This is a genomic window from Mesorhizobium sp. 2RAF21, from assembly GCF_052115345.1.
GTDB classification, from domain to species: domain Bacteria; phylum Pseudomonadota; class Alphaproteobacteria; order Rhizobiales; family Rhizobiaceae; genus Mesorhizobium; species Mesorhizobium terrae.
The window spans coordinates 110,959-219,600 of record NZ_JBFRGM010000005.1 but is presented as its reverse complement, the minus strand read 5'-3'; the positions used below and the strand labels follow the sequence as shown (position 1 = coordinate 219,600).

Here is a 108,642-nt window from a genome sequence, read left to right as displayed (position 1 = left end):
GCAGCGGCACGCTGAAGCTCGCCGCCGGCAGCACGACCGACTGGGAGGTGGGACAAGGCGTGCTCGTCTCGCAGGCCGGCCAGTTGCGCGGCGATGTCGAGATCGGTGGCGAAGGCATGCTGCAATTCCAGCAAGCCGCGTCGGCCGCCTATCAGGGCGTGCTTTCCGGCAGCGGCGCATTCGACGTCGCCGGGCAGAACAATGCGCGCGTCATCCTGAGCGCCGACAGCTCGGCCTTCAACGGCACGACAAGCGTGTCGTCGGGCGAACTCACGGTGGACGGCAAGCTCGGCGGGCAGACCACGGTGCGCAGCGGCGGCAGGTTGTCGGGCACCGGCACGCTGGCCACGGCCAATGTCGAGGCGGGCGCCATGCACGGCCCCGGCAATTCCGTCAGCACCCAGACGGTGACCGGCAACTACACCAACCGTGGTACGCTGCAGGTGGACATCACCCCTACGACTGCCGACAAACTGATCGTCGGCGGCAATGTCGACATCGGCGGTGCCACGCTGGATCTTCTGATGAGCTCGGCGCCGCTGTCGGAATGGAATAGCGTCACCGGTCCCTACACGCTGATCCAGAACAACGGCCAGAACGCCATCGCCGGCCAGTTCGCCAGCGTGCTCAACCCGCTGGCCTTCCTCAGCCATTCGCTGAACTATGTGGGCGGCGACGGCAACGACCTGACGCTGCAACTGACCCGCAACGCGGTGAAATTCGCCGATGCCGGCAAGACCCGCAACCAGATCGCGGTCGCCACCGCGCTCGACCGGATGGCTGGCGACAGCCGGCTGGTCGGCCATGTCGCGCTGCTCAGCCAGACCGACGCGCGCGCCGCCTTCGACCGCCTTTCCGGCGAGATCCATGCCTCGGCCAAGACCGCGCTGATCGACGATTCGATCCATGTCCGCACCGCCGTCAACGACCGCATCCGCGCCGCTTTCGAAGGCGTTGGAGCAGCGGCGATGCCGGTGATGTCCTATGGGCCGGAAGGCGGCCAATTCGACGCGGCCAGCACCGACCGCTTCGCGGTGTGGGGCAATGCCTTCGGCAGCTGGGCCAATGTCGACGGCGACGGCAATGCCGCCAAGCTCGAACATTCGATCGGCGGTGTTTTGTTCGGCGGCGACGCGCTCGTCAGCGAGGCGGTGCGGCTTGGCGTCCTGGCCGGCTACACCCAGTCGAACTTCTCGATCGAGGAACGCGCTTCGTCGGGTTCGAGCGACAATGCCCATCTTGGCATCTATGCCGGCGCGAAATGGGGCCGCGTGGCCTTGCGCGGTGGCCTCGCCTATGCCTGGCACGACATCGAGACGGCGCGCCGCGTCGCCTTCGGCGGCCTGTCGGAGCAGCTGAAGGGTGACTACGACGCCGGCACCTTCCAGGCCTTCGGCGAAGCCGGCTACCGTATCGATACGGCGGTCGCCTCCTTCGAGCCTTTCGCAGCGCTTGCCCATGTCAGCCTGCGCACGGACAGCTTCGCTGAGACCGGCGGCATTTCGGCGGTGACGGCGAAGAGCCAGACGACGAGCGTCAGCTACACCACGCTCGGGTTGCGCGCCTCGACCGATTTCGTGCTGGCCGGCATGGGTGCCACGGCACGCGGCACGCTGGGATGGCGTCATGCCTTCGGCGACGTCACGCCGGCCTCGGTGCAGGCTTTTGCCGGCTCGCAGCCCTTCGCCATCTACGGCGCGCCGCTCGGCCGCGATTCCGCGATCATCGAGGCCGCGCTCGACCTCGACCTGACGGCGAAGGCCACGCTGGGCTTTGCCTATCACGGTCAATTGGCGAGCAATGCCCAGGACCACGGCATCAAGGCCAATCTCGGCGTGAGGTTCTGATCATGGCCTTGCTCAGATTGATGACCATGATCAGCGCCGGCGCACTGTCGACGACGGTGCTGGCGCAGGCGCCGCAACTGCCCGGCGGCGCCACCTCGCTCAACGAGACCTATCAGGACTGGACCGTCGGTTGCCGGGTGGTGAACGACACCAGAAGCTGCACCATCACCCAGCAGCAGCAGCGCCAGGACGGTCAGCGCGTGCTGGCCATCGAATTGCGCAAGCAAGCCGACCAGGCGGTGCCCGGCCTGCTCGTCCTGCCCTTCGGATTGTCGCTGCAAGGTGGAGTGACGCTGCAGATCGACGAACAACCGGCGCTGGCCCTGCAAAACTTCACGACCTGCCTGCCGGCTGGCTGCCTGGTGTCGTTGAACTTCGACGAGGCCGCCGTCTCGATGCTGCGCGGCGGCACCGCGCTCAAGGTGACCGCGGCGACACACGACACCAAGCAGGATGTCGCGCTTTCCATCTCCCTGAAGGGCCTGGCCACGGCGCTGGACCGGCTCGATGCCCTGGAGGCAAGCTAGAAAACAGAGGCTACAGGCCCATTCACCCGTATGCCTGTTCTCGGGCCCTTCCCCACGAAGGGCCCTCTTTTTTGGCGCAGGCAAGCTGCAGGAGCGGTCTCATTCCTGCGGCGGCAGGAAGGCCGGATTGTAGACGACTTCCCACAGATGATCGTCGGGGTCCTGGAAATAGCCGGCATAGCCGCCCCAGAACGTTTTCTGCGCCGGCTTCACGATCCGCGCGCCGGCGGCGATCGCCCGTTGCATGACGGCATCCACTTCCCCCTGGCTGGCTACGTTGTGACCGAGCGTAAACTCGGTCGGGCTGCGGCCGGTCCTGGTTATGCCGGCGTCATGCGCGATGTCGGCGCGCGCGAAGATGGCGAATTTCACGCCCTGCTGCAGATCGAAGAAAGCGACCGCGCCATGTTCGAATTCGGTGCCGATGATGCCTTCGGTCGGCAGGCCAAGGCCATCGCGATAGAATTTCAGCGACGTCTCCAGATCGTCGACGCCGACGGTGATCACGCTGATCCTGGGTTTCATGGTCTTGGCCTTTCCTGTCCTCGCTTGCCTACGGCTATCGGCGCCGGGCAACATCGACATCTGTTTGCCTGACCGTAGTTCGGATTGCTTGAACATTTCGGCCAATGTTGCAGCCCGCGTGCCGGAGCGGCTTGAACGGACCGACAGCCGACCCTACCCTGTTTGCAAGACGCGTTTTTGCCCAGGGAGAACAGATCATGCAGGCGGTGCCCGCCCAGGCGACCGGCCATTACCACGAGCGTCCGGTCGCGCCGTTCCTGCGCGACTGGTTCTCCGCCGTCTGGGTTCACCAGATGTCGGAGGCAGGAGCGCCGCCGATAGTGGTGACGCCGGACGGCACGATCGACCTGCAGTGGATCGACGGGCGGTTCCGCATTGCCGGACCCGACAAGGAGCCGCAGACCGAAGCGATAGCTGCGGGCGTCGCTGTCATCGGCTTCCGCTTCCAGCCGGCCGCGGCTGCCGCCTGGCTTGGCGTGGACGCTGCCGAACTGCTCGGGCAGCGGCTGGCGATCGAGACCGTGCTTGGTCGAAAGGGAAAGCTGCTCGGCGCATCGATCCGCCAGCAGCCGAACCTCGCCGAACTGATCGCCTCCTTGGAAAGCGCCATTGCGGGACATGCCCGGAGCGAGGCCGCCGACCGCACCATGCAGGCCGCCCACCGGCTGATCGATGCCGGGCCGCCCGAGGGCGCGCCGCTCATCCCCTGGCTGGCACGCGCCCTGGCATTGAGCGAGCGCACGCTGAGGCGTCGTTTCGACGAGAGTTTCGGCTACGGTCCGAAGACGCTCGACCGCATCCTGCGCTATCAGCGCTTCCGACGCCTGTCGCAAAATTCACGTGCCTCGACGGCGGCCCTGGCGGCCGAAGCCGGTTATGCCGACCAGGCGCATCTGGTGCGCGAAACAAGGCGCCTCACCGGCAGCACTCCCGCCCGCCTTGAGCAAATATTCGCCGGCAGCTCGTGACTGGCGTCCAGATCAAGCCGAGCCTGTCGAGCCGGGCAGCGCTCTAACCCATCACCCAGGACTGGCCGGCAACGATGGCGGCATAACGCGCCGCCTTGCCTATCCCCACCAGCGCAACGAAACGCCAGATGCCGACGCGCGCGGCACCCGCGACCACGGTCAACGCATCGCCGATGATCGGCAACCAGGCAAAGGGTAGCGTCCATAAGCCATAACGCCGAAAGACGCGGCCGGCCTGCTCATAGTTTTCCGCCGAGACCGGAAACCAGCGGCTGCCCCGCAATGCCTCGATGCCGCGACCTATCGCCCAGTTCACCACCGAGCCCGCCGTGTTGCCGACCGTCGCCACGATCAGCAAACCGGCGGGATCGCCGCGACCGGCGGCAAGCAGCCCGACCAGAACCAGTTCCGACGACGCTGGCAGGAGCGTCGCGGCCAGGAAGGCGCTGGCGAACAGCGCGCCATAGGCGACGAGATCTTCCATGCGCTACCGGACTACCGGCATCGGCCGGCCATCGTCGACGGCCTAGGCTCGCACATCGACCACGCCCATCATGCCAAGTTGCTCATGCTCCAGGATGTGGCAATGATACATGCGCAGGCCCGGGCGCTCCTGCTTCAGCAACAGCCTCACCGTCTCGCCGCGGGCGACATTGACCGTGTCCTTCCAGGCCCGATGAGGAGCCGGCGTTACCTTGCCGTCGCGCTCATTCTCGATCACCTGGAACTGGGTTCCGTGCACGTGGAAGGGATGATCCATGTCGGCCTTGTTGACGATTTCCCACAGTTCGGTCTCGCCAGCCTTGGCGACGACGTCGACGCGGTTCATATCGAAAGCGGCGTCATTGATGAAGAACCCCATTTCCATGCCGCCGGCGCCCATGCCCATCTTCTCGGTGAAGACGAAGCGACGACGCACCGCCGACGTCCCCCGCGCCGCGATGCTGCGCAGCTTCTGCGGCAGCGGTGGCGCAGGTTCGGCCGGTGTCTCCGAAACATTGACCGTCAGCAGCGTCAGCCCCGCATCGTCCGGCCGGCCCGGCCCCATCCAACCACGGTCATAGTCGAGCGTGGCCAGTTGCACCACGCCCGGCTTGTCGAAGGCGACGACCAGTTCGACACGCTCGGCAGGCGCCAACAGAACCTCGTCGACGGTGACCGGCGCTTCCAGAAGTCCGCCGTCGGAGCCAATCACCGTCATCGCGGCATTGCCGAAGGACAATCTCAGGAAGCGCGCATTGGTGGCATTGAACAGGCGGAAGCGCCGCTTGGTGCCGAGCCCGACGGCGAGCGTGGGGCTCTTCTGGCCGTTGACCAGGACGTGGTCGCCGACGCGTCCGTTCATCAGGTCGACCATCGAGCTCTCGGGCATCGCGCCATCTTCGCCAAGGCGCAGATCGGTGAAGAAAAGCACGGTGTCGCTATAGGCGGCCGGCACGGGATCGGTTTTCGGCTTGACCAGGAAGACGCCGGCGAGGCCGCGATACACCTGCTCGGCCGTCTTGCCGTGCGGATGCGGGTGATACCAATAGGGGCCGGCGCTGTCGGCCGGCAGGTCGAATGCATAGACGCGCTTGGCGCCCGCTGCGACCGGGTCCATCGGATTGCCGTCCTGGTCGGCCGGCACCGGCATGCCATGCCAGTGGATGGTGCTTTCCTCGCCCGGAATGGCGTTGTCGAAGTCGATCTCGACGCGGTCGCCCTCGAAAGCCTCGATCAGCGGACCGGGGCTCGTACCGTTGTAGGCGAGGATGGGCGTGTCCAGACCTTCAACGAAGTTGGCTTTCGCCAGTCCCGCCGTCAGGCTGGCGCGAAAACGGCCAGCTTCCGTCGCCTGGTTGGCGAGCCTCGGCAGGTCGCGCAGCGGCTCGCCTTCCTTCAGCGCCAGCTCCGCCGCCGGCGTGGCGGGTTCGGCCGCCATGTTGTGCCCCTCATGACCGCCCATGCCCGGCATGGCGTTCATGTCATGCCCCTCCATCTGCGCGAGCGCGTGGCCACCGGTGGCCAGCACGGCAAGGCTGGCGGTCAGGAAAGTGCGCCGATGCATGATTTTCTCCTTGTTGGGTCTTGTAGACAGTCTGGTCGCGGGATTGCCGGAGCGCTTCAATAGGCGTCGCTTCGGCGTCGCATTGTGCTGCGCTTCGGCTTCGGTGGAGCCGCCTCATGGCCGCTCGAAAGCTCCTCGATAATCGGGCAGCTGGCTTGCGTATCGCCGTGGCAGGTTTTGGCCAGATGGCGCAGCGCATTCGACATGGCGCGGAGTTCGCGCATCTTGCGCTCCAGTTCGGAGACATGTGCCAAGGCGATACGCTTGACGTCGCCGCTGGCACGCGAGCGGTCGCTCCACAACGCCAGCAGACTGGTCATCTGCTCGACCGAAAAGCCGAGATCGCGCGCCCGGCGGACGAAACGGAGCATATGGATGTCATCGGGCGAATAGACCCGGTAGCCGGCCCCGGTACGCTCGGGGCTGGCGATCAGGCCGACCTCTTCATAGTAGCGGATCATCTTCGCCGACACGCCGGACGCGGCGGCTGCGTCTCCAATGTTCATCGGCTGGCCCTCCCGTCTGAGGACAGAGCAAAACCGCTGCCGGCAGGCGTGAATGGGGCGGGGAGGATCATGTTCGTGCAACTTCCTTGGGTCGTTGCAGGAGCAGATAAGGTTTCCAGTAACTGGAAGGTCAAGCGACTATCTTCCTAGCCTCATCGGAAAATGGGCAAAGCGACATCGTCGGCAAATTTCTTCGCGCTGCGCTTGACCTTCCAACGATGGCAAGCCCCACAACCTCACCGTCCCTGCTGTCGACCATGAAAGGAATGTTGTGATGATCAACCTGAAAGTATCGGATATGACCTGCGGCCACTGCGCGAGCACGGTGGAGAAGGCGGTGAAAAGCGTCGATCCGCAAGCCAGGGTCACGATCGATCTGGCGGCGTCGATCGTCTCGGTGGAAGGCGCCAGCGATGAGAGCGCGATTTCGGCTGCGATCTCGAAGGCTGGCTACGGCAACGAGAAGGTCGCTACCAGCTGCTGCGGCAGTTGCCATTGATACAAACCGGCCCCGCGGCAAGCCTGCGGGGCCGAGTTTAAATCCAGACTTGGCCACCGCGACTAGAGGCCATCACAATTTAAGATGGTCAATTCAACAACCTAGAGATGCAACCAATTCGTGGTGGCGTCACCCGGAATCACCCTAACTCTGTCCGCTCAACCAAGAGGACAGAGCCATGTCGAGCTGCACGGATCGTAACGGGGATAGCTGGGAAATCTACATGGGCAATGACGGCTGGCGCTGGCGCCGCACGTCATCGAACGGCCGCATCGTCGGCGCGTCTTCGCAAGGATATACAAACCGGGCTGACTGCGTCGCCAACGCGCAGCGCAACGGGATGACGTGCACGCCGGTCTGACCTCAACCGCCCAACCAGCGCGGCCGACAGGTCTTGGCGATTACGTGCGGCGCCAGCACCAACGGCGTGGCCGCCGATCGTTGGCGCGCTCGCTCGAACAGCAGGCGCACATCTTCCGGCCGCCAGCCGTCCCGTTCCATCACGAGTTGCACGATCTGGTCGCCCAACAGCTCGTCCAGTGTCTCACTGCGCTCGCTCATGTCTCGCCTCATCGAAGGCCGCCCGCCATGCATAGATAGGGCGCCAAACATGGCACCCCAATGATGTTTCGCCGGCTATTTCGAGGAATTTGCAGGAAAAATACGGCGGCGTAAGCGATCCATTTCACACTTGCGCGAGCGACCGCTTGAACGCCGAAAGCCGGCTCTATGCAGGAGGCGGCGCGCCTTCGAATTGCGGCAGGCCGTCGTTAATCGTCAGCCATGCCTGCTTCGAGGCGGTGTAGATATGCATCTCGGGTTTGAACGCCGCCGGATCGTCGAGCGACCCCGATGTCACGCCCATGACGCCGGCGGCATCGCGCCGCGAAAACATGGTCGTGCCGCAATGCGGACAGAAACCACGCCTGATCTCCGACGAGGAATTGACCATGGCCAGCGGCCCTTCGACCGCGACGGCGTCGATGCGAAACAGCAGGCGCGCATTGAAGGCGGCGCCGATCGCCTTCTGGCAAAGGCGGCAATGGCAGACCCGCTGATTGATCGGCTCGCCCTCGGCGGAATAACGAACGGCACCGCAAAGGCATCCGCCCTGGTATTTCATGGTCATGTCAGGCTCGCTGAAAAAGAGAAGCGGCACGGTAGCGCCCTGCCCCGTGCCGTCAAATGAAAAGCCGTGATGCGGTCTATTCGCGCCGTCGATCAAAGCGTCCTGGCGAGTGCCTCGAGCTGGTCGGCGCAGATGCCCCAACCACCCTCGAAACCCATCTCCACATGCTGGTCGCGGTCGGCCGCGTTCCAGTGCCGGACGCGAGCGATGTAACGGGTCTTGCCCGCGCCTTCATCCTCGAAGGTCAGCACCACGGCCATGAACGGCTTCGCCGACGGCTGCCAATCGCCGGTGAAGGCATCGGTGAAAACCAGCTTGCGGCCGGGAACGACCTCCAGATACTGGCCCGGATTGGGAAACTCTGCGCCGTCCGGACCGGCCATGACGACCAGCGAGGCGCCACCGGGACGGACATCCATCTCCGCGCGCGGTGTCGTCCACGGTTTCGGCGCGAACCATTGGGTGACCAGCTTCGGGTCGGTCCAGCAGCGATAGACAGCGTCGCGCGGCGCATCGATGATGCGGGCGAGGACCAGTTCGTTTTCCGAAGACGGAGCGATGTCGAGTTTGGTGGTCACGGTGTTTCCCTTCCTGATGGGTGCGAATGTTGACGTTCGCACCTAGGACGAAGCGCGCGAGGTCGATCCGACACCGCCGGCCAGGATATTTTTCCTCAATTTGAAAACGGGATTCTTTTCAAAGGCTTCAGGGCGCCAGTGAAAGCGCCAGGGTCAGGACCTAGTGCTTCTTGGCCTGAACCAGATAGGCGTCGATGGTTGCCTCGCCCAGCCATTTCGCCGCTTCCAGCCGGTGCAATCCCTCGACCAGGACATGGCGCTTGCCATCATGGCGTACCTGGATCGGCGTCTTCATGCCATTCTCCAGAATATCCTCGGCAAGGTGGCGGACGGTCTCGGGATGCAGCGTCTTGCGCCGCGCGGTCGGCACATAGATGTCGTCGACCTTGACCTTTTGTATCCGCAGCATGACCGCTCCCTTGGCGTTCCCTCGTGCTTTCTGGATAGTCGGTTTGCGCACCAAGGCCAAGGGTAGCCGGCTGGCCTGATGCTTTCCATTTGACGCCCGGCAAGACGATGATCGAAATGGCCGCAGAAATTTCCCGCCGGACCCCATGAACCAGTCATCCTCGCTATTTCCGGATTTCGGCCTGACAGCGCAGCAACGCCATGCCGCCGTGCGCAGCCACTATTACGAGAAACCCGGAATGGATGGCGCGCGCGGCGAAATCTGGGCCTATTCGGACCGCTTTTCCTATCGACCGGGCGAGACCGTGCGGCTGCAGGTCAGCGCGACGGCACAGCATTTCTCGATCGAGATCGTTCGCGACGGTGGCATCGAAACCAGAGTGTTCGAGCGCGATAACATCGCCTGCCGCTGGCAAGAGACACCGGAACAATGTTCGGTGGAAGGCTGCGGCTGGGAAACGACGTTCGAATTCACGACCGGCACCGATTGGCCTTCCGGCGCCTACCGGCTGACGCTGACCGCCGAAGGCAAGGACGGCCAGCCGATCCGTTACCATCACCTCATCATCGTCGCGCCGCTGCCCGGCAATCGAAGCGGCCGCATCCTGCAGGTTGCGGCGACCGGAACCTGGCTGGCCTACAACACCTGGGGCGGCTCCAACCACTACGAAGGCATCACCGGCCCGAACCGCAACCAGTATTCGCCTGTCGTGTCGACCGAACGCCCCTGGTGCCGCGGCTTCGTCGTGCTACCGCCGCAAGCTCCGCGCGTGCCACACGGTGTCTCGATGCCGCCAAAGACGGTGCCGCGCTATCCACATATGGAATGGGCCTACGCCACCGGCCATTCGAAGAAATACACCTCGGCCGGCTGGGCCAGCTACGACAGCCATTTCTTCCGTTTCACCGAACGCGCCGGCCATTCGATCGACCTCGCCAGCCAGCACGACCTGCATTTCTCGCCCGAAATCCTCGAAGGCTATGACTGCGCCGTCTTCGTCGGCCACGACGAGTACTGGACCTGGGAGATGCGCGACGCGGTCGACGCCTATGTCGAGCGCGGCGGTCATGCAGCGCGGTTTGCCGGCAACTTCATGTGGCAGACGCGGCTGGAAGACGAGGGCCGGCGGCAGGTCTGCTACAAATACCGCGCCCGCGCCGAGGACCCGGCCTATACGAGCGGCGACGTCCGCCGCGCCACCAATTCCTGGGAAGCGCCCGAGATCGGCCGGCCCGGGGCCGAGACCTTCGGGCTGAACGCCACGCGTGGCCTTTATGCCGGCTGGGGCGGCTGCGCGCCGCGCGGCGCGCGCGGCTTTCCGATTTATCGGCCCGAACATTGGGCCTTCGCTGGCACCGGGCTCTATTATGGCGACCTGCTCGGCGCCGACAGCCATGTCTTCGGCTACGAGGTGGATGGGCTGGAGCATGAAATCCGGGGAGGCCTGCCCTACCCCGTGGCTGACAGCGGCGCGCCGGACGGCCTGCAAATCCTCGCCGTCGGCATGGCGTCGCAGGTCGAGGAAAGCGCGGATATCGCGGCGCAAGATCAGTTCCTTGGCGACGAGGACGGCCGCTTCAGCGCCGAAACCCTGTTTGGCGAGGCGAGCGACGCCAATCTCGACAAGATCAAGCGCGCGAACGGCATGATCGTCTCCTTCCCGCGCGGCAAGGGCGAGGTCTTCCACGCCGGCAGCTGCGAGTGGGTCGCCGGCCTGCTGCGGCAAGACCCCATGGTCGAGCGGGTTACCGCCAATGTCCTCGATCGCTTCCTCGGAAAACAGACTTCATGACCGATACCGCCGTGACAAAACCCAATCTCTTCCATTTCACCCGGCTGCCGCGCCCGACGGTGGACCGCGCCGACGGCATTTATCTGTGGGACAAGACCGGGCGCCGCTACATCGATGGCTCCAGCGGCGCGGTGAACGTCAATATCGGCCACGGCAACCGCGCAGCGATCGAGGCGATGCGGCGGCAGATGGACCGTGTCTCCTTCGCCTACACCATCCATTTCGAAAGCGAGCCGGCGCTGGCGCTGGCTCGCGAACTGGCGGCGCGGCTGCCGGAGGGACTGGATCGCATCTATTACGTCTCCGGCGGCTCCGAGGCGGTGGAAGCCTGCCTGAAACTCGCCAGGCAATGGGCGGTGGCAACGGGTCAGCCCGAGCGCTGGAAGATCATCGGCCGCATGCCGTCCTATCACGGCATCACAGTCGGCTCGCTCGGCGTCACCGGCGACGAGGTGCTGACGCCGGCCTTCACGCCGATAGGCAAGGCCATGCCGCTGGTGCCAGCCCCCTTCGTGCACCGCGACCGCGACAACCTTTCGCTGGAGGAACGCGGGCTGCGCTACGCCGACATGCTGGAGCAGAAGATCGTCGAAGAAGGCGCCGACAGCGTGCTCGCTTTCATCATGGAGCCGATCGGCGGAGCGGCCAGCGCAGCGCTTGTGCCTCCGGACAGCTATTTCGCGCGCATTCGCGAGATCTGCGACCGCCACGGCATCCTCTTGATCCACGACGAGGTGATGACCGGCATCGGCCGCACCGGAAAATTCCTGGGCGGCGATCACTGGAATTGCCGGCCAGACATCGTCGCCCTCTCCAAGGGCCTGTCTTCCGGCTACGCGCCGCTCGGCGCGGTCGCCGCGACCGAAAAAGTGGTCGGCCCGGTGCTCGAAATGGGCGGCTTCCTGCACGGCCATACCTATGGCGGCAACCCGGTCGCCACCGCTGCGGGGCTTGCCGTGCTTGGCGAGATCGACCGGCTTGGCCTCATCGACAATGCAACGGCCATGGGCGCTGTCTTGAAAGGCGAGTTGGAAGCACTGACCCAACGCTTTCCCTTCGTCGCCGACGTGCGCGGCAAGGGCCTGCTTCTCGGCGCCGAACTCTATGCCGATCCGGTCGCCAAAACGCCGCTGCCGCGCGAATGGAATGCCAATGTGCGTCTCATCGATCTCGCCTTCGAGCGCGGCCTGATCATCTATTCGCGCCGGGTGCGCGGCGGACCGGAGAGCGACAATTTCATGGTCTGCCCGCCGCTGATCGTGACCGCGGAGCAAATCGGCGAAATCGTCGCCGTGCTCGCCGATACGCTGCAAGCACTGGCCGGCGAACTCGGCCTGCCCGTCAACTCCTGAGGATCGTCATGGCATCCGGTAAAGTCATCATCACCTGCGCCATCACCGGTTCGGTGCACACACCGTCGATGTCGCCGCATCTGCCGGTGACGCCCGACCAGATCGCCGCCGAGGCCATAGCGGCGGCCGAGGCCGGCGCCTCGATCCTGCACCTCCATGCCCGCGACCCGCAGGACGGCCGCCCGACCGCCGATCCGGCCGTGTTCACGCAGTTCCTGCCGCGCATCAAGCAGGCGACGGACGCGGTGGTGAACATCACCACCGGCGGCTCCTCGCTGATGAGCCTGGACGAGCGCCTCGCGGCACCGCTGAAGGCCGAGCCGGAAATGTGCTCGCTCAACATGGGCTCGATGAATTTCGGCCTGTTCCCGATGCTGGACAAGCCGCGCGACTGGCAGCACGAATGGGAGCCGAAGCTTCTGGAAGCAACGCGCCACACCATTTTCAAGAACACCTTCGCCGACATGGAGACCATTCTCGACAAACTCGGCAAGGGTTGCGGCACGCGGTTCGAGTTCGAGTGCTACGATGTCGGCCACCTCTATTCGCTGGCGCATTTCCGCGATCGCGGGCTGGTGCAGGGTCCGCTCTTCATCCAGTTCGTGCTGGGTATCCTCGGTGGCATCGGCGCCGATCCGGAAAACCTTCTTCACATGAAGCGGATCGCCGACAAACTGTTCGGCGGCGACTACAAATTCTCCGTACTGGCCGCCGGGCGCCAGCAGATGCCCCTGATTTCGATGGCGGCCGCGATGGGCGGCAATGTCCGCGTCGGGCTGGAGGACAGTCTTTACGACGGGCGCGCGCTGGCCAAATCCAATGCCGATCAGGTCAAACGCGTCCGGGCCATCCTGGAGGGCCTGTCGCTGGAAGTGGCCACCCCCGCCGAAGCGCGCCAGATGCTGTCGCTCAAGGGCGGTGACCGGGTGGCGTTCTAGCGATGACCACCAAAGACGCAAAGCATGTCCGGGTGCATATCCGTCCCGGCCGGGTCGAGGATGCTGAGAACATCCATGCGGCGCTGCTCGGCATCGCCGAGACGGTCGGCGAGCTGCCCAAGATGCGATCGACACCGGAAGATATCCGCCGCGACGGTTTCGGCTCCAAGCCGCATTTCCAGGTGCTGATCGCAGAAATTGATTCAGAATTCGCCGGCATCTGCCTGTATTTCCCCATTTATTCCACGTGGAGAGGCCGGCCAGGCGCCTTTGTTCAGGACCTTTTTGTCGGCAAGGATTTTCGCGGCATGAAGGTCGGCGAAAAGCTGCTGCGGCAGCTGGCGCGGCTCGTTAAGCAGGAGGGTGGCGTCTATCTGGAACTGGCGGTCGACACCGGCAATATCGGCGCGCAACGGTTCTACGAGCGCATCGGCATCGCCCATCAGGACGACGATCAGGTACACAGGATCATCGGCGATGCGTTCTTCGCCTTCGCCGAAGCCGGGGATTTGGGGGACGAGCGATGAAAGCCTTTTATGCCGCAGAGCAGAAACGCCACGCCCCCAAGGCCTTCCTGTCCAGCGGCGCACCACAACCAAATCCGGAACAGCCGGAGCGTGTCGAAAGGCTGAAGTCGGGCGCGATTGCCGCCGGCTGTTCGATCGAGCGGCCGCGCAACCATGGCCTTGGACCGGTGGCGGCGGTGCACACGCCGGAATATCTCGATTTCCTCGAACATATTTTCGAACGCTGGCAGCGCATCGAGGGCGCTTCCGCCGAAGTCATCCCCAACATCCATCCCATCGCGCGTGGCGGCTCCTATCCGGCCTCGGCGGTCGGACAGGCCGGCTACCACATGGCCGACACAGCCTGCCCGATCTCGGCCGAGACCTGGGACAGCGCCTTGTGGAGCGCGTGGAGCGCCGTCGAGGCGGCCGAGGCCGTCCTGTCGGGCGAGCTCGCCGCCTATGCGCTTTGCCGTCCGCCCGGCCATCACGCCTTCGCCGACGTCGCCGGCGGTTTCTGCTTTATCAACAATTCGGCCGTGGCCGCCCAGGTGCTGCGCCGGGATGCGGCGCGCGTGGCGATCCTCGATGTCGATCTGCACCACGGCAACGGCACGCAAGGCATCTTCTATGCCCGTCCGGACGTGCTGACCGTTTCGATCCATGCCGACCCGGTGCGCTTCTACCCCTTCTTCTGGGGCCACGCCGACGAACGCGGCGAAGGTCCGGGGCTAGGCTATAATTTCAACCTGCCACTGCCGCGCAAATCGGGCGACGAGGCGTTTCTGGATACGCTTAACACGGCGTTCCGGCGCATCCGCGGTTTCGCGCCGGACGCGCTCGTCGTCGCGCTCGGCCTCGACGCATTCGAGGGCGATCCATTCGGCGGACTGTCGGTGTCGACACCCGGCTTCGCGCGCATCGGCGAAGCGATCGGCAAGCTCGGCCTGCCGACCGTGATCGTGCAGGAGGGAGGCTATCTCTGCGACGCGCTCGGTGCCAATCTGACAGCCTTCCTCACCGGCTTCGGCGACAGCCACCGCCCGGCAAGATAACCGCCCATGGCGAAGGTTAGCGCTGCTGCCGCAACATGGCGATGATGCGGGCAGCGCTTTCCAGCGTCTCGTCGATCTCGGCGGCGGTGTTGTAATGCGCGATGCCGATGCGCACGACACCCTCCTCCGCCGGGATGCCGAGCTGGTGGACAATCTCCCACGCGTAGTTGTGGCCCGACCACAGGAAAATGCCTTCGGCGTTCATTTGCCTGGCGATGCTTTCCGGCGCGATGCCTTCCACCGTGAAGGAAACGGTCGGCACGCGCTCATTCACCCGCGCAGGCTCGGTGATGCCGTGGATGGTCAGACCCTTTATGGCGGAAAGCCCGTCGATCAGCCGCGGCGCCAGCACGTTCTCATAGGCAATGGCCGCCTTGAAGGCGGCGGCGATCTTCTGGCGCCGCGTGCCGTGTTCGCCGGTCGCCTCACCCAGCTTTTCGAAATATCCGACGGCGGCGGTCAGGCCGGCCATCAGCTCGATCTGCGGCGTTCCGAGTTCGAACCGCTCCGGCAGGCCGTTTGAAGAGCAGCGGCACTTATAAGGCTGCAGTGCGTCGATCACCGAACGCTTGCCCCACAAGATGCCCATATGCGGGCCGAAGAACTTGTAGGCCGAGCAGGCCAGGAAATCGCAACCGATTTCGGCGACGTCGACAAGCCCATGCGGCGCGAACTGCACGGCATCGACATAGACCAGCGCGCCGGCCTGCTTGGCGATGCGCGTCAGTTCCTTCACCCGGTTGATCGAGCCGGTGAGGTTGGAGGCATAGTTCAGCGCCACCAGCCGCGTGCGATCGTTCAGAAGCGCTGCAAGGGCCGCTCCCTCGACCTGCCAGCTCTGCTGGTCGAAGGGCAGCCAGCGCACGACAAGGCCGCGGTCTTCCGCCAGTTGCAGCCAGGGCGAGACGTTGCCCTCGTGGTCCATGCGGGTGAGGATGATCTCATCGCCGGGCTTGAAATCGCGGCCGAGCGTGCGCGACATATGGTAGGTCAGCGTCGTCATATTGGCGCCGATGATGATTTCCTCGGGCGAAGCAGCACCTACGAAATCGGCCATGGCGGCATGGGCATCATCCACCACCTTCTGGGCGGCCAGCGTCGTCTCGAAGAAGCCGCCGAGATTGGCGTTGGTTTCGACAAGGCAACGCGACACCGCATCCGCCACGGATTTCGGCACCTGGGTTCCGGCCGGGTTGTCGAGATAGATGCGACGGCGGCCCTTGTCGGTCAGGGAAAGTGCCGGAAACGCGTCGCGCACGGCCTCGATCGGAAAATCCATGCTGTCCTCTCTGTTTGTGACCGTGCCTAGATGCAGCACGCGTGGCCACCGGGCTAGGGACAGGGATTGCCGACCCGCTGATGCACGGCATCGACCGCCTACTGCATGTCCTCGGTCCACACGACGGCTGCGGCGGCAAGCGCGATCTCGAGCTGAGGCAGGCTGGTGGCGCCGATGATGCTCGACGCCACGAAGGGCCGGCTCGCCACATAGGCACCGGCAAACAGCGCCGGCTCCATGCCGAAAGAACGCGCCAGCTCGCTGTATTCGAGCAGCACCTCGGCGGCGTTCGGCGTTTCATAGCGCTGGCCGCGGTTGAACAGCTGCGAGCGCGAACCCGCCGGCCGCGCGCCATGGTCGTATTTGCCGGTGAGATAGCCTTGCCCCAGCGGCGAATAGGCAAGCAGCGACACGTCCTCGCGGGCACAGGCTTCGGCGAGATTGACCTCGAAGGTGCGGTTGACGAGATTGTAGGCGTTCTGCAGGGAAACGGCGCGAGGCCCTATCCCCTTTTCGCTCTCGGTGATGAAACGCATCAGCCCCCAGGAACTCTCGTTGGACAGGCCGAAATGGCGGATCTTGCCGGCCTTCACCAGTTCGTCAAAGACGGCAAGCGTCTCGACGATCGGGGTCTCGTCGCCACTGGTGGAATCGGCACGTGGCGGCGTGCCGCCAACGCGGGTCGGATTGGCACCCCAGGGCACATCGCGTTCCGGCCAGTGAATCTGGTAGAGATCGACATAGTCGGTGCCGAGCTTGGCGAGCGATTTGTCGATGGCGTCGAAAATGTCGGCGCGTACGAGTTTTGAAGGACGTCCGCCGCGAAACCAGTCGCTGGCGGTGCGGCCGACAACCTTGGTGGCCAACAGCACACGGTCGCGATTGCCACGCGCCTTCATCCAATTGCCGATGATCGTCTCGGTGCGCCCCTGCGTCTCCGCCTTTGGCGGGATCGGGTAAAGCTCCGCCGTATCGATGAAGTTGACGCCGCGCGCGAAGGCCAGATCCATCTGCGCGTGCCCTTCCGTCTCCGTATTCTGCTGTCCCCAGGTCATCGAGCCGAGGCATATCTGCGAAACAAGAAGATCGGTCCGGCCGAGACGGCGCTTTTGCATGATCGGCTCCAGGAAGCGTATCGGGAAAGGTCTTGGTTGCGCAGGCGCGCGGGAGGAAACCCAGCATAAGCGGTGCAAACGTCGAGGCCAAGCCCCGCATGCCGCCACCCTTGCGCAAGAACGGACTAGCGGCGGCGTGTCGCCGCCAGCGCCTTCTGCCGGGCGTCGTCGATCAGCATGTTCGCCACCTGCATGCGGATCATGGCCCGTTGCCTCAGATGCGGCGCCACCCGGTCGGGATGATTGGCGAAGGCGAATTCGCGGCGCAGGCGGGCAAGGTCGGCGGCCTTGGCGACACGGCCGAGGCCGAGTTCGGTGGCGATCGCCTCGGGGTCGATCGGCGGCAGCACTTCCTGCGGCTCGGGATGCTCGTTGGCCAGTGCGATCCGCGCCTGGTCGAGCAAGGCCGCGAACTCGGCCGCCAGATCGGCTCCGCTCTCGCGATATTCGGCGGCGGCGGCCTCGCCGGCCACTTTGATGCGACCGGAGTGCAGCTCGTCGACAACGGACAGATAGTCGAATGGAATGGTCGGCTTCGCGGCGACGTCCTCCGCCTCGCCGGAGGCGACGAACAAATCGTCGAGCAACGAAGCGAAATCTCGCTTGGCCCCGGTTGCGATGTCAGCCTCCCAGCAATGCGTGCCCAACCGGGCTTTGCACGGACGATACATCCGGCCAGTTAAGAATGCATGCCTTCGGCAAGGGTTTTTTTGGCGTTGCTTAACGCTGGCGATCCTAGCCCATCATCGCGCCGATTATCCTCCTCGCTGCGACATATTGTGCAATGCAACATAAAACAGCGTTCCGTGGCCATGCTGCACTGCAACAACGGTCATGAATCACCTATATGAGGAGACGGGAGGACCAACCGGAGCCGAGAACCATGGGGTTCTTCACCGAGATGTTCGCCCGCCCGCGGCCGCAGGAACAGGTGCGCTACAGCGCATCGCTGGCGCTTATCTATGCGATGAGCCGTACCGATCGCGCCGAGACCGGTATCAGGCCGATCGACTTTCCGCGCATCGCACGCCGCCCGGCACTTCGCTGACCACCGTCAGCCAATATGCGGCAGCCGGTATTCCGGCTGTCGGCCTCAGGATCGCTGCCCGCCACTGATGAAAGTCACCTTGCCCAGCGGCACGCCGTTGTGACGCAGGATGTCGTAGGCGGTGGTGACGTGGAAATAGAAGTTGGGCATGGCGAAATGCAGCAGATATTGCAGGCCCGGCATGGCGATCTGCCTTCCACCCAGCTTCATTTCGATATTCTTCTCCTCCGACCCGTCGAGGTCCTGCGCCGAGAAAGTCGCCAGGTAATCGGTCGTGCGGCCGATGCGGGCGTGCAGGTCGTCGAAGCTCTGCTCGTCGTCCTCGAAACGCGGCGCCTCGCGCCCGGCCAGCCTGGAACTCGCGCCCTTGGCGTGATCCGTCGCGATCTGCACTTGGCGGGTCAGCGGATACATGTCCGGCGCAAGGCGCGCGAGCAAGAACACGTCCGGGTCGATCTTGCGGTCGACAGCGTTCTGCTCGGCGGCATTGAGCACGCCGGCAAGTGCCTTCAGCCTGGCTGAAAACACCGCAATCGAGGCATCGTACATGGATATCGCCATAGGCCGCTCCGTTCTTGACCGCTAAAAGAGCTAGCGCTTTCGCGCACGATTCTTCAAGTGTCGCGCAGGCGTCACGCGCCTGCCTCAATCGATGTGGATGCTGCCCCTGTCGACTGGAGATTCCCGATGAAAAGCCCCCTTTTCGCCGCGACGGCAGTCCTTGGCCTCGCAACGCTCAGTCAGGCCGCGATGGCCGCCGAGCCGCCCTATCTCGACGATCGTTCAGACGCCGCCAATGTGGTGCGCTCGCTCTACAATGCAATCAACCGCCATGAATATGCGCGCGCCTGGGACTATTTCGGCGAGACCAAGCCCGCCAAGGATTTCGACGCCTTCGCCAAGGGGTATGAAAGCACCGAGGCTGTCGAGGTGACGACCGGTATGCCTGCAAGCGAGGGGGCGGCCGGCAGCATTTTCTACACCTTGCCCGTCGCCATCCGCGCCGTCGACAAATCCGGCAACGGCAAGGTGTTTGCCGGCTGCTACACGCTGCGCCAGGTCAACGCGCAGATTCAATCGCCGCCCTTCAGCCCGATCCGCATCGAGAAGGGCGCGCTGAAACTGTCCGACAAAGAGCTCCAGAACGCACTGCCCGACAGCTGCGGCGAAGGACCGGCGCTGCCGAAACAGGACGCGGTGCTGGAAAAGGCGAAAAAGGCCTTCCTCGCCTCCTATGGCGATCAATGCGATCCCGAAGCCCCTGGCGGTGGTGCGAAAACCGGCGAACCAAGCGACCACACCATCACCTACAAGCCCAGCGACAGCGAACCGGACAAGACCGTGCGGTTGTTCCGCTTCTTCTGTTCGATGGCCGCCTACAACGAAAGCTCGGTCTATTATGTCTCTGAAGACGGGCAGAGCGTGAGCCAGCTGCAATTCGCCGTGCCCGAACTCGATATCCGCTACGAGAACGGCGACACCGAAGGCAAGGTCGAGCATATCGGCATCACCGGCCTCCGCACGACGGATCAGTTGATCAACGCCGACTATGACGAGAACGCCCACACGATCGTGTCGCACGACAAGTGGCGCGGCGTCGGCGATGCTTCCTCGACCGGCACCTATCTGTTCCGCAACGGCGTCTTCGGCCTCGTGCAATATGACGTCGACGCGTCTTATGACGGCGAGATCAACCCGCAGACCGTGCTGGACTACAACACCGCGCCCTGAGCAAAAACCATCGATCGTTCAGAGCCGCCTCGGTCGAGCCGTCCGGCTCCTTATTTGCGCGACAGCATCCAGTTCAGCGTTTCGCGCCAGTCGGTCATGCGGATCGGCGTGCCATGCGTGCCGGTCTCGAAGCGCACAAAACGCGTCGGGTAAGCCTTTGACTTGGCAAGAATAGACCGGAAGAAGGCTTCCTGGTTCTCGATGGGGAAAACGGGGTCCTTGCTGCCCTGGCCGAAAAACACCGGCACGCGCCGCTTGAAGGCAGGGCTTGCAAAGAAGCTGTCGTCCCACAACGAACCCAGCAAAAGCAGGCCGTCGATGCGGTTGCCGGTATCGGCGCGGCCGGCGAGTTTCCAGCATAGTGCGCCGCCCATCGAACCGCAGGCGACGAAGATCTTCGCACCGGGCGACCGCTCGGCATAATGGCCGATCAATGCCGCCACCTGCGCGGCGCCCTTGTCGCCGAAATCGCTGAAGTCGGGCGACAGGTAAAGACCGCCATTGTCGGCCATCAGGTTCTTGATGCGGTTGAAATTGCCGCCGAAGGTGAAGTCGTCCACCCCTTGCTTGCGGCTGCCGCCCTGCCCGTGCAGGTAAAGCACGATGATGGCGGCGCCCTCGGTCTTGCCGACGGCGACATGGCGGATGATGCCGACGTCGGTCGTCAGCGCCAGATCCTGCTGCACGCCGCGCACGCCGGTCGAGGTATATTGCGGTTTCACGCGCCGTTCCGGCACCGTGTCGCGCGCGTTGATGTCGCGCATCTCGCGATAGTCGACCACGCGATAGATATCGCCCTTTTCGGCCGACAGGATGCCCGGATAGGCGAACAGCTCGTCCTTGAGCGGCTTCAGCGTCTGCGCATCGGCCAATGCCGCGGCGGGCGCCAGCGACAAAAGGAGGATCAGCGAAAGACGGAAGCGGCGCGCGAGGCGCGGCGCGGCGGAAGAAACAGCAAAGATCATGGGAGAGCGTTGCGGCTTTCGGCGGCTGCTTGTCAATCCTGCAACACGCCGCCGGCGCCTTCCAGTGCCTCGCGCGTGTCGACATCGACCGAGGCGCCGGCGCCGATCTCGACGTCGATCACCTCCACCCCCTCCGTCTCGACGAGATGGCGGGCACCGGTATCGCCTTCGAGATGGGCAACGGCGGCAAACAGCGAACGCGGCAAAAGCACCGGGTTGCCGCGCCGGCCGTCATGCGAGGCGCGCACCACCGCCTTGCCGCCGGAACCCGCGAAGGCCTCGATCAGCCGATCGAGATCGGCGGAGGCGACGCCCGGCATATCCCCCAGCACGATCAACGCGCCGGCGGCACTGGCCGGCAGCGCCGCAATGCCCGCCTTCAGCGAGGTCGACAGGCCGTCGGCGAAGTCGGGGTTGTCGGTAAAGGCAAGGTCGAGCCCGGCGAGCGCAGCGCGCACTCGGTCGCGCTGATGGCCGGAGACCACGACCGTGCCGACGGCCTTCGAGGCAAGTACGCGTTCGGCGGTGCGGCGCACCAGCGGCTTGCCGTCGAACAGCGCCATCAGCTTGTTGGGTCCACCCATGCGGCTCGAGCGACCGGCGGCCAGGAGAACGGCATGAACCCTTTCGCCCGCATGCGCCGGTGGACGTTCGCGCGGCTCCGGCCGGCTCGGAATTTCCATCAGCAGTCCACCGACGCCCATGCCGGCGATGTCGCGTCCTGTCACTTCGAGCCCGGCAATCAGCCGGTCGAGTACCCAGTCGAACCCGTTTTCCTTGGGACTGCGGGCACACCCCGGCGCGCCGACGATTCGCTTGCCGTTCAGCCGGCCAAGTACCAGCAGATTGCCTGGATCGACCGGCATGCCGGCGCGTTCGACGCGGCCGCCGGCCCGTTCGATCGCCGCCGGCACGACGTCGGCGAAATCGGACATCGCCGAAGCGCCGAAGATGACCACCATGTCGTTGTCCCTGGCCAATGCACCGGCGGCCTCGGCCACCGCTTCCGCTTGATGCGGCACGCGACGCTCGGTGGTCACCCGGCTGCCGGAACGCGCCAGCCGCGCCTCGGTGACACGCATGGTCTTGTCGAGCACGCTGGGTTTCACCCCCGGCAGCACCGTCTGCACGACGCCGAGCCGGATCGCCCGATAGGCGTTGACCGCGAAAACCTCGCCGCCGGCGCAGATGGCCAGTACCGCGTCGACAAGAGCGCGGTCGACCGCGAAGGGAATGATCTTCACTGTCGCCACCATCTGGCCGCTCTCGACCGGGGCATGGTGGGCCAATGTCGCGATGGTGATAGCGGGATCGACGGCATTGATTGCGTCGATCATCGCCGCATCGACGGTGAACACGCCGGCCGCCAACGCATGCAGATTGACGCGACCCGTGGTCGCCGCCTTCGCCTCGATGTCGCGATGGCGCATCGCCCGCGCGATCGCCCCGGCGGCGGCATCCTCGCCAAGGTCGCGGGCCCCGAGCACCGCCGCCACAACTTCGGTGACACCCGCCGCCTGCAGCGCGGCGATATCGGCCGCTTCGAGCCGGTGCGCCTTGCGAAAACGCCGCTCGCCGGCATTCGTCGCGTGGGCCAGGATCGCGCCTTCAGCCTGATCGATCGGAACCGGACCGAATTTCACGCCGCTTCGCCCCGGCGCGCCAGCCCGCGCGAGCGGAAAGCGCCGATCACCTCGGCCAGAACGGCAACAGCGATCTCGGCGGGGTTCGCCGCGCCGATGTCGACGCCGATCGGCGAGTGGATGCGCGCGACATCGTCGGCGCTCGCACCCAGCGCCAGCAGCCGCTCGACCCGCTTGGCGTGCGTCTTGCGACTGCCCAGCGCACCGACATAGAAGCAGCGCGCATCGAGCGCCGCCTTCAGCGCGAAATCGTCGATCTTCGGATCATGGGTGACGGCGGCGAGCGCGGTGTAGCCGTCGAGCGGCTGGCGCGCCAAGACATCCTGTGGCCATTCGGCGTGCAGCGGCATGTCGGGAAAGCGGTCGGCCGTGGCAAAGGCGGTGCGCGGGTCGATAATCTCGACCGGGTAACCGGCAATCCTGGCCATCGGCGCCAGTGCCTGGCTGATATGCACGGCGCCGATCACCACCAGGCGCGGTTGCGGCAGATGCGCGTTGAGGAAAAAGGGACGCCCTTCGGCCTCGACCGCCTTGGAACGGCCGGTCCGGAAGGCAGTCTCGATGGCGGCGCCCAGTTCGCCCGCCACCTTATCGCCCTCGCGCACGACGCGGTCGCGGCCGTCGCCGAGATCGGTGACCAGCACGGCTGCACGACGTGCGCGGCGTTCGGCGTTCAGTGTCTTGAGGGCATAGGGGTCCATCGTGATGTGCCGATTTCAAAAAGCTTCATGGCGAGGCGAAAATCGCGCGTTGCAGATCGTTTTCACGTCGTTCTACCCCAGTCGTTCCACATAAACCTTGATGCGGCCGCCGCAGGACAGCCCCACGTTCCAGGCGGTTTCGTCGGCGACGCCGAATTCCAGCATCTTCGCCTTGCCCGAGCCGATGACGTCGAGCGCCTCGGCCACCACGGCGCCTTCCACGCAGCCGCCGGAAACCGACCCGTGGAAATTGCCCCCGGCGTCGATCACCAGATGGCTGCCGGCCTGACGCGGCGCCGACCCCCAGGTTTCCACCACGGTGGCGATGGCGACATCCTTGCCGTTCTTCATCCAGTCTTCCGCGATGATCAAAGGATCGCGGGCTTCGTCGAGATAGGCGCTGTTTTCCATGGGCCCTCCTCCAGACATATGGCTACGCTGCCCTGGCCGCGCCAATGTCGAGCCAGCGGCGCGGATCGACGTCGCGAGCGGAGCCCCGCGCCAACGAGGCGCAGAGATCGGCCAGCGCTTCGAGATTGTGCACCGGGCGAAACTCATCGACATGCGGCAGCATCGCCTTGACGCCGCGCGCCCGCGCCTCGAAACCGTCGAAGCGCAGCAGCGGATTGAGCCAGATCAGCCGCCGGCAGGATTTGTGCAGCCGCTCCATCTCCTGCGCGAGACCCTCGATATGGTCGCGCTCCAGCCCGTCGGTGATCAGCAGCACCACGGCGCCCTGCCCCAGCACGCGGCGCGACCACAGCCGGTTGAACTCACCTAACGTCTCGCCGATGCGGGTGCCGCCTGACCAGTCCTTGACGACGGCAGAGGCATCGGCCAGCGCCGCGTCCGGGTCGCGATGGCGCATCTGGCGGGTCAGGTTGGTCAATCGGGTGCCGAAGACGAATGCATGGACACGCCGCCGTTTCTCGGTCAGCGCGTGCAGGAAGTGCAGGAAAATCCGCGTGTACTGGCTCATCGAGCCGGAAATGTCGGCCAGCACCACCAGCGGCGGATGGATTTCGCGCGGCGAACGGAATTTCGGCAGGATCAGCTCTCCGCCCGTGCGCGCCGCCATGCGCATCATGGCGCGCGGATCGATGCGGCGGCCGGAACCATCGGCCTTGAAGCGCCGCGTCGCGACCGTATCGAACGGCAATCGCAATTCCGAAATCGCCTTGCGCGCGTCGGTGAGCTCGTCGGCGTTCATCTGCGCGAAATCCTTGCCGCGCAACACTTCGCTGCCGGACACGGTGAAACGCGCGTCGATCTCTATTTCGGGTATTTCCCGCGGCGGCCGGCCATCCTGCCGGCCTTCGAACATCGCCTGGCTGACCCGGTTTTCCGCCGCGCGCGGCTTGCGGCGCTCGGCATTGTCGACCGCCACCGGCGAGAACATGGCGAGCAGCTTCTCGACCAGCTCGCGCGACTTCCAGTAGAGGCGAAACGCCTCGTCGAAAGTGGCGTGGTCCTCATGGCGGGTGACGAGCACGGCGTGCAGCGTCCAGTAGAAATCGTCGCGGCCGCCGATGCCGGCGGTCAGCACCGCCTCGATGGCGTCCTTGACCGAGGCCGGGCCGACCCGCATGCCGGCCTTGCGCAGGGCACGCGCGAAAAAGACGATGTTGTCGGCGATCCGGCCCTCCGGCTGGCTGCCTTTCATCTCATGCTACTCCGCCGCCGAGGCCAGTTCCGCCTGGACCTCCTTGAGGATGCGCCGGCCCTCGCCCTGCTCGATCCGGGCGATGTCGTCCTGGTATTTCAACAACACGCCGATCGTATCAGACACGGTTTCGGGGTCGAGCGCGACCTTGTCCAATTCCGCCAATGCGCCGGCCCAGTCGATGGTTTCCGCCACGCCCGGCGCCTTGAACAATTCGATCTGCCGCAGCTTCTGGATGAAAGCGACGACTTCGGCCGACAGCCGCCTGTTGGCGTCGGGCACCTTACGCCGCACGATCTCCAATTCGCGCGCCGCGTTCGGATAATCGACCCAGTGATAAAGGCAGCGGCGCTTCAGCGCGTCATGGATTTCGCGGGTGCGATTGGTGGTGATGATGACGATCGGCGGTTCCTCCGCCTTGATCGTGCCAAGCTCGGGCACCGTCACCTGGAAGTCAGAGAGGATTTCCAGAAGAAAGGCTTCGAACGCCTCGTCGGTGCGGTCGAGTTCGTCGATCAGGAAGACGGGCGCCGCACCTTCCTTGCCGGTCAGCGCGTCGAGCACCGGGCGGCGGATCAGATATTTTTCGGAAAAGACGTTGCGCTCCATGGTCGAGCGCTCGACCTTGCCGGCCGCCTCTTCCATGCGGATCTCGATCATCTGCGCGGCATAGTTCCACTCATAGACCGCCGAGGAAACGTCCAGCCCCTCATAACATTGCAGGCGGATCAGCCGCCGACCAAGCGCGGATGCCAGAACCTTGGCGATCTCGGTCTTGCCGACGCCGGCCTCGCCTTCAAGGAACAGCGGCCGTTTCATGCGCAACGACAGGAACAGCACCGTCGCCAGCGAGCGGTCGGCCACGTAATCCGCGCCGGTCAGGAGATCGAGCGTTTCGTCGATCGTTCCCGGCGCGGGGCGCGGTTTCAGCTCGGTCATTCTGTCTCCGTGCGTACCCGCATCCCAGAATCAGGACCCTAGTCCTGCAGAATGCGGTAGCCGCGATCATGGTAGATCAGCGGCTTCAAATTATCGCCGATGCGCAGGCCTGTCACCTTGCCAAAAAGCACACGATGGCTGGCGAGATCCTTGATGTCGGTCAGCTCGCAGTCGAAAACGGCGAGCGCTCCGACCAGCGTCGGCGCGCCGGTGGCGATGGTGTCCCATTCGGCCAGTCCGAAGCGTTCGTCGGGCGCGAGATGAGTAAGGCCGGAAAAGCCGTCGGCCAGCCCCCGGTGCGTGGCGGCCAGCGTGTTCAACGCGAAATTGCCATTGCTGACAAAGGGTTCGTTGCGGGGATTGGAGCGATTGAGGCACACCAGTATCATCGGCGGCGTATCCGAAACCGAACAGGTCGCGGTCACCGTCGCGCCACGTCTGCCCGACGGACCGTCGGTGGTGACAATGTGGACATGACCGGCGAAACGGCTCATCGCGTCGCGATAGGCCTGCGGCTCGACATCATTCTTCTTCAGCACGGGCGATTTTCCAGACACCAAACCCCTCCCGCTATATATGGCGGTATCTTGTGCATCACAAGCGAAGTGGTTGATGCGGCTCATCGAAACTGCCTTGCTGTACCAAGATTCGACAGGCTTGTTGCACCAAGACGGTGCAGCCTTTAGGTCTGGGCCGAAGCCTGCAGGGAGACACGTTTCATTCGCATGCGACTGGCGTCCGCAATCCTTAGCCTGCTTGGCGGGTTTTTCCTCCTCGATCCGGCAGCCGCCACGACGCTGACCATTGGCGTCGCGGCACCGCTGTCGGGTCCGTCGGCTGTCCTTGGCCGGCAGATCGAATATGGCGCAAGGCTCGGCGCCGGCGCGAACGGCGCCGCGATCAGCGTTGTCGACGACACCTGCACGGCGGCGGGCGGTGCCGCGGCAGCCGCGCAATTCGCTGCCGAAAAGGTCGATATCGTCGTCGGCTTCCTGTGCACCGAGGCAATCGAGGCAGCGATGCCCATCCTCAAACAGGCGGGCATCGCGGTGATCACCCCCGGCGTGCGCACCGACAGCCTGACCGACCGGCGCGCCAAGACTGGCTGGCCGGTGTTCCGGCTCGGGCCGCGCGGCGACGCCGAACGCGACGCAGCCGGCAGGGTCCTGTCCCGGCTGTGGCGCGACCAGCCTTTCGCCGTCGTCGACGACGGCACTATCTACGGCCGCGAACTTGCCGAAGCGATGCGGGCCACCGTCGAGCAGGCGGCGCTCAAGCCGGTCTTCACCGACACGTTCCGCCCAGAAATGGACAACCAGGTCGGGCTAGTCGGCCGCTTGCGCAAGGCCGGCGCCACCAGCGTCTTCGTCGGCGGCGACGGCCGCGATCTGGCCGTCATGGCGCGCGATGCCGCCAAGCTCGGCGCCGACATGGCATTTGCCGGCGGCGAAGCCCTGCGCGCGGCGAGCGACGTGCCTTACACGCAAGGCACGCTGATGATCGCCATGCCCGAATGGGCGGATGTCGCGGACAAGAAAACGCTCGATCTGTTCAGCGCCGCCAAAGTGCTGCCCGAAGGCTATGCGCTGCCGGCCTTTGTCGCGGTCGAGATCGCCGGCCAGGCCAAGAAGGAGGCCGCCGGCAAGCCGCTGATCGAAACCCTTGCCGACCGCGACTTCACGACCGCCACCGGCATTATCCGCTTCGATGCCAAGGGTGACCTTGCCAAGAACCCCTATCGCGCCTTCCGCTTCGACGGAACGCGCTTCGTGCCTCTCGAGGGACAATGATGTTTCGCACCGGCCCGCGCAATCTGATCACCGATGTCGCCGGCCTGCGGGTCGGTAATGCCGGCGACGCCAGGCTGAAATCGGGCGTCACCGCCATCCTGTGCGACACACCGGCGGTTGCCGGCGTCCAGGTGCTGGGCGGCGCGCCGGGCACGCGTGAAACCGACCTTCTGGAGCCGCACAATGCGGTGGAAACCGTGCATGCGCTGGTGCTGTCGGGCGGCTCCGCCTTCGGGCTCGACGCCGCGTCGGGCGTGCAGGCAGCCTTGCGGGAAAACGGCATCGGCTTCGAGGTCGCGGGGTTCCGCGTGCCGATCGTGCCTGCGGCCATCCTGTTCGATCTTGCCAATGGCGGCGACAAGGGTTGGGGCCGCTACCCGCCATACAGAGAACTGGGACATGAGGCGGCGCTCACGGCGTCCGACGACTTCGAGATCGGCACCGCTGGCGCCGGTATCGGCGCGCTGACCTCCGGGCTCAAGGGTGGGCTCGGCTCGGCTTCCACCGTGCTCGACAACGGCATCACCATCGGCGCGCTGGTCGCGGCCAACCCGACCGGCTCGGTCACCGTCGGCCGCAGCCGTCATTTCTGGGCAGCGCCCTTCGAGATCGGCAACGAGTTCGGTGGACTGGGCTATCCTTCGCCACTGCCCGAGAATGCCAGGCAGATACGCCTGAAATTCCGCGACAATCCGGTCGGTGCCAACACCACCATCGCGATCATCGCCACCGACGCCGTGCTGACCAAGGCGGCCGCCAAACGCCTGGCGATCGCCGCGCATGACGGCTTCGCCCGCGCCATCTGGCCGACGCACACGCCGGTCGACGGAGATCTGGTCTTCGGGCTGGGCACGGGAAAGAGCGGCATAACCCCGTCGGCGGTCGAAGCCATCGACCTTTATGCGGCGGCCGGCGCGACGATGGCGCGCGCGATCGCGCGAGCAGCCTTCGCCGCCACGCCGGCGAAAGGCGACCTGTTTCCCGTATGGTCGGCCCTGCCGGGCTGACACGAGGCGCCAGCCCGTCCGTTCCATGACAATGGCGTTGGAAGCCCGATCAGGTTGGATCGGATCTTTCTTCCTCGAACATGACGGCGACATCCGAATTCGCCGACAGCCACACCTTGCCGTCCTGGATTTCGGCAAAAAGGCTCAAGGGGATGTAGTGATGATGCCCCCGGTGGGAGCCCTGGCCGCTGTCTGTCTTGATAAGCTTGATGCGCTTTCCTTCAACCTTGTCGACGGTACCGACATGGGTACCGTCCGCACCGACGACTTCCATATGCTCGCGAATTTTGCTCGTGTCGCTCATGGCAGTTCTCCTTGTGAAGAACGCCGAGACTAGCAAAGAGCGGGCCGGCCGCATCCATCAAAATGCATTTCGCGCCATGCGACGCGCTAAAACGATTGTGATAGGAACCGGTATGTTCCAGCCGACACCGGAGAAAAGATGAACCGTCTGATGCGTTTGGCACTCACAGTTGTCCTTGTCCTGGCCGGCGCCGTCGTCGCACGGGCAGGCGATGTCGCGCGGCTGCAGATTCTCGGTTTCGCCAAGGGCGGCGGCATCTTCGCCTTCGAGGAATACGGCTGCAGGACGGTTCCGGTTTCCCTTATGCAAACCGCTATTACATCGACACGGCGACCGACACATTCGTCAGCGGCACACCCATTCGCGTACGGCTCGACGACGAGAAGGCCACGCTGCAGGCAGTGCGCGACAAGGCGCGCGAACAGGGCGAAGCCATCGTCAAACAGGCGGAACTCGAGGCCAATGCCGGCTTCACCGTTGGCGGCAATCCCGTCACCGAGTTGTCGGCCGACCCGCACCGTATGGTCGTCAATCCGCGGCCGGTGTTTCCAGCGATCGACGAGCCGCTGGAAGTGCGCTTGGACGAATTCACCCTGAGTGGCGACGACATCTGTTCCAGCCAGGGCGAAACCAAGGGTTTCCGACTGCTGCGCATCGAAGCCCGCGAAGGCGGCCAGACCAAGCTTTTGCATGAGGACAAATCGATCCCAAAGAGCCGTGGCTGTCCCAACGGCTATGGCATCGGCGCGGTGCAGACTTATGGCGGCGACAGCCTGTCGGCCTATGCGGTGCTGATCTGGGTTCGTGGCTACGGCTTTGAAGGGCCGGATTATCGCTGGATGGCGGTGACCGGGCGGCTGTGACAGACCCGGCCGCCCAGGCAACGACTTTACGCCCCGACGGGCGCGGCACGATTGCGATGCGGTTGCGCCTGGCCCTGCCCGCGCCGCGCATCGCACTCTTCGGGGCGTTGGCATGGGCGACGGCGATGGCCGTCAGTGCCGGGACCAATCTTTTCCTGCAAGGCTGGGAATCGTCCGCTGCCGTGGTTGCGATCATGTCGCTGTTTGCCATCGGCGGCGCTCTTGCCTTTCCGACTGGCCTGTTCGTCGCGCGCTTTGTCTCGCTTGGCCGCCCCGGCAGCGTGGTTTTCGCGGCCGGCTTCGTGTCGCTGTTTGCGGCGACTGTGCTGGTCACCGGTGGGCTCTATGCGATGCAGTATCGCTCCTACTACGCCGAATGGCATGGCCCGCCGCTCAGCCTGCGCTGGCTGTTCCAGTTCGCCTTCACCAGCGCCGGCGCGCTTTATCAGTTCGCCGTGCTCGGCATCCGCCTCTATTTCCCGGTCGGGTTTGTCGCTCTCTTTGCTGCTGCACTGTGGTTTGTCCGGCAACGACATTGAGCATCCGGGAGCATCTGGCGCGTTGAGCATTTTGCCGTGCTCTGTTAGGACGCGGCGTAAGTTTTCCCCAGACATCAGGACGGACCGATGATCCCACGTTATTCCCGGCCGGAAATGGTCGCCATCTGGTCGCCCGAGACGCGCTTCCGCATCTGGTTCGAAATCGAGGCACATGCCTGCGATGCGCTGGCCGAACTCGGCGTCATCCCGAAGGAAGCGGCGAAGACCATCTGGGAAAAGGGCAATGCCGCGACGTTCGATGTCGACAAGATCGACGAGATCGAGCGCGTCACCAAGCACGACGTCATCGCCTTCCTCACCCATCTGGCCGAATTCGTCGGGCCGGACTCGCGCTTCATCCACCAGGGCATGACCTCGTCGGACGTGCTCGACACCTGCCTTGCCGTGCAGCTTACCCGCGCCAGCGACATCCTGCTCGCCGACATCGACGCGTTGCTGGCGGCGCTGAAGCGCCGCGCCTTGGAGCACAAGGACACCGTCACCATCGGCCGCAGCCACGGCATCCATGCCGAGCCGACCACTTTCGGCGTCAAGCTGGCGCAGGCCTATGCCGAATTCAGCCGTTGCCGCGAGCGCCTCGTCCATGCGCGCGAAGACATCGCCACCTGCGCCATTTCCGGCGCGATCGGCACCTTCGCCAACATCGAGCCCTATGTCGAAGAACACGTTGCCAAAAAGCTCGGCCTGAAGCCGGAGCCGGTGTCGACGCAGGTCATCCCGCGCGACCGCCATGCCATGTTCTTCGCCACGCTCGGCGTCATCGCTTCCTCGGTGGAGCGGCTGGCGACCGAGATCCGTCATCTGCAGCGGACAGAGGTTCTGGAAGCGGAAGAGTATTTTTCGCCCGGCCAGAAGGGCTCGTCGGCGATGCCGCACAAGCGCAATCCGGTGCTGACCGAAAACCTCACCGGTCTTGCCCGCCTGGTGCGCGGCATGGTGCTGCCGGCGATGGAGAACGTGGCACTGTGGCACGAGCGCGATATCTCTCACTCCTCGGTCGAGCGCATGATCGGTCCGGACGCCACGGTGACGCTGGATTTCGCGCTGGCCAGGCTCACCGGCGTCATCGACAAGCTGCTGGTCTACCCGGAAAACATGGACCGGAACCTCAACAAGTTCCGCGGCCTGGTGCATTCGCAGCGCGTGTTGCTCGCGCTCACCCAGGCGGGTGTTTCCCGCGAGGACGCCTACCGGCTGGTGCAGCGCAATGCTATGAAGGTCTGGGAACAGGGCGCTGATTTCCTTGAGGAACTGCTTGCCGACAAGGAAGTGACGGCGGCGCTGTCCGAAGCGGAAATCCGCGAAAAATTCGATCTCGGCTACCACACCAAGCATGTCGACACCATCTTCAAGCGCGTGTTTGGATAAGCATATCCATGCGGCTGGCGGTCATCTCCGACATCCACGGCAACCTGCCGGCGCTGGAGGCGGTGCATGCCGAGATCAAGACGGCCTCGCCGGACCTGATCGTCAATCTGGGCGACTGCTTGTCCGGTCCGCTATGGCCGGAAGAGACGGCGCAATATCTGATCGCCGAGAATTGGCCGACGGTGCGCGGCAACCATGATCGCGCGCTGGCCGAGATGCCGCCAGGCGAGATGGATACGATTGACGCCTTCGCATACCGGCACCTCACCAAGGCTTCGCGCGATTGGCTCGCATCGCTGCCTGCGACAACGAGCCTGACGTCGGAGATTTTCCTCTGCCACGGCAGCCCGGCGGACGACGAGGTTTTCCTGCTGGAGGAAGACGGCGGCAACCACTTCTTCCCCTCCAGCGAGGGCCAGATCCGACGCAAACTCGGCGATGTGCCGGCCGAGCTCGTGCTGTGCGGCCATACGCACACACCGCGCATCGTGCATGTCTCGGACCGCCTGACCGTCCTCAATCCGGGCAGCGTCGGCGTGCAGGCCTTTCCCGGCCTGACCGTGACCGGCAGCCCGCATGCCCGCTATGCAATCGCCACGCGCCTCAACGGCAAATGGTCGTTCACCCTGCGCGCGATCGATTATGATTGGAGCTCGGCCGCCCGACGCGCCGAAGCCAGCGGCTTTGCCAATTGGAGCCATGGGCTGTCGACCGGCTTTGCTGCTAACGCCATCGGCACTTAAGCGTCGCTCAGGGCACGAACCGGTCCATCAAAACGACGGTGCCCTCCCTGGTCTGGTGCTGATTGATCAGCGGCACCAGCCGGCGGAAATGCTCGGTGCGGCAGTGGACGTCCAGTGCGGCGCGGTCTGGCCACTCCTCGATGAAAACGAAATGCCCCGGGTCCTTCTGATCGACAAAAAGATCGTAGGAGATGCAAAGCGGTTCCTGCCGCGTCTTCTCGACGAGTTCGGCATAAAGCGGCTGCACGATTTCGAGTGCCTCAGGCTTGATGAAATCGCGGGCGATAACCTTCAACATGGATGAGCCTTAGTTCCTTGATGCCAACAGCCGAATCCGCCTGACGCGGATTCGGCTGTGAATGTCTAGCATCGGTCGAGGCTCGGGGGTGTCAGGATCCTTCCTGAACGATCCATCAGGGCGGCAAAGTCAGTTTGTTATCCAGGCTGGCCGGGCACGGCGCGGATGACGGTTCCCCACGGATCTTCATAGGCGGACGGCGTCTTGGCCTCAGCCGAGCGCATCTCGACCCAGGCGAGACCCGAACGGCTGGCATCGCGCTTACCGGCGCCGGCGCTCTGCCAGGTGTTGGCGCCGATATGGTGATGATACCCGCCCGACGACAGGAACACCGCCTGCGTGCCGTATTTCTTGACGGTGTCGAAGCCGAATTCCTTGTTCCACCAGGCCTCGGCCTGGTTCGGATCGCCGACCCGCAGATGGACATGGCCGACAACGGTGTTGTCCGGCGCGCCCTTCCAGCCGGCATCGCCGGCCGGCACCGAGCCGACAACGCCTGGAATATCCATGCGCAGTGTCGCCATCTCGACGCTCGGGCCGTCCCATTTCCAGCTTTCGTGCGGGCGGTCGGCATAGATCTCGATGCCGTTGCCTTCCGGGTCTGTCAGATAGGCCGCCTCCGAGACCAGATGGTCGGACGCGCCCTCAACCTGGATCTTGTTTTCGATGGCGTGGTTGATCCAGCGGCCGAGATCAGCACGGCTTGGCAGAAGAAAGGCGGTGTGGAACAGGCCGGCACTGCGCGGATCGTCCGGCTTGGCAGCCGCATCGCGTTCCAAGACCAGCAACGGCCGGTTGGCCGCGCCCAACGTGATCGTCTCGCCGTCGCGGGCCAGCTCTTCCAGGCCGACAACAGCACGATAATAGGCGGCCAGCGCATCGGCGTCGCGGGTCTTCAACCCGACACGGGCAACACTGATCGGCGTGGTAGCGGCAAAAGGCAGATCGCTCATCATCTTCTCCGGGCGGGCTGCGCTGGTCATGGCCCCCAAGGCCATCACCCCTACGCCACCCATCATTGTACGCCGTGTCAGTCGCAAAATCCCTATCTCCGAAAGCATGCGGCGGTGATTGCATCGCCTACCAAATGGAACAATCCCATTGTTCACACAAGGCGGCAAAAATCGAACAAGGTGTTCACAATTCGAATATTCGAGTGGCATGTTGCGCCAGCAAAGGCGGAACGCTACATCCGAGCCATGAAAGTAAAGGACACCGATATCCTCATCGTGCCGGGTTACACCAATTCGGGGCCCGATCATTGGCAGAGCCGCTGGGAGGCGAAACTGTCGACCGCGCGCCGTGTCGAGCAAGCGGAGTGGTCGAAGCCGGTACGCGAGGACTGGACGGCCCGCGTTGCCGAAGCCGTCAACGAGGCGACCAAGCCGGTGGTGCTGGTGGCGCATTCGCTGGGCGTGGCAACCGCCATCCAGGCGCTTCCCTTGTGCGACAAGCCGATCGCCGGCGGCTTCTTCGTCGCCCCGCCGGATGTCGCCAATCCGAAAATCAGGCCAAAGCACCTGATGACCTTCGGCCCCTATCCGCGCGACCCGCTGCCCTTCCCCTCAATGGTCATCGCCAGCCGCAACGACCCGTTCTGCGACTTCGACGTGGCCGAAGACCTTGCCGGCGCTTGGGGATCGCTGTTCATCGATGCCGGCGACACGGGCCACCTCAACTCCGAATCCGGCCACGGCCCCTGGCCGGAAGGCTCGATGACCTTCGCGCATTTCCTGTCGCGGTTGTGATAGACGTGTTGGATTAGTCTGACTGAAGCCTAACCGATCGATTCCTTCACGCTCGCCAGCAGCGTCTTGGTGCCGAGCCCGATCAGCGCCTGTTCTGAGCCCATGGCCAGCAGCCGGTAGCCCATCTTGACAACGCGGCCTGAAATGGCCGGATCGATGACATAGATCGCGGCGTGCTTGCCCGCCTTGCGGGTGCGTTCGGCGATCGAGGCGATGGTCTCCATCATGTCTTCCAGCGTCGAATCGACCTTGGCGCCGTTGCTCCAGGCGATGGAGAAATCGGACGGGCCGACGAAGATGCCATCGATGCCGGGTGTTTCCAGGATGCCGTCGAGCGCGGCCAGCGCGGCGCGCGTCTCGACCATGGCGAAGGCCAGCGTGCGCTGGTTGCTCTCCTTCAGCCAGTCGGCCTGCGTGCCCTTGCCGTGGCGCGGCAAGGCGTAGGTCGGGCCCCAGGAGCGTTCGCCGAGCGGCGGATATTTCATCGCCGCGGCAAAAGCCCTGGCGTCGGCCACCGAATTCACCATTGGCGCGATCACCGCCTCGGCGCCAAAATCAAGCGCGCGGCTGGCCATGTCGAAGCGGCCGACCGGAATGCGAACCAGCGCCGGTTTGTTGACCGCCTGGATCGGTACGATCGAGCGCAGCACGCTGTCCTCATTGTGGCCGCCATGCTGCATGTCCAGCGTCACAGCGTCGAAACCCTGCCGGGCAACGATCTCCACCGTCAGCGCGTCCGGCACGCCCGACCATGCCGTGCACAGCGTTTCATCGGCTTCGAGACGTGCTTTCAGGGACATTGGCTCATTCCTCTCACAATGAATCCAGTTTCAGCCGGAAATGACGGAAAAGGCAAAGAAAAACCGCCCGGTAATACCGGGCGGTTCGTTGGTCCAGCCATGTCGGCGCGACCGGCCGTCGATCAGGTGTTGTTGATCTGGGCGATGGCCTCGGCCATCAGCTCGTCCATGGTGCGGCGAATCTGATGGTCGGACTGCTCGACGCCGGCGGCGTCGAAATCCTTGCGGATCTTGCGGAAGACATCGTGATCGCCGGCTTCCTCGATGTCTGAAACCACCACTTCCTTGGCATAGGCCTCGGCGTCGGCGCCGCTTTTGCCCAGCTTCCCGGCGGCCCAAATGCCGAGCGCCCGGTTGCGCCGCGCATTGGCCTTGAAGCGCAGTTCCTCGTCATGCGCGAACTTGCGCTCGAAACCTTCTTCGCGATCCTTCATGCTGCTCATGCGGCAATTCCTCCGGGTGGAAACCGAGTCATCTGGCAATTGTGCCTGTCGCGATCCCTCAAACCAAATGGGCGGCCCGCGGTCAATATGCGAAATAGCATGCTGCAATGCGGCATTTCGGTGGTCAAACCGGTTGATTCAACGGATTTGCCGATTGAGCAAAGCCCGCGATTGCGGTAGAGACCGCGACTGAGACCACCGCGCCGCCAAGCGTTGCGAAAGAAAGGGACCGGTCGTTGCCGCTTGCCCTTCCAACCAGAGAAAAAATCCAATGAAGTCACGCCGCCGCATTTACGAAGGCAAGGCCAAGATCCTCTATGAAGGACCTGAGCCGGGAACACTGATCCAGTTCTTCAAGGACGACGCTACCGCGTTCAACAAGAAGAAACATGAAGTGGTCGACGGCAAGGGCGTGCTCAACAACCGCATTTCCGAGCACATCTTCAACCATCTGAACCGGATGGGCATCCCGACCCACTTCATTCGCCGCCTCAACATGCGCGAGCAGCTGATCAAGGAAGTCGAGATCATCCCGCTCGAAGTCGTGGTGCGCAATGTCGCCGCCGGCTCGCTGGCCAAGCGCCTGGGCATCGAGGAAGGCACCGTGCTGCCGCGCTCGATCATCGAATTCTACTACAAGGCCGACGCGCTCGACGATCCGATGGTTTCGGAAGAGCACATCACCGCCTTTGGCTGGGCAAGCCCGCAGGAAATCGATGACATCATGGCACTGGCCATCCGCGTCAACGACTTCCTCTCCGGCCTGTTCCTCGGCGTCGGCATCCAGCTCGTCGATTTCAAGATCGAGTGCGGCCGTCTGTTCGAAGGCGACATGATGCGCATCGTCGTCGCCGACGAGATTTCGCCCGATTCGTGCCGGCTGTGGGACGTCGCCACCCAGGACAAGCTCGACAAGGACCGTTTCCGCCGCGACATGGGCGGGCTGGTCGAAGCTTACCAGGAAGTGGCGCGCCGCCTCGGCATCATGAACGAGAACGAGCCGCAGCGGACCGGCCCGGTGCTGGTCGCCTCGACCGAGCCGCCGAAAGGCTCGAAGCCGCATTAATAGTGTTATCGCGCGGGGTGCTTCGAAGCGAAGCTCGTAGACCCCGCGAATGGATGCAGGAACAGCATGATGAAAGCCCGCGTTACCGTAACCCTGAAGAATGGCGTGCTCGACCCCCAGGGCAAGGCGATCGAACATGCGCTCGGCGGCCTCGGCTTCGGTGGCGTAGGTTCCGTTCGCCAGGGCAAGGTGTTCGACATCGAGATCGACGGCACCGACAAAACCAAGGCTCAAGCAGAGCTCAAGGCCATGTGTGACAAGCTCCTGGCCAACACGGTGATCGAAAACTACGCGGTGGAGATCGCCTGACGTGAAAACCGCCGTCGTCCTCCTGCCCGGCCTCAATCGCGATCGCGACATGATCGCGGCGTTGACCAAGATTTCCGGCACCGCGCCCGCCACCGTCTGGCAGACCGATACGGAAATCCCCGATGTCGACCTGATCGCCATTCCCGGCGGCTTCTCCTTCGGCGACTATCTGCGCTGCGGGGCGATCGCGGCGCGTTCGCCAGTGATGCGGGCGGTGGCCGAGAAGGCCGCCAAGGGCGTCATGGTGGTGGGCGTGTGCAACGGCTTCCAGATCCTGGTCGAAGCGGGCCTCCTGCCCGGTGCCTTGATGCGTAACGCCTCGCTGAAATTCGTCTGCCGCGAAGTGAAGCTCCAGGTCGCCAACGCCAACACCGCCTTTACCCGGGGCTACCAGCCGAACCAGATCATCCGCTGCCCGGTCGCACATCACGACGGCAACTATTTCGCCGACGCAGAGACGCTTGCGCGCATCGAGGGCGAAGGCCGGGTCGTGTTCCGCTATGCCGACGGCACCAATCCGAACGGCTCGATCAACGACATCGCCGGCATCATTTCGACCAAGGGCAATGTGCTTGGCCTGATGCCGCATCCCGAAAACCTGATCGAGGCGGCGCATGGCGGCAATGATGGCCGCGCTTTGTTCGAAGGCGCGCTCGGCATCGCCGCCTGAGCAGGCCATCTTCTCTTTCGACGACAATCAAACTTCATCTCGACTGGGGGAAGCCGAAACGATGAACGCAGCAAAGATGGCCGCCCGTTTCGGCTTCGTCGCCCTGGCAGGCCTGGTTCTGGTGGCTTGCCAGTCGAAGTCCTACAATTCCGCCCCCAGCGGCGGCAGCAAGAGCGCTTCGCTGCGCGCCATGGAACAGGTGGCGATCGCCGCGCACAAATGCTGGATCGCCTCGAAGGACCCGGCCTTCAAGTCCTACCAGATGGCCAATGAGCTCAACAATTTCGGCGGAACGCCACGGTTCCTGCTGGTGCCGGGCAAACATTATGGCGGCAAGCCGCTGCTGGTCGTGCAGGCGCGCGGCAATTCCAACCGCGTCGAGGTGTTCGGCCCGCTGATGGCCGAGCCGCTCGGCGGCCGCATCGGTTCCGACATCGCCCGCTGGCAGACCGGCAACGGCGACTGCGGCGCCAAGGCCTGATCGACCCGGCCGGCGTCGATGGCACGGTTTCTGCAAATCGTCGGACTGGCAGCGGGGCTCATCGGCCTCGTCCTGCAATTCCTCATCACCATTCCCGCCGCGATGGCGGCGGGGCGCGGCTTTGTCGGCGCAATCGTCTTCTATTTCAGCTTCTTCACCATCCTGACCAACATCGCAGTGGTGCTGGTGCATGTCTCGCTGCTGACGCCCACCGGCTACGCCTGGGCGCCGGGCTTCGCCTCGCCTCGGCTGCGCGCCGGCGTGGCGGTCGCCATCTGCGTCGTCACCATCGTCTATGCGGTCGTGCTGGCGCCACTGTGGCAGCCGCACGGCCTGTTCCTGCTTTGCAACGTGCTTCTGCACTATGTGGCGCCGGCGCTGTTCGTGCTGTGGTGGCTGACCGCGGGCGCCGAAGGCACCTCGCGCTGGGAGGATATTCCGGTCTGGCTGATCTACCCGGTCCTGTACGTTGTCTATGCGCTGACGCGCGCGCATTTCACCGGCGAGGCGCCCTATCCGTTCCTCGATGTGCGTATGACCGGCATTTTTGGCGTTGTCTTGGGCACGCTCGGCGTCGCTGCTCTGTTTGTCGCGCTTGGGGTCGCCGCCGCCTTCCTCGACCGAACCATCGGCCGCCGCCGAGCTCCGGCCCCGCGGCGACGGTAAAATTAGGCACTTGCCATATCCGGCGAGGCTGCAGGCGGGCCACTATGCCCTGCCACGCTATCCGGCGCTTCTCCCCGCTCATGCTCACTCCCCCAAGACTGTCAGTCGAAAAAGGGGCGCAGTCCTTCGCGATGGGCGTCGGCGCGGGAGATGCCGATATCCTTGAGCTGGTCGTCGGTCATCTCGAGCAGCTGAAGGCGGCTGCGACGGCGCTCCAGCGCATCCGCAAGTCGATTGCTCGCGGTGACAATCACCACAACAATGCGGCGCACGAAGCCCGACAGGCCGGAAGGCTGCTTGCCAAAGCCCGCCGAAGCCGACCGGTTCCGATGAATTGTCTCGATTGCACTTGCCATCATAGCACCATTGTAACAATTGCCGCGACAATCGCGGTGCAATCCATATGTATTGACTCTGATATTGATACAATATAGAAAATTGTCACCATGACAACTTGGCTCCCCGACCTTTCGACCGGCACCGGCCCGCTTTACCAGCGCCTGGCCGACCGCATCGAAGCGGACATCGATCGCGGTGTGCTCGGCGCCGGCGTCAAGCTGCCGCCGCAGCGCGACCTCGCCTATGACATCGGCGCGACCGTCGGCACCGTCGGCCGCGCCTACCAATTGCTGCGCGAGCGAGGACTGGTCAGCGGCGAGGTCGGCCGCGGCACCTATGTGCTGAAGCGCCATTCCGACGGCGCGCCGGCGGATGCGATAACGCTCTCGTCCTACGCCGAGAGCACGAAGCTGACCGAACCGCCGTCCGGCAAGCTGCGTTTCGACACCACTGCCGCGCCAGACACCGGCCAGGGCGTCGCCATCGCCGATCTGTTGACGAAGACGGCGCAGGAACACCCCTACGAAATCGCCAGCTATACGCGCGACTTCCCCCAGCGCTGGTACGAAGCCGGCAGCCTTTGGCTCGCCCGCAATAACTTTCGCCCCGCGCCCGACACCATCGTGCCGACGCTGGGCACCCACCCGGCGGTGATGGCCGCCATTGCCGCGCTCACCGTGCCGGGCGACAGCATCGCCTTCGAACATCTCACCTATTCGCAGATTTCACGCAGCGCCGGGCTGGTCGGCCGGCGTGTTGTGTTGGTCGATTCCGATTCCGGCGGCCTCGACCCGCAGGATTTCGAACGGGTCTGCGCGCAGAAGCATCCAAAGATGCTGTTTCTGATGCCGACGGTGCAAAACCCGACGCTGGTGACGATCGACACCGACCGCCGGCGCGAGATCGCCCGCATCGCGCGCGAATACAATGTGCTCCTGATCGAGGACGATCTTTACGGCGGCCTCACCAACGATCCGACCCCGCTTCTGGCCGAACTGGCGCCGGAACGCACCATCGTTGCCGGCGGCCTGTCGAAATCGGTGGCAGCGGGCGTGCGCGGCGGCTGGCTGTCGTGCCCGCCGGCCTACCGGCACCGCATCCAGGTGGCGCACAAGATGTTGACCGGCGGCATGCCCTTCCTGCTTGCCGAGGTCGGCGCGCAACTGGTGCTGTCGGGCCAGGCGCACGACATCCGCAACAAGAGCATCGGCGAGATCAACGCCCGCATCGCCATCGTGCGCGAGAAGCTCGCCGGCTTCACCTTCAAGGCACACGACAACGTGCCCTTCGTCTGGCTCACCCTGCCCGATCCCTGGCTCTCCGGCACGTTCAAGAAGGCCTCGTTCGAAAACGACCTGCTGCTCGACGACGAGGACGAGTTCAAGGCCGGCCGCTCCGAACAGGTGCTTCACGGCGCACGCTTCGGCATTTCGGCTCCGGGCCAGCGCGCCGAAGTCGCGCGCGGCGTGGAAATCATCCGCAGGCTTCTGGAAGAAGGCCGCGTCGGCTACGATTCCTTCGGCTGAAACGCCGGCAGGCGCGCGCTTCAGCCCGTGATCGGCGGCGCGTGCGCCTCACTGTTGCCCGCGGCAGCCAGGCGATCCAGCGTCGCCACCAGCCCGGCCGTGTCCGGGCAAATGTGAAGCGAGGTCATCCTGCCCCAGGCCAGGCGCACGGCGTGAATGCCGCGATTGTGGGTGCGCACTCCGTCGGTGCCGCTGTTGGTTTCCAACCAATCGACAATGGCGAGCGTATTCCAGGGCGGTCCGCTGACGGCGATCCCGTCCAGGTCGAAATGCAAATCCGGCAGCAGGCGATAAAGGCGCTCATACCATAGCCTCGTTGCGGACAAGGAGGTGCGGACCCCGGAAAGCGCATGCCCCTCGCCCAGGAAGCGATGTTCGAAACGCGGCGCGAAAGCCGCAAGCACCGGGCCGGCATCGCCCTTGTTGACGCTCTCGAACAGGGAGCGAATGCGGGCACGAACGATCGCATGATACATGGCACGCCTCCATTCAATGATTGAACCTATCGCCTTGAGTTCAATCAAGCAACTGACTAGGATCGCGGCATGAAAAAGGTAAGCTTCGCCGACATGCGCTGTTCGCTCGCCCGCTCGCTGGAGGTGTTCGGTGACTGGTGGTCGCCGCTCATCGTCCGCGACGTCTTCCTTGGCGTGTCGCGTTTCGACGATATCGCAGTGGATTTGGGCATTTCGCGCAATCTGCTGACGCGCCGGCTTCGACACCTGGCCGAGGGCGGCATCCTGCAACGCGTGGCGTATCAGAGCCGGCCGGCGCGGTTCGAATACCGCCTCACGAAGGCCGGCGAGGAACTGGTCCCGATCATCGTCGCCCTGACGAGCTGGGGAGACCGCTGGGTGCAACCCAGGGAGGGGCAGCCCATGCGCTTCGTGCACAAGACATGCGGCAACCCGCTGGAACCCGAAATCACCTGCGCCACATGCGGCGGCAAGGTCGAGGCCGGCGACGTGCTGGCCCTTCCCGGCCCCGGCGGGGCCGCCCGGCCCGGCACGATGGTGCTTGCGAAACGCCTCGCGCCGGCGCCAAACGCCTAGTGTATCAGCCCGAAAATCAGGTCCGATTTTCGGTAAGCACAATGCGCGGATTCAAGGTTCTAAAGCGTCCTTTGCGGGTCCGAACGGACGCGTGGCGCTCTAGACTGCGCAAACTGCCTGTGGCATGCGGCTTTTTTTCTGAAATCGGCAGTGTCGCGGCGCCGGCTGTTCGGCTATAGGGGCCCCAACACGCTTTCGGAGCTGCCCGCCGCACCATGACCATCTCCAACACCGTGAAAATCACACCCGAGCTGATCGCATCGCACGGGCTGAAGCCCGACGAATACCAGCGTATCCTGGATCTGGTCGGGCGTGAGCCGACCTTCACCGAACTTGGCATCTTCTCGGCGATGTGGAACGAGCACTGCTCGTACAAATCCTCCAAGAAATGGCTGCGCACGCTGCCCACCAAGGGCCCGCGCGTCATCCAGGGTCCGGGCGAGAACGCCGGCGTGGTCGACATCGGCGACGGCGACGTCGTCGTCTTCAAGATGGAGAGCCACAACCACCCCTCCTTCATCGAGCCCTATCAGGGCGCTGCGACCGGGGTCGGCGGCATCCTGCGCGACGTCTTCACCATGGGCGCCAGGCCGATCGCGGCCATGAACGCGCTGCGTTTCGGTTCGCCCGATCATCCGAAAACCCGCCATCTGGTGGCCGGCGTGGTCAGCGGCGTCGGCGGCTACGGCAATTCCTTCGGCGTGCCGACGGTTGGCGGCGAGGTCAATTTCGACGCGCGCTACAATGGCAACATCCTGGTCAACGCCTTCGCCGCCGGCCTCGCCAAGGCCGATGGCATCTTCCTGTCGCAGGCCAAGGGTGTCGGCCTGCCCGTCGTCTATCTCGGCGCCAAGACCGGCCGCGACGGCGTCGGCGGCGCCACAATGGCGTCGGCTGAGTTCGACGACAAGATCGACGAGAAGCGCCCGACCGTGCAGGTGGGCGACCCCTTCACCGAAAAGTGCCTGCTCGAAGCCTGCCTCGAACTGATGGCGTCGGGCGCTGTCATCGCCATCCAGGACATGGGCGCCGCCGGCCTCACCTGTTCGGCCGTCGAGATGGGCGCCAAGGGCGACCTCGGCATCGAGCTCGACCTCGACAAGGTGCCGGTGCGCGAAGAGCGCATGTCAGCCTATGAGATGATGTTGTCGGAGAGCCAGGAGCGCATGCTGATGGTGCTGCGCCCCGAAAAGGAAGAAGAAGCCGAGGCGATCTTCGTCAAATGGGGGCTCGACTTCGCCATCGTCGGCAAGACCACCGACGATCTACGCTTCCGCATCCTGCATCAGGGCGAGGAAGTCGCCAACCTGCCGATCAAGGAACTCGGCGACCAGGCACCCGAATATGACCGCCCCTGGGTGGAGCCGGCCAAGCGCGCACCGCTGGCGGCGAACGACATTCCGCAGGCGGATGTGGCCGCAGCACTTGTGAAGATGCTCGGCGGGCCCGACCTGTCGTCGCGCCGCTGGGTGTGGGAACAATACGACACGCTGATCCAGGGCAATTCGCTGCAGATTCCGGGCGGCGACGCCGGTGTCGTGCGCGTCGACGGCCATGCCAGCAAGGCGCTCGCCTTCTCCTCCGACGTGACGCCGCGCTATTGCGAGGCCGACCCTTACGAAGGCGGCAAGCAGGCGGTGGCCGAATGCTGGCGCAATCTCACCGCGACCGGCTCGCTGCCGTTGGCTGCCACCGACAACCTCAATTTCGGCAATCCCGAGCGGCCCGAGATCATGGGCCAGTTCGCCAAGGCGGTGACCGGCATCGGCGATGCCTGCCGCGCGCTCGACTTCCCGATCGTGTCGGGCAACGTCTCGCTCTACAACGAAACCAACGGCCAGGGCATCCTGCCGACGCCGACCATTGGCGGCGTCGGCCTGATCGACGACTGGTCGAAGATGGCCAGGCTCGGCTTTGCCAGCGAAGGCGAAGTCATCCTGCTCGTCGGCGGTCCCGCCGGCTGGGGCAGCCACCTCGCCCAGTCGATCTATATGCGCGACATCCATGGCCGCAGCGACGGTCCGCCGCCGCCGGTCGATCTCGCTCACGAGAAAAAGGTCGGCGATTTCGTGCGCAAGCTGATCCACAGCGGCGCCACCACCGCCGTACACGACCTCTCCGACGGCGGCCTCGCCGTGGCGCTGGCCGAAATGGCGATGGCATCCGGCATCGGCGCAACCGTGCCGGGCTTGAGCGGCGCCGACCCGATCCCGGTGTTCTTCGGCGAGGATCAGAGCCGCTATCTGGTGACGGTGAAGTTCGGCGGTCAGTCGCAGGAATTGCAGGCGCTGTGGAACGAAGCCAAGGCGCTCGGCATCTTCGCGCCGTGGATCGGCACCACCGGCGGCAGCGAATTGAAACTCGGGTCGGCACGCGCCATATCAATCAAGGACTTGAAAACGGCGCACGAATCCTGGTTTCCTGCCTTCATGGAAGCCTGAGATGCGCGAGTGAAAGTCAAACATAGCGGCTGTCGCAGTGGCAAATCGAAATGGTTGAGTTTTTCTTCGGCCTGATCCTCAGATTGCTTCTCTTCGTGTTATGGGCAATCCAGCAACGTATCGGGGAAGCGGTAGTTTGGTGGCTTTTCGAAAAAATGGCCCGTCTGTCGCGATCGCTTTCGATCTACCTTTTCCCAACTGTCGGCTTGGGCAGATTTCGACCCGCACAGAATGGACAGCGGTTTTCCGACAAACGGTATTCCACCGTGCAACTGCGTAAATCTCGCATGCCGGTTCGTTTTCGAAACTAAGACCCGATGAATTGACCGAGGCTGGCGAATCCTGATTTCCTCGCCTCATCGGGAACTGAAGAAGGAACGTCCCATGGCGATGGACGCACACGACATCGAACGGCTGATCAAGGAAGGCATTCCGGACGCCCGGGTGACCATTCGCGATCTCGCCGGCGACGGCGACCACTATGCAGCCGAGGTCGTGGCGGAAAGCTTCCGCGGCAAGAGCCGGGTGCAGCAGCACCAGATGGTCTATGACGCGCTGAAGGGCAATATGGGCGGCGTTTTGCACGCGCTGGCCCTGCAGACCAGCATACCGGACTGATTTTACTAAGAAAATCCGGACGTGCCCGCGCTTCGGCCAGGCCGGCGCTCCTGCCTGCTGCTGACGCGCGATGTGGACAGAACGCCCGCGGCCGACAAAAGTGAAATGAAAAAGCGCTTTTGATTCAGACGGTTGTCGGTGACACCCCCGAAAATCGCGTCGGATTTGTCTACAAGCCGCTGTTTGCGCGCAAAATGGGTCTGTTTCGCGCGAAACGAGGTCGTCTAGCGCCCATTCTCCTTCATTCGCACCGCCAGGATCGGCCCCGCCGGGAACGAGGCGCCGACGATCGTGTCGGTGCCGTTGGAAAGCGTCGAGATGGCGCCGTCGAAGAACAGCGCGTTCCTGCAGCCGAGTGCGTCGCGGAACAGCCGGGCGAAGCTGCCGAGGCTGACCTCGCCGCGCGAGATGACCAGCACGATCGTATCGGGATCACGGACGCCGACCCCGTTGCGGATGTAGCGGGAGGAGCCATTCGGCTCGAAGCGCGGATGCAGGGCGCCGTCGATGACCAGCATCGGGCCGGATTGCGTGGCATAGGCCACCGAGGGTTTTGTCGCGGCATAGGCGCCGGTTTCCAACACGCCCGCCTTGCCGTCGGTGTCGACATAAAAGACGCCATTGGGTTTCAGGAAAAAATTTCCGTCGGCGTCGTCGCGGTTGAGCGGCGCTTCCTCGCGGCCCGCCGCCACGAACAGGCCGACCGGCGTCAAATCCTTGTGGTACATGCCGGCATTCATGGCGAGCAGCGCCGGCGTGCCGGCGGCGCGCATGGCCTGCGTGAATTTTCGCACCGAGGCGTAAGGCACACCGCCGGCGTCCGCCCGCTGCAACGTCACCGCGTAGCGGCGAAGATCGATCTCGCATACGACATAGGCGACCGTCTCGAAGGTCTGGTCGCGACAGGGCTCCGGCAATGCGGCCGGCGCGATGGGCGCCGCTTCGCTTGGCGTCGCCGGCGCCGGTGGGAGCGCGGCGGGCGCCTCCCCGTTCGGCGCCTGATTGTCCGGCGCGGTCGGCGCTTGGCCACCCGGCGGCAACGGAGGTGCCGGCGGCACCTGCGGCGGCGTGGATGGCACCTGCGATGGCGATGGCGACGCCGGTGCGGGAGCCGGCGACAGGCCGGGTTGAGGCGCGGTAGCGGGTTGGGCTGTAGGTGAAATCTCCAAGCCAGACGGGCGCGGCAGCGAGACAAACCATGCGGCAGCCAGGGCACCGGCCAAAAGCGCCGCCAGCCCGCCGAACAGGACCCGGCGCATCATCGGCTCTTCACGCCGGCCGGCGGATTGGCCCAGCCACGGCCCGTCGCTTGCGCCATTCCTAAGTGCAAATCGGCAAACATCTTGTCTCGCACGGCTGTCGGGTTTATCTGATGCTCATGTTTCAAGCCCGACTCCCACGGGCGCAGAAGGATTTTTGCCCATGAGCGGAATCAACGACTACATCGACAGCGAAGTGAAGAGCAACGACGTCGTCCTGTTCATGAAGGGTACACCGGGCTTCCCGCAGTGCGGTTTCTCGGGCCAGGTCGTGCAGATCCTCGACTATGTCGGCGTCGACTACAAGGGCGTCAACGTGTTGGACTCCAACGAGCTGCGCCAGGGCATCAAGGACTATTCCAACTGGCCGACGATCCCGCAGCTCTATGTGAAGGGCGAATTCGTGGGCGGTTGCGACATCATTCGCGAGATGTTCCAGGCCGGCGAATTGCAGGCCTTCTTCGACGAGAAAGGCATCAAGGTCAAAGGCGCCGCCTGACCTGACGCCCGCCGGACGATCGAGCCCGGCCCACAACTGAACAACCGTCCGTTCGAGGACGCGAGACCCGATGCGCCGGCCACCCGGCGCATCGTGCTTTCCGAAAATCGGGTTCGGTTTTCGGAAAGCACGATGCGCGGATTCATAATGTTAGAGCGTCCTTTGCGCGTCCGAACGGACGCGCAAAGGACGCTCTAACGGCGCATCGGCGTTTTGGCATTGGGGACGCCCTCATGGATACGCAAGTTCAACAGCCGGCCAAAGAGATGGCCTTCCCGATCCCGCGCTGGGAATTCATCGCGCTGTGCGCGGCGCTGATGGCGCTCAACGCGCTGGCCATCGACATCATGCTGCCGGGCCTGCAGGAGATCGGCGCCAGCCTCGGCGTCGCCAGCGAGAACCACCGCCAATATGTGATCTCCGCCTATTTCGGCGGCCTCGCCTTCGCGCTCCTGGCCTATGGGCCGCTGTCGGACCGTTTCGGCCGCCGCACGCCGTTGCTGGTGGGACTGACCATCTACATCTGCGCCGCCGCCGGCGCGGTCTTCGCACCGACTTTCGAGACCTTGCTGGCGCTGCGCTTCATCCAGGGCATCGGTGCCGCTTCGACCCGTGTCATCGCGGTTTCGATGGTGCGCGACCGTTTCGGCGGCCGCGCCATGGCCGAGGTGATGTCGCTGATCTTCATGGTGTTCATGGTGATCCCGGTGGTGGCGCCGTCGATCGGACAAGTGGTGATGATCTTCGCCAACTGGCACATGATCTTCATGGTGATGGCGCTGATCGCCGCGGCGATCGCGCTGTGGGCCGTCATCCGCCTGCCGGAAACGCAGCATCCCGAAGACCGCCGCGACGTCGATCTCGGCTCGATCTTCCAGGGCTTCAGGATCGTGCTGTCGAACCGGCTGTCGCTCGGCTACACGCTGGCATCCACCGCGGTGTTCGCTGCGCTGTTCGGCTTCATCAACTCGGCGCCGCAGGTCTATATCGGCATCTACCACCTCGGCTACTGGTTTCCGGTGCTGTTCGCGGCCATCGCCGGCATGATGGCGGTGTCGTCGTTCCTGAATTCGCGGCTGGTGATGCGCTTTGGCATGCGCCGCCTGTCGCATGGTGCGCTGATCGGCTTCACCATCGTCTCGACGATCTGGTTCGTGATATCGCTGTTCGGGCCGGTGCCGTTGCCGCTGTTCGTGCTTCTGTTCGCGGCGGCCATGTTCCAGTTCGGCTGGATCGGCTCGAACTTCAACGCCATCGCCATGGAGCCGCTCGGCCACATCGCCGGCACTGCCGCGTCGATCCAGGGTTTCATCCAGACATTGGGTGGCGGCCTGATCGGCGCCGCCGTTGGCCAGGCCTTCGACGGCACGGTCACACCGCTGGCCGCGGGCTTCTGCGGCGTCGGGCTGATGGCGCTGGTCCTGGTGCTGATCGCCGAGCGTGGCAAGCTGTTCACCGCGCCAAGCGCGCACCAGACGGTCAGCGCCGAGGCTGCTCACTGATTGCAAGGCCGGCAGCCAAGCGCTGCCGGTCCTTGTCAGGCCCAGAGTTCGCGCCTGATCTCGGCCCAGCTTGCCTTGTCGGGCGCCACAATCAGCCCACCGGAGAGATGCGACGGCAGGTAGGCGCTGCCGTCGAAGCGCGCCGCGTAGCCGCCTGCCTCCTGGTGGATGAGCACGCCGGCCAGGTGATCCCACGGCATCATCACGTTCTGGACGATGAAATGCGCGTGGCCGGCGGCAAGCACGCGATATTCATGCGCCGAGCAGCGGTAGCCGATGTAGGACAGGCACTTGGCCTGGTTCCTGGCGAGCAGCGAACGCTCGGGTTCGTCGAAGGCCTGCCAGCCGAGCGCACCGGTCATCAGCGAGAACGGCACCGGTTCGGCCACGGCGACACGTTCCGGCCCCTGTGCGCCAACCATGTGGCTTCCCGCTCCGCGAACGCCGATCAGGGCATCCTTGCCGACAGGATCGTAGATGATGCCCGCCACGGTCTCGCCGTCCTGGACCACCGCCAGGATGACGCCGAACACCGGCACGCCGGAGGCGAAATTGTAGGTTCCGTCGACCGGGTCGATGACGAAGGCCAGCTTGCTGCCGCCGAGCTTCGCCAGCAGCGTCTTGTCGGCCTCGCAGGCCTCTTCGCCGGCGATGAGGGCGTCCGGATAACGCGCGGCGATCGCCTGCGTGATGACACGCTCGGCGTTGATGTCCGCTTGGGTGACGAGGTCGGCGGCCGACTTCTTCTGCTGGATGTCGCCGGCACCAAGGCGCCGGAAGCGCGGCATGATCTCCTGTGCGGCCGCATCGGCCAGAACGCCGGTCAGCCATTCGATATCGCGGTCGTCAAAGTGCATCGTCATTCCCGATAGTGGTGGCCAGCGCGGCGAAATCGAACAGTTTGCGGTCGAGCAGATGCGACGGCCTTACATTGCCCATGGCGCGGATCATGGTGTCCTTGCGGCCGGGCTGCTTCTTCTCGATATCGTCCAGCATCGCCTTCATGGCGTTGCGCTGCAGGCCTTCCTGGCTGCCGCACAGGTCGCAGGGGATGATCGGGAAGGCCATGGCGGCGGCGAATTTTTCCAGATCGTCCTCGGCGCAATAGGCGAGCGGGCGCAGCACCATCATGTCGCCCTCGTCGTTGAGCAGCTTCGGCGGCATCGCCGCCAGCCGCCCGCCATGGAAGAGGTTCATGAAGAAGGTCTCGAGGATGTCCTCGCGGTGGTGGCCAAGCACCAGCGCCGAACAGCCTTCCTCCCGCGCGACGCGGTAGAGATGGCCACGCCGCAGCCTGGAGCACAGCGAACAATAGGTGGCGCCCTGCGGCAGCTTGTCGGTGACGATCGAATAGGTGTCCTGATATTCGATGCGGTGGGCGATGCCGTTGGCGGTGAGATAATCCGGCAGGATGTGCTTGGGGAAGTTCGGCTGGCCCTGGTCGAGATTGCAGGCGACGAGCTCCACCGGCAGAAGGCCGCGCCATTTGAGATCCAGCAAAAGCGCGAGCAGGCCGTAGGAATCCTTGCCGCCCGACAGCGCCACCAGCCAGCGTTCGCCGGGCTTGACCATGGAAAAGTCGTCCATAGCCTGGCGCGCCAGCCTGAGCAGCCGCTTGCGCAGCTTGTTGAACTCGACCGAAGACGACACATCGCGAAATAGCGGATGGCAGCCGCCGTCGAGATCGGGGATGGTTTCGGCTTGCACGTTCATGGCGTAACGTTCCGCAGGATGATGCCGCGCCTTATAGCGGCGCTCGCCCCGCCAAACAAACGCTCCAGACAAAAAAGGCCGCCCGGAGGCGGCCTTTTCGCAATCTGTATTCGCCGCCTGATTAGCGCGAATAATATTCGACGACCAGGTTCGGCTCCATCTGGACGGCGTACGGAACGTCCGACAGGCCGGGGATGCGAGCGAAGGTGGCGACCATCTTGTTGTGATCGGCTTCGATGTAGTCCGGCACATCACGCTCGGCGAGCGCGACCGATTCCAGGACGATGACGAGCTGCTTCGACTTCTCGCGCACCTCGATGACGTCGCCGACCTTGCAACGGTACGAACCGATGTTGGTGCGCTTGCCGTTGACGTTGATGTGGCCGTGGTTGACGAACTGACGGGCAGCGAAAATGGTCGGCACGAACTTGGCGCGGTAGACGACGGCGTCCAGGCGCGATTCCAGCAGGCCGATCAGGTTCTCGGAGGTGTCGCCCTTGCGGCGGTCGGCCTCTTCGTAGGTCTTGCGGAACTGCTTTTCCGAAACGTCGCCGTAGTGACCCTTCAGCTTCTGCTTGGCGCGCAGCTGCAGACCGAAGTCCGACAGCTTGCCCTTGCGGCGCTGGCCGTGCTGACCGGGACCGTATTCGCGCTTGTTGACCGGGGACTTCGGACGGCCCCAGATGTTTTCGCCAAGGCGACGGTCGATCTTGTACTTTGCGGATTCGCGTTTGCTCATCGCATTCCCTTTCAAAACAAAATACCCGGACCTCATGGTCCGAGTGAAGGAAACGCGCCCTCCTCTGGCCCCCGTTTTCGGAGCCTGACAGGATCTTCCGCGCAAGCGACAAGAAGATCCACGGGACACGTCGGTGATGCAAGAACCTGAAATCGGATGATTCCCGGACCTTGCGGCATAAAACAAAGCACCGGACCTCACGGCCCGGCGTTGCGCGGGTTCGATAGACCGCTGTCATCGTTCTGTCAAGCGCGGGGATCGGGCCGCGTCCGGTGCGTTGGCTCAGGCACGCGCCGACATATCGGCGCTCCGGCCTCAGGCGGCGGCGTCGAAGGCGGCGCGCGCGACACGCAGATTGTCGCGGTTGCCGGCGGCCCAGGCGCCGAGTGCCGCGATCGGCACGGCAAGCGACTGGCCGAGCTCGGTCAGCGCGTATTCCACCTCCGGCGGCGTGGTCGGCCGCACGGTGCGACGCACAAGGCCGTCGCGTTCCAATGAGCGCAGCGTCACCGTCAGCATGCGCTGCGAGATGCCTTCGATCGACCGTTTCAGCGCGTTGAAGCGCATGGTCGCCGGCTGCAGGTTGAGGATGACCAGGATGCTCCAGGTGTCGCCGAAACGGTCCAGCGCCTCGCGGATCGGACAATTGCCGTCGGCGTCGATGGCGAAACCCGGCGTGGTGTGAAGCAGCGGCACGCCCGCTTCGTTGGTTCTGGCGTTCATGCGGTTCCTTTCACGTAACCTGGGCACGAAATCATGCGTTCTTTTCGCGGCAAGCGGTCGTCGCTATGTAGTTACCCGTGATAACCTGATTACTGAAAATATCCATCTTTCCCGGCAAGGGGAAGGGGAAAGACAAGGAGACCATCCATGAAGATCGCCCTTATCGGCGCTTCCGGCTTCGTCGGCGGCGCGCTCACCAAGGAAGCCACCCAGCGCGGCCACAGCGTCACCGCCATCGTGCGCAACCCGGCCAAGGTGCAGGCTGGCGCCGGCGTCACCGCGGTCAAGGCCGACGTCACCGACGTCAAGCAGCTCGCCTCGCTGATCGCCGGCCATGACGTCGTCATTTCCGCCTTCAATGGCGGCTGGGGCGATCCCGACATCTACAACAAACACATGGCCGGCTCGCGCGCCATTGTGGCCGCCGCCAAGCAGGCCGGCGTGCGCCTGATCGTGGTGGGCGGCGCCGGCAGCCTGCACGCGCCGGACGGCAGCCAGCTCGTCGATTCGCCGCATTTCCCGGACGCCTACCGCGACGGCGCCCGCGGCGCCCGCGACGCGCTGGCCGAGCTGCGCAAGGAGAGCGGCCTGGAATGGTCGCTCGTGTCGCCGGCCGCGCATATCGCGCCGGGCGAACGCACCGGCAAGTTCCGCCTGGGTGGCGACGAGCCGGTGCTCGACGCCAAGGGCGAAAGCCATGTCTCGGTGGAAGATCTCGCCTACGCCGTGCTGGACGAAGCCGAGACGCCGAAGCACACCGGCAAGCGTTTTACGCTCGGCTACTGAGCCGAACCATCGAACGCCGTAACGGCGTATACCGGACAGGTCAGTCCTCGGACTTCCTGTCCGGTACGGTTTTTCGGCCGGCCAGGGCGAAAAGTCAGGAAACCGTGGTCAGCCCAAAGCCCTGCATCAGGCGCCGGATGGCGTGGTCGGGCTTGCCGGAGGTGAAGACGGCGATGTCGGGGCCGTTCGGTGCGAAGTCCCTGCGGCTGCCTGCCTGCGCTCCATCCAGCAGCGACAGCGCGCGCCGCGCGATCGCTTCCGCCGGGTCGATCCAGTCGACCGGCCAGGGCGCGGTCTTGCGCATGCGGTTGGCCAGGAAGGGATAGTGCGTGCAGGCCAAAACGACGATGTCGGTGAAACGGCCGTCCTGCTCGATGAAGCAGGGCGCGATCTCGGCGCGCACGGCTTCCTCGTCGACGAAGCCGTCACGCATATAGACCTCGGCGAGGCCCGCCAGCGCCGTCGAGCCGACCAGGCGCACATGACATTTCTGCGCCCATTTCGCGATCAGGTCGCGCGTGTATTGCCGCTTGACCGTACCCGGCGTCGCCAGCACCGAAACCAGGCCGGAGCGCGTGCGCTCGGCCGCCGGCTTGATCGCCGGCACGGTGCCGACGAAAAGATGGCTTGGGAACGTCTCGCGCAGCGCGTCGATGACCAGCGTCGACGCCGTATTGCAGGCGATGACGGAAATGGCCGGGCGATAACGCTCCAGCAATTCACCGAACAGGGCCAGAAGATGCGCCAGCAGCGCCGGCTCTTCCCAATTGCCATAAGGAAAGGCGGCATCGTCGGTGATGTAGATGAAGCGGCGGTCGGGCATCAGGACGCGCGCCTCGCGCAGCACGGTGAGCCCACCGACGCCGGAATCGAACATCAGGATCGGCTGCTCGCTCATCGCTTGTCCTCAGTCGTTGTCGAGACCCTTGCCGCCCTCGGGCGGCAGCGTATCGGCGTCATCGTCCGCATGGGCGGCGCGATCGGCCTTGGCCTTGCGTTCGGGATAGCCGGCGCCGCGCGGCTCCTTTGGCGAGAAATAATCGAGCGACGCAACCACACCACGCAGCACCTTCAATTCCGGCTGGGCGAAGCCGGCGCGGGTCAGAACGGCGCGCAGATTGTCGACCATCTTGGGCTTCTTTGCGGCGGGCCGGAAATAGCCGCGCGCCTCCAGCGCCGCCTCCAGATGCGCGAACAGGCCGTGCAGCTGTTCCTTGGTGGCGGGCAACATTTCCGGGCCGGCAAAATTGGTGTCGGTCTCGCTCTCCAGCCCGGACTTCATCCACTCATAAGACATCAGAAGCACGGCCTGGGCGATGTTGAGCGAGGAAAAGTCCGGATCGACCGGGAAGGTAACGATCTCGTCGGCGAGGCCGACCTCTTCATTATAGAGGCCGAAACGCTCGCGCCCGAACAGGATGCCGGTCTTCAAGCCCTCGCGCTGGCGCGACCGCAGCGCCCTGCCCGCCTCCACCGGCCCACGAACTTCCTTGAAGCCATCGCGCTCGCGCGCCGTGGTGGCGAAGACGAAATTCAAGTCGGCTACGGCCGAAGGCAGGTCATCGTAAAGCTTGACCGCGTCGATAACATGGTCGGCCCGGCTCGCCGCCGCGCGCGCCTTCTCGCTCGGCCAGCCGTCGCGCGGGTTGACGAGCCGGAGTTCGCTCAAGCCGAAATTCGCCATGGCCCGCGCGACCATGCCGATGTTTTCGCCAAGCTGCGGCTCGACAAGGATGATGGCGGGGCCGCCCGCTTCGTGTGAAGAATTCGTCATTGCAACCAGAAAACGCTCATTTGCGACATTGTCGCGACCCCTGCCATATTCGGCCGGGAAAATGAAGGGTTGGCAAAGACAGGCGTCACCCCGCGACCTTGATCTGCGGCAGGTCCCGGGTGAAGGCGCGAAAGCCGACGCTGTAATACATGTCGCGGGCGGCCGCGTGGGCCGGCGCGCCGCGACAGGCGACCAGCATGTGTTTCGCGCCGGCGGCTTTTGCCAGATGCATGCCATGCAGTTGCAACGCGGCGCCCAGCCCTCGCCGCCGGAAATCCGGATGGGTGCCGACGGGCTCGAATTCGGCGGTTTGCGTCGCCTCGTCCAGCCGGATGATCGCGGTCGCGGCCAGGGCGCCGTCCGGTGCGGCGACCAGCACATGCAGGTCGGCCCGATACGGCCAGGTCTGCCGGACCCGCTCGAACGCCGCCTCGTTGAAGGCCGAGGGATGCCATGCGTCGCGATGCACCTTGACCGCATCCGCCGCGGGGACTTCCGCGGCGGTCAGGAAGCGGAACCCTTCGGGCAGCGCCGGGTTCGGCACGTCGGTCAGCTCGCGCATGTTGAACTGCACCCAGGAGCCGTCGTCTCCACCGGCCTCCGTGTCGAAGGCGTAGCCATGCGCGGTGACGATCGCCTGCGCCGCGACATCGGCGGACTGTATCGTCAGCAGCCGGTCGACATCGCCCGCCACATCGTCATACCAGTCCAGTATGTCGACCAGCAGTTCCGGCCGGTCCGGATGCGCCTGCCAGATCAGATTGGCGGTGTCGCTCTCGCGGAACGTGCCGTCGCCGCGTGGAACCTTGTAAGGCAGATGCGCCCAGCCCCAGCCAGCCAGCCGGCCGTCGACGAGCCACAACCGATGCCGCCAGAATGGGCCGAGCGCATCGAAATCCTTGGCCCAGACCCAGGCCAATTCGCCGACGGTGGCGTCGCCGTTCAGCAACTCGGGCCGCAGCGCGGTCACCTCCTGGGCCAGGCCCTGCATCAGTCTCAATTCGGTCGGGCCAAGCTGTTCCATACGCGCAGCTTGGCAGGGCTACACTGCGCTGTCGAGCGCGTGCGGGCTGCGGGGCCTGAGTTCACGGAAGCTGGCATTCACCACGGCGCGACCATGCCGATGTTCTCGCCAAGCTGTGGCTCGCCAAAGACTAACCGGCCATCCGCTCGAGCGGACGATTCGTCATTGCTACCAGAGAACGCTCATTCGCGACGTTGTCGCGACCCCATGTTCGGCGGAGGAAATGAAGGGTTGGCAGATTCGAGGTGATTTGCAGGCGCTGCTTCCGACGTCAGGTCAGATCTTCCGTCGATGCCACCTTGTCTATTACGAAGCCTTCGCCTGAAGCGTGGTCGTCGCTTTCGCGAGGCATCACCGTGGGCAGCGGCTCAACACGTTTCCCCTTCCGTCTGCTACGGCTATATTTGCTCTGGTACTCGCGGCGCTGTTTCGCGACTTCGTACAAAACGATACCTGAGCAGGTACCGAGATTGAGGCTCTCGATCATCCCGAACATCGGAACTGCCACACACATCTCGCTGCGCTCGACGGCAAGAGCACTGATGCCGCGTGCCTCGTTGCCGAACCAGACCGCAAGCTTCGTGGGTCGTGTGTAATCGCCCTCATGCAGAAAGACGTTCGTCTTGCCCTTAACATGCGGCGAGGTGACTATCGAAACGAAACCCTTCTTCTCCAAATGGTCGAGACACGCTTCGGTGCTGTCGAAGCGCCTGACGAATGTCCATTTAACGGCGGACACGGATGTTTTGGAAAGCGACTTCCGCTCGCGCATGTCTTGCCAATCGTCGGGGAGCGCCTTTCGCGGATCGACGATGTATACTTTCTCGACGCCCAACGCGTTTACATTGCGCAGGACCGTCCCGATGTTCTTGATGTCGGACGGGTCTTCAACGACCGCGATCAAATTTTTGCAACGAAACGACTTAATCGCATCCGCACGCTTGCGGACCGACACTTTTGATTTCTCAACTTCATTTGGTTCCATGGAGATTTCTTACCACGCATGAAATGAGCTTCAAGATGTGTTCCAAGCCAAGGGCCTTTGCGAACCGTCAAAGCGGCGCCATCTTGTATCATCCCCGCTTCTCACCGTTTGCACCCCCCAACACGCTTTGCTATGAGAGCCGCATCTGACGGCCGAGCCCTGCGCGAGGCCCTTTCCCGACCAGCAGCGAGGCTTTCTTTATGGCGAAGATCAAGGTGGCTAACCCCGTCGTCGAACTCGACGGCGACGAGATGACCCGCATCATCTGGCAGTTCATCAAGGACAAGCTGATCCACCCCTATCTCGACATCGACCTCGAATATTACGACCTCGGCATCGAGCACCGCGACGCCACCAACGACCAGGTGACGATCGACGCGGCCAACGCCATCAACAAATGGGGCGTGGGCGTGAAATGCGCCACCATCACGCCTGACGAGCAGCGCGTCGAGGAATTCAAGCTGAAGAAGATGTGGAAGTCGCCCAACGGCACGATCCGCAACATCCTGGGCGGCACCATTTTCCGCGAACCCATCATCATGAAGAACGTGCCGCGCCTGGTGCCGGGCTGGACCAAGCCGATCATCGTCGGCCGCCACGCTTTCGGCGACCAGTACAAGGCGACCGATTTCAAATTCCCCGGCAAGGGCAAGCTGTCGATCAAGTTCGTCGGCGACGACGGCCAGGTGATCGAGCACGACGTGTTCGACGCGCCGGGCGCCGGCGTGGCGATGGCCATGTATAATCTCGACGAGTCGATCCGCGAATTCGCCCGCGCCTCGCTGAACTACGGCCTGCTGCGCAACTATCCGGTCTACCTGTCGACCAAGAACACCATCCTCAAGGCCTATGACGGCCGCTTCAAGGACATCTTCCAGGACGTGTACGAGAAGGAATTCGAGGCCGAGTTCAAGGCGCGCAAGCTGTGGTACGAACACCGCCTCATCGACGACATGGTGGCCTCTTCGCTGAAGTGGTCGGGCGGCTATGTCTGGGCGTGCAAGAACTATGACGGCGACGTGCAGTCCGACACGGTGGCGCAGGGCTTTGGCTCGCTCGGCCTGATGACCTCGGTGCTGATGACGCCGGACGGCAAGACGGTGGAAGCGGAAGCCGCGCACGGCACCGTGACGCGCCACTACCGCCAGCACCAGAAGGGCGAGGAAACCTCGACCAACTCGATCGCCTCGATCTTCGCCTGGACGCGCGGTCTCGCCCACCGCGCCAAGCTGGACGACAATGCCGCGCTGAAGAAATTCGCCGAGACGCTGGAAAAGGTCTGCATCCAAACCGTCGAGTCGGGCTTCATGACCAAGGACCTGTCGCTGCTGATCGGCCCCGACCAGCCCTGGCTGTCGACCACCGGTTTCCTCGACAAGATCGACGAGAATTTGCAGAAGGCGATGGCCTGACGCTTCTAACCGGAAAGCGTCGATGGTCGTTCCCCTTTCTCCGCGCGATGCCCTGACGATCGCTCGTATCGTCAGGGTCAATCATGCGGGGGAATTCGGCGCCATCCGCATCTATTCCGCACAGATCACTGTGGCCCGAAGGCTCTATCCCGAATGCGTGCCGGTGCTTTCGGAAATGCTCGAACACGAAATCCGGCATTGCACGCTTTTCAGGCAAGCCATGCCGTCACGAAAATCTCGCCCCTGCCGGGTAATGCAGCTTTGGAGCGGAGGCGGCTGGCTTCTCGGTTTCCTCACGGCGCTGCTAGGCCGGCGCGGCGTGTGGGCATGCACGGCAGCCGTGGAGGCCACCGTGCATCATCATCTCGACGATCAGTTGCATTTCCTCGCAGCCAGGGATGAGGAGCTTCATGCTCTCATCCTTTCGATCCGCGAGGAAGAACTGGCGCACCTGCACCATGCCGAACAACAACTGGTTGGCGAGGATAACTTCGCCAAAGCGCTTCGCGCAGCCATCTCCGTCGCGACCAACATATTGATATGGCTTTCCACCTGGGGCGATTCCGTACGCATGGCGCGCGCGCTACGGCAGACAGATCTATCCCACTGACCGAGATATCGGCAGCGCTTCTCACACCAGCGGCAGATGGATGTCGGTCAAGAGCTCCGAGGGAGCCACGTCACGCGGGTTGTTGAGGTACTCCTCGAACATGAGAGCATCGCGCAGCTTGCGGCCCGATTTCGGCAGCCATTCGGCATAGAGCCATTTGTAGGCCTTGTGCATCTCGGCATAGGGGCCCTTGTGGTGCAGAACCGCATACTCACCGCCCGAGATCGCGCGACGCTCGAGCGGTGCCGCGACGGGTGCCGAGGCATCGGCATTGACGCAGGCGACCGAGCGCAGCTTGTCTTCGGCGACAAGATCGGGATCGTCAAAGTAGACACCGATCATGCGCATGTCCGGCCGTGCCTGGCCGCGTGCATAGAGCGTGCCGAACAGCTGCTCGAAAGCCCTGTCGATCTGCAGGTAGGAACCTTGATGGGCAACGCCGACAAGGCTGGTATCCGGGATGGTGCGGATCTGAACGTCGAACATGTGGGAAGCCTTTCCTTTGTGGGTTTCAAACAGCGTGTGGCTTCCCTCTTTCCGGTAGCGCGCCGGCGGCATGCCGTAGGCCGCCTTGAAGATGCGATTGAACGACTGGACGTTGGGATAGCCAGATCGTTTCGCAATTTCGCCGACGCTCAGGTCCGTCTCGACGATATCGCCGGCGGCACGGTGGAGCCTCAGACGCTTGACCGTCTGGGCCGCCGTTTCGCCGTAGATGGCGCGGTAGATCCGATGCCAGTGATAGGACGACAGGCAGGCGATCTCGGCCAGGCGCTCCATATCCAGCTCCTCGTCGAGGTGTTCGTGGATGTGGTTCGAAACGCGCCTCAGACGCGCTTCGTAGACTGCCCATGCCGTTTCGCCATTCATATCGAACCTCATGCAAATCGATCGGCCGGAAACAACCATAGCCACATTTGACAAATCCTGCTGACTTGCGGGTTGCCATAAGCGGCGCCACGCGATCCCCATCTGGCCTGCCACGCGTCGGTCTCAGGGCCAGACCGACCGGCGCATTTTCGTGATATTCAGCCGAGGCGACCGGAGCCGAGCATGAGCCAGCAGCCGAAACCCATCCTCTATGGCGCCGACTACAGCGTCTATGTCCGCATCGCGCGGCTCGCGCTCATGGAAAAGAATGTCGAGCACGACCTCGTGCCGGTCGACATCTTCGCCGAGGGCGGAGCGCCCGATTGGTATCGCGCCCTGCATCCCTTCTCGAAGATACCGGCCTTCGAGCATGACGGGCTGAAGCTGTTCGAGACGACGGCGATCGCGCGCTATGTCGACGAGGCTTTCGACGGCCCTGCCCTGCAGCCTCATGAGCCGCGCCAGCGTGCGGTGATGAACCAGATCATCGGCCTGCTCGACGCCTATGCCTATCGGCCACTGGTGTGGGACATCTATGTCGAGACCGTCTCCAAGCCGCGCCAAGGCGAGACACCCGACGATGCGGTGGTGACGGCTGCCGTGCCGCGCGCCGAAACCTGCCTCGCGACATTGGCCGGGCTGAAGCAGCCCGGACCGTTCCTGCTCGGCGAGCAGTTGACGCTGGCCGACCTGCATGCGGCACCGATGTTTTTCTATTTCGCGCAGGCTGCGGTGGCGGCGCCGATGTTCGAAAAGCATCCTGCGCTGCTTGCCTGGTGGGACGCGATGCAGGGTCGCGAGAGTTTTCTCGCGACCCTTCCTTCCAGCTAAGGGCTTCCAGTGCGAGTAGCTTTTTTCGTACCGAACCTGAAATCAGGCGGTCGTTTCCTTGCCGTTGTCACGCGCGCGCCCCAGATTATGGGTGGCGGTCCGTTCGGGCCGCGACCATCCTTTCCGGCGATGTCCATCGGCCAACCCAGGCACCGTCTCCCCATCGACCGCCATCCCACGACGATTTCAGGAAAGAGACCATGAGCCCAACACTCCGTTTCAACGACGGCAAGCAGATACCGCAGCTCGGCTTCGGCGTCTGGCAGGTGCCGAACGAGGGCGCCAACGCGGCGGTGACCGCGGCCATCGAGGCTGGTTATCGCTCGATCGACACCGCCGCGATCTACCGCAACGAGCAGGGCGTCGGCGATGCGCTGGCCGCCTCCAGCGTTCCCGCCAAGGACATCTTCCTCACCACCAAACTGTGGAATTCGGACCAGGGTTACGATGCGGCGCTCAAGGCCTTCGACGCCAGCCTGAAGAAACTGCGCCGCGACAGCGTCGACCTCTACCTCATCCACTGGCCGGCGGCTTCGCTCGGCCGCTATGTCGACAGCTGGAAGGCGCTGATCAAGCTGCGCGAAGAAGGGCGCGTCGCTTCCATCGGCGTCTCCAACTTCCAGATCGCCCATCTGGAACGGCTGAAGGCGGAAACCGGCGTGGTGCCGGCGATCAACCAGGTAGAGCTGCACCCGCACTTCCAGCAGAAGGCGCTGCGCGCCTATCACGAAAAGGAAGGCATCGTGACCGAAGCCTGGAGCCCGCTCGGCCAGGGCACATTGCTGAACGACCCGGCGCTGGCCGCGCTGGCCGGCAAGTACGGCAAGACCGTCGCCCAGGTGATCCTGCGCTGGCACCTCGACATCGGCAATGTCGTGATCCCGAAATCGGTGACGCCGGCCCGCATCGTCGAGAACTTCCAGGTTTTCGATTTCAAACTCGCGCCGGAAGACATCGCGGCGATCGAAAAGCTGGACGACGCGAAGGGCAAGATCGGCCCCGACCCCGACACGTTCGCGATGGTGTAGGATAAGCCGACAGTGACAAACCGACGGGCGTCTTGCCGAAAGGCAGGCGCCCGTCGCCCTTTTCCACAACCGCCTTCAAAGCGGCACAGCTTGGTCCAGATTTCGTCCCGGTTGCGCGCATAGTTGCCGCATCGAACCCCGGGGGAAAATCATGCGCAAGCGCACAATCGCTTTTCTTGGCATCTTTGCCGCCGCTGGCGCCGTCTGGGCCGCCAACAGCAGCCTGCTGGCCGGTCAAAGCGAACAGCGCCCGATGCTGATCGCCCATCGCGGCCTTGGCCAGACCTATTCGCTTGCCGGGATCGGCCGCGACACCTGCACGGCGGACCGCATCCATCCGCCCGAGCACGCTTACCTGGAAAACACCATTGCCGGCTTCAAGGCGGCCTTCGCGGCCGGCGCCGACATCGTCGAGTTCGACGTGCACCCGACCACCGACGGCCAGTTCGCGGTGTTCCACGACTGGACGGTGGATTGCCGCACCGACGGCAAGGGCGTGACGCGCGAAAAGAGCCTGGCCGAGCTCAAGGCTCTGGATGTCGGCTATGGCTACACCGCCGACGGCGGCAAGACCTTTCCGTTTCGCGGCAAGGGTGTCGGGCTGATGCCCAGCCTCGACGAGGTGTTTTCCGCGTTTCCCGACCGGCGTTTCCTCATCAACATCAAGAGCGACGACATCGCCGAGGGAAGCCTGCTGGCCAAGGTCATCGGCGCGATGCCGGCGGAGCGGCAAAAGTCGATCCTGGTCTATGGCGGCGGCAAGGCGATGCAGGCCTACAAGACGGCGCTGCCGGAGGCGGTGGTGCTCGGCACCGACCGCGTTATCCCCTGCCTGTTGCGTTACGCGGCGCTGGGCTGGAGCGGCCATGTGCCGGCGGACTGCCGCAACACGCTGTTCATGCTGCCGGCCAACTATGCGCCATTCGCCTGGGGTTTTCCGAACCGGCTCAGCGAACGGCTGGCCGCCCACGGTTCGACGCTGGTGGTGCTGGGCGACAATGACGGGTCGCGGTATTCGACCGGCGTCGACGATCTGGCGACGCTGGAGAAGCTGCCGGCGCGATTCGACGGCGCGATCTGGACCAACCGCGTCGACCGCATCGGCCCGGCGGTGGTTGCCCGATAGCGCGCGCGTTTCGAGGCGCATCAGGTGCGGCTTTCGAGGCGCGCCCGCGCTGCTTCTTTCGCTCATCATTCCGGGCGTTCGTCATTCCGGGCAAGCGAGGCGAAGCCGAGCGTCGCCCCGGAACCCATAAAGCTGCACGGCCGGGACTTGGGTTCGCGTAGACAGTCGTGAAATATGCGACGCCAGCCCTGCTGCATGAGCGATTCAAGACGAGGACCGGGCCGGGCTCGACGATGTTGCGGCCAATAGGTTCCGGCTCTCGCTGCGCTCGGCCGGAATGACGGAGGCGTAATCGCCATCTTCACCCTGTTTCGAGCCATCAGGGGATGTGACGGAGCGGCATCCCAAACCTTCGTCATTCCGGGCAAGCGAGGCGGAGCCGAGCGCCGACCCGGAACCCATTGAGCAGCATGGCCGGGACCTGGGTTCGCTTAAACAACCGCGAAACATGCGGCGCCGATCCTGCTCCATGAACGGTTCAGAACGAGGACCGGGCCGGGCTCGACGACGTAGGGCCAATAGGTTCCGGCTCTCGCTGCGCTCGGCCGGAATGACGCGTTCTGCTAGCGCATCGGCGCGGCGGTGATGGCCGCACAATAGAAAATGCCGGGCGAAACGCCCGGCATCGATTGATCATCCGGAATTTGCGTGGCTCAGGCCGCCAGTGTCGCCCTGACCGCGGCGATCGCGTCATCGGCCTTGGAGGCATCGGGGCCGCCGGCCTGCGCCATATCGGGCCGGCCGCCGCCGCCCTGCCCGCCGAGCGCTGCCGAGGCGACACGCACCAGATCGACCGCGCTGAAACGCGCGGTGAGATCCTCGGTGACGGCGACGACGACGCTCGCCTTGCCGTCGGCCTCGCCGACCAGCACGACCACGCCGGAGCCCAGCGCCTTCTTGCCTTCGTCGGCCAGCGACTTCAGGTCCTTCGGCGCGACACCCGACACCGCCTTGCCCATGAAACCGACGCCGGCCACCGTCTCGGACGCGGTCTCGGCAGCGCCATTGGCAGCGCCGCCGCCCATGGCGAGCTTCTTCTTCGCGTCGGTCAGTTCGCGCTCCAGCTTCTTGCGCTCTTCCAGCAGCGCTTCCACCCGCGCGGGTACGTCGGCCGGCGAAATCTTCAGCGTCGCCGCCACCGTTTTCAAGCGCCGGTCCTGCTCGTCGAGATGACGGCGCGCCGCCTCGCCGGTCAGCGCCTCGATGCGGCGCACGCCGGCGGCCACACCGCTGTCGGAAACGATGCGCACGAGGCCGATGTCGCCGGTCGCCTTCACATGGGTGCCGCCGCACAGCTCGACCGAATAGGGCCGGTTGGCCTTGGCGCCATGCAGGCCTGTGCCCATTGTCACCACCCGCACCTCGTCGCCATATTTTTCGCCGAACAGCGCCATGGCGCCTTCGGCAATGGCATCGTCGACCGACATCAGCCGCGTGGTGACCGGGCTGTTCTGCACGACGATCTCGTTCGCCATGCGCTCGACCACTTCCATCTCCTCGGCCGAAATCGGCTTGTTGTGCGAGATGTCGAAACGCAGCCGCTCGGGCGCCACCAGCGAGCCCTTCTGGGCGACATGCGTGCCCAGCACCTCGCGCAGCGCCTCGTGGATGAGGTGCGTGGCCGAATGGTTGGAGCGCAGGCGCGAACGGCGCGCATGGTCGACCTCGAGTTCGACGGCGACGCCGGTCTTCACCGCGCCTTTGGCAACCTTGCCGAGATGGACGAACAGGCCATCGGCCTTCTTTTGCGTGTCGGTGACGTCGATGCGGAAACCTTCGCCGGTGATCGTGCCGGTATCGCCCATCTGGCCGCCGGACTCGCCGTAGAACGGCGTCTGGTTGACGACGACGGCAACCGTGTCGCCTTCCTTGGCGTCGTCGACCACCTTGCCGTCGCGCACGATGGTGGCGACGATGCCTTCCGCCTTCTCGGTCTCGTAGCCGAGGAATTCGGTGGCGCCAGTCTTGTCGCGCACGGAGAACCAGACGGTCTCGGTCGCCGCCTCGCCAGAGCCCGCCCAATGGGCGCGGGCTTCCGCCTTCTGCCGCTCCATCGCGTCGGTGAAGCCGGCGAGATCGACGGAGATCGAGCGCTGGCGCAGCGCGTCCTGCGTCAGGTCCAGCGGGAAGCCGTAGGTGTCATAGAGCTTGAAGGCGGTCTCGCCGTCCAGCATGTCGCCGGCACCGAGCTTGTCGGTTGCCTCGCCGAGCAGGCCGAGGCCACGCACCAGCGTCTTGCGGAAGCGGGTTTCCTCCAGCTTCAGCGTCTCGGTGATCAGCGCCTCGCCGCGCACCAGTTCCGGATAGGCCTGGCCCATCTCGCGCACCAGCGCCGGCACCAGCTTCCACATCAGCGGCTCGGAAGCACCCAAGAGCTGCGCATGGCGCATGGCGCGCCGCATGATACGGCGCAGAACATAGCCGCGGCCCTCGTTGGAGGGCAGCACGCCGTCGGCCACCAGGAAGGAGGAGGAGCGCAGATGATCGGCGATGACGCGGAAGGAACCGACATTGTCGGCATTCGGGCCATGGCCGAGGGCGGAGGACGCCGCGTCGATCAGATGGCGGAACAGGTCGGTCTCGAAGACGCTCTCCACCCCTTGCAGGATGGAGGCCATGCGCTCCAGCCCCATACCGGTGTCGATCGAGGGGCGCGGCAGGTCGACACGCTGATCCTTCGAAACCTGCTCATATTGCATGAAGACCAGGTTCCAGAATTCGAGGAAGCGGTCGCCGTCCTCTTCCGGGCTGCCGGGAGGGCCGCCCCAGATGTGCTCGCCGCGGTCGATGAAGATTTCCGAGCACGGGCCGCACGGGCCGGTGTCGCCCATCGCCCAAAAATTGTCGGAGGTGGCGATGCGGATGATGCGGTCGTCGGAAAAACCGGCGATCTTCTTCCAGTAGCCGGCCGCCTCGTCGTCGGTGTGGTAGACGGTGACGAGCAGCTTGTCCTTCTTCAGCCCGAAATGCTTGGTGATCAGCGTCCAGGCAAGTTCGATGGCGCGTTCCTTGAAATAGTCGCCGAAGGAGAAATTGCCGAGCATCTCGAAGAAGGTGAGATGGCGCGCGGTGTAGCCGACATTGTCGAGGTCATTGTGCTTGCCTCCGGCGCGCACGCTCTTCTGGGCGGTCGCGGCGCGCGAATAAGGCCGCTTCTCGAGACCCGTGAAGACGTTCTTGAACTGCACCATGCCGGCATTGGTGAACATCAGCGTCGGGTCGTTGCGCGGCACCAGCGGGCTGGAGGCGACGATCTCGTGCCCTTCCTTGCGGAAATAGTCGAGAAAGGTCGACCGGATTTCGTTCACGCCACTCATCGAAACTGCCTTTATGGTGAAGCCGCCGCGCGAGGCGGCGGAAATGGACTAGGCCTTTTAGCGGCAGCGTTTCAGCCTGTCCAGAAACACGCGGCATTGCGCGCTCCTGCCCGTCTCGACGGGTGGATGAGGCGCTCAAACGCGAACCGCCGGCGCGGGGCCGGCGGTCGGTGAACTCAGTTGGGCGATAAGCCTGCCCTCGGGTGCTCGAAATTCGAAAAGCCAGTCAATTGGCTTTTCGCGGAACGCTTCCCGGCCCTCGGCTTTGGCCTCGGGCGTTCGAGCCCTTTGAAAGGTCCACCGGACCTTTCAATTCGCTCCAAGGCGAGCCGCTGCCCGGCCCCTCGCAGGCTCGGGGCGTTCGAAGCTCGAAAAGCCAAGCAGTTGGCTTTTCGTCCGCTAACGCGGACCGCTTCTCACCCCTCCGCGGCGTCGTCTAGGTCGTTGTCGGCGCCGCCGTTCTGCAGGAGCTTCTCGGCGATCAGCCCGGCATTCTGCCGCAGCGCCAGTTCGATTTCGTTTGCCGTATCCGGATTGTCGCGCAGGAACTGCTTGGCGTTCTCGCGACCCTGACCGAGGCGCTGGGAATTGTAGGAGAACCAGGCGCCCGACTTCTCGACAATGCCGGCCTTGACGCCGAGATCGACCAGCTCGCCGGTCTTCGACACGCCTTCGCCATACATGATGTCGAATTCGATGACCTTGAAGGGCGGCGCCAGCTTGTTCTTGACCACCTTGACGCGGGTCTGGTTGCCGACGACCTCGTCGCGGTCCTTGATCGAGCCGATACGGCGGATGTCGAGGCGCACCGAAGCGTAGAACTTCAGCGCGTTGCCGCCGGTGGTGGTTTCGGGCGAGCCGAACATGACGCCGATCTTCATGCGGATCTGGTTGATGAAGATGACCATGGTGTTGGAGCGCGAGATGGAGGCGGTGAGCTTGCGCAGCGCCTGGCTCATCAGGCGGGCTTGCAGGCCAGGCAGCGAATCGCCCATCTCGCCCTCGATTTCGGCACGCGGCGTCAACGCCGCGACCGAGTCCACCACCAGAACGTCGATGGCGCCCGAGCGCACCAGCGTGTCGCAAATCTCCAGCGCCTGCTCGCCGGTGTCCGGCTGCGAGATCAGGAGATTTTCGAGATTGACGCCCAGCTTGCGGGCATAGACCGGGTCGAGCGCGTGCTCGGCATCGACGAAGGCGCAGATGCCGCCCTTCTTTTGCGCTTCCGCCACCGTGTGCAGCGCCAGCGTGGTCTTGCCCGAGCTTTCCGGCCCGTAGATTTCAATGATGCGGCCGCGTGGCAGGCCACCGACGCCGAGCGCGATGTCGAGTCCCAGCGAGCCGGTCGGCACCGTCTCGATCTCGACCACCTGCTCATTGGCGCCGAGCCGCATGATCGAGCCCTTGCCGAATGCCCGCTCGATCTGCGACAGCGCAGCGTCCAGAGCTTTTGTTTTGTCCACCGAATTGTCCTCTACAAGCCTCAAGCTATTCTGAGCCATGATACATCACCCCTTGGTCGTCAATGAAGGCCGGATCGTCCGGTGGTTCCTGTGAATATGTACCCTTTTTGTTCTATTTTGGCAAGACACATCAAACTGTTGAAAAATATGAATTATCCGTATTTGTTCTTTTTTTGTTTTGTCAGCAAGCCGCAAAACCTGTCCCCAGATGCGATCGCGGCAAACGCTCCGGAAACGCCTGGTCGATTCGGCAGGAGCAGCGTGACGCAGCCACGCGCGGGCCTGATCGGGGCACAGGCATGAACCAGCCCCCCAAGCTTTTCGCGGCCGGCGGCGCGCATATCGACCGGCGCGGCCAGGTAGCGGGCGCCTATGTGCCGGCGGCGTCCAACCCCGGCACCATGCGCGAGGATGTCGGCGGCGGTGTCTTCAACGCGCTGCGCACGGTGGTGCGGCGCGGCGTTTCGGCCTCGCTCATCTCCACACGCGGCGGCGACGGCGCCGGCGAGACGGTGGCGCGCGCCATCGCCGAGGCCGGCATCGCCGACCTCTCCGCGACATTCCTCGACCGCACCACGCCGAGCTACACGGCGATCCTCGACCGCGACGGCGAGCTGGTGGTGGGTTTCGCCGATATGGGGCTTTATGAGCTGGCCTTTCCCAAACAGATGCGGCGCGCCAGCGTGCGCACGGCGGTGGATCAGGCAGACGCCGTGCTCACCGACGCCAATTTGCCGACGGCGGCGCTGGAGCGGCTGACCGCGACGGCCGGCGAAAAACCGGTCTTCGTCATCGCCATCTCGCCGGCCAAGGTGGTGCGGCTGGCACCGATCTTCGAGCGCCCTGCCTTGCTGTTCATGAACCGGCGCGAGGCATCGGCGCTGACCGGCCTGGCGCGCGACGCAGGCGAGGCCGAGCTGGTGGCCGGCCTGCGCGGCATCGGCCTGCGCGGCGGCGTGGTGACGGCGGGAGACCGGCCGGCGCTCGGCTTCGACAAGGACGGTGCCTTCTCGATCGCGCCGCCGCCGCCCCGCGCGGTCGTCGACGTCACCGGCGCGGGCGATGCGCTGGCCGGCGCCACTGTCGCCGCATTGCTGCATGGCCAGCCGCTGCGCGCCGCCTTGCGCGAGGGCGTGGCGGCGGCCGGGCTTGCCATCGAAAGCCCGCTCGCCATACCCGACTTCACCCCGGCATCCTTTGCCGCAGCCCTGGCCCTTGTGCCGCAGGCGCGGGAAGTGGCATGAGGACGGCCCGAACAGATTGTTGACGGCGCAGCACAGACAGCGCGGCAGCCGACCGGAGATTTCCAATGACGCTTGAAACCGCCCGCCCCTATATCGACATCCACGCCCCGGTGGCGGAAGCACTGGCAGCCGGGCGCCCGGTGGTGGCGCTGGAATCGACCATCATCACCCACGGCATGCCCTATCCCGACAATGGCGCGATGGCGGCCAATGTCGAGAAGATCATTGCCGATGAAGGCGCGGTTCCGGCGACGATCGCCGTGGTCAAGGGCCGCATCAAGATCGGCCTTTCCGACGGCGAGCGCGAATCGCTGGCCATGACGGGCGATGCCATGAAGCTGTCGCGCGCCGATTTCGCCTTCGCCGTCGCCGAAGGCCGCACCGGCGGCACGACGGTGGCGGCAACCATGATCGCCGCGCATATGGCCGGCATCAAGGTGTTCGCGACCGGCGGCATCGGCGGCGTACACAAGGGCGCCGAAAAGAGCTTTGACATCTCCGCCGACCTCGACGAGCTGGCCCGCACGCCGGTGATCGTGGTGTCGGCCGGCGCCAAGGCGATCCTCGACATCGAAAAGACGCTGGAAGTGCTGGAGACGCGCGGCGTGCCGGTGATCGGCCATGGCTGCGAGACGATGCCGGCCTTCTGGTCGAGGCAGTCGCCTTTCCGCGCGCCGCTGACGCTGGACGCACCCGAAAAGATCGCGAAGCTGTTCAAGACGCGCCAGGCGCTCGGCATCGATGGCGGCGTGCTGGTGGCCAATCCGGTTCCGGTCGCCGACGAGATCCCGGCGGCCGAAATGGCCGGCTATATCGAGGCGGCGCAGAAGGCGGCGGAAGCACAGAATGTCACCGGCAAGTCGGTGACACCGTTCCTGCTCGGCAAAATCCTCGAACTCACCAACGGCCGCAGCCTGAAGACCAATATCGCGCTGGTGGAAAACAATGCCCGCGTCGCGGCGCGGGTTGCCAAGGCGCTGTAGGGTCTCGACGCTGAAAAGGAGCGCCCTGCCGGACACTCCTTAAGTTTACGAAACGCCGTCGTTGAGAGGGATGAATGTCGATACAGCGGAAACTGACCGTCGTTGCCTTTTGCGCCACCGCTTTGCTAACCGGCATGGCAGGCGCGCAGGCCGCCGCAAAATGCTCGCCTTACGAGCAGCAGGTGGCCAAGCAGATCAAGGAAGGCAGGGCATTCGTGAAAGAGGCCAGCTTCAAGAAGTGGATCGACGCCGGCTTGCAGACCAAGGCGCCCTACAACAAGAAGCCCTATACGGCTTACAGCAAATGGTATGCTCGCTTCGATAAGCTGGGCAGCCAGGAGGCGGAAGCCGAGAACGTAAAATTCCTTGAAAAACACGGCTTTACGGCCTCAGCCGCCTATTCCGTGTTTCAGGGCTACGCGCTCAACGGCAAGCTGACGTCGTCCGTCGATATCGATTTCGAGAAAAAGATGAACGCCTATCCCTGCCGTTGATCGGCAGGGATTTTCGGACGCCTCATTTTCCGGCGCGCAGGCCCGCTTCGTAGGATTTGCGCGCCCAGGCGGCCATTTCGTCGGGATCGTCGACGGCACCGTCGGGCACGGTCCAGTAAGGCATGGAAACCTGCTTGCCATGCTTGGAGCCGACATAACTCCATTGCCTGCAGCCGGCGGCCTCGAACTCGGAAGCCAGCTGGGCATCGCCCTTCAGCATCAATTCGCCGCGCAGATCGATGGCGATGATGACATTGTCGAAATAAATGCCCTTGCCACCGAACAGGCGGCGGATGTCGACCGGGCCGAGGCCGGCGAAAAGATCGGCGATAGCGTCATTGTCCATGAAACGATCATGACACTCCCCGACGCACTCGTCACGACGCCGGGCAAGTTCTCCTGACAGATTTCGAGCCGATCGGCTGTAGGATAGGGTCGATCCAGCGAGGAGACGATCATGCCCATGCTTCTTCAAGGCTCCTGCCGTTGCGGCGCCGTCCACTTCGAGGTCGAGAGCCACACGCCCGTGCCCTATCAGCTCTGCTATTGCTCGATCTGCCGCAAGCAGCAGGGCAGCGGCGGCTATGCGATCAATCTTGGCGCCAACTCCGCGACGCTGAAGGTGAGCGGCGGGGAAAAGCTCGGCGTCTATCGCGCCGAAATCCAGGACGACGAACGGCCGGTCTGCGAAACCGCCACCGGCGAGCGCAATTTCTGCACGCACTGCGGCTCGGCGCTGTGGCTCTACGATCCGACCTGGCCCGAACTCGTGCATCCCTTCGCGTCGGCCGTCGACACCGACCTGCCGGCGCCGCCGGAGCGCACGCATCTGATGCTGAAATACAAGGCCGGCTGGACGGAGCCGAACATCCGCGACGGCGACAAGGTGTTTGCTCTCTATCCTGAGGAATCGATCGCGGACTGGCATCGGCGGACCGGCATGTGGGTGGAATGAGGATTCTGTCTTCTCCCCGTTCACGGGGAGAAGATGCCGGCAGGCAGATGAGGGGCGGCGCGGACTTTTCGAAGCTAGCTCTGCCCCTCATCCGGCCCTTCGGGCCACCTTCTCCCCGTAAACGGGGAGAAGAAAGAGGCGCTAGTCCTCGCCGGCAAATTCCTTCAGTGCTTCACCCTTCAGGCGGAAGAAGACCTTGTCTTCCTCGCGCATAGCTCCGGTTTCGTCATAGAAAGCGAGCAGGCGAGAATTATTGCGATCGGCTGTCCAGTCGACCCGGCCGAGGCCGCGTGAAACGGCAAGCCGCACATGATCGGCGGCACTGGCCGGTCGGATCGAGATGGAAGCGCTCATGAAAAAGCGCAAGCCCAGCGATAGGCTTCCGCGCCCACCGCCGCAAAAACCTTACGCCGCGCTTTGGGCGCGGGCTTCGGCCAGCGCCTTGAGGTCGGCGGGCTTCAGCTCGACCGATTCGCCGCAGCCACAAGCGGAAGACTGGTTCGGATTGCGGAAGGTTAAGCCGGTGCGCAGCGTCGTCTGCTCGAAATCCATCTCGGTGCCGAACAGGAACAGTGCCGCCTCCGGCGCGACATAGACGTGGGCGCCGTCGCGTTCGATATGGTCGTCCTTGGGATTGGGCTCGGTCACCAGGTCGACCGTATATTCCATGCCGGCGCAGCCGCCCTTCTTGATGCCGAGGCGGATGCCATGCGCATTCTCGCGCGTGGCCATGATCTCGCGCACGCGCTCAGCGGCCTTGTCGGTCATCGAAATGACGGCGAAGCGTCCCATGTCACTCTCCACTTTCGCGCGGGTTCAAGGCCCGCGGATACCCCATAGATGGTCGATGAAGCGCCGATTGGCAAGTCGGTCAGCTTTCTTCGTCGTGAAAGTAGCCATCTATATCCCTATGACCTTCCAGAACTGTCACCACTTCGACGATATCGTCTCGATAGCGGAAGAAAATGACGTAGCCCTTCAATACGATGCTGCGTAGACCGGTCCGAAGTTCGGACCTGTCGCGCCCAAGCGTGCCAGGGAGAGATGCAAGGCGGCCGCATTTCTGCGTTATCTGCTTAACGAAGTTCTCCGCAAGCGGGCGGCTGCCCGTGCTCATTGCAATATAGAATGCGATGTCAGCCAGATTCTCGAGCGCCTCGCTGGTGAAGCGCAGTCTGCTCATCAGCGCGACGCTTCGCCGAGATTCAACCGGTCGAGCCGGGCCTTGACCGCGGCTTCGACCTCTTCGGCGCTATGGCTGCCGCCGCGATCGATGGCAGCCTTGATCGTCTGTCGAAGGGACGCCAGTTTGGCCTCCCGTTCCTCCACGAGGCGAAGACCTTCGCGCACAACCTCGCTCGCGGAGCCGTAACGGCCTTCCTCGACCGCCGTCGCGACAAAGTTTTCCCAGCGCTCGCCAAGAGAAACGTTCATGACTTGGCTCCTTGCGTCAGTGCATCATAGCACATGTCAAAAATGGCGCAATTTTTGTTATTAGAGGCAGGCGTCTGGCCTAATACCAGCCGACCGCGACCTGCGCCTCTTCCGACATGCGGTCGGGCGTCCATGGCGGGTCGAACACCATCTTGACCTCGACGCCGGAAACGCCTTCGACGGCGCCGACGGCGTTCTCGACCCAGCCCGGCATCTCGCCGGCCACCGGGCAGCCAGGTGCTGTCAGCGTCATGTCGATCTTGACCGCGCGATCGTCCTCGATGTCGATCTTGTAGATGAGGCCGAGCTCATAGATGTCGGCCGGAATTTCCGGATCGTAGACGGTCTTCAGCGCCGAGACGATGTCGTCGGTGATGCGCGCCAGTTCGTCGGCGGGAATGGCCGACGCGGCAGCGGCCGGCTGCTCAGTCTCTTTTTCAGTGATGGCGGCGTCCTGCATGGTGTTTACCCGAAGAATTTCCGTGCTTTTTCAAGTGCCTCGACCAGCACGTCAACCTCGGCACGCGTGTTGTACATGCCGAAGGATGCCCTGCATGTGGAGGTGACGCCGAAGCGTTTCAACAGCGGCTGGGCACAATGGGTGCCCGCGCGTACTGCCACGCCCTGCCTGTCGATGACCATCGACACGTCATGGGCGTGGATGCCCTTGAGTTCGAAGGAGATGATGGCGCCCTTGTCAGGCGCATCGCCGAAGATGCGCAGCGAGTTGATCGAGCGCAGCCGCTCATGCGCGTAGGCCTTCAGATCGGCCTCGTGCGCGGCGATGCGCTCGCGCCCGACCTTTTCCATATATTCGAGCGCCGCACCCAGCCCGATCGCCTGCACGATCGGCGGCGTGCCGGCCTCGAAGCGATGCGGCGGATCGTTGTAGGTGACGATGTCCTCCGTCACCTCCTCGATCATCTCGCCGCCACCCATGAAGGGGCGCATGGCTTGCAGCCGTTCCTTCTTGCCGTAGAGCACGCCGATGCCGGAGGGCCCGTAGACCTTGTGGCCGGTGAAGACGAAGAAATCGCAATCCAGATCAGCCACGTCGATCGGCATGTGCACGGCGCTCTGGCTGCCGTCGACCAGCACCGGAATGCCGCGCTGATGCGCGATGCGGCAGATTTCCTTGATCGGCGTCACCGTGCCCAGCGCGTTCGACATATGGGTGATGGCGACCAGCTTGGTGCGCGGGGTCAGGCTCTTTTCGAAATCCTCGATATGGAAGGCACCGAGATCATCGACCGGCACCCAGACGAGCTTCGCGCCCTGGCGCTCGCGGATGAAATGCCACGGCACGATGTTGGAATGGTGCTCCATGATGGAAAGCACGATCTCATCGCCCTCGCCGATGTTCGGCATGCCGAAGCCGTAAGCGACGGTGTTGATCGCCGCCGTGGTGTTCGAGGTGAAGACGATGTTGTCTGTACTTGGCGCGTTGAGGAAGCGCCGCACCGTTTCGCGTGCCTTTTCATAGGCATCGGTCGCGGCATTCGACAGGAAATGCAGGCCGCGATGCACATTGGCGTATTCGTTGCGGTAGGCATGGTCGATGGCGTCGATGACGGCCAAGGGCTTCTGCGCCGACGCGCCGTTGTCGAGATAGACCAGCGGCTTGCCGTAGACCTCGCGCGACAGAATCGGGAAGTCGCGGCGGATCGCCTCGACATCGTAGGGAGCCGTAGTGTTCAGCACGTGGTCCATTTCCTGCCCGTTCGAAGCGAACAGTGAGTAGTGGTCAGTCAGTAGTGTGAGTGCGGCTCTATGATTTCTGCCCTACTCACTACTCACTATTCGCTACTCACTACCCATGGGTTGCAAACCACTCGTCAAGCCTGCTTTCCAGCGCCTCGACGATTTGTTCGTCGTCCAGTTCCTCGATGACCTCGGCGACGAAGGCCTTGACCAGAAGGCCACGCGCCGTCTTCTCGTCGATGCCGCGCGCCATCAGGTAGAACAGGTGGCCGTGGTCGATCTCGGTGACGGTGGCGCCGTGGCCGCACTGCACGTCGTCGGCGAAGATTTCGAGCTCCGGCTTGGTCGAGAACTCGCCGTCGTCCGACAACAGAAGCGTGTTGCAGGCCATCTTGGCGTCGGTCTTCTGGGCGTATTGATGCACGTTGATGCGGCCCTGGAAGACGCCGCGCGCCTTGCCGGTGACGACGTTGCGGATCACTTCCGTCGAGGTGGTGTGCGGCACGGAGTGGTCGAGCACCATGGTGACGTCGGTGTGCGTGTCGCCGGCCAGGAGGTTGATGCCGCGCAATTGGAAGTCGGCGCCTTCGCCCTTGGTCGCCACGACGATTTCCTGGCGCACCAGCTTGCCGCCGGCGTTCATGATGAACAGGGTCAGCTTGGCGTCCTTGCCGATCCAGGCCTTGAACTGCGCAAGATGCGAAGCCGTCTCGGACTGCTCCTGCACGATCAGCCAGGTGACGTCCGCCCCGTCGTCCAGCGTCAACTGGCTGACGGACGAAGTGAGCGCGATGCCCTCGCCGGCCTGCCGCTCAAGGATGACCGCCTTGGCGCCCTTGCCGACGCGCGCGGCCAGGCGCACATGGCTCTGGCCGCCGGCCTGCAGGTTCTGCAGTTCGATCGGCTTTTCCAGTTCGACGCCATCGGCGACGTCGACCAGCACGCCGTCGGCAACGAAGGCAACGTTCAAGGCACCGATGGCGTCATCGCTGCCATAAAGATCGAGCGCCGGCGCGAAACTGCCGTCGGTCAGCTTGTCGGACAGGCGCGCGAAGGAAACACCTTCGACTGCTGGGAACTTGGCGGCGGACGCGCCGTTCAGCACCGAGACCACCGCCGAGCCTTCGACGACCGGCGCAAGCGCCTTGGCCTTGGCCGCCGGATCGAAGCCCGGCACCGCCGTCAGCAAGGTGCGCAGATTGGTGTAGTGCCAGCTTTCGATGCGCTTGGTGGGCAGGCCGCCCTTCAGCGCCTCGATGGCGTTGTCGCGGCGAACCATGACGTCGCCGTCGCCCGGCAGCAGCGACTGCCGCTCGCCGAAGGCCTCGATCAGCGCCATCTCGGCCTGGGTCAGCTGCGGTTGAGCATGTACATTCATAACAGCCCCCTCACGCGGCCTCGCCGATCACGCCGGCATAACCATTGGCTTCGAGGTCGAGCGCCAGCGACTTGTCGCCGGACTTGATGACCTGGCCCTTGTAGAGCACGTGCACGCTGTCCGGCACGATGTGCTCGAGCAGGCGCTGGTAGTGGGTGATGACGATGATGGCGCGGTCGGGCGAACGCAAAGCGTTGACGCCGTCGGAGACGATCTTCAGCGCGTCGATGTCGAGGCCGGAATCGGTCTCGTCGAGCACGCACAGCTTCGGCGCGAGCAGCTTCATCTGCAGGATCTCGGCGCGCTTCTTCTCGCCGCCGGAGAAACCGACATTGAGCGGGCGCTTCAGCATGGAGATGTCCATGCTGAGCGAGGCGGCGGCCTCCTTCACCAGCTTCAGGAATTCCGGAACCTTCAGCGGCTCCTCGCCGCGCGCCTTGCGCTGGGCGTTCATGGCCACTTTCAGGAATTCCATGGTCGCCACGCCCGGTATCTCCATCGGATACTGGAAGGCGAGGAAGATGCCGGCGGCGGCGCGTTCGGCCGGGTCCATCTCCAGGATGGATTCGCCGTTGTAGAGGATGTCGCCTTCGGTGACCTCGTAGTCCTCGCGACCGGCGAGGATGTAGGACAGCGTCGACTTGCCCGAGCCGTTCGGGCCCATGATGGCGGCGACTTCGCCCTTGTTCACCGTCAGGTTCAGCCCGCGGATGATCTCGGTGCCGTCATCGGCGATGCGGGCATGCAGGTTCTTGATCTCAAGCATCGTTCTTACCTTCAGAAATTCAATTTCTTCACCGCGCTCTATCGCGGTCAGTCACTCTTGAGAGCTCGGACACAAACCTGAAAAACGGTGGCATCACAAACAACCCAAGAAAAAATCCAACAGCACCAATTCCGGCTGCATAACCGCCTAGTGCCTTAAGTTCTGGCCAGCCGCCCATCGCACCAATCAATACCAGGACGGCCCCGCCAATTGCAGCGGTGAGAAACAAGCCCAAAACACCGATCATTGCCCACTGTATTACGTTGGCAATTCGAGGGAGTTTGGGGCTCGCACTCACTACCCCACGCTCCCCTCCAGGCTGATGCCGATGAGCTTCTGCGCCTCGACGGCGAACTCCATCGGCAGTTCCTGGATGACGTCCTTGACGAAGCCGTTGACGATGAGCGCGATGGCTTCCTCTTCGGGGATGCCGCGCTGCATGACGTAGAACTTCTGGTCCTCGGAAATCTTCGAGGTCGTCGCCTCGTGCTCGAACTTGGCGGTCGAGTTCTTGGCTTCCATGTAGGGCACGGTGTGGGCGCCGCACTGGTCGCCGATCAGCAAACTATCGCAGTTGGTGAAGTTGCGCGCGTTGGTGGCCTTACGGTGGGCCGAGACCTGGCCGCGATAGGTGTTCTGCGAGAAGCCCGCCGCGATGCCCTTGGAGATGATCCGGCTCTTGGTGTTCTTGCCGAGGTGGATCATCTTGGTGCCGCTATCGATCTGCTGATAGCCGTTCGACACCGCGATCGAATAGAAATTGCCCTGGCTCTCGTCGCCGCGCAGGATGCAGGACGGGTATTTCCAAGTGATGGCCGATCCGGTCTCGACTTGCGTCCACGAAATCTTCGAGCGGTGGCCGCGGCAGTCGCCACGCTTGGTGACGAAGTTGTAGATGCCACCCTTGCCTTCGGCGTCGCCCGGATACCAGTTCTGCACAGTCGAATATTTGATCTCTGCATCGTCGAGCGCAACCAGCTCGACCACGGCGGCGTGAAGCTGGTTCTCGTCGCGCTGGGGTGCGGTGCAGCCCTCGAGATAGGAGACGTAAGCCCCCTCCTCGGCGATGATCAGCGTACGCTCGAACTGGCCGGTGTTCTTCTCGTTGATGCGGAAATAGGTGGAAAGCTCCATCGGGCAGCGCACGCCCTTCGGCACGAAGACGAAGGAGCCGTCGGTGAACACGGCCGAATTCAACGTCGCGTAGAAATTGTCCGAGGTCGGCACGACCGAGCCCAGATATTTCTTCACCAGCTCCGGATGCTCGCGGATGGCTTCCGAGATCGAGCAGAAGATGACGCCGGCCTTGGCCAGCTCATCCTTGAAGGTGGTGACGACCGAAACGGAGTCAAACACGGCGTCGACCGCGACGCGGCCGGACTTGTAGACATTGTCGCTCGCTTCGCCGTCCAGCTCTTCACCATCCAGCCCGTCGACCGGTGCCTTTTCCTTCTGCACGCCGGCCAGAATCTCCTGCTCCCTCAACGGGATGCCGAGCTTTTCATAGACCTTGAGCAGTTCCGGATCGACCTCGTCCAGCGACTTCGGGCCGGACTGGTTCTTCGGTGCCGCGTAATAATGAAGGTCCTGGAAATCGATCTTCGGATATTCGACACGCGCCCAGGTCGGCTCTTCCAGCGTCAGCCAGCGGCGATACGCTTCCAGGCGCCATTCCAGCATCCATGCCGGCTCGTTCTTCTTGTCGGAGATGAAACGGATGATGTCTTCCGAAAGGCCCTTGGGTGCCTTGTCGGTCTCGATCTGGGTCTCGAATCCATACTTGTATTGGTCGACGTCGATCTTTCGGACTCGATCGATCGTCTCCTGCACGGCAGGCATAAGCGTTCTCCATCCATGCCGAGGTCAAGGCCCGGCCGTTTTCAAACTATGGCACCGCCGACCCAAAGGGCCGTGCTGGCGGCGTAAGTTCCATATAGTGCGCTCCAGCCAGGAAATCACCCGGCCAATGCGGAACACACGGCTCTACCAGGCCGAAGCCTGAACTTTTCGCCGCCTTCAGGCGGCTTTTTCGCGTCCGGTCCGGCGCGCGGCGATGCCGGCGAGCACGGAACGAAAGCGTTCGATATCCTCGGCCGTGGTCGACGCGCCGATCGAGACGCGCAGCGCGCCCTCGCTCTCGCCGCGGCCCATGGCCTTCAGCACGTGGCTGGCCCCGACCTTGCCGGACGAACAGGCGGACCCGGCCGAAAGTGCTACGCCCGCAAGATCGAAAGCGATCTGCGCCGTCTCTGCCTTGACGCCCGCAATAGCGAAGAATGTCGTGTTGGCAAGGCGCGGCGCGCGCTTTCCGAAGATTTCGACGTCCGGCACCAGTTCCTTCACGATCGCCTCGATGGCGTCGCGCCGCTGACCGACCGCATCGATGGTGGCGAGACCGGCAAGTGCTGATCGCGCGGCCGCGCCGAAACCAGCGATACCCGGCAGGTTTTCCGTGCCGCCGCGATGGCCCTTCTCCTGGCCGCCGCCGGCGACCAGCGGCTTCGGCATCATCAGGTCGGAGGCGGCGACGATGGCGCCTACGCCCTTCGGGCCGCCGATCTTGTGCGAGGAGAGAATCACATAGTCCGCATAAGGCACTGACATATCGAGCGGAATGCGCCCTGCGGCCTGCACCGCGTCGACCACCAGCACACCGCCGGCGGCTTTGACGATTGCCGCAATTTCGCCAACGGGCTGGATGACGCCGGTCTCGTTGTTGGCGCCATGGATCGCCACCAGCGGCAGGCCCTCGGCCTTGTCATGCACGGCCAGCGCCGCAGCCAGCGCGTTGAGATCGACGAGGCCGTCGGCGTCGACGGCGATGCGCGTGATATTTTCCGGCACGAAACGGCCGCCATTCAGCAGGCAGGGATGGTCCGCCTCCGACACATAAAGCCGCGCCATGCGCAGCGCGGCGCGGCCCATGCGCCAGTCGGGCGTCAGCAGCGTGGCGGCGGCTTCCGTCGCACCGGAAGTGAAAACGACATGTTCGGGCTTGGCGCTGACGAGAGCGGCGACGTCGCGCCGCGCATCCTCGACCAGGCGCCGCGCGGCACGACCCTCGGCGTGCACCGAAGACGGGTTGGCGGCATCCAGCGCCGCGACCATAGCCTCACGCGCCGCGGCAAGCAGCGGCGCGCTGGCATTGTGGTCGAGATAGGCGCGATCGGCAGCCATTTTTGCCCGATTGTTTCCCTTCAAAACCCGCCCGTTGGGGCGAAAGCGTTATTTCCTTGAAATTCCAAGGCCAGCCGTCCTATTACCCGGCTTGCGGCGGCGATGGCAGGGTCTTACATCCCTGTCATCCAGTTTTGAACAGTTCTAAACTAGCTTCTAGGTAGACGCTCGCTCAGCGTCAAGGCCAGAGTGAGGATTGTTCGGACGACGCCAGTAGTGCGTATTTCAGGAGTCATCTATGCCAGAGGTCATTTTCACCGGTCCGGCCGGCCGCCTTGAGGGTCGCTATCAGCCTTCGAAGGAAAAGAGCGCGCCGATTGCCATCATTCTGCACCCGCACCCGCAGTTCGGCGGCACGATGAACAACAAGATCGTCTACGACCTCTTTTACATGTTCCAGAAGCGCAACTTCACCACGCTGCGCTTCAACTTCCGCGGCATCGGCCGCAGCCAGGGCGAATTCGACCACGGCACGGGCGAGCTTTCCGACGCCGCCGCGGCACTCGACTGGGTGCAGTCGCTGCATCCCGATTCCAAAAACTGCTGGGTGGCCGGCTATTCCTTCGGCTCGTGGATCGGCATGCAATTGTTGATGCGCCGTCCGGAAATCGAGGGTTTCATCTCGGTGGCGCCGCAGCCCAACACCTATGATTTCTCATTCCTGGCGCCCTGCCCGTCGTCCGGGCTGATCATCCATGGCGACGCCGACAAGGTGGCGCCGGCCAAGGACGTGCAGGGACTGGTGGACAAGCTGCATACGCAGAAGGGCATCACCATCACCCAGAAGACGCTGCCTGGCGCCAACCACTTCTTCTCCAACGACGCCGAACTGCTGATCGAGGAATGCGCCGACTATCTCGACCGGCGCCTCGCCGGCGAACTGGCCGACCCGCGCCCGAAACGACTGCGCTAGGTTTTTCCCCCAGCCAGTCCCGGCAACGAGACTGACCATGAACATCAGACGCTATACCGAGCGCGACACTGCGCGCCTGGTCGACATCTGGCTCGCCGCGGTGCGGGCCACGCACCACTTCCTGACCGAGGACGACATCCAGTTCTTCCTGCCGCGGCTGCGCGACCTGCACATTGCGGCGCTGGAGGTGCATGTCGCCGAAGACGACAACGGCCGCGTGCTGGGGTTTGCCGGACTGGACGGCGCCAATCTGGAAATGCTGTTCATCGATCCCGAACAGCATGGACGCGGCGTCGGCCGGTTGCTGGTCGACCACGCCGTGGCGCTGAAGGGCCCGCTCAACGTCGACGTCAACGAACAGAACCCCGGCGCGCTGGCCTTCTACCTGAAATGCGGCTTCGTCCAGGTCGGGCGCTCCGAACTCGATGGTTCAGGAAAACCCTTTCCATTGCTCCACCTGCGCCAAATCGCTTGATACCGTGGCATGGCCGCCGGCAAGTCCATTGCCGGCCGCCTGCATCGGCGTCAAAATAAGGCACCTCACGAGGTGTCGCCATGTACCAGCCGCCGCATTTCATCGAAACCCGCACCGAGGTGCTTCACGCGCTGATGCGCGCGCATCCGCTCGGGCTGCTCGTCTCCAACGGTCCGGACGGGCCGGCGGCCGATCTCATCCCCTTCCTGCTCGACGCGGAAGTCGGCGCCAATGGCAGGCTGCGCGCCCATATGGCCAGGGCCAACCCGCACTGGCGGCTGATCGCCGACAATCCGCAAGCGAAGGTGCTGGTCGTCTTCCAGGGCAGCGACGCCTATGTCACGCCGTCCTGGTACGAGACCAAGCGCGAGACCGGCAAGGTGGTGCCGACCTGGAACTACGCCATCGTCCAGGTGGGCGGCGCGGCGCGCATCATCGAGGACGGTGCCTGGGTGGCCACGCAGATCGGCGACCTGACGAGACAGCAGGAGAATGGGCGGCAGGAGGCCTGGGCGGTCACCGACGCCCCACCGGCATTCATCCAGGCGCAGATCAAGGGCATTGTCGGGCTGGAGATCGACATCCAGACCATCCACGGCAAGTGGAAGGTGAGCCAGAACCGTCCGGTCGCCGACCGCGCCGGCGTGGCCGACGGCCTCGATCGCGAGACGGACCCGGAGCAATCGGGGGATATGGCAAGCCTGGTGCGGCGCTACGGCGGCGTGGAACAGGGCTAGGCTAGCGCTGCATTCCGGCGCGATCCCCATACCGTCCGCTTGAGCACCGGCAGCCCCGCCGGCATGGTGCGGAACAGAAAGCCCAGCCGCGCGAAAACCAGACCTGTCGCCACGGCGAGGCCGAAACCCATGCCGAAACCGACGATGGTGTCGCTCGGATAATGCGCGCCGACGACGACGCGCGTGGCGGTGATCGCCATGCACAGAGCCAGAACCGGATATTTGGCGCGCGGGAACAAAAGCACCAGAACGCCGGCCACCGAGCCCATGGTGGTGGCGTGGCCGGACGGGAAGGAGGCGTAGACGGCGTTGACCGTGCCCGGATGGAACGAAAACGCCCCTTCCTGGGCAAACAATTTCGGGCGGGCGCGGCCAAAGACTATCTTCAGCACGATGTTCAGCAGGCCCGGCAGGCCGACGCCGACGAGCACGAACATGGCGATGCAGGTGCGGTTATAGACCGCCATCAGCTTCTCGCGGCGCAGGCTTGTCCAGTCGATCTGGTTGGCGACCAGCAGCCAGCCCGCCGCCGGCCACAGATACCATTGCCCGAGGCCGATCTGGGTGAGGATTTCGCCCGAGGCGCCGAAGATCTCGTGCCAGTTCCGCACTGAAGCCTGATCGAGGAAAGCGGCGGCGAAGGCAGCGAGAAGCGCTATGCCCCCCGCCCACAGCCACCAGGAAATGTGGCCGTACAGCGCCGGCCGCACGCGGAAGCGACGGCCGATGATGGCGAAGGTAAAGCTGGAATTATGGCGGCTGCGCGCCACCATCCGCGGCAACAGCGACCGGTGCGGATCGCCAGCGTCATTCATGATCGAGGCCCTTTGCCCGGCCCCGCTGAGCGGCGAAGCCACAATGTGTGAAGCGTGACGCTATCATGACCGATCATCAAGGCCTGGCGGACGGACGATCAAGGTTTGGCGACGCGATAGAGCGCCAGGGCCAGTTTGTCGCCGGACGAATAGTTGGTTCCGTCGATCTCGGCGATCCGCGCCGCCGTCTTGCCTGACGTGGCCAGCGCCGCCTGCAAGGCGGCATCGTCCTGGACCGTCACGAGAGCCAGCGCGCAGGCGGGATCGGCTGCGAGATGGGCCGCGGCACCTGCCGTGTCGGTGAGCAAAGTCTTCGTGCCGGCCATGAAGACGAGGCTGGGCTCGTGATAGGCCGATGAAGCCAGCACCGAGGTCGGGCATGGTCGGCTCTGGTTGATCGCGGCAACGATGCGCGGCGTCAGCCAGATCGGCGTCAGCGCCGGCACGATCAGGCCGATCAGCACGGCATAGGTGGCGCCAGCCGCGACGGCGGCCGCGCCGATGCGCTTCAGCGGCATCTGCTGGTTACGCGGGAAAGCGAGATAGCCAGCGGCAAGGGCGAAGGCGGCGGCTGGCACGCTCCAGGGATTGAACGTGCCGGTGAGGTAAAGCGGCGCGCCGACGGCAACTGCCGCCAACCCCAGCGTGACGACGACCAGGCCGAAGGCGGTCGCCCAATACATCCAGGTCTGCCAGCGTTTCAGCGGCTCCGCACTCTGCTGCGGCGTCAGCGTCAGCAGCCAGCCGACCAGCAGCGCCAGGCCCGGATAGGCCGGCAGCACGTAATGCGGCAGCTTGGTCGGCACCAGTTCCAGCAGGAGCCAGTATGGCAGATACCAGGCCAGGCAGAAGGCCAGGCGCGGGTCGCCGCGCGTATGGTTGAGCGCCCTCAGCCCGGCCGCCACCGCCAGCAGGCCGAATGGCCACATGAACAGCGAATAGGTCAGCGAATAATAGCCCGGCGGCATGCCGTGCGATTCCTGGCCCTCGGCGACCTTGCCGACGAGATCCTTGCCGACGGCCTCCTGCCAGAAGGCGCCGCCGCTTTTCCAGGTGATGGCGGCGAGCCAGGGCAGCACGATCAGCGCCAGCAGCAAAAGGCCACGTCCAGCCTTCAGCCTCGCCAGCCAGCGCCAGTCGCGCTGGAAGGCGATGAGGGTGAGGATGGTGACGATGGACAGAAGCGGGGTGATCGGCCCCTTGATCAGGATGCCGATGCCTTGTGCTGCCCAGAACAGCCAGGGCAGATAGTCGGGCGAAGCTTCATTGCGGCGGGAAGCGACGTAAATCTGCGCCAGCGCGCCCTGCGCGACCACGCAACAGGCAAGCAGCACCGCGTCGGTCTTGGCGATGCGCCCCTCGAAGGCGGTGGCGAAGATGGCGGCGACGACGAAGCCGGCGGCAAGGCCGGCATTGGGGCCGAACAGATTGGCGCCGGTCCAGGCGATCGCCACCACCGCCACCGCGATGCCCAGCGCCGAGATCAGGCGATAGACCCAGATCGGCGCGGCGGCGCCGTCGCCGCTCAGCGCCAGGGCCGCCGACTGCAGCCAGTAGATGCCGACCGGTTTCTTGTAGCGGGACGCATCCTGGAAGCGGATGTCGACATAGTCGCCGCTCTCGGCCATCTGCTTGGTGGCCTGGACGAAGCGCGCCTCGTCGCGGTCGACCACCGGCAGGCTGGCCAGGCCCGACGCCGAAAGCACCAGGCTGAACAGGAACAGGAAGAGATATCTGCGAGTCATCTCCACGCGTCCGGCCCCCTTCCCCTCGATGCGATCCGCCGAAGACGCGCTGGCCATCCGGTCAGTCGACCTTGCTCATCGCCGCCTTGCGCTCATTGGCAATCAGCCAAAGATTGCGGACGTAGATGAACAAGCCGAGCCCCTGGCCGGCGATGAAGACCGGGTCGCGACGCTGGATGGCGTAGACCAGGAGCAGCCCGCCGCCGCCGAGCGAGAAGAACCAGAAGGCGATCGGCACCACGGAACGCTTGGCGCGTTCGGAAGCCACCCATTGCACGACGAAGCGCATGGTGAAGAAGAACTGGGCGATGAAGCCCAGAAGCACCCAGCCGTCGAATTGCTGAACGAAGACCTCGTGCAGCCATGTAACCAAGCCCTGCAACACGCTATCCATGGGTCACTTCCCTTGCCTTTGGCATTCGCCGACGCCGGCGCCGCAGCCACCATACCCCGACGAGATCGGCCGTCCCCTGCAGGCCGCGGTCGAAGATGCCGTAATTGGATTTGCCGTGACGGCGCGAGCGGTCGACGACGTCACAATGAACCACGCCATAGCCTTCCTGGATGATCAGCGCCGGGACGAAGCGGTGGGTACCGTCGAAGAACGGAATCTTGCGGAATACCTCGGTGCGCACGGCCTTCAGCCCGCAGCCCGTGTCGCGGGTCTCGTCATGCAGGATGGCGTTGCGCAGCCAGTTGGCGAAGCGCGAGGCGAGCTGCTTGGCCTTGCTGTCGCGCCGCTTCAGGCGCTGGCCCTGTGCCGCGGCCACATCGGGGCCGGCATTGCGCAAGGCGTCGACCAGGACCGGGATGTATTGAGGATCGTTCTGGCCGTCACCGTCGATGGTGGCGACGATGTCGCCACGCGCGGCCCAAATGCCGGAACGCACGGCAAGGCTCTGCCCGGACGATTTTTCATGGCGGATGTGACGGACGGGAAAAGGCTGCGTCGATGCCTGGGCTGCGAGCACGGCAGCCGTGTCGTCGGTGGAACCGTCATCGACGATGATGATCTCGAAATCGCGCCCGCTCATCGCGCTAGCGATCTCGTCGATCAGGAGAGGAAGATTGGCCGCCTCGTTGCGGCCAGGAATGACAATGGAGATCAATGCATCCGCCATGGCTATCAAACTGATCTGAAACGGCAATCTGTTCGAAACTGAAGCAACGCGTGTCGATCCGAAGCAAGCTCTGGAACGGCGGCGCGCCCAAACAGGCGCGCGCTTCCATACGCTGGCACCGCCATCGAAGCAAGCAGAGCCCCTCAATTCAAGAATTCGTGATGTAGGGCACACCGGGAAATCGGCAAGCGTACCGCGATCCTTGTGATTGCGCCTGTTGAGATGCTAAACGCGCGCATTCGCCTATGCCATGGCCGGTCGCGGCCGTCGATCTTTCGGAAAGCACGAAAATGCCCGCCTTCAAGTCCGATTTCCTGCGCGTCCTCGATGAACGCGGCTTCATCCACCAGATATCCGACCCGGAAGGGCTGGACGCACTGGCGTTGAAAGGTCCGATCACCGGCTATGTCGGCTATGACGCCACCGCGACGTCGATCCATATCGGCAATCTGATCTCCGTCACCATGCTGTACTGGCTGCAGGAGACCGGCCACAAGGCGATCAGCCTGATGGGCGGCGGCACCTCCATGGTGGGAGACCCCTCGTTCCGCGACGACCAGCGCAAGCTGCTCACCATCGAGCAGATCGAGACCAACATCGAGAGCATCAAGAAGGTCTATGGCAACATCCTGCGCTATGACGGCTCTAACCCGGCCATCATGGTCAACAATGCCGACTGGCTCCTGAAGCTCAACTATGTCGAGTTCCTGCGCGATGTCGGCCGGCATTTCTCGGTCAACCGCATGCTCACCTTCGACAGCGTCAAATTGAGGCTCGATCGCGAGCAGTCGCTGTCGTTCCTCGAGTTCAACTACATGATCATGCAGGGCTACGACTTCGTCGAGCTCAACAAGCGCTACGGCACGGTGCTGCAGATGGGCGGTTCCGACCAGTGGGGCAACATCATCAACGGCGTCGACCTCAGCCACCGCATGGGCGGCGCCCAGCTTTATGCGCTGACGACGCCGCTGCTCACCAAATCGTCCGGCGAGAAGATGGGCAAGTCGGCGTCCGGCGCCGTCTGGCTCAATGGCGATCTCTTCAGCCCCTATGATTTCTGGCAATATTTCCGCAACACCGAGGACGCCGATGTCGGCAAGTTCCTGAAAATCTTCACCCGGCTGCCGCTAGCCGAAATCGCCAAGCTGGAAGCACTCGGCGGCGCCGAGCTCAACGAGGCGAAGAAGATCCTGGCGACCGAAGTGACCGCCATCGTGCACGGCCGCGCGGCGGCCGACGAAGCTGCCGAGACGGCGCGCAAGACCTTCGAGGAAGGCGCGCTCTCCGACAATCTGCCCTCGATCGATATCGCGCGAGCGGAGCTTGAAGCCGGCATTGGTCTTCTGGCACTGGTGGTGCGGGCCGGCCTCGCCGCCTCCAATGGCGAGGCGCGCCGCCACGTCCAGGGTGGTGCCGTGCGCGTCAACGACCAGCCGGTCAGCGACGAGCGGCGGGCGATCACGCTTCAGGATCTGAGTCCGGAAAACGTCGTAAAGCTTTCGCTCGGCAAGAAAAAACACATCCTGGTCAAGCCGGTCTGATCGCGGCACCCGGAACCGGCGACGGTTCCGGAGCCCGGTTGCCCGCAGGCTCCGCTTACCGGAATTCGAATATCGAGCGGAAGATGCCGGGTGCGATCACCGACAGGGGATTGATCTGCAGGTCCGGCTTGTTGGCGTTGCCCTTGAGGCGGTAGGTGACGCCGATCAGCCCACCGTCGCGACCATTGCCCAACAGCGCGCCTACCAGCGGCAGTTCGCCGAAGATGCGGTTCAGCCCATAGGCCGGCATGAAGGTGCCGGTCATGTCCATATTGTTGTTCTGGTCGTAGAGCGTGCCCTGGAAGGTGGTGCCGATCAGCGGACCGCGCAGCACGCCGTTCGACACTTTCAGATAGCCATTGCCCTTGTCGATCTCGGCATAACCGCGCTCGAACTCCGCACGGGAGGTATCGATGTCGGCCTTCACCGCATCGTTGAGCGAACGCTTGTCGCCTGTGGGCTTGGTCGAGACGATCGACGCCAGTTTCGGCTCGTTGACGATCACGAAATTGCGGGTGTCGACCGTGCCGCGCATCGGCCCGTCCGACGCGCCGGCAAGTGCCACCGTGATCGCGCCGCCCTGCATGTGCTTGTAGATATCGAGGAACCGCAGCACCGCGCCGGCATCGGTCGACTTCATGTTCAGCGTGTGCCGGCCATTGGCCGTGTCGTTGGAAACATCGATCAGCGCACCGGACTTCGACTGCGCCTTGACGCTCAGCCCGTTCAGCTTCGAACCCGAGCTGCTGTAGTCGAGGCTGAAATTCGACACCGTCTCGTCGTTGAAGCCGGTCAGTGCCTTGACGTCGGCGGAGAGCGAAATGGAATCGCCGCTACCCGGCTTGGTCGCGCTGTCGGTGTCGGCGGTGAATTGCTTGATCAGCGGGCGGGCGTCCAGCGCATCGCCATCCACCTTGACGGTATAACCTTTGCCGGATCGTTTGACCGAGACCGCGACATCGTCGCCGCGGTTCAACTGGACATGGCTGAGGTCGGCCGACACCAGGCTGCCGTCGGACAATTCGACCGCCCCGGCGGCGGAAAAGGTCTTGCCATCCAGCTTGAAGCCGGAAAGTTTCGTGGATGCGCCGGATTTCTTCATGGTGAAGGAAGCGGTCGCCGGCACCCCCTGCCCCTTGCTCCAGCCCGCCCATGGCAGGTTCAGCTTGGCATTGGTCAGGTCGGCGACAACCTGCTGGTTGTCGTTGTCGCTCTTGTCGAGGGCGATCTTCATCGAACCGGAAAGCAAGGCGGACAGGCCTGGCATCATGGTCTGGCGGATCTTGTCGTCGACTGTCAACGACACCTGGCGCGCGCGTGCCGGCCCGTCCGGCTCGAGCGGCTCGACCAGGGAGATGTCTGCGGGGATGCCGTTGAGCTGCGCCTTGGCCGTCACCGTGGCGCTCTTCGGGTCCACGACGATGCTGCCATTGGCGGCGGTGACCATCTGGTCGTCAACCGGCTTGGAGATGGCCAGGTTCTGATAGTCCAGCGAGACCAGCCAGCCGAGCTTGGAGGTGTCGATGCCGAGCTGCAACGGGATGTCGGCCCTGACATTGCCGGTGACAGTACCCGAAAGCTCTTCCGGCTTCAGGCCGACATGGCGCATGGCGTTGATCGGCTCGTAGGAGGCGAGTTCAGCAACCGCATCGGCATCGCCGACGACATCGATGTTCAGCGCGCCGATCACCGGCGGCAGATTGGCGTTCTTGACGGTGAGCGTGCCGTTGCTGGCCGAGACGACGCGACCGCTGGGCATATAGACGGTGCCGGACGACAACGCGATGTCGACATCGTTGCCGTGGAATTCGACGATGCCGTTGGCGTCGCGGATGGGCGGAATCTGGCCCGCCGTATCGAAACGCGAGCCTTCGAGCTGGAAGCGACCGAACACCTCGTTGCGGTCGAGCGGAATGCCGTTGCCGGCACGACCCGGCGCGACCTGATATTGCAGGCTCGCCTCGACGACCCTGCCGCCGAACAGGTTCTGCAACACCCATTCGCGGGCGCCATGCGCGGAGAACCACGGCCACAGCTGCTTCACATGCGAGACCGGCATGTCGTGCACGTTGAGCGCGAGCGAGACGCCGGGCGCCTTGCCTTCCACGAAAGTGAGGGCGGCGTTGCCCAGCACCTCGCCGGCGGCGCCGGAGCGCACCGCGATGGTCGGCACCACAAGCTTGCGGCTGACCGTCTGGTAATCGCCGGCAATGCGGGCAGCGATGCTCAGCGCCTGTTCGGAGGAATCGGCCGGCGCCAGCACCGATTTGTCGCTGACCAGATCGAACCGGTAGGACGGGTCTTCACCGGCAACGCCCTCGCGCGGCTTGGGACCGAGCGAGCCCTCGATGCCGATATCCGAGCGGCCGACCTGGAGGTCGAGCTTGTCGATGGCGAGCTTGTTGGCGCCCCGCAGCAGCGTGGCCTGCAATTTGGCGTCGAGCGGCAGCATGCCGCGCGCGCCGAGGTCGAGCACCGCGCCGGCCAGCGTGCCGGAAATGGCGAGCCTTGGCTGCGCGTCGCCCTGGCCCTCCGATCCTTCCAGATGCAACGTCAATGCGCCCACCCTGCCGGCGACCGGCGTCGCCTGCGGTTCGGCGCCGATCGGCTCGACCGCGATGTCGGCGGTCAGCGAGGTGACCTTGCGTGCCGCGGGATCGCGCGCCGCCAAGGCGTCGACGCTGAGCTTGCGGCCATCGATATCGAGCCTGGAGGAGAAGGTGAAGCCGCCGGGCCCCGACTGCGCCACATTGGCCTCGGCGATGGTCAGCAGGCGCAGGTCGCCAGTCTTCGACAGCACGATCTCGACATTGTCGAGGTCGATCTCGCGGACCGATTCCAGCCTTATGGCGTCCAGCGACTGGTGGACCGCCCCGAACACCGTATCGGTGATCTTGTCGGGGTCGACGAGGCCGTCGGCGTTGCGCAGCGAACCGGCCCAATCGCCGCCGCCTTGCGAGGGAAGCGCGTCGACAAACAGGCGCGCCTGCGAAACCCTGGCGCTGGTCAATTGGACCTTGCCCGTGAGAAGCGGGAAAAGCCGCACGCCGAAACGCATCAAGCCGGCTTCCATCATCGGCTTGCCGTTGCCGGTCTGCATGGTGACGTCACGAACCTGCAGGGCGAGGAAACTCGACTTGTCGAGCGTGATCGAGGCCGGGCCGACGGCCACATCGACATCGACGCCGGCCATGCCTTCGATCGCCTGTTCGGCGGCTATACGCAGCCGTTCCGAGCCGACGCCGGAGGCGCCGATCGCGTAGATGCCGGCGACAAGGACCAAAAAGAACGCGCCGATGCCGAAGGCGACACGGATCAGGAGCCGCGCGCCGCGACCGATCTTCGCCTGCCCCAGAGGCGGGGTCGGGCTGGCAGACGGCAAGGAGTGGAGATCGGCGATCTCCTCGCGCCTGAACCTGATCTTTTCGTGCCGTGGCAGCTCGTGATCCACGCAGTCTCCGTCTTCAGCCCTCTTTCGCGGACGAATCCCCGGCCGACACTATAGCGACCCGATGCCGGGCGCGAACGCCAAAAGCGGATTCCCGCTTTGCGTTCGTGCGCGCGCCAATTTATTGAGGTTCTCGCACGGTCCCGGCCTGGGCTGCTTCGGGACCGTGAGCCGGCGCATAGGTTCAAACAAAGGCAGGGTTATGGCCGATCTCGACATGGGCGATCTGGCGCCCGATTTCACGCTGCCGCGCGACGGCGGCGGCTCGTTCAAACTGTCGGACTTCATCGGCAAGCCGGTGGTTATCTACTTCTATCCGGAAGACGATACGCCGAGCTGCACCAACGAGGCGATCAGCTTCTCGCAACTCAGGCCCGAATTCGAAAAGACCGGCGCCGTCGTCATCGGGCTTTCACCGGACAGCGTGAAAAAACACGACAAGTTCAAGGCAAAGCACGGGCTCGCCGTCGACCTCGCCTCCGACGAGGAGCGCAAGGTAATCGAGGCCTATAGTCTTTGGGTCGAAAAGAAGATGTACGGCCGCACCTATATGGGCGTCGAGCGCGCCACCTTCCTGATCGGCCGCGACGGCCGCATCGCGCGCATCTGGCGCAAGGTGCGCGTCAAGGGCCATGCCGAGGCGGTGCTGGAGGCCGTCCGCGCCCTTTAACACCCGGACCGCGCCGGTAGAGACGCCTCCAGGAAATGGAGGCCGGAGGCTCGCCGCGCAAGGCTTTGTTAACCCTAACAATGTCTTATGGGCATTGTCGGGTGTTGCAAACGAAAGCCTGGTTCGGTGAACGCAAACGGTCAGTCGGCAGTCTTCGGCAGGCGCAAGGAGCCGCATACCGTCATCATCGCCCGTGGTGACGAAATCCGGCATTTCACGGTGCGTCCGTGGCTCATCGCCTGCTTCGGCTCGGCCATCGCCGCCGTCATCATCGGCTACCTTCTGGCCACTTCCTATCTCGTCTTCCGCGACGATCTGATCGGTGCCACCACAGCGCGCCAGGCACGCATGCAGCAGGCCTATGAGGACAGAATTTCCGCGTTGCGCGCGCAGGTCGACCGCATCACCAGCCGGCAATTGCTCGACCAGCAGTTGATGGAAACCAAGGTCGGCGAACTCCTGCAGCGCCAGACGCAGCTCAGCCAGCGCCACGGCCGGCTGGGACCGATCCTGGAGCGCGCAGAGGCGATCGAACCGGCCGCCGTGGAAACGCAGGCGCCCGCCCCCGCCGTCACACCCGGCGACCGCAGCAAGCCCGAGGATCACGCAGCCCTGATCGATGGCAAGGCAGCGCCGCAGCTTGCGATGCTGACCAGCTTCAGCGGCGCCGACGCCCAGCCGTTCTCACGCTGGTCGACCCGAGCCGACCTGCCGCCCGACGCCTCGTCGGCCGATCGTGCCGACAAGCTGTTCGTGGCCATCAACCAGTCGCTGCGGGCGATCGAGAGCGAACAACTTCAGCGCGTCACGAAGCTTGCCGACACCACCTACGAGAATGCCGACGCCATCAAGGAAGCACTGCAGGCCGCCGGCCTGCCGGTGGACAAGGATTTCGGCAAGAACGAAAGCGATGTCGGCGGCCCGCTGGTGCCGATCGACAGCGCCTTGCTGTTCGACACCAAGGTCAAGGAACTGGACGAGGCGCTGGACGAGCTCGACCGCCTGCGCAAGGAAGCGCGCCGCCTGCCGCTGGCCAATCCAGCGCCCGGCCGGGCGGTGACGAGCCCGTTCGGCGTGCGCGCCGACCCGCTGCTTGGCACGGCGGCACTGCATTCAGGCATGGATTTCCGCATTCCACTCGGTTCGGCTGCCCGCGTCACGGCGCCCGGCGTGGTGACCAAGGCCGGCTGGAATGGCGGCTATGGGCGCATGGTCGAGGTCGACCACGGCCAGGGCTACACGACACGTTACGCGCATCTCGGCCGCATCTCGGTGGCGGTCGGCCAAACGCTGAAGGCCGGCGACGTGATCGGCCAGACCGGCAGCAGCGGCCGCTCGACCGGCCCGCATCTGCACTACGAAGTGCGCCACGACGGCGAAGCCATCGACCCGCTGCGGTTCCTGCGCGTCGGCAAGAAGGTCGAGAAGTACCTCTAGACCCTTTTCATGAGGCGCCGCCGACGCGGCGCGCCTGCGAAATTCAGAGCTTGCGCAGCCCGATGCCATCGATGATGAGGCGAAGCCCGAGCAGGCCCATCGCCGTGCCGGCCAACCGGTCCACCCACAGCTTGCCGCGCGAATAGGCCGCCCGGGGATAATCCGCCGAGAAGACCAGCGCGACAACCGCGTACCAGCCGGCCTCGACAACAAAGACCAGCGGCGGCAGCAGCAGAAGAAGCCATGCCGGCGGCGCGGCAGGCAGCATCGCCGCGAAGATGCTGGCATAGACGACCGCAGTCTTCGGATTGCTGAGCTGGGTCAGGGTGGCGAACAGGACCGAGCGCCAAAGCGAACGGTTTTCGACCGGAACGGTGCCAATTGACGGCAAGGGTTCGGCGGCGCCACGCCAGATGCGAAGCCCCAGCCAGACCAGATAGCAGCCGCCGGCGAGTTTCAGCGCGAGATAAAGCCAGGCGACCTGGTTGAGCAGTGCGGCAAGGCCAAGCAGCGCCAAGCTGGCGAAAACCGTGCCGCCCGCCCCCATGCCGATCGCCGTCGCCAAGCCATGCATGCGGGATTGGGCGATCGAAATGCGGGTGACAAACAGAAAACTCGGGCCGGGGCTGATCGCGCCGATCAGTACGGCGGTAACGATGGCTAGCAGGGCTGCGAGCGGCGACATGGCAATCACCTCCTGGCGTTGAGATCGCTTGGGCAAGCGGCGGTCGATACCCGTGCTTGCCGATGGTTCCCCGCCGTCGTTCGCCAGTCGCGCGGGAGCGGAAGTTAGCCAAGGCGCCTGCGCCGGACAAGGGCGTCGAACGGCAACTGCCTGTGCCAGTCCGCGCCCCTGATTTCGTACCCGCCAACCCATCCCCTCGTCGGGTCCGACAGAGACCCCACCCCAAATTGCATCTTGACGAGCGCGCGACAAAATGGAATGAATATTTCACAAGAAGCCATCAATGGCTCAATCATTCCGAAATTAACACTCGGGAGGCCAGCCTCCCCATCGTTTACCTGTCAGTCCGCAAGTGAACGGTGCGGACGGCGGCGCATGCAGTTCCCCTTTCCGGGGCAGTTATCCGGATCATTCAGGTGCCACCGGACACCAATCGTGGAGGAGAAGAGACATGAAGACTTTTATTCTGGGTGCGGCATTCGCCGCGCTGATGACCGGCTCGGCATTCGCCGGTGACATCGGCGTCTCGATGGCCAATTCGGACACCTTCCTGACCGTCCTGCGCAAGGGCATCGAGAAGGCGGCGGCCGACGCCAAGCAGCCGGTGCAGGTCGAAATCGCCGACGACGACGTCAACAAGCAGCTCAGCCAGGTGCAGAACTTCATCGCGGCCAAGGTCGACGCCGTCATCGTCAATCCGGTCGACACCTCGGCCACCGCGCCGATGACCAAGCTCGCCCACGACGCCGGCATCCCGATCGTCTATGTCAACCGCCAGCCGATCGACACCGACAAGCTGGGCGACAAGGCCGCGTTCGTCGGTTCGAACGAAGTCGATTCCGGCACGCTGGAGACCAAGGAAATCTGCCGCCAGCTGAAGGAAGCCGGCAAGAAGGAGGCCGGCATCCTGGTCATGCAGGGCGACCTCGCCAACCAGGCGGCCGTCATGCGCACCAAGGACGTGCATGATGTGATCGCGACGCCGGATTGTTCCTTCATCAAGGTCATCGACGAGCAGACCGCCGGCTGGGATCCGGTCAAGGCGCAGGACCTGATGACCAACTGGATCGCCGCCGGCCACAAGCCGGACGCCGTCATCTCCAACAACGACAACATGGCCATCGGCGCCATCAACGCCATGAAGGCGGCGGGCTGGAACATGAAAGACGTGATCGTGGGCGGCGTCGACGCCACCCAGGAAGCGCTTGCCTATATGAAGGCCGGCGACCTCGACGTCACCGTCTTCCAGAACGCGGCTGCCCAGGGCAGCGGCGCCGTCGGCACGGCCATGAAGCTTGCCAAGGGCGAGAAGGTGCAGTCGCCGGTCTGGGTGCCGTTCGAGCTGGTGACCCCGACCAACATGGACAAGTACGCCGCCAAGAACTGACGGCAGGCAACAGGGATGCGCCGCCGGAGGAGCGGCGGCGCATCTTTTCCATCGACGGACAAGTGCCTGAACCTGATCCGGGAGGACTGATCGGTATGCAGAGCCATGCAACGGCGGCAGCCGCGCACGACAGCAGCGCTGCGCCCGCAAGCGGCTATCTTCTCGAGGTCGAGAATGTGCGCAAGGAATTCCCCGGCGTGCTGGCACTCGACAATGTACAGTTCCGCCTGCGCCCGGGCAGCGTCCACGCCCTGATGGGCGAGAACGGCGCCGGAAAGTCGACGCTGATGAAGATCATCGCCGGCATCTACACGCCCGATTCCGGCACCTTCAAATTCCACGGCCGCGACATCCGGCTGAAAGGCCCGCTGGACGCGCTGGAGAACGGCATCGCCATGATCCATCAGGAACTGAACCTGATGGCGCCGATGACGGTGGCCGAAAACATCTGGATCCGCCGCGAACCGACCAACCGTTTCGGCTTCGTCGACCATGGCCAGATGCGCCGCAAGACGATGGAACTGTTCCGGCGGCTCAACATCGACATCGGCCCTGACGTCAGGGTCGGCTCGCTCAGCGTCGCCAACCGGCAGATGGTCGAGATCGCCAAGGCGGTTTCCTACGAATCCGACGTGCTGATCATGGACGAGCCGACCTCCGCGCTCACCGAGCGCGAGGTGGATCACCTGTTCAAGATCATCCGCAGCCTGCGCGAGCAGGGCAAAGGCATCATCTACATCACCCACAAGATGAACGAGCTGTTCGAAATCGCCGACGAGTTCTCGGTGTTCCGCGACGGCAAATACATCGCGACCAAATTTTCCACCGAGGTGACGCGCGACGACATCATCCGCATGATGGTCGGCCGCGAGATCACCCAGATGTTTCCCAAGGAGACGGTGCCGATCGGCGACGTCGTGCTGTCGGCGAAGGGGCTGGCGCTGAAGGGCGTGTTCGCCGACGTCTCCTTCGAGGTGCGTGCCGGCGAGATTCTCGGCATCGCCGGCCTGGTCGGTTCGGGGCGCTCCAACATCGCCGAGACCATTTTTGGCGTGACGCCCGCCGATGCCGGCACCATCGAATTGTTCGGCAAGACGGTGCGCGTCGACAGCCCGGCGACCGCCATGCGCCACGGCATGGCCTTCCTGACCGAGGACCGCAAGGATACCGGCTGTTTCCTTCTGCTCGACATCCAGGAAAACACCCAGATCGCGGTGTTGCAGTCGGGCTATGTCAAGGGCGGCTTCGTGCGCCAGAAACAGCTCTCCAAGGCTTCGGTCGAGGTCAGCAACGCGCTGCGCGTCAAGACGCCCGATATGGCGGAGCCGATCAACAACCTCTCCGGCGGCAACCAGCAGAAGGTGCTGATCGGCCGCTGGCTGCTGACCAAGCCGAAGATCCTCATCCTCGACGAGCCGACGCGCGGCATCGATGTCGGCGCCAAGGCCGAGATTCACCGCCTGATCTCGAAGCTCGCCGGCGAAGGCGTCGCCGTCATCATGATCTCGTCGGAGATGCCCGAGGTGCTCGGCATGAGCGACCGCATCATGGTGGTGCACGAGGGCCGGGTCACCGGCTTCCTCGACAGGGAAGAAGCCAACCAAGTCAAGATCATGGAGCTGGCGTCGCATTGAGCGCGCCGCCCGTTTGGGGTGGAGACGAACATGACTACGAATGACGTTGCAGGGCCTGCGAGCATCATAGGATCGAAGAAGCGCCTGCCGCCCGAGGTTTCCATTCTTGCCGTCCTGATCGGCATCGCGCTGGTGTTCGAGATCCTTGGCTGGATCCTGGTCGGCGACAGCTTCCTGATGAACAAGCAGCGCCTGTCGATCATCATCCTGCAGGTGTCGGTCATCGGCATCATCTCGGTGGGCGTGACGCAAGTCATCATCACCGGTGGCGTCGACCTGTCGTCGGGATCGGTCGTCGGCCTGGTCGCCATGGTGGCCGCCAGCCTGGCGCAGACGGCCGCCAATCCGCGTGCCGTCTACCCTTCCCTCACCGACATCTCGCCGATCTTCGCCATCCTGGCCGGCCTCGGCGTCGGCCTGTTGGCGGGCTGGATCAACGGCTTCATCATCGCCAAGACCAAGATACCGCCCTTCATCGCCACGCTCGGCATGATGGTGTCGGCGCGTGGCATCGCCAAATGGTACACGATGGGCCAGCCGGTGGCGCTCCTCAGCGACAAATTCACCTGGTTCGGCAAGAGCTTCGAGGTGTTCGGCTTCCCGCTGCCGCTGCCGGTCATCATCTTCCTTTTGGTGGCGCTGATCTTCCACATCGCGCTCGGCTACACGCGCTACGGCAAGTTCACCTACGCCATTGGCGCCAACCAGCAGGCAGCGCGGGTGTCCGGCATCAACATCGGCAACCACCTGGTCAAGGTCTATGCCATCGCCGGCCTGCTTTCCGGTCTCGCCGGCGTGGTGACGGCGGCGCGCGCCGCCTCCGGCCAGCCCAATATGGGCGTCGCCTATGAACTCGACGCCATCGCGGCGGCGGTCATCGGCGGCACCTCGCTGTCGGGCGGCGTCGGGCGCATCTCCGGCACGGTGATCGGCACCATCATCCTGGGCGTGCTGACCTCCGGCTTCACCTTCCTCAAGGTCGGCGCCTACTACCAGGAGATCATCAAGGGCATCATCATCGTTGCCGCCGTCGTCATCGACCAGCAACGCCAGAACCGGCGCAAAAAAGCCTGAGCCGCTCCTCCCGAGCCAACTGCCAGCCGTGCCGGCCTCCGGCGCGGCTTTTTCATGGCCACGGGCAAGTGCGAGCGCGCCGAGCATGGTTGGCGCGCAACTCAACGATGGCTAGACCGGATCGGCTTGATGAAGGAACTGGTGGGCGATGACGGGCTCGAACCGCCGACATCTTCGGTGTAAACGAAGCGCTCTACCAACTGAGCTAATCGCCCGCTCCGGGGCGGACCTTTAAGCAGTTAGCGTGCGCTGCGCAAGGCCAAATGACGGCGTGGATGAGACGCCCCACCCGTCCTTCCGCGGCTTTTCGGCATGCTGTCAAAAAACCTTCGCATGAACTGCAATTAGCCACGGCGCGCCGCTTGACACCTGCCGGTGAACCCCGTATCCAGCCGCCAACGACGAACGCGGCCAGCCGAATTCGTCCAGTGCGCGGGTGTAGCTCAGTCGGTTAGAGTGCCGGCCTGTCACGCCGGAGGTCGCGGGTTCGAGCCCCGTCACTCGCGCCATTTTCTCTCCTCCAAGCCATTGTTTGCAAGGAACGAGGCAACGCGGCCGCGTAAGCGGTTTTGCAGCCACGCTGCCGACCTGCGAGCCAGTTGCGCGATATCGATCTTCCGATGCGCGTTGCAAGGGCGCGACAGCGATGGCGATCGATCCAGTTCCCATACAGTCCCGGCAGGCGCTTGCGCGCGCCCTTCCCCGCCTTCGCATCGCTCACGACCGCGGCGCGTCCAAAGCCATTGCCAAGCCTTTTGGCGACAGTGCGCCGGCGCACCAACCAGGCAACAAAAAAGCCGGGCTCAAGGCCCGGCTTTTCGCAGTTCTGAACAATAGGACGTCTTAGTTGACGGCGTCCTTCAGGCCCTTGCCAGCCGTGAACTTCGGCACCGTACGCGCCGGAATCTTCACTTCAGCACCGGTCTGGGGGTTGCGGCCGGTCGAGGCAGCGCGCTTCGAGACCGAGAAATTGCCGAAGCCGACCAGACGGACATCGCCACCATTCTTCAACTCGCCGGTGATTACGGAGAACACCGCATCCACCGCCGACTGCGCGTCACCCTTAGAGATCTTCGCGGCATCGGCGACAGCGGACACCAGTTCGTTCTTGTTCATAAAAATTCCCTTCCATGAGAAAACCGGAACTTGCGACTCATCCGGCAGGGATTGGACTTTAGAAAGAAGCGTTCCCACAACCAAGCCGCAAGACCGACAAAAAGACGAAAAAAGCCCGGAAAACCGGGCTTTTTCACAAGAAAGCCGGGCTCAAAGGCCCGGCTTTCCGTTTGTGCGTCGCACTCTTGGCCGCTGTTAATGAGCCAGCGACTTTCCGGCATCGTCGGCATCGGTGCTCGCCGGCGTGTTGACGGGCTCGACCCATTCGATCGGTTCCGGCATCCTGACCAGCGCGTGCCGCAGCACTTCACCCACTCTGCTGACCGGAATGATCTCCATTCCGTTCTTCACATTGTCCGGAATCTCCGCCAGATCCTTGGCGTTCTCTTCCGGGATCAGCACCTTCTTGATGCCGCCGCGCAGTGCCGCCAGCAGCTTCTCCTTGAGGCCGCCAATCGGCAAAATGCGTCCACGCAGCGTGATCTCGCCGGTCATCGCCACATCGGCCCGGACCGGGATACCGGTCAGGATCGACACAATGGCGGTGGCCATGGCAGCACCGGCCGACGGACCGTCCTTCGGCGTGGCACCCTCGGGCAGATGCACGTGGATGTCGCGCTTGTCGAACAGCGGCGGCTCGACGCCGAAATCGAGCGCCCGCGAGCGGACATAGGATGCCGCCGCAGAGATCGATTCCTTCATCACGTCGCGCAGGTTGCCGGTCACCGTCATGCGGCCCTTGCCGGGCATCATGACGCCTTCCACCGTCAACAGCTCGCCGCCGACCTCGGTCCAGGCCAGGCCGGTGACGACACCGACCTGATCGTCGGATTCGGCACGGCCGAAGCGGTAGCGCTCGACGCCGAGATAATCAGCCAAGTTGGCGGCGGTGATCTTCACCGACTTCTTCTTGGTCTTCAGGATCTCGGTCACCGCCTTGCGGCCAAGCTTCATCAGCTCGCGCTCAAGGCTGCGCACGCCCGCTTCACGGGTGTAGGTCTGGATCACGGCACGGATGGCGTCCTCGGAAACCGAGAACTCCTTCGGCTGCAGGGCGTGGTCGCGCACCACCTTCGGCATCAGGTGCCGCTTGGCGATCTCGACCTTCTCGTCCTCGGTGTAGCCGGCGATGCGGATGATCTCCATGCGGTCCATCAAGGGCGCAGGGATGTTCAACGTGTTCGCCGTCGTCACGAACATCACGCTCGAAAGGTCGTATTCGACCTCCAGATAGTGGTCCATGAACGTTGCGTTCTGTTCCGGATCGAGCACCTCGAGCAGCGCCGACGACGGATCGCCACGGAAGTCCTGGCCCATCTTGTCGATCTCGTCGAGCAGGAAGAGCGGGTTGGACTTCTTCGCCTTCTTCATCGACTGGATGACCTTGCCGGGCATCGAGCCGATATAGGTGCGGCGGTGACCGCGGATCTCGGCTTCGTCACGCACGCCGCCGAGCGCCATGCGGATGAACTCGCGACCGGTCGCCTTGGCGATCGACTTGCCGAGCGAGGTCTTGCCGACGCCGGGAGGGCCGACGAGGCACAGGATCGGCCCCTTCAGCTTCTTCTGGCGGCTCTGCACGGCCAGATACTCGACGATGCGGTCCTTGACCTTGTCGAGGCCGAAATGGTCGGTGTCGAGCACTTCCTGGGCGAAGCTCAAATCCTGCTTCACCTTGGAGTTCTTGCCCCACGGGATCGACAGCAGCCAGTCCAGATAATTGCGCACGACGGTGGACTCTGCCGACATCGGCGACATGGTCCTGAGCTTCTTCAACTCGGCTTCCGCCTTCTCGCGGGCCTCCTTGGTCAGCTTCGTCTTCTTGATGCGCGCCTCGATCTCGGCGGCCTCGTCGCGGCCGTCCTCGCCTTCGCCGAGCTCCTTCTGGATCGCCTTCATCTGCTCGTTGAGGTAGTACTCGCGCTGCGTCTTCTCCATCTGGCGTTTTACACGCGAGCGGATGCGCTTCTCCACCTGCAGGACGGAGATTTCGGCTTCCATGAAGCCCATCGCCTTCTCCAGCCGTTCCTTGACGGACAGCGTGGCGAGCATTTCCTGCTTCTCGGGGATCTTGATGGCGAGATGCGAGGCAACCGTGTCGGCGAGCTTGGAATAGTCGTCGATCTGGCTGGCCGCGCCGACCACCTCGGGCGAGATCTTCTTGTTCAGCTTGACGTAGTTCTCGAAGTCCGAAACCACGGAACGCGCCAGTGCCTCGACCTCGACCTCTTCCTCCTCGGGCTCGGCCAGAACGCTGGCCTTGGCCTCGTGGTAGTCGGTGCGGTCGGTGAACGAGACGATCTTGGCACGCGCCACGCCCTCCACCAGCACCTTCACGGTGCCGTCGGGGAGTTTCAGGAGCTGCAAGACGTTGGCGAGCGTACCGATGTCGTAGATCGCATCGGCTTCGGGATCGTCGTCGGCGGCATTCATCTGGGTGGCAAGCAGGATCTGCTTTTCCTGGCCCATCACCTCTTCCAGCGCCTTGATCGATTTTTCACGCCCGACGAAGAGCGGAACGATCATATGTGGGAACACCACAATGTCGCGCAGTGGAAGAACCGCAAAGGCGCCGTCGCCGGGAGCCTTGGATATTTTGGCCATTGTCCAACCTTTCCTTCGCGACCGCCCTTAGCCAATCGCGAATCTCATATTAACGACCGCGGGTCATTCCGCCTACCACCGATTGTGACGGGAGTTTTGCAGCACAGAATTCGGCCCTTGGCCTTCGGTGATTAAGTGGATGCGGCGCCGGCAAAGATCAAGGTCCGCCGGCACCTGCCTTTAGTGCTAGGCATGGCCTTTCGCCAAGCCCGCATCCAGGAAACGAAAACGGCGCCTTTCGGCGCCGTTCCAACCCTGGAGGAAGGCACGTCAGGCGCTGACGTTGCCCTTCTTTTCCTTCTGTTCGGAATAGATGTAGAGCGGCCGGGCGTTGCCCGAGACGACCTCTTCCGAAATCACGACTTCGCGAACGCCTTCCAGCGCCGGCAGCTCGAACATGGTGTCGAGCAGGATCGCTTCCATGATGGAGCGCAGGCCGCGCGCGCCGGTCTTGCGCTCGATGGCGCGCTTGGCGATAGCCGACAGTGCGTTCTCGTGGAAGGTCAGGTCCACATTCTCCATCTCGAACAGCCGCTGATACTGCTTGACCAGCGCGTTCTTCGGCTCGGTCAGGATCTGTATCAGAGCAGGTTCATCGAGGTCCTCAAGCGTCGCCAGAACCGGCAGACGGCCGACGAATTCCGGGATCAGGCCGAATTTCAGCAGATCCTCGGGCTCGACCTGGCGGAACAGATCACCGGTGCGGCGATCTTCCGGCGAGGCAACCGTCGCGCCGAAGCCGATCGAAGTCTTGCGGCCGCGGTCGGAGATGATCTTGTCCAGGCCGGCGAAGGCGCCGCCGCAGATGAACAGGATATTGGCGGTGTCGACCTGCAGGAACTCCTGCTGCGGGTGCTTGCGGCCGCCCTGCGGCGGCACGGAAGCAACGGTGCCTTCCATGATCTTCAGAAGCGCCTGCTGCACGCCCTCGCCCGACACGTCGCGGGTGATCGAGGGGTTGTCCGACTTGCGCGAAATCTTGTCGATTTCGTCGATGTAGACGATGCCGCGCTGGGCGCGCTCGACATTGTAGTCGGCCGACTGCAGCAGCTTCAGGATGATGTTTTCGACGTCCTCGCCGACATAACCGGCTTCGGTGAGCGTCGTGGCGTCGGCCATGGTGAAGGGCACGTCGATGATGCGGGCCAGCGTTTGGGCGAGCAGCGTCTTGCCGCAGCCGGTCGGGCCGATCAAAAGGATGTTCGACTTCGCCAGTTCGACGTCGTTGTTCTTGCCGGCATGCGCCAGGCGCTTGTAGTGATTGTGGACCGCCACCGACAGCACGCGCTTGGCGTAGGGCTGGCCGATGACGTAGTCGTCCAGAACCTTGAGGATTTCCTGCGGTGTCGGCACGCCTTCGCGCGACTTCACCATCGAGGTCTTGTTCTCCTCGCGGATGATGTCCATGCACAGTTCGACGCATTCGTCGCAGATGAACACCGTCGGGCCGGCGATCAGCTTGCGCACTTCGTGCTGGCTCTTGCCGCAGAAGGAGCAATAGAGGGTGTTCTTGGAATCACCGCCGCTGTTGCTGACCTTACTCATCGTCCCAGTCCTTTCATGGGCACCCGCCGATGCTTTGGCGTATGGCACACCTAATTATCTATCGCGGGATTCCGCGCCGGCCAGTGGTCTGGCTCCTGCAACGCATTCCGTACGAAACACAAATCAGAAAACGTGGCAATGATTCCTGCAACCCCGCTGAAAGCTAAGCCGCCGAAAATCAACATAGCCTTAACGTAGGCAATCGCCGCAGTCGAGGAAACAGCCAATTGTGGCCGAAATGCCGCAAACCACACCAAAAGCGTGGTCTGCGGCCAGCAACTGCCATTTTAACGTCTTCGGTTTCAGGCTGCGGAAGCCTCGACCGGATCGCGGCTTTCGATGACCTTGTCGATGAGGCCGAAATCCCGGGCTTCGTCGGCGGTCATGAAATGATCGCGGTCGAGCGTCTTCTCGATCGTCTCGTAGTCCTTGCCGGTGTGCTTGACGTAGACCTCGTTGAGGCGGCGCTTCAGCTTGATGATGTCCTGGGCGTGGCGCTCGATATCGGAGGCCTGGCCCTGGAAGCCGCCGGAAGGCTGGTGAACCATGATCCGGGCGTTCGGCGTGGCGAAACGCATGTCCTTGTGGCCGGCGCACAGAAGCAGCGAGCCCATCGAGGCCGCCTGGCCGATGCACAGCGTCGATACCGCCGGCTTGATGAACTGCATGGTGTCGTAGATGGCCATGCCGGAAGTCACCACGCCGCCCGGCGAGTTGATGTAGAGGTTGATCTCTTTCTTCGGGTTCTCGGCTTCGAGGAACAGAAGCTGCGCGCACACCAGCGTCGCCATGCCGTCTTCGACCGGGCCGGTGATGAAGATGATGCGCTCCTTCAGGAGCCGCGAGAAGATGTCGTAGGCCCGCTCGCCGCGATTGGTCTGCTCGACCACCATCGGAACGAGGTTCATGTAGGTTTCGAGTGGGCTCTTCATAAATGGTCCCTTGCCTGGATGGGATTTCCGCGGCGGACGCGCGGAATCGATGCTGACTGTCGTGTCCGTAAATAGGATGCCGCCTCACCTTAGCGCAAGACCGGTCGGCCTAGCCATCCGGCCAGCGCATTTTCGCGGGCGGCGCCGGCGTTAACGAATTTTAAAGAATTCGCTTTTCCGGCCTTCGCCTTTCGCTAAAGTTGCAGCGAGCGGCGTCAGTACGCGTAAAAAGGGGTGGCATATGTTGAAGAAGCAGCTTTCGCTGGCCGTGTCCGCACTGATCGTGCTCGGTACCGCCTCCGAAACCGTGGCCGGCGGCCGCGCGATCGAGTGCTACGAGCCGTACAGGACGCAGCCGGTCTACGACACTGTCTACGGCGAGGTCCAGGTCAGCCCCGGCTACAGCCGCGTGGTGCGGACGCCCGCCATCTATGGAACCCGCCAGCGCGAAGTGATGATCCGCCCCGCGCGCGTCACCTACGAAGTGGTGCCGGCCGTGGTTGAGACCCGCTACCGCACCGTCCAGGTCTCCGACGGCGGTTATGGCTGGGAATGGCGCGTCATCAACGGCCGCCGGGTGCTGTGCAAGGTCCAATACAAGCCGCGCTACGAGCAAGTGGCCGAAAGGGTCGTCGTCCAGCCGGAGGCCCGCCGCCGCGTCGTCATCCCCGCCGAATATGGCTACCAGACCGAACAGGTGGTGGTGCAGGAGGAAACCCAGCGCGTGCTGGAAGTGCCGCCGACCTACCAGCGCGTCGCGCGCAGGGTGATGGTCTCCGAAGGCGAGGCCGGCTGGCGCCGGGTGCACATTCGCAACCACTGCCAGTACTGAGCGGTTTTGTCATAGAGATGGAAGAGCCGGGTCGCTGACCCGGCTTTTTTCCGTTGGCGGCTTTCGTCCTGGCGGTCGCAGGTCTTGCAGGAAGATCTTCGCAGGCGGGAGCATCATTCAATGTCCGCGCCGCCCCAATACTACCCGCGACTACGCGATCTTGCGGCGATAGGTGGCCATGGCGAAAGCGTAGGCGACGACGAGGATGCCGATACACCAGGCTAGTGCAACCCAGATGTCGGCGCCGACCGGTTGCCCGGCGAACAGGCCGCGAATGGCGTTGACGATAGCCGTCACCGGCTGGTTCTCGGCGAAGGCGCGCACCGGGCCGGGCATCGTGTGTGTCGGCACGAAGGCCGAACTCAGCATCGGCAGGAAGATGAGTGGGTAGGAAAACCCGGTGGCGCCGTCGATGGATTTTGCCGAGAGACCGGCGATCACCGCGACCCAGGTCAGCGCCAGGGTGAACAGGATCAGGATGCCGGCGACGCCAAGCCATGCCGCTACGCCCGCTCCCGAGCGGAAACCCATGATGAGAGCGACCAGTAGGACGACGCCAAGCGAGATCAGATTGGCGACCAGCGAGGTCAGCACATGCGCCCACAGCACCGACGAACGGGCGATCGGCATCGACTGGAACCGCTCGAAGATGCCGCTTTTCATGTCCACGAAGAGCCGAAACGCGGTGTAGGCGATGCCCGAGGCGATAGTGATGAGCAGGATGCCGGGCAACTGGTAGTTCACATAGGAAGCCGCCCCGGTATTGATGGCGCCGCCGAAGACGTAGACGAACAACAGCATGAAGGCGACCGGCATGATCGTGGTCGTGATGATGGTGTCGGGGCTGCGGGCGATGTGGCGTAGCGAGCGTCCCAAGAGGACGGCAGTATCGCCGAAAAAGTGCGTGGTCATCGTCGTTCCTCAGTTATCCCTGCGGCTGTTGGCCGCCGCGTTGTCATTGCCGGCGGCATCGTCGTTGCCGATAACGGCAAGGAAGACCTCCTCCAGCGTCGGCTGTTTCTCGACATATTCGATCGTGGTGGCCGGCAGCAGCTGCTTGAGCTCGGCCAGCGTGCCGTTCACGATGATCCGGCCCTTGTGCAGGATGGCGATGCGGTCGGCGAGCTGTTCGGCCTCATCCAGATACTGCGTCGTCAAAAGCACCGTTGTGCCCTGCGATGCGAGTTCCCTGACCGCCTGCCACACTTCGAGGCGCGCCTGCGGATCGAGCCCGGTCGTCGGCTCGTCGAGGAAGATCACCGGCGGGTTGCCGATGAGGCTCATGGCGATGTCGAGGCGCCGGCGCATGCCGCCGGAATAGGTCGACACTTTGCGCGCCGCCGCCTCGGTCAGCGAAAAACGCTGGAGCAGGTCGTCGGCGACCTTGTCCGGATCGTCGAGGTGCCGCAGCCGGGCGACCAGGATGAGGTTCTCGCGCCCGCTGAGGATTTCATCGACGGCCGCGAACTGGCCGGTGAGACTGACGGTCTCCCGCACGCTCTGCGCCTGCGTGGCGACATCGAAGCCGTTGACGCTGCCCGCGCCGGCGTCGGCCTTGATAAGCGTGGACAGTATCTTGACCACCGTGGTCTTGCCTGCCCCGTTCGAGCCGAGCAGGGCAAAGATGCTGCCCCGCGCCACGTCGAAGTCGACGCCGCGCAGCACATGCAGTGCCTCGTACGACTTCTCCAGGCCCCGCACGCGGATCGCCTGTGCCTGATGAGCCATCATTGAACAGCCCCTTCCGGTTTTCCAGCAACGCGATCGATGGTGTCGATCAGCCGCTTCCGCTCCTTGTTGATCCAGCGGCCATCCGCGTAATTCTCGAGAAACGTCTCGACGAATTCCACCGGGTCTTCGCCGACGATCGCGCGGATCGGGGTTCCGATCGCGGCACTTTGCTCGAAGAGATCGATGAGATCCTCCGTCATCTTCACCAGCACATCCCCTTTCGTAATCCCGCCGAAATACATCAGGTACCGGTCGATCGCCTCGACCGCCTCGCGGTAATTGGCGGGAAGCTGTTGCGTGCGCGCCTTGTATTGGCGGTATCGCTTCTTTTCTTCGAGCGACCCCGCGATCAGTTCGAGCCATCCTTTGGCCATGTCTATTTCCTTTCCGTGTTGAGCTGTTCGAGCCGTTCGGTGAGGAAGCCCCAGGTCCTCCAGAATTCGTCGAGATAGTCCCGCCCCTGCGCGTTGAGGGTGTAGACCTTGCGTGGCGGGCCCTTCTCCGAGGGGACCTTTTCCACATCGACGAGGCCGCGCTGCTCGATCCTGACGAGCAGCGCGTAGACGGTGCCTTCGGCGATGTCGGTGAAACCCTGCTCGCGCAGCCGCGCCGTGATCTCGTAGCCATACGCGGCCTGCATCGACAGGATCGCGAGAACGATACCCTCCAGCGTGCCCTTGAGCATTTCCGTCATCTGCTTGCCCATGCGCCTCTTTCCTACCTACTAAGCGTTACTGACTACTGGTACTTAGTGTCAATGAATAGCAATGTCAACGGGACAAAATTCGTCCGCGGGGCGGCGCGTGGTCAGGCCGGCCGCCAACGGGTTGCGCCATGGCTGGCGCAGCGACCGCACGGCCGGCGCATGCGGCTGCGCGCCGCCCCCAGAGGACCAGCGTTCACAGATTCGATTTCAGGATTTGGGTTGGCGGTGCCGCGCAGGCGCCGCCTACGCGGCGATCGACACGCCCCCGGCGTGCACGTTACGCCAATTCGGCGCGCAGCCAGCGCTTGAGCCCGGCAATGTCGCCGTCGTCAACCGACCGCGCCACCCGCCGCCCGACGGCGGCGCCGAATTTGTAGCCGTGGCCGGAACAGGGCGAGACGATCAGGCAATGGCCCTTTTCGCGGGCCAGGAACTTTTCATCGGCGGTGAAGGTGTAGGCGCAGGTCACCACCTCGGTGACGCGATACTCGTCGATGCGGGCGATGGGCGGCGAAAACAGGTCGCGGATCTGCTCGCCCTCTCCCGGCACCGGCACGCGGTTCCAGTCGGCGTCGCTCGTCGGCACCTTGTGCAGGCCGGAGCCGAACTTCATGCCGGTGCCGCGTGTCGGCGGGATCATGTAGCCGTCGGTCTTGCCGCCGATATCGAGGATGACCGGAGCGGCCTCCCAGGCGGCCTTCAGGTCCGCCGGCGGATCGACATAAGCGAGCGCGGTGCGATAGGTCTTGAGTTCGGTGCCGAGCTCGGGAAACAGTTTCAGCACCCAGGCGCCGGCGGTGACCACCACCCGGCCGGCATGCAGGGTTTCGCCACTGGCAAGCGTGACCCGGCCGGCCTCGGCATCGACCGCCGTCACCTTGCAGTTCTCGCGCACGTCGGCGCCATGGGAGCGCAGCCACCGGGCCAGCCCCGCCGCGATCCTGCGGCAATGCAGTGCGCCGCCGTCCGGCGAGAAATAGGCGTAGCGGAAGGTGCCGGCCTCAAGGAACGGCCAGCGCTTGACCGCGGCCGCCGGGTCCATGAGCTCGATCGGCCAGCCGCCCGCCTCCATGCCTTCCCGGTATTCCTCGGCCTCGTCGCCCGGCTCGCGCGACACACACAGGAAACCGCGCTGGTCGAGATGGTTCTCGCCAAGATCGCTCCACAACTCCTCCCACACCGCATAGGCCTCGCTGATCAGCTGGCCATAGCCGGTGCCGGCACGATAGGCGCGGCGGATGATGCGGTGATGATCGCCGGAGGCGGCGAGCGGATTGGGGATCGGCCCCTGCTCCAGAATGGTTACGCCGTAGCCCGCCTTGATCAGCGACCAGGCCGTGGAGAGACCGGCAATACCGGCGCCGACGACGATGACATTCATGTTGGCACGTGCCCCCTTGTGCGGGAAAGTCTGATCATTTCGCCACTCAGGAGCATGTCTTGCAACATCGCCTCGTCCGCGTCGACTGTTCGCAGATCAATGACACCGCCGATCTGCATGATCGTTTCGCGCAAACCTTTGGCTTTCCGGCTTTTTACGGCCGCAATTGGGATGCCTGGATCGATTGCATGTCGCATCTGGACGAACCCGGCGCTGGCCTTTCCGCCATCCATGTGGAAGAAGGCGGCATCGTCGTCATTCATTTGAGCGAGGCCGAGGCGCTGAAACGCCGACGGCCGGATTTGCTCGCGGCACTCTGCGAAAGTGCGGCCTTCGTGAACTGGCGACGCATCGAGGCGGGTGCCGCCGCCATCCTGAGCCTTTCCTTCGCAGCCTGAGACCCGACATATGCCGAGCAAGCCAGCCTATCTCTCCTTCGACCCCGCCACCCGGCATCTGAGCCTCGACCCGCATGAGCCGGCCTTCGTGCAGAACCCCTATGCGGCCTATGCCTGGCTGCATGCCGAGAGCCCGGCCTTTTTCTGGAAGGAATTCGGCTTCTGGTGCCTGGGCGGCTACGACACGGTGAACGGCCTGCTGCGCGACCGCCGCTTCGGCCGGCAGAACCCGGCCGGCATTCCCGACAGTCGCGGCCTCGACCAGGACCGCAGCCACCTCACAGACTTCGACGCCATCGAGGCGAACTCGATGCTGGAGCTGGAACCGCCGGTACACACCAGGCTGCGCACGCTGGTCAACCGCGCCTTCGTCTCGCGCCAGGTGGAGCGGCTGCGGCCACGCGTCGAGGTACTCGCCAACGAACTGATCGACCGTTTCGAGCCGGGCAAGCCGGTCGACCTTCTGCCTGCCTATGCCGCGCCGCTGCCGATCACCATCATCGCCGAAATGCTCGGCGTTCCGGTGGAGATGGGGCCGCAGTTGCTCGACTGGTCGCACGATATGGTGGCCATGTACATGCACGGCCGCACCCGCGAGACCGAGGACAGAGCCAACCGCGCCACGCGCGAATTTTCCGACTTCCTGCGCGGCTATGTCACCGAGCGGCGCAAGCAGCCGGGCGACGATCTTCTGTCGCTGCTGATCTCGGCGCAGGAGGACGGCCAGAAGCTGAGCGAGGACGAACTGGTCTCCTCGACGATCCTCCTGCTCAATGCCGGCCACGAGGCGACCGTGCACCAGACCGGCAATGCGGTGCGCTCGATCCTTTCCCAGGGCGGCGACCCGTCTCGCTTCTTCACCTCGCCCGAAGCGACCGCCGCCACGGTGGAGGAATGCCTGCGTTATGACGCGCCGCTGCACATGTTCACGCGCTACGCCTATCAGGAGATCGAGGTGGTGCCCGGTGTGACGGTGAAGCCCGGCGAGCAGGTCGGCCTGCTGCTTGGCATGGCCAATCGCGACCCGTCGGCCTTCGCGGAGCCCGACGCCTTCACTCCGGGGCGCGG

Annotated in this window: 116 protein-coding genes, 2 tRNA genes and 1 pseudogene (2 of these 119 cut by a window edge); 54 read left to right on the top strand and 65 right to left on the bottom strand. The window is 64.1% G+C overall.

Going from position 1 to position 108,642, the window contains the following annotated elements; translation table 11 throughout:
* Window positions 1-1,847 carry the 3' portion of an autotransporter outer membrane beta-barrel domain-containing protein gene (locus tag AB4136_RS10340; protein ID WP_441931237.1) on the top strand. Its footprint begins 976 nt before the window's first position, so 1,847 of the gene's 2,823 nt are visible here — the last part of the coding sequence; its start codon lies beyond the left edge, outside the window; its stop codon occupies window positions 1,845-1,847.
* A 2-nt stretch (window positions 1,848-1,849) separates the two neighbouring features.
* A complete protein-coding gene (locus tag AB4136_RS10335; RefSeq protein ID WP_024923726.1) occupies window positions 1,850-2,374 on the top strand; it encodes an invasion associated locus B family protein in 525 nt (174 codons plus the stop codon).
* A 99-nt stretch (window positions 2,375-2,473) separates the two neighbouring features.
* Here the strand turns inward: AB4136_RS10335 and AB4136_RS10330 are convergent, their stop codons facing one another.
* Entirely contained in the window at window positions 2,474-2,899 is a 426-nt protein-coding gene (locus tag AB4136_RS10330; protein WP_024923727.1) for a VOC family protein, read from the bottom strand.
* A 197-nt stretch (window positions 2,900-3,096) separates the two neighbouring features.
* Between AB4136_RS10330 and AB4136_RS10325 the strand changes: the two genes are divergently transcribed.
* On the top strand, window positions 3,097-3,867 hold the full coding sequence (locus tag AB4136_RS10325; protein ID WP_024923728.1) for a helix-turn-helix domain-containing protein: 771 nt from the start codon (window positions 3,097-3,099) through the stop codon (window positions 3,865-3,867).
* 43 nt (window positions 3,868-3,910) lie between these two features.
* On the opposite strand, the gene AB4136_RS10320 is transcribed toward AB4136_RS10325, so the two are convergent.
* From AB4136_RS10320 to cueR, 3 genes are read right to left on the bottom strand one after another with little or no spacing between them, the layout of a single operon-like run.
* Entirely contained in the window at window positions 3,911-4,351 is a 441-nt protein-coding gene (locus AB4136_RS10320) for a YqaA family protein (protein ID WP_024923729.1), read from the bottom strand.
* A 42-nt stretch (window positions 4,352-4,393) separates the two neighbouring features.
* Window positions 4,394-5,914, bottom strand: coding sequence for a multicopper oxidase family protein (locus tag AB4136_RS10315; RefSeq protein WP_024923730.1), 1,521 nt, complete (start codon window positions 5,912-5,914; stop codon window positions 4,394-4,396).
* A 56-nt stretch (window positions 5,915-5,970) separates the two neighbouring features.
* Entirely contained in the window at window positions 5,971-6,420 is a 450-nt protein-coding gene (gene cueR, locus AB4136_RS10310; protein WP_065998106.1) for a Cu(I)-responsive transcriptional regulator, read from the bottom strand.
* Between the two features lie 274 nt (window positions 6,421-6,694).
* Between cueR and AB4136_RS10305 the strand changes: the two genes are divergently transcribed.
* Entirely contained in the window at window positions 6,695-6,919 is a 225-nt protein-coding gene (locus AB4136_RS10305) for a heavy-metal-associated domain-containing protein (protein ID WP_024923731.1), read from the top strand.
* 178 nt (window positions 6,920-7,097) lie between these two features.
* Window positions 7,098-7,280 carry a YegP family protein gene (locus tag AB4136_RS10300; protein ID WP_024923732.1) on the top strand — a complete coding sequence of 61 codons (183 nt, stop codon included), beginning with the start codon at window positions 7,098-7,100 and terminating at the stop codon, window positions 7,278-7,280.
* Window positions 7,281-7,282: 2 nt separating this feature from the next.
* On the opposite strand, the gene AB4136_RS10295 is transcribed toward AB4136_RS10300, so the two are convergent.
* The 4 genes from AB4136_RS10295 to AB4136_RS10280 form a co-directional block, all read right to left on the bottom strand.
* Window positions 7,283-7,480 (bottom strand): hypothetical protein, encoded by a 198-nt coding sequence (locus tag AB4136_RS10295; protein ID WP_024923733.1) that lies wholly within the window; start codon window positions 7,478-7,480, stop codon window positions 7,283-7,285.
* 166 nt (window positions 7,481-7,646) lie between these two features.
* Window positions 7,647-8,042, bottom strand: a complete 396-nt coding sequence (locus tag AB4136_RS10290; RefSeq protein ID WP_204367408.1) for a GFA family protein — start codon at window positions 8,040-8,042, stop codon at window positions 7,647-7,649.
* 98 nt (window positions 8,043-8,140) lie between these two features.
* Window positions 8,141-8,626 (bottom strand): SRPBCC family protein, encoded by a 486-nt coding sequence (locus tag AB4136_RS10285; RefSeq protein ID WP_024923735.1) that lies wholly within the window; start codon window positions 8,624-8,626, stop codon window positions 8,141-8,143.
* A gap of 160 nt (window positions 8,627-8,786) precedes the next feature.
* The gene (locus tag AB4136_RS10280) at window positions 8,787-9,035 is read right to left on the bottom strand and encodes a ParB N-terminal domain-containing protein (RefSeq protein WP_024923736.1); all 249 of its coding nucleotides are present in this window, start codon (window positions 9,033-9,035) and stop codon (window positions 8,787-8,789) included.
* A 145-nt stretch (window positions 9,036-9,180) separates the two neighbouring features.
* Here AB4136_RS10280 and AB4136_RS10275 point away from each other — a divergent pair, with 145 nt between their 5' ends.
* From AB4136_RS10275 to AB4136_RS10255, 5 genes are read left to right on the top strand one after another with little or no spacing between them, the layout of a single operon-like run.
* On the top strand, window positions 9,181-10,827 hold the full coding sequence (locus AB4136_RS10275; protein WP_024923737.1) for a N,N-dimethylformamidase beta subunit family domain-containing protein: 1,647 nt from the start codon (window positions 9,181-9,183) through the stop codon (window positions 10,825-10,827).
* Complete coding sequence (locus AB4136_RS10270; protein ID WP_024923738.1) at window positions 10,824-12,179, top strand: aminotransferase family protein; 1,356 nt, start codon at window positions 10,824-10,826, stop codon at window positions 12,177-12,179. The genes AB4136_RS10275 and AB4136_RS10270 overlap by 4 nt, the downstream gene beginning before the upstream one ends.
* 8 nt (window positions 12,180-12,187) lie before the next feature.
* Window positions 12,188-13,117: a 3-keto-5-aminohexanoate cleavage protein gene (locus tag AB4136_RS10265; protein WP_137900439.1), complete on the top strand. Its 930-nt coding sequence runs from the start codon at window positions 12,188-12,190 to the stop codon at window positions 13,115-13,117.
* 2 nt (window positions 13,118-13,119) lie between these two features.
* Window positions 13,120-13,644, top strand: coding sequence for a GNAT family N-acetyltransferase (locus AB4136_RS10260; protein WP_024923740.1), 525 nt, complete (start codon window positions 13,120-13,122; stop codon window positions 13,642-13,644).
* Window positions 13,641-14,678 carry a histone deacetylase family protein gene (locus AB4136_RS10255; RefSeq protein WP_024923741.1) on the top strand — a complete coding sequence of 346 codons (1,038 nt, stop codon included), beginning with the start codon at window positions 13,641-13,643 and terminating at the stop codon, window positions 14,676-14,678. Before AB4136_RS10260 ends, AB4136_RS10255 begins: the two co-directional genes overlap by 4 nt.
* Window positions 14,679-14,694: 16 nt before the next feature.
* On the opposite strand, the gene AB4136_RS10250 is transcribed toward AB4136_RS10255, so the two are convergent.
* The 3 genes from AB4136_RS10250 to AB4136_RS10240 all read right to left on the bottom strand — a co-directional run bounded on the left by AB4136_RS10250 (window position 14,695) and on the right by AB4136_RS10240 (window position 17,659).
* Window positions 14,695-15,957, bottom strand: a complete 1,263-nt coding sequence (locus tag AB4136_RS10250; RefSeq protein ID WP_024923742.1) for a cysteine desulfurase-like protein — start codon at window positions 15,955-15,957, stop codon at window positions 14,695-14,697.
* A 98-nt stretch (window positions 15,958-16,055) separates the two neighbouring features.
* A complete protein-coding gene (locus AB4136_RS10245; RefSeq protein WP_137900438.1) occupies window positions 16,056-17,072 on the bottom strand; it encodes an aldo/keto reductase in 1,017 nt (338 codons plus the stop codon).
* Between the two features lie 125 nt (window positions 17,073-17,197).
* Entirely contained in the window at window positions 17,198-17,659 is a 462-nt protein-coding gene (locus AB4136_RS10240; RefSeq protein WP_081766862.1) for a hypothetical protein, read from the bottom strand.
* Window positions 17,660-17,955: 296 nt separating this feature from the next.
* Between AB4136_RS10240 and AB4136_RS10235 the strand changes: the two genes are divergently transcribed.
* Window positions 17,956-18,120 (top strand): hypothetical protein, encoded by a 165-nt coding sequence (locus tag AB4136_RS10235; RefSeq protein WP_162835319.1) that lies wholly within the window; start codon window positions 17,956-17,958, stop codon window positions 18,118-18,120.
* Between the two features lie 45 nt (window positions 18,121-18,165).
* Here the strand turns inward: AB4136_RS10235 and AB4136_RS10230 are convergent, their stop codons facing one another.
* Entirely contained in the window at window positions 18,166-18,681 is a 516-nt protein-coding gene (locus tag AB4136_RS10230; RefSeq protein ID WP_024923745.1) for a DUF1993 domain-containing protein, read from the bottom strand.
* A 126-nt stretch (window positions 18,682-18,807) separates the two neighbouring features.
* Here AB4136_RS10230 and AB4136_RS10225 point away from each other — a divergent pair, with 126 nt between their 5' ends.
* Entirely contained in the window at window positions 18,808-19,851 is a 1,044-nt protein-coding gene (locus tag AB4136_RS10225) for a DUF1176 domain-containing protein (protein WP_024923746.1), read from the top strand.
* A gap of 50 nt (window positions 19,852-19,901) precedes the next feature.
* Here the strand turns inward: AB4136_RS10225 and AB4136_RS10220 are convergent, their stop codons facing one another.
* The 7 genes from AB4136_RS10220 to AB4136_RS10190 all read right to left on the bottom strand — a co-directional run bounded on the left by AB4136_RS10220 (window position 19,902) and on the right by AB4136_RS10190 (window position 26,301).
* On the bottom strand, window positions 19,902-20,816 hold the full coding sequence (locus AB4136_RS10220; protein WP_024923747.1) for an alpha/beta hydrolase family protein: 915 nt from the start codon (window positions 20,814-20,816) through the stop codon (window positions 19,902-19,904).
* A 32-nt stretch (window positions 20,817-20,848) separates the two neighbouring features.
* On the bottom strand, window positions 20,849-22,459 hold the full coding sequence (locus AB4136_RS10215) for a molybdopterin-binding/glycosyltransferase family 2 protein (RefSeq protein WP_137900437.1): 1,611 nt from the start codon (window positions 22,457-22,459) through the stop codon (window positions 20,849-20,851).
* Complete coding sequence (locus tag AB4136_RS10210; protein ID WP_024923749.1) at window positions 22,456-23,160, bottom strand: XdhC family protein; 705 nt, start codon at window positions 23,158-23,160, stop codon at window positions 22,456-22,458. The genes AB4136_RS10215 and AB4136_RS10210 overlap by 4 nt, the downstream gene beginning before the upstream one ends.
* A 72-nt stretch (window positions 23,161-23,232) precedes the next feature.
* Entirely contained in the window at window positions 23,233-23,571 is a 339-nt protein-coding gene (locus AB4136_RS10205; protein WP_024923750.1) for an XdhC family protein, read from the bottom strand.
* Window positions 23,572-23,593: 22 nt separating this feature from the next.
* Window positions 23,594-24,823: a vWA domain-containing protein gene (locus tag AB4136_RS10200; protein WP_024923751.1), complete on the bottom strand. Its 1,230-nt coding sequence runs from the start codon at window positions 24,821-24,823 to the stop codon at window positions 23,594-23,596.
* 6 nt (window positions 24,824-24,829) lie between these two features.
* Window positions 24,830-25,762, bottom strand: coding sequence for an AAA family ATPase (locus AB4136_RS10195; protein ID WP_024923752.1), 933 nt, complete (start codon window positions 25,760-25,762; stop codon window positions 24,830-24,832).
* Between the two features lie 38 nt (window positions 25,763-25,800).
* Entirely contained in the window at window positions 25,801-26,301 is a 501-nt protein-coding gene (locus tag AB4136_RS10190; RefSeq protein ID WP_024923753.1) for a flavin reductase, read from the bottom strand.
* Between the two features lie 186 nt (window positions 26,302-26,487).
* Here AB4136_RS10190 and AB4136_RS10185 point away from each other — a divergent pair, with 186 nt between their 5' ends.
* Together AB4136_RS10185 and AB4136_RS10180 are read left to right on the top strand one after the other, a co-directional pair.
* Window positions 26,488-27,552, top strand: coding sequence for a branched-chain amino acid ABC transporter substrate-binding protein (locus AB4136_RS10185; RefSeq protein ID WP_024923754.1), 1,065 nt, complete (start codon window positions 26,488-26,490; stop codon window positions 27,550-27,552).
* Window positions 27,552-28,559, top strand: coding sequence for a P1 family peptidase (locus tag AB4136_RS10180; RefSeq protein WP_024923755.1), 1,008 nt, complete (start codon window positions 27,552-27,554; stop codon window positions 28,557-28,559). The genes AB4136_RS10185 and AB4136_RS10180 overlap by 1 nt, the downstream gene beginning before the upstream one ends.
* A 49-nt stretch (window positions 28,560-28,608) precedes the next feature.
* Here AB4136_RS10180 and AB4136_RS10175 read toward each other — a convergent pair whose 3' ends face one another.
* Window positions 28,609-28,863 carry a DUF2171 domain-containing protein gene (locus AB4136_RS10175; protein WP_024923756.1) on the bottom strand — a complete coding sequence of 85 codons (255 nt, stop codon included), beginning with the start codon at window positions 28,861-28,863 and terminating at the stop codon, window positions 28,609-28,611.
* A 150-nt stretch (window positions 28,864-29,013) separates the two neighbouring features.
* On the opposite strand from AB4136_RS10175, the pseudogene AB4136_RS10170 reads away from it, so the two are divergent.
* The 4 genes and pseudogenes from AB4136_RS10170 (at window position 29,014) to AB4136_RS10155 (ending at window position 32,397) form a co-directional block, all read left to right on the top strand.
* Window positions 29,014-29,726: pseudogene (locus tag AB4136_RS10170) on the top strand (DUF2259 domain-containing protein).
* Window positions 29,723-30,265 carry a hypothetical protein gene (locus AB4136_RS10165; RefSeq protein WP_307419296.1) on the top strand — a complete coding sequence of 181 codons (543 nt, stop codon included), beginning with the start codon at window positions 29,723-29,725 and terminating at the stop codon, window positions 30,263-30,265. The pseudogene AB4136_RS10170 and the gene AB4136_RS10165 overlap by 4 nt, the downstream one beginning before the upstream one ends.
* An 87-nt stretch (window positions 30,266-30,352) precedes the next feature.
* A complete protein-coding gene (gene purB, locus AB4136_RS10160) occupies window positions 30,353-31,654 on the top strand; it encodes an adenylosuccinate lyase (protein WP_024923759.1) in 1,302 nt (433 codons plus the stop codon).
* Window positions 31,655-31,662: 8 nt separating this feature from the next.
* On the top strand, window positions 31,663-32,397 hold the full coding sequence (locus tag AB4136_RS10155) for a metallophosphoesterase family protein (protein ID WP_024923760.1): 735 nt from the start codon (window positions 31,663-31,665) through the stop codon (window positions 32,395-32,397).
* A gap of 7 nt (window positions 32,398-32,404) precedes the next feature.
* Here the strand turns inward: AB4136_RS10155 and AB4136_RS10150 are convergent, their stop codons facing one another.
* Both AB4136_RS10150 and AB4136_RS10145 read right to left on the bottom strand, forming a co-directional pair.
* Window positions 32,405-32,695, bottom strand: a complete 291-nt coding sequence (locus AB4136_RS10150) for a putative quinol monooxygenase (protein WP_024923761.1) — start codon at window positions 32,693-32,695, stop codon at window positions 32,405-32,407.
* A gap of 137 nt (window positions 32,696-32,832) precedes the next feature.
* Window positions 32,833-33,735, bottom strand: coding sequence for a VOC family protein (locus tag AB4136_RS10145; protein WP_425349434.1), 903 nt, complete (start codon window positions 33,733-33,735; stop codon window positions 32,833-32,835).
* 159 nt (window positions 33,736-33,894) lie between these two features.
* Here AB4136_RS10145 and AB4136_RS10140 point away from each other — a divergent pair, with 159 nt between their 5' ends.
* Window positions 33,895-34,443 (top strand): RBBP9/YdeN family alpha/beta hydrolase, encoded by a 549-nt coding sequence (locus AB4136_RS10140; protein WP_024923763.1) that lies wholly within the window; start codon window positions 33,895-33,897, stop codon window positions 34,441-34,443.
* A gap of 29 nt (window positions 34,444-34,472) precedes the next feature.
* On the opposite strand, the gene AB4136_RS10135 is transcribed toward AB4136_RS10140, so the two are convergent.
* Together AB4136_RS10135 and AB4136_RS10130 are read right to left on the bottom strand one after the other, a co-directional pair.
* Complete coding sequence (locus AB4136_RS10135; protein WP_024923764.1) at window positions 34,473-35,243, bottom strand: HpcH/HpaI aldolase family protein; 771 nt, start codon at window positions 35,241-35,243, stop codon at window positions 34,473-34,475.
* A 122-nt stretch (window positions 35,244-35,365) separates the two neighbouring features.
* Window positions 35,366-35,686, bottom strand: a complete 321-nt coding sequence (locus tag AB4136_RS10130; protein ID WP_024923765.1) for a DUF1476 domain-containing protein — start codon at window positions 35,684-35,686, stop codon at window positions 35,366-35,368.
* A 271-nt stretch (window positions 35,687-35,957) separates the two neighbouring features.
* Here AB4136_RS10130 and purC point away from each other — a divergent pair, with 271 nt between their 5' ends.
* From purC to AB4136_RS10105, 5 genes are all read left to right on the top strand, one after another.
* The gene (gene purC / locus AB4136_RS10125) at window positions 35,958-36,752 is read left to right on the top strand and encodes a phosphoribosylaminoimidazolesuccinocarboxamide synthase (RefSeq protein ID WP_024923766.1); all 795 of its coding nucleotides are present in this window, start codon (window positions 35,958-35,960) and stop codon (window positions 36,750-36,752) included.
* A 66-nt stretch (window positions 36,753-36,818) separates the two neighbouring features.
* Window positions 36,819-37,061: a phosphoribosylformylglycinamidine synthase subunit PurS gene (gene purS, locus AB4136_RS10120; protein ID WP_024923767.1), complete on the top strand. Its 243-nt coding sequence runs from the start codon at window positions 36,819-36,821 to the stop codon at window positions 37,059-37,061.
* 1 nt (window position 37,062) lies between these two features.
* Window positions 37,063-37,731 carry a phosphoribosylformylglycinamidine synthase subunit PurQ gene (purQ, locus tag AB4136_RS10115; protein ID WP_024923768.1) on the top strand — a complete coding sequence of 223 codons (669 nt, stop codon included), beginning with the start codon at window positions 37,063-37,065 and terminating at the stop codon, window positions 37,729-37,731.
* A 61-nt stretch (window positions 37,732-37,792) separates the two neighbouring features.
* A complete protein-coding gene (locus tag AB4136_RS10110) occupies window positions 37,793-38,212 on the top strand; it encodes a hypothetical protein (protein ID WP_244431203.1) in 420 nt (139 codons plus the stop codon).
* Between the two features lie 18 nt (window positions 38,213-38,230).
* Complete coding sequence (locus AB4136_RS10105; RefSeq protein WP_024923770.1) at window positions 38,231-38,878, top strand: Pr6Pr family membrane protein; 648 nt, start codon at window positions 38,231-38,233, stop codon at window positions 38,876-38,878.
* A gap of 101 nt (window positions 38,879-38,979) precedes the next feature.
* Here the strand turns inward: AB4136_RS10105 and AB4136_RS10100 are convergent, their stop codons facing one another.
* On the bottom strand, window positions 38,980-39,237 hold the full coding sequence (locus tag AB4136_RS10100; protein ID WP_024923771.1) for a DUF1127 domain-containing protein: 258 nt from the start codon (window positions 39,235-39,237) through the stop codon (window positions 38,980-38,982).
* Between the two features lie 87 nt (window positions 39,238-39,324).
* Here AB4136_RS10100 and AB4136_RS10095 point away from each other — a divergent pair, with 87 nt between their 5' ends.
* Complete coding sequence (locus AB4136_RS10095) at window positions 39,325-40,743, top strand: aminotransferase-like domain-containing protein (protein WP_024923772.1); 1,419 nt, start codon at window positions 39,325-39,327, stop codon at window positions 40,741-40,743.
* 20 nt (window positions 40,744-40,763) lie between these two features.
* Here AB4136_RS10095 and AB4136_RS10090 read toward each other — a convergent pair whose 3' ends face one another.
* On the bottom strand, window positions 40,764-41,219 hold the full coding sequence (locus AB4136_RS10090; RefSeq protein ID WP_024923773.1) for a nuclear transport factor 2 family protein: 456 nt from the start codon (window positions 41,217-41,219) through the stop codon (window positions 40,764-40,766).
* Between the two features lie 69 nt (window positions 41,220-41,288).
* Here AB4136_RS10090 and AB4136_RS10085 point away from each other — a divergent pair, with 69 nt between their 5' ends.
* The 3 genes from AB4136_RS10085 (at window position 41,289) to AB4136_RS10075 (ending at window position 44,854) form a co-directional block, all read left to right on the top strand.
* Complete coding sequence (locus tag AB4136_RS10085; RefSeq protein WP_024923774.1) at window positions 41,289-41,795, top strand: winged helix-turn-helix transcriptional regulator; 507 nt, start codon at window positions 41,289-41,291, stop codon at window positions 41,793-41,795.
* Window positions 41,796-42,010: 215 nt separating this feature from the next.
* Window positions 42,011-44,236, top strand: a complete 2,226-nt coding sequence (purL, locus tag AB4136_RS10080) for a phosphoribosylformylglycinamidine synthase subunit PurL (protein ID WP_024923775.1) — start codon at window positions 42,011-42,013, stop codon at window positions 44,234-44,236.
* 384 nt (window positions 44,237-44,620) lie between these two features.
* Window positions 44,621-44,854 (top strand): BolA/IbaG family iron-sulfur metabolism protein, encoded by a 234-nt coding sequence (locus AB4136_RS10075; protein WP_024923777.1) that lies wholly within the window; start codon window positions 44,621-44,623, stop codon window positions 44,852-44,854.
* A gap of 224 nt (window positions 44,855-45,078) precedes the next feature.
* On the opposite strand, the gene AB4136_RS10070 is transcribed toward AB4136_RS10075, so the two are convergent.
* A complete protein-coding gene (locus AB4136_RS10070) occupies window positions 45,079-46,116 on the bottom strand; it encodes a phosphodiester glycosidase family protein (RefSeq protein WP_024923778.1) in 1,038 nt (345 codons plus the stop codon).
* Window positions 46,117-46,276: 160 nt separating this feature from the next.
* Between AB4136_RS10070 and grxD the strand changes: the two genes are divergently transcribed.
* Together grxD and AB4136_RS10060 are read left to right on the top strand one after the other, a co-directional pair.
* Window positions 46,277-46,612 (top strand): Grx4 family monothiol glutaredoxin, encoded by a 336-nt coding sequence (grxD, locus tag AB4136_RS10065; RefSeq protein ID WP_024923779.1) that lies wholly within the window; start codon window positions 46,277-46,279, stop codon window positions 46,610-46,612.
* Between the two features lie 233 nt (window positions 46,613-46,845).
* Window positions 46,846-48,114 (top strand): multidrug effflux MFS transporter, encoded by a 1,269-nt coding sequence (locus AB4136_RS10060; protein WP_024923780.1) that lies wholly within the window; start codon window positions 46,846-46,848, stop codon window positions 48,112-48,114.
* A gap of 35 nt (window positions 48,115-48,149) precedes the next feature.
* Here AB4136_RS10060 and AB4136_RS10055 read toward each other — a convergent pair whose 3' ends face one another.
* From AB4136_RS10055 to AB4136_RS10040, 4 genes are all read right to left on the bottom strand, one after another.
* Window positions 48,150-48,971, bottom strand: a complete 822-nt coding sequence (locus tag AB4136_RS10055; protein WP_137900435.1) for an inositol monophosphatase family protein — start codon at window positions 48,969-48,971, stop codon at window positions 48,150-48,152.
* Window positions 48,961-49,827, bottom strand: coding sequence for a tRNA 2-thiocytidine(32) synthetase TtcA (gene ttcA / locus AB4136_RS10050; RefSeq protein WP_137900434.1), 867 nt, complete (start codon window positions 49,825-49,827; stop codon window positions 48,961-48,963). Before ttcA ends, AB4136_RS10055 begins: the two co-directional genes overlap by 11 nt.
* Before the next feature lie 121 nt (window positions 49,828-49,948).
* Window positions 49,949-50,566: a 30S ribosomal protein S4 gene (rpsD, locus tag AB4136_RS10045; RefSeq protein ID WP_024923783.1), complete on the bottom strand. Its 618-nt coding sequence runs from the start codon at window positions 50,564-50,566 to the stop codon at window positions 49,949-49,951.
* Window positions 50,567-50,881: 315 nt separating this feature from the next.
* Window positions 50,882-51,289: a winged helix-turn-helix transcriptional regulator gene (locus AB4136_RS10040; RefSeq protein WP_024923784.1), complete on the bottom strand. Its 408-nt coding sequence runs from the start codon at window positions 51,287-51,289 to the stop codon at window positions 50,882-50,884.
* A 147-nt stretch (window positions 51,290-51,436) separates the two neighbouring features.
* On the opposite strand from AB4136_RS10040, the gene AB4136_RS10035 reads away from it, so the two are divergent.
* A complete protein-coding gene (locus AB4136_RS10035; protein WP_137900433.1) occupies window positions 51,437-52,075 on the top strand; it encodes an NAD(P)-dependent oxidoreductase in 639 nt (212 codons plus the stop codon).
* 94 nt (window positions 52,076-52,169) lie between these two features.
* On the opposite strand, the gene murI is transcribed toward AB4136_RS10035, so the two are convergent.
* The 4 genes from murI to AB4136_RS10015 all read right to left on the bottom strand — a co-directional run bounded on the left by murI (window position 52,170) and on the right by AB4136_RS10015 (window position 55,858).
* Window positions 52,170-52,973, bottom strand: a complete 804-nt coding sequence (gene murI / locus AB4136_RS10030) for a glutamate racemase (RefSeq protein ID WP_137900432.1) — start codon at window positions 52,971-52,973, stop codon at window positions 52,170-52,172.
* A gap of 9 nt (window positions 52,974-52,982) precedes the next feature.
* Entirely contained in the window at window positions 52,983-53,849 is an 867-nt protein-coding gene (locus tag AB4136_RS10025; protein ID WP_137900431.1) for an RNA methyltransferase, read from the bottom strand.
* Window positions 53,850-53,934: 85 nt separating this feature from the next.
* Complete coding sequence (locus AB4136_RS10020) at window positions 53,935-54,840, bottom strand: GNAT family N-acetyltransferase (protein WP_441931168.1); 906 nt, start codon at window positions 54,838-54,840, stop codon at window positions 53,935-53,937.
* Window positions 54,841-55,144: 304 nt separating this feature from the next.
* On the bottom strand, window positions 55,145-55,858 hold the full coding sequence (locus AB4136_RS10015) for a TrmH family RNA methyltransferase (RefSeq protein WP_137900429.1): 714 nt from the start codon (window positions 55,856-55,858) through the stop codon (window positions 55,145-55,147).
* A 200-nt stretch (window positions 55,859-56,058) separates the two neighbouring features.
* Between AB4136_RS10015 and AB4136_RS10010 the strand changes: the two genes are divergently transcribed.
* A complete protein-coding gene (locus AB4136_RS10010; RefSeq protein ID WP_137900428.1) occupies window positions 56,059-57,270 on the top strand; it encodes an NADP-dependent isocitrate dehydrogenase in 1,212 nt (403 codons plus the stop codon).
* Between the two features lie 22 nt (window positions 57,271-57,292).
* Complete coding sequence (locus AB4136_RS10005; protein ID WP_137900427.1) at window positions 57,293-57,880, top strand: demethoxyubiquinone hydroxylase family protein; 588 nt, start codon at window positions 57,293-57,295, stop codon at window positions 57,878-57,880.
* Window positions 57,881-57,901: 21 nt separating this feature from the next.
* Here AB4136_RS10005 and AB4136_RS10000 read toward each other — a convergent pair whose 3' ends face one another.
* Window positions 57,902-58,750: an AraC family transcriptional regulator gene (locus AB4136_RS10000; RefSeq protein ID WP_137900426.1), complete on the bottom strand. Its 849-nt coding sequence runs from the start codon at window positions 58,748-58,750 to the stop codon at window positions 57,902-57,904.
* A gap of 183 nt (window positions 58,751-58,933) precedes the next feature.
* Between AB4136_RS10000 and AB4136_RS09995 the strand changes: the two genes are divergently transcribed.
* From AB4136_RS09995 to AB4136_RS09985, 3 genes are all read left to right on the top strand, one after another.
* Window positions 58,934-59,581 (top strand): glutathione S-transferase family protein, encoded by a 648-nt coding sequence (locus AB4136_RS09995; protein ID WP_137900425.1) that lies wholly within the window; start codon window positions 58,934-58,936, stop codon window positions 59,579-59,581.
* 200 nt (window positions 59,582-59,781) lie between these two features.
* Window positions 59,782-60,609 carry an aldo/keto reductase gene (locus AB4136_RS09990; RefSeq protein WP_137900424.1) on the top strand — a complete coding sequence of 276 codons (828 nt, stop codon included), beginning with the start codon at window positions 59,782-59,784 and terminating at the stop codon, window positions 60,607-60,609.
* Between the two features lie 151 nt (window positions 60,610-60,760).
* The gene (locus AB4136_RS09985) at window positions 60,761-61,735 is read left to right on the top strand and encodes a glycerophosphodiester phosphodiesterase family protein (protein ID WP_137900423.1); all 975 of its coding nucleotides are present in this window, start codon (window positions 60,761-60,763) and stop codon (window positions 61,733-61,735) included.
* 653 nt (window positions 61,736-62,388) lie between these two features.
* Here the strand turns inward: AB4136_RS09985 and alaS are convergent.
* Together alaS and recA are read right to left on the bottom strand one after the other, a co-directional pair.
* Window positions 62,389-65,052 (bottom strand): alanine--tRNA ligase, encoded by a 2,664-nt coding sequence (gene alaS / locus AB4136_RS09980; protein ID WP_137900422.1) that lies wholly within the window; start codon window positions 65,050-65,052, stop codon window positions 62,389-62,391.
* 416 nt (window positions 65,053-65,468) lie between these two features.
* Entirely contained in the window at window positions 65,469-66,554 is a 1,086-nt protein-coding gene (recA, locus tag AB4136_RS09975) for a recombinase RecA (RefSeq protein WP_024923796.1), read from the bottom strand.
* A gap of 42 nt (window positions 66,555-66,596) precedes the next feature.
* Here recA and AB4136_RS09970 point away from each other — a divergent pair, with 42 nt between their 5' ends.
* From AB4136_RS09970 to AB4136_RS09955, 4 genes are all read left to right on the top strand, one after another.
* Window positions 66,597-66,818, top strand: coding sequence for a hypothetical protein (locus AB4136_RS09970; RefSeq protein ID WP_137900421.1), 222 nt, complete (start codon window positions 66,597-66,599; stop codon window positions 66,816-66,818).
* Window positions 66,815-67,759, top strand: coding sequence for a carbohydrate kinase family protein (locus tag AB4136_RS09965; RefSeq protein ID WP_065998109.1), 945 nt, complete (start codon window positions 66,815-66,817; stop codon window positions 67,757-67,759). The genes AB4136_RS09970 and AB4136_RS09965 overlap by 4 nt, the downstream gene beginning before the upstream one ends.
* A 65-nt stretch (window positions 67,760-67,824) precedes the next feature.
* Entirely contained in the window at window positions 67,825-68,742 is a 918-nt protein-coding gene (locus AB4136_RS09960; RefSeq protein WP_024923798.1) for a pseudouridine-5'-phosphate glycosidase, read from the top strand.
* A 74-nt stretch (window positions 68,743-68,816) separates the two neighbouring features.
* Window positions 68,817-69,236 (top strand): hypothetical protein, encoded by a 420-nt coding sequence (locus AB4136_RS09955; RefSeq protein ID WP_024923799.1) that lies wholly within the window; start codon window positions 68,817-68,819, stop codon window positions 69,234-69,236.
* 22 nt (window positions 69,237-69,258) lie between these two features.
* Here the strand turns inward: AB4136_RS09955 and AB4136_RS09950 are convergent, their stop codons facing one another.
* The gene (locus tag AB4136_RS09950) at window positions 69,259-69,582 is read right to left on the bottom strand and encodes a TfoX/Sxy family protein (protein ID WP_024923800.1); all 324 of its coding nucleotides are present in this window, start codon (window positions 69,580-69,582) and stop codon (window positions 69,259-69,261) included.
* A gap of 111 nt (window positions 69,583-69,693) precedes the next feature.
* Between AB4136_RS09950 and AB4136_RS09945 the strand changes: the two genes are divergently transcribed.
* Window positions 69,694-70,191 (top strand): GFA family protein, encoded by a 498-nt coding sequence (locus AB4136_RS09945; RefSeq protein ID WP_024923801.1) that lies wholly within the window; start codon window positions 69,694-69,696, stop codon window positions 70,189-70,191.
* Window positions 70,192-70,332: 141 nt separating this feature from the next.
* Here AB4136_RS09945 and AB4136_RS09940 read toward each other — a convergent pair whose 3' ends face one another.
* The 10 genes from AB4136_RS09940 to AB4136_RS09895 all read right to left on the bottom strand — a co-directional run bounded on the left by AB4136_RS09940 (window position 70,333) and on the right by AB4136_RS09895 (window position 78,647).
* Complete coding sequence (locus AB4136_RS09940) at window positions 70,333-70,545, bottom strand: hypothetical protein (RefSeq protein WP_024923802.1); 213 nt, start codon at window positions 70,543-70,545, stop codon at window positions 70,333-70,335.
* 51 nt (window positions 70,546-70,596) lie between these two features.
* Window positions 70,597-70,983, bottom strand: coding sequence for a Fe-S cluster assembly scaffold SufA (gene sufA, locus AB4136_RS09935; protein WP_024923803.1), 387 nt, complete (start codon window positions 70,981-70,983; stop codon window positions 70,597-70,599).
* A gap of 79 nt (window positions 70,984-71,062) precedes the next feature.
* Entirely contained in the window at window positions 71,063-71,374 is a 312-nt protein-coding gene (locus AB4136_RS09930; protein WP_024923804.1) for a type II toxin-antitoxin system RelE/ParE family toxin, read from the bottom strand.
* On the bottom strand, window positions 71,374-71,625 hold the full coding sequence (locus tag AB4136_RS09925; protein WP_024923805.1) for a type II toxin-antitoxin system ParD family antitoxin: 252 nt from the start codon (window positions 71,623-71,625) through the stop codon (window positions 71,374-71,376). The genes AB4136_RS09930 and AB4136_RS09925 overlap by 1 nt, the downstream gene beginning before the upstream one ends.
* A 79-nt stretch (window positions 71,626-71,704) precedes the next feature.
* Window positions 71,705-72,085: an SUF system Fe-S cluster assembly protein gene (locus AB4136_RS09920; protein ID WP_137900420.1), complete on the bottom strand. Its 381-nt coding sequence runs from the start codon at window positions 72,083-72,085 to the stop codon at window positions 71,705-71,707.
* A gap of 5 nt (window positions 72,086-72,090) precedes the next feature.
* A complete protein-coding gene (locus tag AB4136_RS09915; RefSeq protein ID WP_441931159.1) occupies window positions 72,091-73,326 on the bottom strand; it encodes a cysteine desulfurase in 1,236 nt (411 codons plus the stop codon).
* A 109-nt stretch (window positions 73,327-73,435) separates the two neighbouring features.
* On the bottom strand, window positions 73,436-74,704 hold the full coding sequence (sufD, locus tag AB4136_RS09910; RefSeq protein WP_137900418.1) for a Fe-S cluster assembly protein SufD: 1,269 nt from the start codon (window positions 74,702-74,704) through the stop codon (window positions 73,436-73,438).
* Between the two features lie 10 nt (window positions 74,705-74,714).
* The gene (gene sufC / locus AB4136_RS09905; protein WP_024923809.1) at window positions 74,715-75,470 is read right to left on the bottom strand and encodes a Fe-S cluster assembly ATPase SufC; all 756 of its coding nucleotides are present in this window, start codon (window positions 75,468-75,470) and stop codon (window positions 74,715-74,717) included.
* Between the two features lie 297 nt (window positions 75,471-75,767).
* On the bottom strand, window positions 75,768-77,309 hold the full coding sequence (gene sufB, locus AB4136_RS09900) for a Fe-S cluster assembly protein SufB (RefSeq protein ID WP_024923810.1): 1,542 nt from the start codon (window positions 77,307-77,309) through the stop codon (window positions 75,768-75,770).
* A gap of 177 nt (window positions 77,310-77,486) precedes the next feature.
* Window positions 77,487-78,647 (bottom strand): cysteine desulfurase family protein, encoded by a 1,161-nt coding sequence (locus AB4136_RS09895; protein ID WP_137900417.1) that lies wholly within the window; start codon window positions 78,645-78,647, stop codon window positions 77,487-77,489.
* Window positions 78,648-78,885: 238 nt separating this feature from the next.
* Here AB4136_RS09895 and AB4136_RS09890 point away from each other — a divergent pair, with 238 nt between their 5' ends.
* The 3 genes from AB4136_RS09890 (at window position 78,886) to AB4136_RS09880 (ending at window position 80,772) form a co-directional block, all read left to right on the top strand.
* Window positions 78,886-79,560: an alpha/beta hydrolase gene (locus AB4136_RS09890; RefSeq protein WP_024923812.1), complete on the top strand. Its 675-nt coding sequence runs from the start codon at window positions 78,886-78,888 to the stop codon at window positions 79,558-79,560.
* Window positions 79,561-79,597: 37 nt separating this feature from the next.
* Window positions 79,598-80,035, top strand: coding sequence for an acetyltransferase (locus tag AB4136_RS09885; RefSeq protein ID WP_137900416.1), 438 nt, complete (start codon window positions 79,598-79,600; stop codon window positions 80,033-80,035).
* A gap of 80 nt (window positions 80,036-80,115) precedes the next feature.
* Complete coding sequence (locus AB4136_RS09880; protein WP_137900415.1) at window positions 80,116-80,772, top strand: FMN-binding negative transcriptional regulator; 657 nt, start codon at window positions 80,116-80,118, stop codon at window positions 80,770-80,772.
* Here AB4136_RS09880 and AB4136_RS09875 read toward each other — a convergent pair.
* The 4 genes from AB4136_RS09875 to AB4136_RS09860 all read right to left on the bottom strand — a co-directional run bounded on the left by AB4136_RS09875 (window position 80,769) and on the right by AB4136_RS09860 (window position 84,453).
* A complete protein-coding gene (locus AB4136_RS09875; protein WP_441931155.1) occupies window positions 80,769-81,587 on the bottom strand; it encodes a phosphatase PAP2 family protein in 819 nt (272 codons plus the stop codon). The genes AB4136_RS09880 and AB4136_RS09875 overlap by 4 nt on opposite strands.
* 98 nt (window positions 81,588-81,685) lie before the next feature.
* Window positions 81,686-83,332 carry an ArnT family glycosyltransferase gene (locus AB4136_RS09870; protein ID WP_137900414.1) on the bottom strand — a complete coding sequence of 549 codons (1,647 nt, stop codon included), beginning with the start codon at window positions 83,330-83,332 and terminating at the stop codon, window positions 81,686-81,688.
* Between the two features lie 61 nt (window positions 83,333-83,393).
* Window positions 83,394-83,726: a lipid-A-disaccharide synthase N-terminal domain-containing protein gene (locus AB4136_RS09865; RefSeq protein WP_024923817.1), complete on the bottom strand. Its 333-nt coding sequence runs from the start codon at window positions 83,724-83,726 to the stop codon at window positions 83,394-83,396.
* Window positions 83,719-84,453 carry a glycosyltransferase family 2 protein gene (locus tag AB4136_RS09860; RefSeq protein WP_137900413.1) on the bottom strand — a complete coding sequence of 245 codons (735 nt, stop codon included), beginning with the start codon at window positions 84,451-84,453 and terminating at the stop codon, window positions 83,719-83,721. Before AB4136_RS09860 ends, AB4136_RS09865 begins: the two co-directional genes overlap by 8 nt.
* Before the next feature lie 290 nt (window positions 84,454-84,743).
* Between AB4136_RS09860 and tyrS the strand changes: the two genes are divergently transcribed.
* The gene (gene tyrS / locus AB4136_RS09855) at window positions 84,744-85,994 is read left to right on the top strand and encodes a tyrosine--tRNA ligase (protein WP_024923819.1); all 1,251 of its coding nucleotides are present in this window, start codon (window positions 84,744-84,746) and stop codon (window positions 85,992-85,994) included.
* Window positions 85,995-86,049: 55 nt separating this feature from the next.
* On the opposite strand, the gene AB4136_RS09850 is transcribed toward tyrS, so the two are convergent.
* A complete protein-coding gene (locus AB4136_RS09850; RefSeq protein WP_024923820.1) occupies window positions 86,050-89,445 on the bottom strand; it encodes a YhdP family protein in 3,396 nt (1,131 codons plus the stop codon).
* A gap of 199 nt (window positions 89,446-89,644) precedes the next feature.
* Here AB4136_RS09850 and AB4136_RS09845 point away from each other — a divergent pair, with 199 nt between their 5' ends.
* Window positions 89,645-90,112: a peroxiredoxin gene (locus AB4136_RS09845; protein ID WP_024923821.1), complete on the top strand. Its 468-nt coding sequence runs from the start codon at window positions 89,645-89,647 to the stop codon at window positions 90,110-90,112.
* A gap of 126 nt (window positions 90,113-90,238) precedes the next feature.
* Entirely contained in the window at window positions 90,239-91,549 is a 1,311-nt protein-coding gene (locus tag AB4136_RS09840; RefSeq protein ID WP_024923822.1) for a M23 family metallopeptidase, read from the top strand.
* 43 nt (window positions 91,550-91,592) lie between these two features.
* On the opposite strand, the gene AB4136_RS09835 is transcribed toward AB4136_RS09840, so the two are convergent.
* The gene (locus AB4136_RS09835; protein ID WP_024923823.1) at window positions 91,593-92,234 is read right to left on the bottom strand and encodes a LysE family translocator; all 642 of its coding nucleotides are present in this window, start codon (window positions 92,232-92,234) and stop codon (window positions 91,593-91,595) included.
* A gap of 451 nt (window positions 92,235-92,685) precedes the next feature.
* On the opposite strand from AB4136_RS09835, the gene AB4136_RS09830 reads away from it, so the two are divergent.
* The 3 genes from AB4136_RS09830 (at window position 92,686) to AB4136_RS09820 (ending at window position 96,329) form a co-directional block, all read left to right on the top strand.
* Window positions 92,686-93,621, top strand: coding sequence for a sugar ABC transporter substrate-binding protein (locus tag AB4136_RS09830; RefSeq protein WP_024923825.1), 936 nt, complete (start codon window positions 92,686-92,688; stop codon window positions 93,619-93,621).
* Window positions 93,622-93,716: 95 nt separating this feature from the next.
* Complete coding sequence (locus AB4136_RS09825; protein ID WP_024923826.1) at window positions 93,717-95,255, top strand: sugar ABC transporter ATP-binding protein; 1,539 nt, start codon at window positions 93,717-93,719, stop codon at window positions 95,253-95,255.
* A 30-nt stretch (window positions 95,256-95,285) separates the two neighbouring features.
* Complete coding sequence (locus AB4136_RS09820) at window positions 95,286-96,329, top strand: ABC transporter permease (protein ID WP_024923827.1); 1,044 nt, start codon at window positions 95,286-95,288, stop codon at window positions 96,327-96,329.
* Window positions 96,330-96,468: 139 nt separating this feature from the next.
* Here the strand turns inward: AB4136_RS09820 and AB4136_RS09815 are convergent.
* Window positions 96,469-96,544, bottom strand: a tRNA-Val gene (locus tag AB4136_RS09815).
* Window positions 96,545-96,761: 217 nt separating this feature from the next.
* On the opposite strand from AB4136_RS09815, the gene AB4136_RS09810 reads away from it, so the two are divergent.
* Window positions 96,762-96,838 (top strand) — tRNA-Asp (locus AB4136_RS09810).
* A gap of 334 nt (window positions 96,839-97,172) precedes the next feature.
* On the opposite strand, the gene hupB is transcribed toward AB4136_RS09810, so the two are convergent.
* The 4 genes from hupB to clpP form a co-directional block, all read right to left on the bottom strand.
* A complete protein-coding gene (gene hupB, locus AB4136_RS09805) occupies window positions 97,173-97,445 on the bottom strand; it encodes a DNA-binding protein HupB (RefSeq protein WP_024923828.1) in 273 nt (90 codons plus the stop codon).
* Window positions 97,446-97,640: 195 nt separating this feature from the next.
* Complete coding sequence (gene lon, locus AB4136_RS09800; protein WP_137900412.1) at window positions 97,641-100,049, bottom strand: endopeptidase La; 2,409 nt, start codon at window positions 100,047-100,049, stop codon at window positions 97,641-97,643.
* A gap of 270 nt (window positions 100,050-100,319) precedes the next feature.
* Window positions 100,320-101,594 (bottom strand): ATP-dependent Clp protease ATP-binding subunit ClpX, encoded by a 1,275-nt coding sequence (gene clpX / locus AB4136_RS09795; RefSeq protein WP_024923830.1) that lies wholly within the window; start codon window positions 101,592-101,594, stop codon window positions 100,320-100,322.
* 302 nt (window positions 101,595-101,896) lie between these two features.
* Window positions 101,897-102,526: an ATP-dependent Clp endopeptidase proteolytic subunit ClpP gene (gene clpP / locus AB4136_RS09790; protein WP_024923831.1), complete on the bottom strand. Its 630-nt coding sequence runs from the start codon at window positions 102,524-102,526 to the stop codon at window positions 101,897-101,899.
* 241 nt (window positions 102,527-102,767) lie between these two features.
* On the opposite strand from clpP, the gene AB4136_RS09785 reads away from it, so the two are divergent.
* The gene (locus tag AB4136_RS09785) at window positions 102,768-103,358 is read left to right on the top strand and encodes a hypothetical protein (RefSeq protein ID WP_024923832.1); all 591 of its coding nucleotides are present in this window, start codon (window positions 102,768-102,770) and stop codon (window positions 103,356-103,358) included.
* A 150-nt stretch (window positions 103,359-103,508) separates the two neighbouring features.
* On the opposite strand, the gene AB4136_RS09780 is transcribed toward AB4136_RS09785, so the two are convergent.
* The 5 genes from AB4136_RS09780 to AB4136_RS09760 all read right to left on the bottom strand — a co-directional run bounded on the left by AB4136_RS09780 (window position 103,509) and on the right by AB4136_RS09760 (window position 107,176).
* Entirely contained in the window at window positions 103,509-104,270 is a 762-nt protein-coding gene (locus AB4136_RS09780) for an ABC transporter permease (RefSeq protein WP_024923833.1), read from the bottom strand.
* 9 nt (window positions 104,271-104,279) lie between these two features.
* A complete protein-coding gene (locus tag AB4136_RS09775; RefSeq protein WP_024923834.1) occupies window positions 104,280-105,089 on the bottom strand; it encodes an ABC transporter ATP-binding protein in 810 nt (269 codons plus the stop codon).
* A complete protein-coding gene (locus tag AB4136_RS09770; protein ID WP_024923835.1) occupies window positions 105,086-105,463 on the bottom strand; it encodes a DUF1048 domain-containing protein in 378 nt (125 codons plus the stop codon). The genes AB4136_RS09775 and AB4136_RS09770 overlap by 4 nt, the downstream gene beginning before the upstream one ends.
* A gap of 2 nt (window positions 105,464-105,465) precedes the next feature.
* Complete coding sequence (locus AB4136_RS09765; protein ID WP_024923836.1) at window positions 105,466-105,795, bottom strand: PadR family transcriptional regulator; 330 nt, start codon at window positions 105,793-105,795, stop codon at window positions 105,466-105,468.
* Window positions 105,796-106,072: 277 nt separating this feature from the next.
* Complete coding sequence (locus AB4136_RS09760; RefSeq protein WP_024923837.1) at window positions 106,073-107,176, bottom strand: NAD(P)/FAD-dependent oxidoreductase; 1,104 nt, start codon at window positions 107,174-107,176, stop codon at window positions 106,073-106,075.
* A gap of 59 nt (window positions 107,177-107,235) precedes the next feature.
* Between AB4136_RS09760 and AB4136_RS09755 the strand changes: the two genes are divergently transcribed.
* Window positions 107,236-107,574, top strand: coding sequence for a barstar family protein (locus tag AB4136_RS09755; RefSeq protein WP_024923838.1), 339 nt, complete (start codon window positions 107,236-107,238; stop codon window positions 107,572-107,574).
* 10 nt (window positions 107,575-107,584) lie between these two features.
* Window positions 107,585-108,642, top strand: partial view of a cytochrome P450 gene (locus AB4136_RS09750; protein WP_024923839.1) — the 5' portion only. Its footprint extends 190 nt past the window's final position; 1,058 of the gene's 1,248 nt are visible here — the first part of the coding sequence; its start codon is at window positions 107,585-107,587; its stop codon lies off the right edge, out of view.

Excerpts from the sequence above, each read along its gene's own strand:
- AB4136_RS10335 (WP_024923726.1), top strand. The coding sequence starts at position 1,850 with ATGGCCTTGCTCAGATTGATGACCATGATCAGCGCCGGCGCACTGTCG.
- AB4136_RS10330 (WP_024923727.1), bottom strand. The coding sequence starts at position 2,899 with ATGAAACCCAGGATCAGCGTGATCACCGTCGGCGTCGACGATCTGGAG.
- AB4136_RS10325 (WP_024923728.1), top strand. The coding sequence starts at position 3,097 with ATGCAGGCGGTGCCCGCCCAGGCGACCGGCCATTACCACGAGCGTCCG.
- AB4136_RS10320 (WP_024923729.1), bottom strand. The coding sequence starts at position 4,351 with ATGGAAGATCTCGTCGCCTATGGCGCGCTGTTCGCCAGCGCCTTCCTG.
- AB4136_RS10315 (WP_024923730.1), bottom strand. The coding sequence starts at position 5,914 with ATGCATCGGCGCACTTTCCTGACCGCCAGCCTTGCCGTGCTGGCCACC.
- cueR (WP_065998106.1), bottom strand. The coding sequence starts at position 6,420 with ATGAACATTGGAGACGCAGCCGCCGCGTCCGGCGTGTCGGCGAAGATG.
- AB4136_RS10305 (WP_024923731.1), top strand. The coding sequence starts at position 6,695 with ATGATCAACCTGAAAGTATCGGATATGACCTGCGGCCACTGCGCGAGC.
- AB4136_RS10300 (WP_024923732.1), top strand. The coding sequence starts at position 7,098 with ATGTCGAGCTGCACGGATCGTAACGGGGATAGCTGGGAAATCTACATG.
- AB4136_RS10295 (WP_024923733.1), bottom strand. The coding sequence starts at position 7,480 with ATGAGCGAGCGCAGTGAGACACTGGACGAGCTGTTGGGCGACCAGATC.
- AB4136_RS10290 (WP_204367408.1), bottom strand. The coding sequence starts at position 8,042 with ATGAAATACCAGGGCGGATGCCTTTGCGGTGCCGTTCGTTATTCCGCC.
- AB4136_RS10280 (WP_024923736.1), bottom strand. The coding sequence starts at position 9,035 with ATGCTGCGGATACAAAAGGTCAAGGTCGACGACATCTATGTGCCGACC.
- AB4136_RS10275 (WP_024923737.1), top strand. The coding sequence starts at position 9,181 with ATGAACCAGTCATCCTCGCTATTTCCGGATTTCGGCCTGACAGCGCAG.
- AB4136_RS10270 (WP_024923738.1), top strand. The coding sequence starts at position 10,824 with ATGACCGATACCGCCGTGACAAAACCCAATCTCTTCCATTTCACCCGG.
- AB4136_RS10265 (WP_137900439.1), top strand. The coding sequence starts at position 12,188 with ATGGCATCCGGTAAAGTCATCATCACCTGCGCCATCACCGGTTCGGTG.
- AB4136_RS10260 (WP_024923740.1), top strand. The coding sequence starts at position 13,120 with ATGACCACCAAAGACGCAAAGCATGTCCGGGTGCATATCCGTCCCGGC.
- AB4136_RS10255 (WP_024923741.1), top strand. The coding sequence starts at position 13,641 with ATGAAAGCCTTTTATGCCGCAGAGCAGAAACGCCACGCCCCCAAGGCC.
- AB4136_RS10250 (WP_024923742.1), bottom strand. The coding sequence starts at position 15,957 with ATGGATTTTCCGATCGAGGCCGTGCGCGACGCGTTTCCGGCACTTTCC.
- AB4136_RS10245 (WP_137900438.1), bottom strand. The coding sequence starts at position 17,072 with ATGCAAAAGCGCCGTCTCGGCCGGACCGATCTTCTTGTTTCGCAGATA.
- AB4136_RS10235 (WP_162835319.1), top strand. The coding sequence starts at position 17,956 with ATGGGGTTCTTCACCGAGATGTTCGCCCGCCCGCGGCCGCAGGAACAG.
- AB4136_RS10230 (WP_024923745.1), bottom strand. The coding sequence starts at position 18,681 with ATGGCGATATCCATGTACGATGCCTCGATTGCGGTGTTTTCAGCCAGG.
- AB4136_RS10225 (WP_024923746.1), top strand. The coding sequence starts at position 18,808 with ATGAAAAGCCCCCTTTTCGCCGCGACGGCAGTCCTTGGCCTCGCAACG.
- AB4136_RS10220 (WP_024923747.1), bottom strand. The coding sequence starts at position 20,816 with ATGATCTTTGCTGTTTCTTCCGCCGCGCCGCGCCTCGCGCGCCGCTTC.
- AB4136_RS10210 (WP_024923749.1), bottom strand. The coding sequence starts at position 23,160 with ATGGACCCCTATGCCCTCAAGACACTGAACGCCGAACGCCGCGCACGT.
- AB4136_RS10205 (WP_024923750.1), bottom strand. The coding sequence starts at position 23,571 with ATGGAAAACAGCGCCTATCTCGACGAAGCCCGCGATCCTTTGATCATC.
- AB4136_RS10200 (WP_024923751.1), bottom strand. The coding sequence starts at position 24,823 with ATGAAAGGCAGCCAGCCGGAGGGCCGGATCGCCGACAACATCGTCTTT.
- AB4136_RS10195 (WP_024923752.1), bottom strand. The coding sequence starts at position 25,762 with ATGACCGAGCTGAAACCGCGCCCCGCGCCGGGAACGATCGACGAAACG.
- AB4136_RS10185 (WP_024923754.1), top strand. The coding sequence starts at position 26,488 with ATGCGACTGGCGTCCGCAATCCTTAGCCTGCTTGGCGGGTTTTTCCTC.
- AB4136_RS10180 (WP_024923755.1), top strand. The coding sequence starts at position 27,552 with ATGTTTCGCACCGGCCCGCGCAATCTGATCACCGATGTCGCCGGCCTG.
- AB4136_RS10175 (WP_024923756.1), bottom strand. The coding sequence starts at position 28,863 with ATGAGCGACACGAGCAAAATTCGCGAGCATATGGAAGTCGTCGGTGCG.
- purB (WP_024923759.1), top strand. The coding sequence starts at position 30,353 with ATGATCCCACGTTATTCCCGGCCGGAAATGGTCGCCATCTGGTCGCCC.
- AB4136_RS10155 (WP_024923760.1), top strand. The coding sequence starts at position 31,663 with ATGCGGCTGGCGGTCATCTCCGACATCCACGGCAACCTGCCGGCGCTG.
- AB4136_RS10150 (WP_024923761.1), bottom strand. The coding sequence starts at position 32,695 with ATGTTGAAGGTTATCGCCCGCGATTTCATCAAGCCTGAGGCACTCGAA.
- AB4136_RS10140 (WP_024923763.1), top strand. The coding sequence starts at position 33,895 with ATGAAAGTAAAGGACACCGATATCCTCATCGTGCCGGGTTACACCAAT.
- AB4136_RS10135 (WP_024923764.1), bottom strand. The coding sequence starts at position 35,243 with ATGTCCCTGAAAGCACGTCTCGAAGCCGATGAAACGCTGTGCACGGCA.
- AB4136_RS10130 (WP_024923765.1), bottom strand. The coding sequence starts at position 35,686 with ATGAGCAGCATGAAGGATCGCGAAGAAGGTTTCGAGCGCAAGTTCGCG.
- purC (WP_024923766.1), top strand. The coding sequence starts at position 35,958 with ATGAAGTCACGCCGCCGCATTTACGAAGGCAAGGCCAAGATCCTCTAT.
- purS (WP_024923767.1), top strand. The coding sequence starts at position 36,819 with ATGATGAAAGCCCGCGTTACCGTAACCCTGAAGAATGGCGTGCTCGAC.
- AB4136_RS10110 (WP_244431203.1), top strand. The coding sequence starts at position 37,793 with ATGAACGCAGCAAAGATGGCCGCCCGTTTCGGCTTCGTCGCCCTGGCA.
- AB4136_RS10105 (WP_024923770.1), top strand. The coding sequence starts at position 38,231 with ATGGCACGGTTTCTGCAAATCGTCGGACTGGCAGCGGGGCTCATCGGC.
- AB4136_RS10100 (WP_024923771.1), bottom strand. The coding sequence starts at position 39,237 with ATGATGGCAAGTGCAATCGAGACAATTCATCGGAACCGGTCGGCTTCG.
- AB4136_RS10095 (WP_024923772.1), top strand. The coding sequence starts at position 39,325 with ATGACAACTTGGCTCCCCGACCTTTCGACCGGCACCGGCCCGCTTTAC.
- AB4136_RS10090 (WP_024923773.1), bottom strand. The coding sequence starts at position 41,219 with ATGTATCATGCGATCGTTCGTGCCCGCATTCGCTCCCTGTTCGAGAGC.
- AB4136_RS10085 (WP_024923774.1), top strand. The coding sequence starts at position 41,289 with ATGAAAAAGGTAAGCTTCGCCGACATGCGCTGTTCGCTCGCCCGCTCG.
- purL (WP_024923775.1), top strand. The coding sequence starts at position 42,011 with ATGACCATCTCCAACACCGTGAAAATCACACCCGAGCTGATCGCATCG.
- AB4136_RS10075 (WP_024923777.1), top strand. The coding sequence starts at position 44,621 with ATGGCGATGGACGCACACGACATCGAACGGCTGATCAAGGAAGGCATT.
- AB4136_RS10070 (WP_024923778.1), bottom strand. The coding sequence starts at position 46,116 with ATGATGCGCCGGGTCCTGTTCGGCGGGCTGGCGGCGCTTTTGGCCGGT.
- grxD (WP_024923779.1), top strand. The coding sequence starts at position 46,277 with ATGAGCGGAATCAACGACTACATCGACAGCGAAGTGAAGAGCAACGAC.
- AB4136_RS10060 (WP_024923780.1), top strand. The coding sequence starts at position 46,846 with ATGGATACGCAAGTTCAACAGCCGGCCAAAGAGATGGCCTTCCCGATC.
- AB4136_RS10055 (WP_137900435.1), bottom strand. The coding sequence starts at position 48,971 with ATGCACTTTGACGACCGCGATATCGAATGGCTGACCGGCGTTCTGGCC.
- ttcA (WP_137900434.1), bottom strand. The coding sequence starts at position 49,827 with ATGAACGTGCAAGCCGAAACCATCCCCGATCTCGACGGCGGCTGCCAT.
- rpsD (WP_024923783.1), bottom strand. The coding sequence starts at position 50,566 with ATGAGCAAACGCGAATCCGCAAAGTACAAGATCGACCGTCGCCTTGGC.
- AB4136_RS10040 (WP_024923784.1), bottom strand. The coding sequence starts at position 51,289 with ATGAACGCCAGAACCAACGAAGCGGGCGTGCCGCTGCTTCACACCACG.
- AB4136_RS10035 (WP_137900433.1), top strand. The coding sequence starts at position 51,437 with ATGAAGATCGCCCTTATCGGCGCTTCCGGCTTCGTCGGCGGCGCGCTC.
- murI (WP_137900432.1), bottom strand. The coding sequence starts at position 52,973 with ATGAGCGAGCAGCCGATCCTGATGTTCGATTCCGGCGTCGGTGGGCTC.
- AB4136_RS10025 (WP_137900431.1), bottom strand. The coding sequence starts at position 53,849 with ATGACGAATTCTTCACACGAAGCGGGCGGCCCCGCCATCATCCTTGTC.
- AB4136_RS10020 (WP_441931168.1), bottom strand. The coding sequence starts at position 54,840 with ATGCAGGGCCTGGCCCAGGAGGTGACCGCGCTGCGGCCCGAGTTGCTG.
- AB4136_RS10015 (WP_137900429.1), bottom strand. The coding sequence starts at position 55,858 with ATGGAACCAAATGAAGTTGAGAAATCAAAAGTGTCGGTCCGCAAGCGT.
- AB4136_RS10010 (WP_137900428.1), top strand. The coding sequence starts at position 56,059 with ATGGCGAAGATCAAGGTGGCTAACCCCGTCGTCGAACTCGACGGCGAC.
- AB4136_RS10005 (WP_137900427.1), top strand. The coding sequence starts at position 57,293 with ATGGTCGTTCCCCTTTCTCCGCGCGATGCCCTGACGATCGCTCGTATC.
- AB4136_RS10000 (WP_137900426.1), bottom strand. The coding sequence starts at position 58,750 with ATGAATGGCGAAACGGCATGGGCAGTCTACGAAGCGCGTCTGAGGCGC.
- AB4136_RS09995 (WP_137900425.1), top strand. The coding sequence starts at position 58,934 with ATGAGCCAGCAGCCGAAACCCATCCTCTATGGCGCCGACTACAGCGTC.
- AB4136_RS09990 (WP_137900424.1), top strand. The coding sequence starts at position 59,782 with ATGAGCCCAACACTCCGTTTCAACGACGGCAAGCAGATACCGCAGCTC.
- AB4136_RS09985 (WP_137900423.1), top strand. The coding sequence starts at position 60,761 with ATGCGCAAGCGCACAATCGCTTTTCTTGGCATCTTTGCCGCCGCTGGC.
- alaS (WP_137900422.1), bottom strand. The coding sequence starts at position 65,052 with ATGAGTGGCGTGAACGAAATCCGGTCGACCTTTCTCGACTATTTCCGC.
- recA (WP_024923796.1), bottom strand. The coding sequence starts at position 66,554 with ATGGCTCAGAATAGCTTGAGGCTTGTAGAGGACAATTCGGTGGACAAA.
- AB4136_RS09965 (WP_065998109.1), top strand. The coding sequence starts at position 66,815 with ATGAACCAGCCCCCCAAGCTTTTCGCGGCCGGCGGCGCGCATATCGAC.
- AB4136_RS09960 (WP_024923798.1), top strand. The coding sequence starts at position 67,825 with ATGACGCTTGAAACCGCCCGCCCCTATATCGACATCCACGCCCCGGTG.
- AB4136_RS09955 (WP_024923799.1), top strand. The coding sequence starts at position 68,817 with ATGTCGATACAGCGGAAACTGACCGTCGTTGCCTTTTGCGCCACCGCT.
- AB4136_RS09950 (WP_024923800.1), bottom strand. The coding sequence starts at position 69,582 with ATGGACAATGACGCTATCGCCGATCTTTTCGCCGGCCTCGGCCCGGTC.
- AB4136_RS09945 (WP_024923801.1), top strand. The coding sequence starts at position 69,694 with ATGCCCATGCTTCTTCAAGGCTCCTGCCGTTGCGGCGCCGTCCACTTC.
- AB4136_RS09940 (WP_024923802.1), bottom strand. The coding sequence starts at position 70,545 with ATGAGCGCTTCCATCTCGATCCGACCGGCCAGTGCCGCCGATCATGTG.
- sufA (WP_024923803.1), bottom strand. The coding sequence starts at position 70,983 with ATGGGACGCTTCGCCGTCATTTCGATGACCGACAAGGCCGCTGAGCGC.
- AB4136_RS09930 (WP_024923804.1), bottom strand. The coding sequence starts at position 71,374 with ATGAGCAGACTGCGCTTCACCAGCGAGGCGCTCGAGAATCTGGCTGAC.
- AB4136_RS09925 (WP_024923805.1), bottom strand. The coding sequence starts at position 71,625 with ATGAACGTTTCTCTTGGCGAGCGCTGGGAAAACTTTGTCGCGACGGCG.
- AB4136_RS09920 (WP_137900420.1), bottom strand. The coding sequence starts at position 72,085 with ATGCAGGACGCCGCCATCACTGAAAAAGAGACTGAGCAGCCGGCCGCT.
- sufD (WP_137900418.1), bottom strand. The coding sequence starts at position 74,704 with ATGAATGTACATGCTCAACCGCAGCTGACCCAGGCCGAGATGGCGCTG.
- sufC (WP_024923809.1), bottom strand. The coding sequence starts at position 75,470 with ATGCTTGAGATCAAGAACCTGCATGCCCGCATCGCCGATGACGGCACC.
- sufB (WP_024923810.1), bottom strand. The coding sequence starts at position 77,309 with ATGCCTGCCGTGCAGGAGACGATCGATCGAGTCCGAAAGATCGACGTC.
- AB4136_RS09895 (WP_137900417.1), bottom strand. The coding sequence starts at position 78,647 with ATGGCTGCCGATCGCGCCTATCTCGACCACAATGCCAGCGCGCCGCTG.
- AB4136_RS09890 (WP_024923812.1), top strand. The coding sequence starts at position 78,886 with ATGCCAGAGGTCATTTTCACCGGTCCGGCCGGCCGCCTTGAGGGTCGC.
- AB4136_RS09885 (WP_137900416.1), top strand. The coding sequence starts at position 79,598 with ATGAACATCAGACGCTATACCGAGCGCGACACTGCGCGCCTGGTCGAC.
- AB4136_RS09880 (WP_137900415.1), top strand. The coding sequence starts at position 80,116 with ATGTACCAGCCGCCGCATTTCATCGAAACCCGCACCGAGGTGCTTCAC.
- AB4136_RS09875 (WP_441931155.1), bottom strand. The coding sequence starts at position 81,587 with ATGAATGACGCTGGCGATCCGCACCGGTCGCTGTTGCCGCGGATGGTG.
- AB4136_RS09870 (WP_137900414.1), bottom strand. The coding sequence starts at position 83,332 with ATGACTCGCAGATATCTCTTCCTGTTCCTGTTCAGCCTGGTGCTTTCG.
- AB4136_RS09865 (WP_024923817.1), bottom strand. The coding sequence starts at position 83,726 with ATGGATAGCGTGTTGCAGGGCTTGGTTACATGGCTGCACGAGGTCTTC.
- AB4136_RS09860 (WP_137900413.1), bottom strand. The coding sequence starts at position 84,453 with ATGGCGGATGCATTGATCTCCATTGTCATTCCTGGCCGCAACGAGGCG.
- tyrS (WP_024923819.1), top strand. The coding sequence starts at position 84,744 with ATGCCCGCCTTCAAGTCCGATTTCCTGCGCGTCCTCGATGAACGCGGC.
- AB4136_RS09845 (WP_024923821.1), top strand. The coding sequence starts at position 89,645 with ATGGCCGATCTCGACATGGGCGATCTGGCGCCCGATTTCACGCTGCCG.
- AB4136_RS09835 (WP_024923823.1), bottom strand. The coding sequence starts at position 92,234 with ATGTCGCCGCTCGCAGCCCTGCTAGCCATCGTTACCGCCGTACTGATC.
- AB4136_RS09830 (WP_024923825.1), top strand. The coding sequence starts at position 92,686 with ATGAAGACTTTTATTCTGGGTGCGGCATTCGCCGCGCTGATGACCGGC.
- AB4136_RS09825 (WP_024923826.1), top strand. The coding sequence starts at position 93,717 with ATGCAGAGCCATGCAACGGCGGCAGCCGCGCACGACAGCAGCGCTGCG.
- AB4136_RS09820 (WP_024923827.1), top strand. The coding sequence starts at position 95,286 with ATGACTACGAATGACGTTGCAGGGCCTGCGAGCATCATAGGATCGAAG.
- hupB (WP_024923828.1), bottom strand. The coding sequence starts at position 97,445 with ATGAACAAGAACGAACTGGTGTCCGCTGTCGCCGATGCCGCGAAGATC.
- lon (WP_137900412.1), bottom strand. The coding sequence starts at position 100,049 with ATGGCCAAAATATCCAAGGCTCCCGGCGACGGCGCCTTTGCGGTTCTT.
- clpX (WP_024923830.1), bottom strand. The coding sequence starts at position 101,594 with ATGAGTAAGGTCAGCAACAGCGGCGGTGATTCCAAGAACACCCTCTAT.
- clpP (WP_024923831.1), bottom strand. The coding sequence starts at position 102,526 with ATGAAGAGCCCACTCGAAACCTACATGAACCTCGTTCCGATGGTGGTC.
- AB4136_RS09785 (WP_024923832.1), top strand. The coding sequence starts at position 102,768 with ATGTTGAAGAAGCAGCTTTCGCTGGCCGTGTCCGCACTGATCGTGCTC.
- AB4136_RS09780 (WP_024923833.1), bottom strand. The coding sequence starts at position 104,270 with ATGACCACGCACTTTTTCGGCGATACTGCCGTCCTCTTGGGACGCTCG.
- AB4136_RS09775 (WP_024923834.1), bottom strand. The coding sequence starts at position 105,089 with ATGATGGCTCATCAGGCACAGGCGATCCGCGTGCGGGGCCTGGAGAAG.
- AB4136_RS09770 (WP_024923835.1), bottom strand. The coding sequence starts at position 105,463 with ATGGCCAAAGGATGGCTCGAACTGATCGCGGGGTCGCTCGAAGAAAAG.
- AB4136_RS09765 (WP_024923836.1), bottom strand. The coding sequence starts at position 105,795 with ATGGGCAAGCAGATGACGGAAATGCTCAAGGGCACGCTGGAGGGTATC.
- AB4136_RS09760 (WP_024923837.1), bottom strand. The coding sequence starts at position 107,176 with ATGAATGTCATCGTCGTCGGCGCCGGTATTGCCGGTCTCTCCACGGCC.